Source organism: Psychroserpens sp. (assembly GCF_036960315.1).
Taxonomy (GTDB): Bacteria; Bacteroidota; Bacteroidia; order Flavobacteriales; family Flavobacteriaceae; genus Psychroserpens.
In genome coordinates this window covers 692,059-807,401 of the sequence record NZ_JBALVR010000001.1, presented here as the reverse complement: position 1 = coordinate 807,401, position 115,343 = coordinate 692,059, and the positions used below count along the sequence as shown (strand labels likewise).

Genomic DNA, 115,343 nt, shown 5'->3' with positions numbered 1-115,343 from the left:
GTTCCAAACGCTCAATGTACAGGCGTTCGAGCCAATTTTTCAGCATAAATTCAGAAACGTTAGGAAAATCCTGTTCGCAATTTATCCATTTCCTTTTTGCTGAAAACAGTTTGTGATAATTATCAAGCAACCCGTTATCGATATGCCTTTTGAGTTCTAGTGTTGGAATAATCGTATTATCTTTTCTGAATATTTCGGTATCATGCTCATAAACGACATGTAAAATAACATTATCATAAGCAGGGTCTTGTTCGTGATTGTGAAGAAACCAATTACTAGACTTGATATGAATCTCTATATTGTCAGCCCAAAGTTGCCCTCCAATACGCAACTTACCATTGAAAAAATCTGGACCGCTATGGAAATTTAAAATTCCTCCTGATATGATTTCCAATGGTTCATGTTGCGTAGTTTCTAATTGGAGAACATTAATTTTTTTGTGTTGCCATATGTAATGAAGAAATTCTTCTTTCATATTCAAATATATAGAAAATTTTCTATATATAACAAAAAAGAAATGACATTATTCTTTAGAAATACTAATTAAAGAAATATAGGGCTATACAAACTCAGCCTCAAACATTGCTTTAAAATGCTTTAAAAGTTTTGATTTTAGTTGATTTTCATCAACGGTTTGAACACCCAATTCGACATGTAAAGATGTGACCGCTTTTCCTCGAATTCCACATGGAATAATATTATCAAAATACCCTAAATCGGCATTGACATTAAGTGCAAATCCATGCATGGTAACCCAACGACTCGCTCGAACTCCCAAAGCGCATATTTTGCGAGCAAAAGGTGTTCCAACATCTAACCAGACTCCTGTTTCTCCAGGACTTCGTTCGGTTTTTAAACCATACTCTGCTAGAGTCAGAATAATAACTTCTTCTAAAAAACGCAGGTATTTATGAATATCGGTAAAGAAATTATCCAAGTCCAAAATAGGATAACCTACAATTTGTCCTGGACCATGATAGGTAATATCTCCGCCTCTATTTATTTTGTAGAACGTAGCACCTTTTTGGGTCAATTGTTCTTCAGATAAAAGTAAATTCGACATATCGCCACTTTTACCTAAAGTATACACATGAGGATGCTCTACAAACAGAAAATAATTATCTGTTTCTAATCCAGCATCCTCACGCCTATTTTTGATTTTAGTATCTAGAATTCCTTTAAAAATTTGCTCTTGGTAATCCCAAGTTTCTTTAAAGTCTTTAGTTCCTAGATCTTCAAGTTTTATATTTTTATTCAAAAGCTTTAGTCTTCTAATATCACATCTAAAGTCATCATCTCTGGTGACTTCATCATTTCAATAAAGTTCATTGTCAGTGTAACCGTCTTCCCATCTTTGCTTATCTCGGCATTATCATTAGTAACCGATTTTACCGTTTTTGGAAAGTTGTATACCAGCGTATAGCTCATAGATTCAAACATATCTTTTGCCTCTCCCATTTGAGTAATCTCTTTGTTTAGAGATTCAAGGTCATCAGTAGATTGTTCATAATCGGCTTTAAGGCTTCTTGAGAAGGTTTTACCATCATATGAAAAATCGATATACTTAAACATATTCTCAGATGCTTTAGCAACTTCACTCTCTCCCATTTTTGCCATACTTTGGTCATTTTTAGAATTAAATGATTTTGCCTCATCAATTTTTTCTAATGCTTCAGGAAGATCTGCTAGACTTTTAAATGTAGAACCAACACCAATACTAAAAACACCTTTGTCTTCATCCATTTTCATTTTCATGACAATATCTTCCAATGACTTAATACGATCTTGTTCTTCTTGAGGAAGTTTTGCAATGCTATCTGCCTTGTCTACCAACAAATCTTTAAAGTAAAGCACACTATCCACTTTCACCTTCTCTTTACCTTCTTTAGTTTCACCACCTCCCATTTCTTCATTCATAGTTTTCATAACCTGGCTCATATCATAACTCACTATAAACTCTCCAGAACCATCTTCATTAAATGTGATTTCTTCGGTAAAGTTGCAACTGGATAATAAAAAAAGACTTGCGATTACAAATAAATAACGTTTCATTATAAAATATAATTGAATTAGAAACACAAAGATACAATTTATCTATCAGGATTATTGAGAATTACCAAGGCAGCAATTACGCCTGGAACCCAACCGCAAATCCATAATATAAAGACAATTAAAACTGACCCGCAACCTTTTCCAATGACAGATAAAGGCGGAAAAATGATAGCCAGAACGACTCTCCAAAAACTCATAGTGTATATTTTGATGATTGATGTATTTATAGGACGCTAACTTTGTTTATTTGTTACATTTCAATAAATTATAGTAGTTTAGTGCTATGAGAAACTTATTGTACATCATTGCTTTTTTGTGCTTCGGAAATTATGCCTTTGCACAACACCTATTTAAAGGTTATATAGACAATGAGCGTTGGCAAAATGAAGTGTACTTATCAGTGATTGAAGATTACCGAACGCTTGAAGGCATTAATGACGAACAAATTATAACAAAGGTAACAACTGATGCTAATGGTTTTTTTCAGTTTACAAGAAACCAATTAGACACAGCACAAAAAATTTATAAGCTACACGTCGACAACTGCTCATCATTTAACCAAGGGAGTAATCATTTTGAAGGCCATTGCACTGATAGTAATGCTATTTTATTTATAGCAAAAAGCACAGACACCATTACATTTCCACTATCATTTGATGCAGAGATGTTTTGTGATGTAGTGTCTACCAATCCTAGAACGGCATCCTTTATAAAAGTTGATTCATTAAAAGAAGAAATGAAGTTTGCTTACTCTGAATTTAGAAGCAAAGCTAACCGACAATTAAACAATAAGAAATGGTTTAAAATGCTTCAAGATTTTGGTCAAGATCTCAACGAACCGCTTGCCGAACTCTATATCTATTCCTTTTTATCAGAGAGGAGCAATCAATTTCATAATTACTATCTCGAAGATCTCAAAAAAAATCCATATTACGATGAATTATTAGAGCGCTTACAAGACAACTATCCAAATTCATCTTATGCCAGACAGTATGAAGCAGAGTTGACTTCAGATAAATTTATTGTGTCATCTTCTTCGGAAAAGGAATCGGGTTTTAATTGGACTTATTTAGTCATTGGCTTATTAATTGCCTCGGCTTTATTGAACCTTTGGTTTGTCTTTTCAGCAAAAAGAAGAAAGACTAAGCAACATTCGGAAGCTAAAGAACAACTCACCAAACAAGAGCAAAATGTACTAGATCTTTTGTTAGGAGATAACACAAACAAGGACATAGCCGAAGCTCTTTTTGTGAGCGTTAGCACTGTAAAAACACACATTAATAACGTCTACAAGAAACTTAATGTGAGTTCGAGAGAAGAATTAAAGTCCCTGTTTTCCAATTAGTTATAAAATTCAACCTAGGTACTAGTACTCATTTCCACCCTTATTCTTACAAATTTCACATTGATAACCTTGATGTTTGCTTTCATATTAATCATTTAAAAATATCAATTATGAAACGAGCATTAAACATTGCAATCCTGTTAATCTTAGCGCTAAGCTTTTTTAACGCAGCACCTACCGAATTTGACAAATACGACACAAAAGTCGCTGTGATCAAATTTAAAACTGAAGTAGTTGATTACGGAACTATAACTCAAAACTCTGATGGCACAAGACTCTTTACATTTACTAATATAGGTGATGCGCCTTTATTAATCACAAAGGTAAAAACCAGTTGTGGTTGTACAGTACCAAGCTATTCTAAAGCAGCTATTATGCCAGGTGAATCAGGAGAACTAAGCATTAAGTACGATACTAAAAGACTTGGAGCTTTTACTAAGACTGTAACGGTAACCTCTAACGCCGAAGGCGGCAACAAAATCCTAAAAATTAAAGGGAATATTATCGCTTCGAAGTAAAACTTCTTATTTATCAGCACTGTCACAATGAGCATTACTGAGATGAAAATATATTTTCATTGAAAGTACATTACGCGGCAATACGAAATGCATTAAGAGTTAAATTCAAAATTTCTCAACTTACTGTGTTAGGTAACTTCGTTAAAAAATATTTCGAACTCGTTAATGCTCAAAAGTGCAGACTATTTACTTCTAACGAATCCCAAAATCATCACAATGAAAACGAACATTACAACCATCATAATCACACTAGTTCTTGCCATACAAATAAATGCACAAACTCTAAATCAAGAAATTATAAAAGATGGAGATACACCATATTTGCTCGGCAAAATTGACAAAAGCGGTTTAAAAGGTGACAATTACACCTCATGGTTTTCAAAAAACTATGAGGATTATGAGGTAGATGAAGCAACTATCATGGCCCTAGAATTAAACTTAAAAGAATATCAAATTACTTTATTTATGGGAACTTGGTGTGGCGACAGTAAACAAGAAGTCCCTCGCTTTTATAAAATTTTAGAAGCTTGCAATTTCCCTTTAGATCAACTTACTGTCATTGCATTAAGCAGTAAACCTTATATGTATAAACAGAGTCCTAACCACGAAGAAGTAGGCTTAAATATCCATCGCGTTCCAACTTTTATTTTTTATAAGGACAGAAAGGAAGTCAATCGTATTGTTGAGCACCCTGTTGAGACTTTAGAAAAAGATATGCTTAAAATTGTAACCACAAATGACTATGAATCTAATTATCAAATTGTCACTAAAGTCAATAGAATACTCAAAGAAGATGGATTAAACGGATTAAAAAAACAAAGCAAGAAGTTAACTAAAACCTTTGATGGAAAAGTAGCTAGCATGTTTGAACTAAATACTTACGGTCGCATTTTATATTCAACAAACAGAAGCGAAGAAGCAATAGAAGTGTTTAAACTAAACACAAACCTGTTTCCTGATAATCCTAGAACCTATATGAGTTTAGCAAATACATTAGGGATAAATGGACATTCAAAAAAAGCTATAGTCGTTATCGAAAAAGCCATCAAGTTATTTCCAGACAACAAAGACTTAGTAGAAAATCTAGAGACTTTAAAAACGAGATAAAACAAACTTCAGTTAAATATCCGATAGGTTTATAAAACCTAGTGGTTTTTTGCACTAATTATTGTAAATAATGTAATTTTGCACATCTAAAAATAGATTTAGCATGCAGCTTTCAGAACAAGAATTAGTAAGACGCGATAAACTCGCAAAATTAAGAGCCTTAGGCATTAACCCTTATCCTGCAGATTTATATCCTGTAAATCATACATCCAAACAGATTAAAGACATGTTTGAAGATGGTAAAAAGGTTATTATTGCTGGTCGATTAATGTCTCGTCGTATTCAAGGAAGTGCAAGTTTTGCAGAGTTACAAGATAGTGCTGGAAGAATACAAGTGTATTTCAATAGAGACGAAATCTGTACAGGTGAAGATAAAAGCAAGTACAACGATGTGTATAAGAAGCTTTTAGATATCGGTGATTTTATTGGTATTGAAGGCGAACTCTTTACCACCAAAGTTGGTGAAAAAACAGTCATGGTAAAAGGCTTCACATTATTAAGTAAGTCGCTAAAACCTTTGCCTTTACCAAAAACTGATAGCGAAGGCAACACCTTTGATGAGTTTAACGATCCTGAATTACGCTACAGACAACGTTATGCCGATTTGGTTGTAAATCCGCATGTTAAAGAAGTATTTGTAAAACGCACAAAGTTGTTCAATGCGATGCGTGAGTTTTTTAATAATTCAGGGTATTTCGAAGTTGAGACACCAATACTACAGCCTATTCCTGGTGGTGCAGCAGCAAGACCTTTTATGACGCATCATAATAGTTTAGATATTCCATTGTATATGAGAATTGCAAATGAGCTGTACTTAAAACGACTTATTGTTGGTGGTTTTGATGGTGTATATGAGTTCTCTAAAAACTTCAGAAATGAAGGCATGGACAGAACGCATAATCCAGAATTTACAGCCATGGAAATCTATGTATCATACAAAGATTACAACTGGATGATGGCCTTTTGCGAACGTCTTTTAGAGCATTGCGCAATGGCAGTTAACGGAACCACAGAAGCTACTTTTGGTGAACATAAGATTGATTTCAAAGCACCTTATGCTCGTATAACCATGGCAGATTCTATAAAGCATTTTACTGGGTTTGACATCACTGGCAAAACTGAAGATGAAATTAGACAAGCTGCAAAAGACCTAGGTGTCGAAGTCGACAACACCATGGGTAAAGGAAAATTAATTGATGAGATTTTTGGCGAGAAATGCGAAGGCAATTACATCCAACCAACATTCATTACAGATTACCCAAAGGAGATGAGCCCTTTATGTAAAGAGCATCGTGATAATCCAGAATTAACAGAGCGTTTTGAATTGATGGTCTGCGGAAAAGAGGTTGCCAATGCCTATTCGGAGTTGAATGATCCAATTGACCAACGCGAACGATTTGAACACCAACTGAAATTAGCTGCTAAAGGTGATGATGAAGCTACTGAATTTATAGATCACGACTTCCTAAGAGCTTTAGAATATGGAATGCCACCAACTTCAGGAATGGGAATAGGAATGGATCGTTTAATCATGTTCTTAACGAATAATCAATCGATACAAGAAGTGTTATTCTTCCCACAAATGCGACCAGAACGAAAGCAAGTTGAAATGAGTGAAGAGGAAAAAACGGTATTTAATTTACTGAAATCTAATTCGCCAATCAACCTCAATGAACTTAAAACTCAATCTGGATTAAGCAATAAAAAATGGGATAAGGCGATTAAAGGCTTAACTAGCAAAACAATTGCTAAGGTGGTGAAGACTGATGACGGATTGTTTGTTGAAGTGATTTAATAAAGCATCATGCCTTGCTTATCTCAGAATTAGTATTAAATCAAAAATAATTTTGAATTAATCTAAATTGCTTTATTTCAAGGGTTAAAACGAACTTCACATCGAAATAATGTTTGGTTAAAAAAGATTTTTATTACATTCGCTACTAGCTATAAATCTGAAAAAAACACCCAAATGTTTAAAAAGACCTGTCTACTACTCTTATTCGTAAGTGTTATCTTTTCTTGTAACAATGATGATGATCTTGTTGCAGCTTGCGATAACGTGACCAATGTGTCATCAAATTCAATTACTAATAATTCTGCAACCATTACTTGGGACGCATCTAATGCAACAGCATTATATACTTTAGAGTATGGTGTTTCCGGATTTGCCCTAGGCAGTGGAACGATAATTTCAGAATCTGATGCAGATGCTCAGCTTTTAGAGCTAACAGCCAACACAACTTATCAAGTCTATATTCAAACCATTTGTAGCACCAATAATGTGAGTATGTATACTGATGTCTACAGCTTTACAACTTTAGCGCCAAATGTAATTCCGGAGTTTAGGACTAATATGTCTGAAATGAATCTATTCGTAGGTGATCTTGGAGATTTACAAATTACACCTTATGCTTTCGAATATGATTTAAATACACGATTGTTTTCAGATTATGCCCATAAACAACGTTTTATGGTTTTACCTGAAGGTGAAACATTAACCTATGATGGTGAAGGTTTACCCCTTTTTCCAAATAACTCCCTAATTGCAAAAACATTCTATTACAATAACAACGAAACCGATTTATCTTCAGGAAAGAATATTATTGAAACAAGAATACTTATCAAAATTGATGGGTCATGGGAAACTGGAGATTACAGATGGAATGACGCTCAAACTGATGCTGTTTTAGATTTAGATGGTGGTATTGTTCCAGTGACTTGGATTGATGCTGAAGGTGAATCTAACTCTATTGATTATGAAATCCCTTCTGATACAGATTGTTTAACATGCCATAGTACGTTTGGCGAAAAAACACCTATCGGACCAAAGCTAAGAACACTAAACTTTAGTGTTGAAGGCACGAATCAATTACAACAGTTAATTGATAGTAATCTTCTTGACGGACTTACAGATCCAACAACAGTAAGCGTATTACCAAATTGGGATGATGATAGTAATACTAGAGAAGAACGCGCTAGAGCTTACTTTGATGTTAATTGTGCACATTGTCATATAGAAGGTGGGTTTTGCGAAGAACAATCGACCTTAAGATTATCTTTTGAAACAGCATTTGATGACACAAATATCTTCCAAAGAAAAAATAGTATCCTAACTAGAATACAAAGCACAATACCAGAATACGGAATGCCATATATAGGCACTACAATTCTTCATGATGAAGGGGTTGCTTTTCTTATGGCATATCTGGAGTCTCTCTAATAACAAATCTATATAAAAACAAAAAGAACCACTTGATAGTGGTTCTTTTTGTTTTTAGCCGTTATTTTTAAGTTAAAATAGTCTTAACCTTATTCATCACAGAATTAGAATTCTTATTTTAGAAGACTAACTCAAAAAACCCAACCACATTGAAACACTATTCTATCAAACTACTACTTGTAGTTTCAGTTTTCTTTGTTGCTGTATCATGTTCAACAGCAAAAAAAGCAAGTAAAGCAAAAGCAGCCGCCTCAGCTGTAAAACCACCAGCAAAAAAACCTGGAAAAAATGACATTAAGCCTTATAAAAAGGTCATTACTAAAGACGCAAAAACCGATCCAGGTTTGTTTGCCGTTCATAAAGTAGAAGATAAATACTTCTATGAAATACCAGACTCGCTTTTCAATAGAGAAATGCTTATGGTGACTCGTATTTCTAAAACCGCTTCAGGACTTAATTTTGGTGGAGAAAAATTGAGCGAGCAAGTGCTTCGCTGGGAAAGAAAAGATAAGAAAGTTTTGTTACGTATGGTATCTCACCAAGTCGTTGCTGCAGATTCTTTACCTATTCATGAAGCCGTTATTAATTCTAATTTTGAACCAGTAATAGCTACATTTTTTATTAAGGCATTTAGTAAAGATTCACTAAATACTGTAATCGATGTAACCGATTTATTTTCTAAAGATGTTAAGCCTCTTGGGTTTCCCCAACGCAGACGACAACAGTATCGAATTACACGATTGGATGGCCAATTGTCTTATATAGAAAGTCTTAAATCTTACCCAACAAATATTGAATCTCGTACAGTAAAAACCTATTCTGCAGGAAGACCTCCTTCAAATTCAAATACAGGAGCGATTTCGTTAGAAATCAACAACTCCATGATTCTTCTTCCAAAAGTACCAATGAAGCGTCGTATGTTTGATCAACGTGTTGGATGGTTTACAAGTGGACAAACTGATTATGGTTTAACAGCTCAAAAAAGCAAACGAACCACTTATTTAAATCGCTGGAAGCTAGAGGTAAGAGATGAAGACATCGAGAAATTTAAAAGAGGTGAGTTAGTTGTTCCTAAGAAACAAATCATCTATTATGTTGATAGAGCAACACCAGACCAATGGAAAAAATACATCAAACAAGGGATCGAAGATTGGCAAGTTGCTTTTGAAGCTGCTGGTTTTAAAGATGCCATTATAGCTAAAGACCCTCCAACTCGAGAAGAAGATCCAGAATGGTCTGCAGATGATGCACGTTACTCTGTTGTGCGTTATTTAGCATCATCAGTTCAAAATGCAATGGGTCCGCACGTAAATGATCCGCGCTCTGGTGAAATATTAGAAAGTGATATTTACTGGTACCACAATATAATGACCTTATTACGCAACTGGTTCTTTATACAAACTTCTGCTATTAATCCAGATGCACGTAGTGTCGCTTTTGAAGACGAAGTTATGGGACGTTTAATTCGTTTTGTATCGGCTCACGAAGTTGGGCATACATTAGGCTTACCACATAATATGGGAAGTAGCACTGCTTATCCAGTTGAAAAATTACGTGATGCAGAGTTCACTCAAAAATATGGTACGGCTCCATCCATTATGGATTATGCTCGTTTTAACTATGTTGCGCAACCAGGTGATGAAGGCGTATCTCTCATGCCAAATATTGGAATTTATGACAAATATGCTATTGCATGGGGATATAGACCAATTTTAGATGCTAAAACAGAGAAAGATGAGAAGAAAACATTGGATAGCTGGATTTTAAAGCACGCTGGTGACCCAATGTACAGATTTGGAAGACAGCAACGTGGTGTTATCGATCCAAGTTCACAAACTGAAGATTTAGGTGATGATGCCGTTTTAGCTAGTGACTACGGAATTAAAAACTTAAAGCGCATCGTTCCAAATTTAATTGAGTGGACTGCTGAAGACGGTAAAGACTATCGTGATTTACAGACTATGTATAGTCAAGTACTTGGACAATTTAGCAGATATATGGGACATGTTGGTTCCAACATTGGTGGTGTTTACGAAAACTATAAAACGTACGATCAAGAAGGCGCTGTTTACACACATGTTGCTAAAGATTATCAGAAAAAAGCAATGAACTTCATTCAAGATCAATTATTTACGACTCCTACTTGGATCTTAGATGAAAATATCTTCAATAAAATTGAAAATTCAGGTAGCGTAGAACGCTTAAGAAGTTTACAAACTAGAACTTTAAATGCCATGCTAGATTTTGGTAGAATGGCTCGTATGCTGGAAAACGAAACACTTAATAGTACTGATGCTTATGGCATGTATGACATGATGAAAGATTTACGTCGTGGATTATTTAGTGAATTACGTACAGGTAAGAAAATTGATATCTACAGAAGAAATCTTCAACGCGCTTATATTGAGCGAATGGAGTTTATTATGACTAATGAACAAACTTCTAATATCCCACCACAATTCAGACGTTTGTTTGGTGGTACTCAAGTTAATGTAAGTCAATCTGATATTAGAGCTGTTGTAAGAGCAGAATTAAAATCATTACGTAGTTCTTTAAGAACTGCTGGTGGTGGAGACGCAATGAGCAGAATACATATAGCAGATGCTATTGAGCGCGTAAATACTATTTTAGATCCTAAATAGGGAATTATTTTAGACCTAGTGTAAAGCAAAAAAGCTTCAGAGTAATCTGGAGCTTTTTCTATTTTAGTTTATATCTTTATCCGATAGTTTTAAGCAATGAAAATCACACACACAAAATATCCAGAACATAACTTAGCCAACGAAACTGAACGTGGTGAAAATTTAGGTATCGATTTTATTTTATCTTCTATTTTAGGCATTTTAGTAGTATCTATTATTTACATAATAACACCTTATGCAAATCTTGGTTTTGAAGAATACTTAAAAGGTTTTGGTGTTTATTTATCTGTTAGATTTGTGTATTATTTTGGCTTTGAATTACTATACAGTAGAACTCCAGGGAAATTTCAAACACAAACAAAAGTCGTCAATAAAGATGGTGTCAAACCCAATATTTTTCAATTACTCATAAGAAACATTAGTAGATTTATTAGTGTGTTTTCTGGAATTTCAGATGATGAAAGAGCTATTCATGATACGATATCAAATACGTTTGTTATTCAAGACAGTAAACTCAAAAGGATAGCATCTAGACAGACCATGATATTGTTATTCAATTTATTGTTAGGTGTTTTTTGGATTTACTTTTTCACTAAGAAATCTGGTAAATCATCTGCAGAATTGGCATTGCTAATTGCCTTAATCCTTGCAACAATTTATGCATTAATAGTTGGAATTAGAAGAATTGGATCTAAAGTGAATATAAAAAAATACAGATAAAAAATCTTAGAGAATCTTATTAATTCCGTTGACATAGTCTTCAAAGTCAATCAAATCATTATGATTTCCACCCTCAATGGTAATAAACGTTGTTGTGTCATTTGGAGCAATTACTTTTAATTTTTCTGCGGAAGAATAAGGCACTATACCATCATCGGTTCCATGGAACATAGTAATTGGACATTTCACATTCACTACAAATTCATTTGAAGGAAATTTATATTTCAGCAATGTCGATACCGGAAAAAATGGAAATCGATGTTTTGCCACATCCAAAATACTGAAATATGGTGTTTCCAAAATGAGCTGTTTCGGATTATTTTTTGAAGCAAGACATGTAGAAATTCCAGTTCCTAATGAACGTCCATAAATGGTAATTTCATTTTCAGAATATTGTTTCAGCAAATAATCATAACAATACTGAGCATCGTCATAAAATGCTTTCTCACTTAACTTACCTTTACTTTTTCCGTAGGTACGATAATCCATAATCAACACATCATAACCTTTAGTCACAAAATATTCAGCAATTTTACCCCAACGACTCAAGTCACCTGCATTTCCGTGAAAATATAGAATAACACCTTTTGGGTTTTCTGTTTTGAAATGAATGGCATTAATCGACACATCTTCTGCAGGTTTCAAAAACAACTCTTCAAAAGGAGTTACAAATTCATATTGATAATCCAGAGATAAAACTGTTGGGAAAAATAATAATTTTTCTTGTAAAAAGTATAGTGATGCGCTTATCATAACATATAGAATCAAAAGTACCTTAAGTACTTTTTTAAGCCTTTGTTTTAGTTGGTTTTGAGGAATGGATGACATTGATACTTGTGGTTTCTAAATCGATGGTTTTGGGTGTTTTGTTTAAAATATCGTCCAACATACTATGGTAGGACTCAAAATTATTTAAGTCTTTGTGTCCGCCGCCAATAACGGTATGTAGTATAGTTAATTTCGGATTAACCTTAGACAATTTTATACTCGATTTAAACGGAATTAGTTTATCATGCGTCCCATGAATGATATGAATTGGACATTGCACATATTTTAACCATTTATATGTTGGCAGTGGATATTTCATTAGTAAAGATAACGGCATAAATGGTGCATAACGTGCAGTCACTTTTGTTAAACTGTAATAAGGTGCATCTAAGACAAGCATTTTAGGATGATTCATTGATGCTAGTTTTGCAGCAAACCCAGAACCGAGTGATCTTCCGTAAAGAATGATGCGATCTTCAGTAGTTTGCTCCTTCAATTTATTATAAACCAATTGTAAATCGCGCTTTATCGCTTTCTGAGAGCGTCTGCCTGTACTTTTTCCGAAGCCTCGATAATCAACCATCAATACATTATAACCATGTCTTGTAAAATCTACAGCAAACTTCCCCCAACCTTTAATGCTTTTAGAATTTCCTTTGAGATATAAAACGACACCTTTACTTTCTCCCTTCGGAAAAAATCGCAAACCATTAATAGTAGCACCATCGCGAGTTTCGAGATTATACTCTTTAGTTTCCTGATTTTCGTAATCAAACTGAAAATCGGCAGGCAACTTTTCAGGCTTAAACAACATATAGTCTTGCAAATAGTACAACGCGATACTAATGGCAATATATATAACAAGAACAAGAATAACTATAGATAACCAATATGGCATATTGAGGGTTTTACTGTAACAAGATAAGGAAAAATAATAATGAACTATAAATTACTACTCCTCAACAAATGTTGCAATTGGTATCTCATTGATAAATACATTATTCAATACAGCTTCACCATCCCTAACATATATTAAAGCATAGGTATTATTAGGGAGCGAATCACGTTGCGCTTTTCTATGAGCTACTTCTGCATTATAAGCCTTACTTTCTTCCATATAAAACTCATTAAATTGAAATGAAAACTGCAAAGTCCTTTCATCAGTAGCATACCAGTCTACTTTTGCTTTTACAAAATCTCCTGTTTTAGGTACTTCTAAGCTAGCTGAAGTCGCCCTAACAAAACCCAAATTATCATTAGCTATTGAAATGTATACCTCTTGATTTCTCACCCAATTCTTGTCTTCTGCTTTCACCCTGTCGACCTCATAATTTAGAAAAATATATTTCCCTTTGAAAGGATCTGAAGGATCTACAGGTTCGGTTTTAAATTTATAAGCGGTTCCAGATTCTAAAATAGATTCTCTATTAAAAATCATTTGCGCAGGTATAGCAATTTGAGCAACTGCTAATATGATGAACAAAATAAATATATGTGTGCGTTTCATTACTTAATTCTTTAATGATTTAACTTTTAATTTCTGTTTTTTAAACATAATGTAATTGGTTAAAAAGAAGCCTAAACCAACAAACACAAATAACAAACCTCTAATTACAAAACTCATATTGGTGTCAAAGAATCTACAGGTTACCAAGGCTGTTATGATTAGGAGTCCGTAATTTAACACGCCAAAATGAAATTTATCTGCTCCAATTTTAATAGTTGTGATTCCTAAAGCCAAAACAATCAAATTAACAGTTATAGTCCCAACAACAGGAATATTTAATCCTAGAATATAAAGCGCTGAGAATAGAATAAATAGGTATTGAAACAAATTAAACAGTTTCAACCATTTTTTAGAATATGAATAAGCCAAAATTCCTAAATTGGCAATAAAAAGAAATGTCGAAATATAAGTTTCTTGGGCATTTAAGAAGAAACGTTCCATATCCCAAAAGCCATCAAAACTCATCGTTAATACCATAATTACAATTCCTAAAGAGCCGAAAATCAAAAAGCCATTTCGTCGCAATTTTTGATCATCAAAAAACGGAATCTTGCCAATATTATAGAACAAACTAAACAGTAGGAGATACATTAAAAACCCTAACTCGGATAAGTCATTTACAAAGGTTCCTAAAACGATAGTAAAACTTATTGGAATCAACCAATTAAATATGGAAGTAATATTTGCAACTTTATGATATTTAAGCAATCTATAATAATGAGGAACAACTAAAGCCATCAATGCGAGATACAACCATGGCGTCTCGTTAATTGTGTAATAACTGTAACCAACTTCCACAGCGTAATAAGTGATGAAAATGACATTCAATATCGCAACAGCATTTGACTTTAGCAGATATATTAAAGGTAAGCTCAAAACAATCCAAGTCAATACATAAGTACTAAGATTGCCAGGAATATTATATATCTGACTTACAAGTGCAATACTAGATCCAATAGCAAAAAACAGAAATGTTCCTGAAGCTTCTTTCCAAGCGACGCTTTTCTTTTTCAGAATTGAAAACCCAACAAAACACTGACCAATCACCAAGGGCAAAAAGGCAAAAATAGTTTTTGTCGTTCTTGCAAAATTATCCCAATTATGTGCTAGAATAAGAATGATTCCTAAACCAACTAATAGTGATCCTAAAACACCAAAAACGGCGAATAACCTATTAGGCGTATTTTCCTGTTTGGAGAGATAATACTGTTCGATTTTTGAAGCAATTTCCTGAGAAATCACATCATTTGTGACTAAATCAGGTAATTCTTTAACAAGTTTTGAGATCATAACAAATTAATTTAAAAAATTTAAAAACACATCCGCAAATGGGTCTTGATTAACAACGGTATAATAAAACAAAGCGCCTAACCAACCATGGAATAAACCCAACACATAAAGGTTTTTAGATTTCAGATAAATATAGCCATAAAATAAGGCTAAAATAAACGTACCAATTAATAACCAAACTGATGGATAATGCACTAATGAAAACAAAATAGACGTGATAAAAATGACACTCCTTTTTTTGAGTTTTACCGATTTTAATGTGCTTAAATTTCCAGCTACCAAACCAATAGTAAGAAACTGTTGAACCGTTCCCCAAATGGGATACGTGATGAGTAATGGTAAAATGTGCCATGTTGGATTAAGTGTCCCTTGAATGTATCCAATACCTATAAACGAAACAATTGAAATCACAGCAAAAGGCAGTATTAATCGTAAAACCGATTTAAAATTATCACGTCTAAATCCCCAATCTCTTAAAACTTGGCTGTCTTTTTTATAGCGATATCGCACATATACCGACCACAATAAAATTGCAACAATAACGAATGGCAATCGCCAATTGAGGTAATCCATAAAGATAAATTTCCCAATTCCTGTGAGTGCAACTGCCAGAATTTCGAGCAGTCTCACTTTATCTGAAATTGGTCTTGTCAAATTAACATTCGAGTAGTCTATTAAATATTTGGTGAGTTTTGGTTTCATAATATTTAACTTAAAAAGAAACTAGACCAAGTAATAGACATGGATGCTAACAGCATAACAACAGACAAAAATGAATAACTTAGAACATTATAAGATTCCTTTATCAAACCTTTAAAAGCTAATACTAATAATACAGGCTGAATCAATAAAAAAGGTATAGTCAATAACTCTTGAAATACGCCAATCAAAGCAAAAGTTGATTTAAAATACACAGTATTAAAGTATAGCATCAAGAAAAAGAGTGAGGTGATCATGCTTCCGTATAGAACAAGCTTTTTGGCATTTATAGAATTAGTATTCATGATATTTCGGTATTAAAAATTAAGATTTAAAACCCTTCAGGCGTTAAACACCTGAAAGGTTTTGGGTTACTAACTAACCATCAAAATAAAAAAATCATATAGACGATAATTCCTTCGGCGATTCCTGTGATGATACTCATTCCTAAAATATCTTTGATCTTACTTCTTAAGAAAAACACAGTACTCAATATGGCCATAATGGCTGCTAATAAAATCTCCAAAGCACCAATTTGCGACAATAGATAAGTAACATATGTAAACGCAGCTGTTATAGCCACAGTAATAAGACAGAATTTGATAATTTCATCTTTTGTGTAATTCCCTTCTTTAAAGCCTTGACGTAAATCTCTAAGAATGGATAAAATAAATAGTAGAGGGACAACTGATAAAAATGGTGCAAAAATGACTTTAATCCCTTTTACAATGGTTAAATCATAGTAGAGGAAAAATGCAATAGCCGTAAAGGCTAATAAAGCGGTTACAATTATAGATTGAAATGTAAATAACAATTCCCTTTTGTTAGAATTGGTTCTCGGTTTCGGAGGTTGAACAATTGGGTTCATAATTTTAAATTTTTGATGATTTATTAATTTTGATTTAAATAGTTTTAACTGAATTTTTCTTTTTTAATGCACTATTTTTTTCTTCTCTGGGTATTCTGTTTTTATAATAAACATATAACGCAAACAAACCAATTGCAGAAATTATATGCTTTAATGAATGTCCACTTATCTTAAAAATAGCATAAGCTTGAGCATCAAAATATTCAAGTAGTTTAGCTACTATATAAGCCAATAGTAAAAACCAATAACCGCTCACAGAACTGTACTTCGACTCAAAACAAACAAGAATAATAGGCATTATGATAATAGGACAAAACTGTATTAAAACATAAGGCCTTAGATCATTTTTTAGCAACCAATATATTACTGATGCTAATCCTAAAACCAATAATGGAAGCAGTATTTTTCTACCAATTTTATCGTTCACGTTTTCGCTAATTAGTATAGAAAACAAGGCCATAAAAGCGACTGTCATCGGGAGTCTATCCCAAACCAATGTGTCATTGTTTGGGTTTAAATGATAATAACTTGATCCAATAGACACTAATAAAATACCAATAAATAATATGGAGTATTGAATATGTAACTTGGTGAAAAGATTCAACTTCATCAATCCCAACAGACCCACTATAAAAAAAGGAACATTGGATACTACATTCCAAAAATTAGAGATATCGAAGTGCTTTTTTGAATCTATAAAATCATGGTACTGCAAGCTCTGTTCTATCGGTGGATAACTAAACACAATACACAACAAAGCGACTATAATTATTACTATCAACACCTCTCCTAGTTGTTCTAATCTTGTCTTCATTACTTTTTGTTATTGAGTTAAAAAAAACACATGTATCGCTAATGAAAGTAGAACACCACTTAATATTCCATTGACTCTCAAATTATTATACAAAATGTAATTTAGCACATAGCTACTTATGGTTGTGGAGTTGATGAGATGTGCAAAAATGAGATGATCCTCTAGTTTCTCACCTGTAAGCCATTCTATAAATTGCATACTCCCAACACCAATAATAACACTCACTACTAGCAATATGGTTGCTGGTTTTTGGTTTTTCAGCTTGTATTCATCTGTATTTTGCGGCAAAAAATGTTCTATTAACACAAAGCGCACAAAAAACAGCATGGGGATTGGGAATAAAATGGATGCAATGATTTTTATCACATCCTTTAAGGTTTTGATTTCGTCATATCCCAAAAACACTAAATAAATAAACACAACTACCGAAATCCCAGTAGTAATAATAAATGCGTTATTTAATTTTTTAAGTTGCATTTTAAAAACCGATAAGATTAGCACTCCCTAGTGTTCGACTTGTCAATTGGTCTATACAATGGTTGTAACTTTCTATAACCTCATATTGAATCTGTTTTGAAAACACAACAATTGCACTGATGGCAACTATAAAGAGGGTGATTTTAATAGTCTGTCGCATAACATTTTGTTTTGTTGATTACCCGACAAATGTGCGACAGTTTGTTGTGTTTAGAAACACATATTTTTCTAATAACTGACGATTAAATCTTTAATACTATCTTATTAAATACTATATTTACTATTAATATCATTAATTAACTGACGATTAAATGACTGATCTAAATGCCATTGTTTCAACATTTTCTTCGGAAGACGAGCAACGTTTTATCAATTACTTGGATAAAAAGAACAAACGGAATGACACCAAGAACATTGAACTATTTAAACTTTTGAAAGCGGACGAACTCACATCAAAAGAAATCTGTCAGAACATATATAACAGCAACAACAAAGATGCCTACCATGCATTGAGAAAGCGCTTATACCAATCACTCATTGATTTTATTGCCAATAATAATCTAGAGGAAGAAAATTCTATAGATATGCAAATCATCAAGTATATATTAGCATCAAGAACTTTTCTTATTCATAAAAAGCCAAAAATTGCATATCAAATTCTAGATAAAGCTGAAAACTTAGCGCAAGAACACTATCTGTTTCCTATACTAAATGAAATATATCACACCAAGATTCAGTATGCCTATATGAATCCTTCCGTAGACATCAATGACTTAATTGGCAAATTTAGAAATAATCAAAAGCAGCATTTTATAGAAGAAGAACTGAATATGGTCTACGCTAAAATTAGACAAACCCTTAGCGATATGACTTACAAAGGAAAAGTACTTGATTTTAACACGATTCTAAGCAATACTTTAAAAGAGCATAATATTGACATTTCAGAATCTTTATCCTTTAAATCATTATATCAACTTATTGGCATTGTTAGTTTATCAGCTTTAGTCACCAACGATTATTTAAAAATTGAGCCTTTTTTAATTGATACGTATAAGAGGATTCAAAATCACAAAACCAAAGGCAATCAATTGGTACATCACATCAAAGTGGTTTATATGATTGCGAATACCTTATTCAGAAACAAGAAATTTCACGAGTCGTTAGAATATCTTGATATCATGAATACGTTAATGCTTCAGCAGCGAAAAAAATACCATTCAACTTTTAAACTGAAATATGCCTTATTAACTGCACTTAACCACAATTATATTAATAAACAGGAAGATGCCATTTCAATTCTAGAATCGGTGAAGCAAACCAAGCATACAGATATAGAGTCATTGTTGGATATACATTTAGGTTTAGTTATGTTTTATATTCAAAAAGCGGATTTTAAAAATGCAAAAACCATTTTTTCTAAATTCTACCATACCGACAAATACTACATTGAAAAAGCTGGCAAAGAATGGATTATCAAAAAGAATCTAGCAGAAATCATACTGTACATTGAACTCGGTGAATTTAATTTAGCTGAATCCAGATTGCTAAGTTTTAAGCGTTCATACTTCAACTATTTAAAGCAAATTAACCAAGTACGTGTTATTACATTTATAAAACTGGTCGAGTCCTATTTCAAAAATCCAGAGCAAGTGAATTCAGGAAAATTTAAAGACAAAGTAGAGAATGCCTTTACTTGGGTTGATGAAAAACAGGAAGATATTTTTGTGATGAGTTTTTATGCCTGGTTAAAAAGTAAAATGGAAAATAAGTCACTTTACCAAACCACATTAGCATTAGTAAGAAAAGCGCAAAATGTTAATTAGAGGTTAAAATTAATTAACCAATTAAACCAAATAGAATTAGATAAGTCAAAAGGGAAATCAATTAAAAACAATCCAATATTTAATTTAAGAACATTATGAAAAAATTAATTTTAATCACATTAGCATTTGTAACATTACAAGCCGTTGCACAAGACAAAAGAAAAGGTCACATAAAAGATGACAAGCAAAGTAGAGAAATGATTAAAGACCTTTCTGCCGAAGAGATTGCAACCTTAGGTTCAAAAAAGATGACTTTAGCATTAGATTTATCTAAAAAGCAGCAAGCTCAAGTCAAAGAAATACTTTTAGAACAAGCGACCACAAGAAAACAGAAAATGGAAGAGCGCAAAAAGAAAGTCGAAAAAGAAGATGCAAAAAAACCATCAAAGGAAGAACGCGTTAAGATGATGAATGTACGACTAGATGATAAAATTGCTATAAAGCAAAAAATGAAAACCATTTTAACTGCAGAACAATATAAGAAATTCGAAAAAATGAGCGCTAAGCGTAATCGTAAACACGAAGGAAAACAAAGAAAAAAAGGAAAGCGATAATTTGAGTAGATTTAGATAGTTTTTGTTAATTAGCATCGATTTTTAGTGTCGATGCTTTTTTTTATCGTAAAAAACCTTAATTTTAAATCCTGTAGAACTATTTACAATAAAAAGACAATGAAAAAAATAATTACACTTTGCTTTTTTGCGATGGCACTAATCTTTAGTACTCAAAACGCAACAGCACAAAATACATTAGAAATTAGTAAGGTAGCATCAGCGAAAACTAAAGAACTAAGAAAGACCCTTAAGTTTGATAAAGAAAAAATGGATGTTGTTTTCAGAGCTTACCAAGACTATGGAAAAGCTTACAAAAAGATAAGCAAGAACCTTGAAGGGAATAAAGACCGCTTAGACAAAATAAATAGAGTCTTAGACGAAAAATTAAAAACGATATTAACAGAAGAGCAATTCGATAGGTATCTAGAATTCGATAGCGAACTCTAATTGTTTAAATTATAGCATAAAAAAAGCGACTTGAAAAAGTCGCTTTTTTTATGCTATAAAGTTTGAGCTACTTTCTCTACAGCTCTTATGGTCTCGTCTAAATCATCATAGGTAAGCGCATCTGTGATAAACCAAGTTTCAAATGCACTTGGAGCAATATAGATACCCTCGTTTAACATACCGTGGAAAAAGGATTTAAATCTATCATTATTCCCATTTGCTGCAGTATCAAAATCAGCTACCTCTTCTCCTGAAAAGTGAATAGATATCATCGAACCTTTCCTATTAATAGTATGTGTTATATGATGTGTGTTTAACACTTCTGCACAACCCTTATGAAGGTATTCTGTTTTTTCTGCTAATCTATCAAACAATGATTTATCATTATTAATTGCTGTTAACATTGCCAAACCAGCTGCCATTGCCAAAGGATTCCCACTTAAAGTTCCTGCCTGATACACTTTTCCTAAAGGTGCTAAATGGTTCATAATCTCATTTCTAGCTGCAAATGCACCAACAGGCAAACCTCCACCTATTACTTTTCCGAAGCAAACAATATCACAACCGACATCGTATAACTCCTGCGCTCCACCTTTAGCGAGTCTGAAACCTGTCATAACCTCATCAAAAACGAGTAGTATATCATTCTCATCACATAAGCTTCTCAATTGCTGTAAGAAATCACCTTTAGGCGGTATACAACCCATATTCCCTGCAACGGGCTCAATAATAATACAAGCAATTTCACCTTTATTGACATTAATTAATGCTTTTACATTTTCAATATCATTATAAGTGGCCAACAAAGTGTCTTTTGCTGTTCCCTCTGTAACACCAGGACTATTTGGACTACCAAATGTCACGGCTCCACTCCCAGCTTGTATTAAAAATGCATCACTATGACCATGATAACATCCTGCAAATTTTATAATCTTTTCTTTCCCAGTATAACCTCTAGCCAAACGGACAGCACTCATACAAGCCTCGGTTCCAGAATTCACAAATCGAATCTTATCTATATTTGGAACCATTGCTACTGCCAACTCTGCAATTTGAGTTTCAATTTCAGTGGGCATTCCAAAGGAAGTTCCCTGTTTTGCCCTTTCAATAACAGCATCTACAACAGGTTGATACGCATGACCAAGCAACATTGGGCCCCAGGAATTTATGTAATCGATAAATCGATTATCATCTTCATCATATACATAAGCACCTTTAGCAGATTTCGCAAAGATTGGTGTTCCTCCAACAGCTTTAAAAGCTCTAACAGGTGAATTCACACCTCCAGGAATAACATTTTGAGCTTCTTTAAATAACGCACTACTACGTAGATATAACATACTAATTTGATTTAATAATAAGGAGTTGACCTAATGAAATCTCATTGGTCTCAAGATCGTTTAGACGTTTAAGTTCTTCAACGGTTGTATTATATTTTTTTGACAAGGCATATAACGTATCCCCTTTTTCTACGACATGTTTAATAGACACCTCTTCAATAGAGGATTGATTACCCAAAACCATATCATCATACTTATAAAGTTCATAACGTTCAATTAAGCTAATCAATTTTTGAGGATATTTTCGATCTGTTGCATAGCCAGCAGCTCTTAGACCTTTTGCCCATCCTTTATAATCATTGGTTCTTAACTTAAATAGTTTGGCATACCGATTTCTGCCAGTTAAAAATTCTGAATGATCTTCAAAAGAAGAATAAGCATGGGTGTATTTTCTGAAACACTCTTGTGATTTATCATCGTCATGATATATTTTTTCCCCTTTCCATCCATGACATTTAATTCCGAAATGATTATTGGCTTCAACCGATAGTCGGCCTCTACCAGAACCAGACTCCAAAATACCTTGAGCTAAAGTGATGCTTGCTGGAATCTTAGACTTTCGCATTTCATCCTGCGCGATGGCATTATATTTCAATATGTAAATTTCGATGGAACTTAAAGAAGACGTCTTAGGGATATCTGGCGTTTCAGGTGTTGTTTTTGGCTCAGTAGTAGTTTTTGGTTTAACTATAACTTGTTCAGTCCTTTTTAGATTTTTACCCTTTTTAGTAACAATCTTTTTTTTTGAACCACAACTAAAAGCGATAAAACCTATAAGTAGTACGAAATATATTTTTCTCATAAAATTTAAACGATTAAAGGCTTTTTTTGTTGTTTCAATTTCTGATTCATCCCTTCAATACCTTGTAATCCTCCTGTATGGATTGCTAAAATTTTGGAATGCTTCGGAAAAAAGCCTTTTTCAATTAAGTCGTAAATACCAAACATCATTTTCCCTGTGTAAATAGGGTCTAAAGGAATCTTATGTAATCGCTTAAAGGTATTGATAAACGTCACTAATTCACTATTGATTTTTGCATAACCGCCAAAATGATAGTCGGTAATTAACTCCCAATTTTTATTGGTTACAAATTTAGCAATTTCTTCTCGTAAAAAATCACCTTTTAACGCAGGAAAACCAAGAATTTTTTGATGGGGTAACGCTGAATTTATCAAGCCAGAAATCGTGCCTCCAGTACCAACAGCACAACAAATAAAATCGTAAACTTCATCTGTCTTGGTTAATATTTCTTCACAACCTTTTACTGCTAATGCATTAGTACCACCTTCAGGAATCAAATAAAAATCTCCAAATTCGTTTTGTAACTCTAAGATGAATTCATCAGTTGCTTTAATCCTATAATTCTCTCTTGAAATAAACTTCAGGGTCATTCCGCAGGCTTCAGCAAAACTTAAGGTTGGATTTGATTCAATCTTTGAAGCCAATTCTTCTCCCCTTATAATTCCGATAGTTTTAAAACCAAATTCTTTGCCTGCAGAGGCAACTGCAGCTATATGATTTGAAAAAGCACCTCCAAAAGAAATCAAGGTATTTTCCCCAAATGCTTTTGCTTCTGTAAGATTATACTTCAGTTTACGATATTTATTACCAGAAATATAAGGATGTATTAAATACTCTGGCTTGATATCAACCTGATTATCAACACTCAAATTCCCCTTGTCTTCAAATTTTAACATTTAATCGAATATAGCATCTACTGACGGATAAAACAAGTTAAAAAAACTATCTTTATACTAGATATGTTATACTTATTAAAAGACAGTTTTATCTGACAAACAATAAGTTACATTTTTAAAACGAGTCCCTACAGATCGTCAATTTTAAGCCTACGCTCAAATCATAGTTTTATGATTTGGATTTGTTATGCCTAAAAGTGAATCTATGATGAAAAAATTACTATTCTTCTCGATTTTTATATTTTTTTTAAGCTTTGGTTTGCAAGCTCAGGTTACTATTGATATTGATATACCTGATGACTATACATTTATTGTTCCTTGTGACGTTACGTCCATTACCGTAGAAATTTGGGGTGCTGGTGGCGGAGGCTATGGCGACAACAATAATGACAACATCATTGGCAGAGGTGGTGGTGGCGGTGCTTACTCTACTGCTATTTTACCCGTTAATGGCGGAGATATTATAAACCTTACAGTTGGAGCTGGAGGCATTTTTGGATCACCAGTTGGTGGAGATGGCGGTAATACCTCATTTTCAACATTAATTGCTAATGGCGGAACTGGTGGTGATATAAATACTGGTGGTATTGGAGGCACAGCATCTGGTGGAGACACTAATTTACCTGGTACTAATGGAAATACCGTTGGAGGAGTCTCTCCAAATGGGTTCTCAGGCGGTAACGCAGGAGGTCCGGGTGGCGGTATTGGAGGAATTGGTGGCGGCAATGGCAATGATGGTAATCCGGGGAATATTCCTGGTGGTGGAGGTGGTGCCTCAGGAGATAGATCTGGAGGTTCTGAAAATGGAGGTGCTGGAGCTAATGGACGCGTTAGCATTACTTTTACCACAGCTTTATCTGCTTATTGTACCTCAACATTTACTATCGTTGAGCCAATAACCAATGTTACTTTTGCAGGTATTAACAACACAACATCTAACACCGTTAATGGCTCTTCAGATACTGAAAGCTTTTGTGATATTGCTACTGTAATACAAGGCAATACAACTAATCAAATAACTATTAAAGGAAATACTGCAGGTAATTTTGACAACTATATTAGAGCTTATTTTGATTGGGATCAAGACGGAACATTTGGAAATAATGCTAATGAAATATACGATTTAGGCATAATTACTAACTCTACAGGTAATGATACTGCAACGTTAACATCCAACATATCTGTTCCTGTAACTGCAACTGTTGGTAATACTAAAATGAGGATTACTAAAAATTATAATGCATATGTTACTGGACCATGTGCTAATCATGCCTACGGTCAATCAGAAGACTATATAGTAAATGTGGTTGCTCCTGCACCTTGTACAACGCCAACTGCACAACCAATAGCATTATTTTTAACACCTTCTGGCACTACAATTGTAGGATCTTTTACAGCTTCCAACCCAGTTGCGGATAACTATTTGGTTTTAGTAAGCGCTTTAAACACACCTCCTACTTTTGCTCCAGTAAATGGAAACACTTACAATATAGGAGCGGCTTATGATGTTAATTATACTGTTGTTGATAATGATACCAACACAACTTTTACAGCTACTGGATTAACACCATTAACAGCTCATTATTTTTACATATATGCTTTCAACTCTATTTGTTCAGGTGGTCCTTTATATTATACTGTTAACCCTCTTACTGGAAATACGACCACTTTAGTAGCCGATTATTGCGAGCCAACCTCTGATGATTCAGACGGTCTTTACATTAATAATGTAGCAATAGTTGGGTCTTTATCTGATCCACCTGCAAATGCTTCTACATTTAGCACATCACCAAATGGGTATCAAGATTTTACTTCATTAACTAATATTGCTGTTCAAGCACAAGGTGAAGCACTTAACGTACTTGCTTATAGTACTGGAGAAATCCTTTTAAGAGGAACTTGGAAAGCGTGGGTAGACTGGAATGTTGATGGTGATTTTGATGATGTTGGAGAAGAGGTTTATAATTTACAAGGATTCGCAGGTAGTAGTGTGACTTTTGGTTTTATTATTCCATTAACTCAAACACCAGGTAATTACAGAATTAGAATTCGAGTAAATAACGGACTCGATATTGTAGGAATTAATGGATTTGAAAACTTTGGTTTTAATTTTACGTCATGTGATAATTTTTCAACTGCAGCATCATCTCCAAAATATTGGGGAGAGACGGAAGATTATCTTATTTCTGTTATACCAACATGTAGCGGTGTTATAAATACGGTAATTGATGGTGAAACCTGTGGGCCTGGGTCAGTTAACCTAGCTGTTACTGGAAACGGAACGTCCTATAATTGGTATGATACTGAAACTCCGGGAACTGGAACATTGTTAGAGACTAATGCTGGCAGCTACACTACAGATCCATTAACCAACACAACCTCTTATTGGGTTACGGCAAACAATGGAATCTGTGAATCGGTCACTAGAACCGAAGTAATAGCAGAGGTTAATTCATTACCTACGCTAACATTTACACAGTCAGCCACTTCAATTTGCGGCAATGATATTGTTGCTATAACTGCTGGTGGCGATACTGAAGTTGTTTATCTTTTAGATGAAGATTTTGAAGGTGGAGGATTAGGTGTATTTGAAAATATAAATACTGATACTAACAATGCCGCCACTGACAATAAAACTAGATTTCAAAACCAAACTAGTGTACATATTCCTAATACTAATGTTTGGTTTCCTGCAATTTCGTCAGGATTTGGTGCTGATAATTTTGCTTTAGGTTTATCTGACGCCTCAGACCCTGACTATCCTTCTGTTCCTGTTGAGAACTCTCTAACCTTAACAAACGGTGTTGATACAAATGGATTTACAAATTTAACTTTAGAATTAGACTTTTATTATTCAAGGTTCTTTCCTACTGGAATTAACCCAACTGATGAATACGCAACCATAGAACTCTCTACTGATAATGGTGCCTCATACCCAACTGTGCTTCAAACTTTTACTGAAAACACAGGTATAGCCTCTAATTTTATTAGCCTTTCTTATAATCTGACACCTTATATTGATACTAATGATTTAAAAATTAGAGTAAGACTTTATTCCTTTGCTGGAGCAGGTTGGCTACCCGATGGAATAGCAGTTGATGACATTAAAATATATGGAGACAAACCTCTTAACACTGCATTTGATTGGAATGTAACTGTTGATGCTTTTTCAGATCCAGCTGCTACAATACCTTACATTTCAGGCACAAGTGTTCCAGTACCAACTATATATGTTAACCCAACTTCTGGGCAATTAGGAAGCAATAATACATTTACATTTACTGCCAGTGCAATCTTATCTAATGGCTGTAGTGCTAGTCAAGATATTACAGTTACTAATAACACCAAAATCTGGAATGGCTCTCAAGGCACTTCGACATGGAACGATCCAAACAATTGGTCGCCCACTGGTATTCCCACATCAGATAATTGCGTTATCGTTAAAGGTGTCGGAATTTTACCAGACCCAACCATATTAGGCCCACCTTTACCTCCTACACCAGCTTATGCAAGAAATTTAACGGTAAAAGCCGATGGGTATTTGGAATTACAATCCTCTACATCATTAACAGTGACCGATTGGATTACAATAGAACCAACTGGGACTTTAGATGTTAGAAGTAGCGCTAATTTGGTGCAAATAACCAATGTCGCTACAAACAATAATACAGGTAGTATCAATATGCAAAGGGAAGTTACTGGTTTAAGTTCTTCTGATTATGTGTATTGGGCATCAGCCGTTGAAGGCTTTGGAACTTTGGGAGTTTCTCCTGGAACCAATGCGACTCATGTTCTTGAATGGAGACCAACTGTAGGTGGTATTTATGGTGAATGGCAAACCTCCATAGAAAACATGATATCTGGAAAAGGTTATGCAATAAGAGGACTAACTGGAACTACTACTGCAAATACTGCAGAATTCTCTGGAAGACCAAGTAATGGCATTATCAATAGAGCTATTACTAGAGGTAATTATACTGGAACAGATTATCCTGGACCAGGATCAACAGTGGCGACGGCTATAGATGACAACTGGAATCTTGTGGGTAATCCATTCCCTTCATCGATTTACGCAGATACATTCATTACAATGAACGCCTCTAACATAATTGATGATTTAGATCCATCAATATCTGGAACAGTTTATCTTTGGAGACATCTATCGGCTCCAAGCAATGCTGTAACAGATCCTTTCTATGGAGATTATGTGTATAACTATAATCCAAATGACTACGTCGCTTATAATTTAACGGGATCTACTCCCATTGGGTTTGATGGTTTCATAGGTGCAGGTCAGGCATTTTTCGTATTGATGGATAATGCTGCAACTAGCCCGTCTAATCTTGTATTTGATAATACGATGAGAAGTGGCGTGTATGGCAATGATCAATTTTACCGATTAGATAATTCGGCAGATGAAGACACAACGGTAGTCGAAAAAAATAGAATTTGGTTAGATTTAATAGATAACAATAACAATGCAATTTCTATTCTTGTTGGTTATATTTCAGGAGCAACCAATGAGAAAGATCGATTATTTGATGGCAACGAGTTATCAGGAACCAGCACGCTTTTTTACTCATTAGTTGAAAATGAAAAGATGTCCATTCAAGGACGATCGCTTCCTTTCAATGTTAATGATACTGTCACTCTTGGATTTGAAATTCCTCAAAATGGTAATTACAGCATTGCTATTAATAATATTGATGGATTATTTGAAACGACTAATCAAGATATTTTCTTGGAAGACACCTTTACACATACAATCCATGACCTTAGATTAAGTGCGTATAGTTTTACATCAGAATCAGGAACTTTTAATGATCGTTTTATTCTTCTATATACGGATACTACATTATCAACAAATGAACCTGAGTCACTTGACGGACTATCTATAATAGCACCAGACGGGAAATATATAAAAATAGAATCAACACTAAGTCCTATTGAACTTACAATGATATATGATTTAATGGGTAGAGTTGTTATAGATACAAAATATGCTAATAACCCATCAGAGTTGAGAATAGAAACAAATCACCTATCTAGTGGAAGCTACGTCGTCAAAGTAACACTTACAGATGGCAAAGAAAAAACACAAAAGGTTATTCTTAAGTAGCAAATAAAAAAAATCATTCAAAGACCTTAATTAACATTAAGGTCTTTTTTTGTAAAACAATTTTTAACCGTAAGTAAATTCATACTTAAAGAATTAAATTATGTTTAAAAATATGATATTCTTCTCTTATTACCCATATACCATCTAATAGTTATAAAAAAATGTTAAATTTGAAATATATTTTCAGTATATTTTGTCATTAAATCCTAAATCAATAATAATAACTCTATTTTATATTAGTTTTTAGTTAACAGGATATAGAATAGAATCCCCAAAATTCTACTTTTGACTTTACACTATTTGTTGTGGCTAAATTTATTTAACTATTGCACCTTATTAGAGAAGAAATTTATTTCTTAATTAGCATTCAATAAGACGCTTTAATATAAATACAAATGAAACACCATTACACAAATTTTGTTTTCACATCTAAAACAAACTATAGATTTCTTATCTTCTTATTTATTTGCTCTTTTACCCAATATAGTTTTGGCCAAGGTAATACTTGTGGAGCAGCTACTCCAATAACTTTAAATGGCGCATGTCTAACACCTACAATATCAGATGCTGTAGATACAGCAGGTTACCCTACATGTGGTGGAAATAATCGAGAAGGCTGGTTTACATTTACTGTAACCGGAGGTCCTATGGATGTAACCGTAAGTGGAATACTTGCTGGGGATAGAGATTTAGTGTTACAAGTTTTCTCTGGAAATTGTGCTTCATTAGTATCAGCTGGATGTGTTAATGCAGCTGGGAATACAGGTGATGAAACATTAACTATTACTAATCTTGCTAATGGTACTTATTTTTTATTAGTAGCTGATGAAAGAGGAGGTAATTCAGATATGGATTTAACTCAACTTTGTGTAACAGGTATCACAATTGTACCAGCTAACGATACATGTAGTGGCGCAACCTCCCTTACATCTAATGCTACTTGCATACCTACTACCGGCTCTACAACAGGCGCAACAGATAATAACGAAACTGGTGACTGTACAAATGGTATCGAAAATGCTGTTTGGTTTTCTTTTATAGCGACAGCAGCTTCTCATACCGTTATAGTAGATGGAGTTGCAGGATTTAATGCTGTGGTTGGAGTAATCTCTGGCTGTGGCACTAACACAAGACCTGCTGGTGGAGCCTGTACAAACAGTACTGTTGATGATGGTATCGAAACATTAGATCTGGCAGGTCTAACAATTGGAAACACCTATTATATTCAAGTATATGATTTCAATGGTGACCAAACAGCAAATGCTTTTGATATTTGTGTTTTAGATCCTCCTCCAGGACCAGCAAATGATGAATGTGCTGGTGCCTTTGGGTTGACAGTAAATACTGATCTTAACTGTGGCGTAACGACAGCAGGAACCACTGTTTCTGCTACCCCATCAGCTCAAGCCGATGATGTAACAGGAACACCAGATAATGATGTTTGGTTTAGCTTTGTTGCAACAACTGCACAACATCGCGTTTCATTACTAAATGTTACTGCAATTATTGGCACAAGTACTGATATGGGCATTGGTGTTTATGATGGTTCTGCGGGTTGCACTGCATTAACTTTTGTAGCTACCAGTGATCCAAACACCCTAGACTTAACAGGTTTAACACCTACTAATACATATTATGTTAGAATTTATGGTTGGTTTGCAGGTCCTGGAGCTCAAACTAATTTTGATGTCTGTGTTGGATCACCACCACCACCACCACCACCACCAGGAAATGATGAATGTGCTAGCGCCCTTGGGTTGACAGTAAATACTGATCTTAACTGCGGAGCAACAACAGCAGGAACTAATGTTTCTGCAACCGCATCTTCACAGCCTGATGATGTATCAGGAACACCTGATAATGATGTGTGGTTTAGTTTTGTTGCAACAGATGCACAACATCGCGTTTCATTACTAAATGTTACTGCAATTATTGGCACAAGTACTGATATGGGCATTGGCGTTTATGATGGTTCTGCGGGTTGCGCTGCATTAACTTTTGTAGCTACCAGTGATCCAAACACCCTAGACTTAACAGGTTTAACACCTACTAATACATATTATGTTAGAATTTATGGTTGGTTTGCAGGTCCTGGAGCTCAAACTAATTTTGATGTCTGTGTTGGAACTCCTCCTCCTCCTCCTTCAAATGATACTTGCGCAACTGCTATTACGCTTGCTATAGACATATCATGTGCTTATACAACTTACACTAACGCAAGTGCGTTAGACAGTGGTGTTACTAATCCTGGATGCGGATTCTACTCAGGAGGCGATGTGTGGTTTACGATAACCGTACCACTAAGTGGTGAAATAACGGTAGATACCGAACCCGGTGTAATTACCGATAGTGGTATGGCTATTTACTCTGGCACTTGTGGTGCCCTTACATTAATTGAATGTGACGACGACGACAGTGCTAATGGACTGATGTCTAGCATTGCTTTAACGGGAAGAACACCTGGTGAAGTCTTATATATTCGTTTGTGGGAATATGGTAATAACAATAATGGAGCTTTTGGAATATGTGTCACATCGCCTACGCCTCCTGTTATTTGTGCTGGTGGAAGCGGTACCATAAATTCTGGAGTTGCCTGCTTTGGATCAACCAGTTTGGGAGATTCTATTGCTGGTAATTTAACAGCAAGTACAGATTTAACAGCTGATCGACCAATCATATTTATTGATGATACTGATGGTTGTGCCTTTATAACCGGAACTACATCAAACTACACAACTGTAGATTTTACAGTAACGGTTTCTGGCACGTATTCATTTGCCTCAGAATCCACATTTGATATCATGGGTTATATTGTCATTAATACACCTACGCCATTTATACCTGGTTCTTGTACAGATGGAACTTGGGTCACTGGTGATGACGACAATGGTATTGGTTTACAAGCAGAACTCATTGCAAACTTAACAGCAGGGACGACCTATACGTTGGTTACGACAGTATATGGTTTTTCAAGCACAACTATTACAAGCCCTTTCACATGGAATGTTACTGGTCCTGCAACAGGAACCGAATGGTATACTGCACCAACTGGCGGAACTGCTTTTGGTACAGGTACTCCATTTAATCCAGTAGGCGTTGTTGGTTCTGGTTTATTAAATACTAATACGGCTGGTACCTATACGTTCTATTCTGCTTGCTCCAGTGACCCTAATTTTAGAGTTCCAGTGGATTTTGTTATTGAACCCTTACCTACAGCAGATATTTCTGGAAGCGCAACAGCATGCGGAGGCAGCTTAGATTTAACGGTAACTCTTACAGGAACCCAACCATGGAGTTTTACTTATACCGATGGAACAACTCCAGTAACAATAACGGGAATTACGACATCACCATATGTATTTAGCGTAACACCTTCTGGATCTCCAACATACACTCTTACCGATGCTTACGACATCAATTGTACAGCAATTCCAGTTGGTTTAACAGGAAGCGTTGTAGTGACTTCTGGCAAAACTTGGGATGGTTCTGTAAATACAGATTGGAACACCGCTAACAATTGGACACCAGCTGGTGTACCTACCAGCGCAGATTGCGTATCAATACCAAACAACGGTGTGCAATGTATTGTTTCAAACACGACATCTGCTGACGCTTATAATTTAACCATACAAAATGGAGGTAACCTTTTAGTTCAACCAAGTGGCGCAATTACAGTACAAGACGTTGTTACTGTCAATGCAACTGGGACATTTGTTCTAGATGGCTTTGAAAATGATACAGGAAGCTTAATTCAAGTTAATGACGTTGCTAATTCTGGTGAGATTACTATGCGAAGAGAGTCTTTTATAAGGAGACAAGATTATGTGTATTGGTCAACTCCATTGGCTAATTTCCCTTTAGCCAGCGTGTCCCCAACGACAACTGCAACTTTAATAAGTGAATGGATCCCTTCTATTGATAGACCAGATGGTCCTCCACCTCAAAATGTCCCAAATGATTATGGAGAATGGGTAAACGCAACTGGCAATATGATTAATGGAAAAGGTTATATAATTAGAGGTCCTAGCGCATTTGATAATGACATTGCAGCTTGGTTTTCGGCAACATTTGTGGGTAATCCTAATAATGGAACTATTGGAAAACCTATTGTAAGAGGAACCTACACAGGTACTAATTATAGTGGAGTAGGTGGGCCTGTGACTAGCGATGATGACAACTGGAATTTAGTTGGAAACCCATATCCATCAGCCATAGATGCAAATGCATTTTTAGCTTTCGCTGGAAATGATGTCATTGATGGCACCGTATATTTATGGACTCATGGAACCAAAATACAATTAGGTGCTGGAAGTCCATTTTATGGTAATTATGCTTATAATTATAATGTATCAGATTATTTAGAGTATAATTTAAGTGGTGGAACGCAAAGTGGGTTTGATGGACTTATTGGTTCTGGTCAAGGGTTTTTCGTACTTATGGAAGAATCTCCTAACTCTACTATAAATGAAACGCTAACGTTTAATAATTCTATGAGAAGCAGTACATTCCGTAATGACCAATTCTTTAGAACCTCAAATGATTATGACGTAGAGGCGCAAAAAGACAGAATTTGGTTAGACTTAGTAACGCCTTCAGAAAATACGAGTACAACATTAGTTGCGTATGTGGAAGGTGCAACTAATGAGTATGATAGACTATATGACGCCTCAACTATTGGAGGAACTGGTAAAAGTTTATATTCTATTTTAGGGGATGAACCCTTAATAATTCAAGGTAGAAACTATCCTTTAGATGTCAATGATCAAGTACTTCTTGGAATGCTTATTGAAGAGCCAGGAATTCATGCCATAGCTATTCATGGCCTTGATGGCTTATTTGTAAATGATCAAAATATCTATTTAGAAGATCTGGAATTAAATATCATTCACAACTTAAAAACTTCACCGTATACCTTTACACAGACTGAATTAGGAAATTTAGATGATAGATTTATATTAAGATATACAGATGAAACTCTAGGAGTCAATGAATTTCAAAATAATCCTTATGTAACTATCATTGCTCCAAAAGGAAAGTATGTTAAAGTACAATCAAACAAAGAGTTATTAAAAACGGTAATGATTTATGATTTATTTGGCAGGGTATTAATAGAAGCAAATAACATATATCAAAATGAATTTGTTTTTGACAATTTAAATCTTTCCGATGGTGCATATATTGTTAAAGCAGTATTAAATGATAACCGAGAGAAATATCAAAAAATAATTCTCAAATTATAAATAACCAACAAATGCCCAAAAAGACCTTGATTTTAAATAATTAAGGTCTTTTTCATTTAAATACGCTTCTCGTTAAAAGGAAATTTTGAGATATGCATGATGCCAATTCTTCATCTTGATTAATCTCACTATTGGTTTTCAAATACTGAAATTTCAGAAATATAAAGGGTGAAATAGTGATTCCTACATATCCTCTTGGTACTATATGTTTTGAAATTAAAACCATATGAATCAACAATCAAAAATCTTTCCAATTTACATTATCTTTGTCATATGAAGAAGATAATTCCAGTGGAAGAAGGAGATTATTATGTAACACCTGAGGGTTACCGATGTTTTACAGAACAATACCATTTAAAAAGAGGCTATTGTTGTGAAAGCGGCTGTAGACATTGCCCTTATGGTTTCGATAAAAATACTTTAAAAAAAAAGTAATGCCAACAACAACATTATCATTTCAAGACCAAATAAAAGAAGGAATACCTAACATTCTGCCAGAACCTAAAGCATATGATGCTTCAATTAATCATGCGCCAAAGCGAAAAGCTATTTTATCTTCAGAAGAACAAAAATTAGCACTTAAAAATGCATTGCGTTATTTCGATAAGTCTCAACATGAAATTCTATTGCCGGAATTCAAACATGAATTAGACACTTACGGAAGAATTTACATGTATCGTCTGCGTCCTGATTACAAAATATATGCTAGACCAATTGATGAGTATCCTGCGAAATCAAAACAAGCAGCAGCTATCATGCTTATGATTCAGAACAATTTGGATTATGCTGTAGCTCAACATCCTCATGAACTCATTACTTATGGTGGTAACGGAGGCGTTTTTTCAAATTGGGCTCAATACAGATTAACGATGAAGTACTTATCTGAAATGACAGATGAACAAACTTTAACTATGTATTCTGGTCACCCAATGGGCTTATTTCCAAGTCACAAGCAAGCACCAAGAGTTGTTGTCACTAACGGGATGATGATACCAAATTACTCTAAACCAGATGATTGGGAAAAATTTAATGCTTTAGGCGTTACACAATATGGACAAATGACAGCCGGAAGCTATATGTATATTGGTCCGCAAGGTATCGTTCATGGTACAACGATAACTGTTTTGAATGCTTTCAGAAAAATTAAAAAATCTCCAACAGGAAATCTGTTTGTTACTTCTGGACTTGGCGGAATGTCGGGAGCGCAACCAAAAGCAGGCAATATTGCAGGCTGTATTACGGTTTGTGCAGAAGTCAACCCAAAAATTACTCAAGTCCGATTAGATCAGGGTTGGATTGACGAAAAGATTACAGATTTAGACGAATTAGTCGCTCGAGTTAATAAAGCTAAAGCAGAAAAAGAAACTATTTCTATTGCTTACTTAGGGAATATCGTAGATGTTTGGGAAAAATTTGACCAAGATAACATTCATATCGATTTGGGAAGTGACCAAACATCACTTCATAATCCTTGGGCTGGTGGTTACTATCCTTCAGACATATCTTTTGAAGAAGCAAATGATATAATGGCAAATAACCCTAAACTATTTAAAGAAAAAGTCCAAGAGACATTACGTCGCCATACATCAGCAATAAATAAACACACCGCAAAAGGCACTTATTTTTTCGACTACGGAAATGCTTTTCTACTAGAAGCTTCAAGAGCTGGAGCAGATATCATGGCTGATAATGGCATTGATTTCAAATACCCATCTTATGTTCAAGATATTATGGGCCCCATGTGTTTTGATTACGGATTTGGACCTTTCAGATGGGTTTGTGCTTCAGGAAAACCAGAAGATTTAGCAAAAACGGATACTATAGCTTGCGACGTATTAGAAGACATAAAGAAAAATTCACCTGACGAAATTCAGCAACAAATGGCTGATAACATTCAATGGATTAAAGGTGCACAAGAAAACAAGCTAGTCGTTGGCTCTCAAGCCAGGATTTTATATGCTGATGCCGAGGGACGAATGAAAATAGCGGAAGCGTTCAATATGGCTATTGCTAAAGGAGAGATAGGGACTGTGATTTTAGGTCGTGATCATCACGATGTCTCAGGAACCGATTCTCCCTATAGAGAAACCAGCAATATCTATGATGGCTCGAGGTTTACTGCTGATATGGCTATTCACAATGTAATTGGCGATAGTTTTAGAGGTGCAACTTGGGTAAGCATTCACAATGGTGGAGGAGTTGGCTGGGGAGAAGTTATTAATGGAGGTTTTGGTATGGTTCTTGATGGTAGTGAAGAGGCATCACAGCGTTTAAAATCAATGCTTTTCTGGGATGTTAACAACGGAATTGCAAGACGAAATTGGGCCAGAAACGAAGGTGCAATTTTTGCTATTAAACGTGCTATGGAAATAGAACCAAATTTAAAGGTCACCATTCCAAATAAAGTAAATGAAGACTTATTAAACTCGTTATAACCATTAAACAAAAAAGGATATGAAAAAATTACTTAAATTGTTACCAATTGTCCTGATAGTATTGGCAATCACATCATGCAGCTCTATAAGAGTTGCTGCCGACTACGACAAAAATGCTGAATTTAATAACTATAAAACTTTCGCATTCTTTAAAACGGGAATCGATAAAGCAGAAATTAGCGACCTTGATAAACGTAGAATCCTTCGTGCTATAGAAACTGAATTATTAGCTCAAGGTTATACTAAATCTGAAAATCCAGACTTACTAGTCAGTATCTTTACTAAATCCCAACAACGTGTAAACGTTTACAACAACTCTTGGGGTGTTGGTGGCTGGGGTTGGGGAGGCTGGGGAGGCTATGGACCTGGCTGGGGCTATGGTTGGAATAATCAACCATCAGTATCCACACGAACTGAAGGAGTCCTTTATGTAGATCTTATTGACGCAAATAAAAAAGAATTGGTTTGGCAAGGTATGGGAACTGGACTTTTAACGCAGAGAAGTGTTGAAAAGAAAGAGGCTAGAATCAAAGAATTTGTAACGAAAATTATGGAGAACTATCCACCTGAATTAGCACAGTAGAAACATCTAATGTATCAACATATACTGAACACCAATGTAAAACGACATTGGTGTTTTTTTATGTAAACAAGTCTATACTTCAAATTTCATTTCTAAAACGCTATATTTGCCGACTTTTAAACGGAGTGCTATGATATTAGGTCAAACAACCAGAAAAAACTTTACGCAAAACCCCAAAAACGATATCCTTTCAGGATTAACAGTAGCTTTAGCTTTGGTGCCAGAAGCCGTAGCTTTTGCATTTGTTGCTGGTATTCCTCCTCTAGTTGGACTATATGGAGCATTTATGATGGGAATAGTAACCGCGCTTTTTGGTGGACGTCCAGGAATGATCTCTGGAGCAACTGGAGCAATGGCAGTTGTAATGGTTCATTTGATTCAAAAAGGAAATGAAGTTGGTGTAAATCTAGACACACCAATTGATCAACTTGGTTTACAATGGCTTTTTATAACCCTACTATTTGTAGGCGGAATTCAAATCCTAGCAGGTATTTTAAAACTAGGAAAATTTGTCCGACTTATACCGCATTCCGTAATGATGGGGTTCGTAAATGGATTAGCTATAGTTATATTTATTTCTCAACTAGGCATGTTTCCAAACGCCGTACCAAAAGATATTTCAATTTTAAGTCATACCTCGGAATGGTTTTCTGCTTTATTTACCAATGCATCATTTTGGAAAATGATGGGCTTTATTGGATTAACCATGGGAATTATGTTTGGCCTACCTAAGCTCACAAAAAAGGTTCCTGCAGCACTAGTTGCTATTATAGTTGTGGCCTGTATTACCATTTTTGGTGGATTAGAAGTAAGCACAGTTGGTAGCTTTATAGTAGAAAAAGGCGGAAGCGGTCTTGAAGGTGGTTTACCAACCTTTCAAGATCAAATTTTTGGTTTATTTGGCACATTGGATGGTCACTTCATAAGCACAATTCTTCCTACTGCGTTTATACTTGCTGCCATTGGACTTATCGAATCTTTAATGACTCTTAATTTAATTGATGAGTTAACTGAAACAAGAGGAAACGGAAATAGAGAATGTATCGCTCAAGGTGGAGCTAATATGCTTAACGGATTCTTTGGAGGAATGGGTGGTTGTGCTATGATTGGTCAATCAATTATTAATGTAGATTCTGGTGGTCGAGGCCGATTATCTGGAGCAATTGCTGCTATAGCATTACTTTGCTTTATATTATTTGGAGCACCTCTAATTGAACAAATTCCTATTGCCGCATTAATTGGTGTTATGTTCATGGTAGTTATAGGAACATTTGCTTGGAGTAGTTTTAGAATTATTAGAAAAATTCCTTTATCTGATGCTATCGTTTTAATTGCCGTATCTGCCATTACTGTATGGAAAGATTTAGCAGTTGCAGTAATAGCTGGTGTTATTATTTCTGCTCTTGTATTCGCATGGAAAAACGCTACCATGATTAGAGCTCGCAAACGTATTCAACCCGATGGAACTAAAACATATGAAATTTGGGGTCCTTTATTTTTTGGCTCTATTCAAAATTTTAACTCCAAATTTGACATCAAAGATGATCCTAAAAATGTGGAAATAGATTTTGTAGAATCTCGAGTTAGTGACCATTCAGCAATAGAAGCAATTTTCAATTTGGTGAATAAATATGAAGCTGAAGGTAAGTCCATCAAGCTTAAACACTTAAGCTCTGATTGCAAAACATTAATGTATAAAGCTAGTCCAAAATTTATAGAGGTTATCGTTGAAGACATAGATGATCCAAGATATCATTTAGCAGCCGACCCTGAAAAGTTCACCAAGCCGCTTTCAGAATATAACATATAGAAAAAGGACCATAATAAATTAATTTATTATGGTCCTTTTAAATTTAAAGCAAAACTAATTTATTTTGCTGAAGTTTTTTTTATGTAGATATCGTATTGTTCTATAGATAAAACCTGTTTTAATTTTAGGTTAATATAAGTTTGCATTTTTTCTTTTTTTATAGCTTTATCTGCTGGATCTTTAACACTATCAATACCGTTCATTTTTCTCTCCATTGATGAAAAAATATTATATATTTTTTCTTTTTGATCAGCTTCTAATTTGTTAGTTCTTGCTAACATATTAACAATTTGATTCGTCTTCTCTTTAGGAGAATTTTGAATTGTTGTATTAGAAGATACTGTTTGAGAATCTGTTTTTGTTTGAGCAAAAGACAATTGGTTTCCAGCAAATAAAAAACATGCTACGCTTAATAATAATAGTTTTTTCATAATATTATTTAATAAATTAAAGGTTCAATATACGAAATTTGTTTTATCAAAACTATCACTTCTAAGAAATAAAAACACTGGTCTATAACAAGCCCAAAACAGGTAAATGATCAGACTGTAAAACACTAGCATCATAATTTGGCGGAATTAGTGTATTGGCAGGTTCCTTACTATCAAAAATATAGTCTCCTCCTCTGCTGCCTTTAAGAACTCCTTCTTGACCATCACTCCATTCTCCATCAGCTTGACAACAAGAATAAACAAAATTATTAATTGCTATTTGAGTATCAATTTCTGCGTCTTCAAACGGTGCCCATTCATTTTGAGACATATTATCTGTATTCCAATCCCATCCCGTTTCATTAAAATCACCAACAGCTACGATACGGTATTTTTTTTCAGAATCCCTTAGGCATAAGCCCTTTAATATATTGCTTAAATACTTTTGTAATTTATCAAAAGTATAGCCATGAGGATTATGAACATTGATGAAAATAACACCTCCATCTGTATTCTTTTCTTTTAAAATAAGAATATGAAATGGTCTATCTTCTTTAAATTCACCTTTAAACTCATCTGTTAATGAAAATCTGTTATCATTATAAAAACTAGCCATTTCGCTTCTACCAGACTTACTATGCACATTACCCATCTTCTTTAATGTGTTTTTGGCAGCAACTTGTAAAAGATACCAGTGACTAGCTTCTTGACATCCTACCAAATCTAGTTCAGAAGCATTTATTGCTTTAGGAATACCATCAATCATATGTGCCATGTTTTGCCCACAAATAGTAAGTTTAGTATCTCCTATATAAGCACACTTTCTCCCCAAGGCTCCAGCTGACCCACCAGAATAGTGGGTCATAGCTTGGAATGAAATATTGTAAGAAAGTACAATTAATCGATTAGTATGTTTAGAAAATGCCATATCCATTACCCTTTTATAGAATATAAAAGTAGGTATCGCGAGCTGAAGCATTAAAAGCACAATATCCTGAAATCAAAAACAGGTATATTTACGCCAATCAATAACTCAATAGTCGCTCAATCTTTTCTTTAACTTTTTCCGTAGAAGGAATCATAGTTTCCTCTAATATTGAGTTTAATGGAATCGCTGGCATATTCTCGCTGCCAATAGTCATAACTGGTGCATCCAAATATTTAAAGCATTCTTCTTGAATTTTTCCTGCCAAAGCTCTAGCAAAACTATTATTACTTGGCTCTTCTGTTACCACCAAACACTTTCCTGTTTTTTTAACTGATGTCATAATGGTATCCTCATCAAGAGGGAATAAGGTTCTCAAATCGATAATTTCTATCTGGCCTCGCATTCCTAATTCACCAGACGCATTATAAGCCCAATGCACACCCATCCCATAGGTTACAATCGTCAAGGTTTCAACATCTTCTTGCTTCCAAATTTCTTGTAAAACCCAAGCTTTACCAAATGGCAATACATAATCTTCAGAGGGCTCTACAGAAGTTGCTGTTAGTGTACCTGGTACTTTTGACCAATACAAGCCTTTATGTTCTAAAATCACCACTGGATTCGGGTCGTAATAAGCTGCTTTCATCAAGCCTTTTAAATCGGCTCCATTACTCGGATACGCTATTTTGATTCCGCGAATATTAGTAATCACACTTTCTACAGAAGATGAATGGTATGGCCCACCACTTCCATAAGCGCCAATTGGTACACGCAAAATCATACTTACAGGCCATTTTCCGTTAGAGAGATAACAACTACGGCTTACTTCCGTAAATAACTGATTAAGTCCTGGCCAAATATAATCGGCAAATTGGACCTCAACAATGGGCTTCAATCCAACAGCACTCATCCCAACCGTCGAACCTACAATAAAAGCTTCTTGAATTGGTGTATTGAACACTCTATCATCTCCAAATTTTTGAGCTAAAGTTGCAGCTTCCCTAAACACACCGCCAAGTCGCCCACCAACATCTTGTCCGTAAACCAGACACTCTTTATGTTTACGCATGAGTTCTTCAACTGCGAATAATGCACAGTCTACCATCACCACTTTATCAGCGCCTTCGGGAGACCGAATTCCTTTTTCTTCAGTAATTGGCGTTGGCACAAAATCGTTCGTAAACAAATCTTCAGGTTTAGGATCTTCAGCTTGCAATGCTTTTTCAAAATCGGACTGAACTTTCGCTTTCGCTAAATTTTCAATGGCATCAACCTCCTCGGAAGTAAATCCGTTATCCAATAATTGTTGCTTTATTACTGGGTAAGGATCACGAGATCTGGCTTCTTCCAAGTCATCACGATACCATTCCATACGAACACCTGACGTATGGTGATTTAATAACGGAACATTCGCATGCACCAAAAACGGTCGTCGTTCTTTACGAATAGTTGCTATAACCTTTTCAACAGCTTCATAGCTCTCTATAAAGTTAGCGCCATCTATAGAAATCGCCTCCAATCCATGAAATCCTTTTGCATATTCAAAAGCATTTTGAGCTCTGGTTTCTGCTGCATTAGCCGAAATATCCCAACCATTATCTTGCACCAAATATAAAATAGGCATTTGCTTTAAAGCCGCCATTTGAAAGGCTTCGGCAATTTCACCTTCGGTTACCGAAGCATCACCTAAACTACAAACAACTAAGGGTAAATCCTGAAGGGTTTTATCGTCTAAATCTTGTAATTCCTTATACTGCATTCCCATGGCAACGCCAGTTGCAGGAATAGTTTGCATACCAGTTGCAGAGGATTGATGTGGAATTTTAGGCTTATCATCATCTTTTAAACTCGGATGCGCATAGTAAGTTCTTCCTCCAGAAAACGGATCGGCTTTTTTTGCTAATAATTGCAACATTAAATCATAAGGTTCTAACCCAAATGATAATAACATCGCATCATCTCGATAATACGGAAATGCATAATCTTGAGGCAACAATTGCATTCCTAAAGCGGTTTGAATTGCTTCATGGCCTCTAGATGTGGCATGTACATATTTAGAAACCTGCTTGAAATTAGCTTCGTATAATTCTGCCATAGCTTTAGCAGTGCACAAGTTTGAAAATCCTTTTTTTAATATGTCTTTATTCATAATTATCTTGTCTATCATTGCGAGGAGAGAAACGACATTGCAATCTCATATTAGATGCTTCGCTTCGCTCTGAATAACAATTCCCTTATATTTTTCTATCGACATCAAATTGCTCAAAATAATCAGCAACGCGACGCACAAAACTTCCTCCAAGAAATCCATCGACAACCCTGTGATCAAATGATAACGACAAATACATCATACTTCTAATGGCAATTTCATCGCCTTTTTCCGAAGTAATAACTTCAGGTCGCTTCTTGATGATTCCTAAAGCAAGAATAGCCACTTCTGGCTGATTGATGATTGGTGTTCCCATGACACTTCCGAAGGTTCCAACATTAGAGATGGTGAATGTACCTCCTTGAATATCGTCTGCTTTTAAGTTGTTTTCTCTAGCCTTTTTTGCGAGTTCATTAACATCTGCTGCCAAAGTTTTCAAATCTTTTGTATCAGCATTTCTGACTACTGGGACAATTAAATTTCCGCTTGGCAAGGCAGTCGCCATACCAATATTAATAGGCTCTTTAACAATAATATTTTTACCATCGACTGAGGCGTTGATATTAGGAAAATCTTTCACTGCATTAGCTACAGCTTCGACAAATAAAGGCGTAAACGTTAAACGTTCTCCATGCTTTTCTTGAAAAGCAACTTTGTTAGCATTTCTCCAACTCACCATATTGGTTAAATCTGCTTCCACATAAGCTGTAACGTGAGGTGATGTGTGTTTTGAATACACCATATGATCTGCAATCATTTGACGCATACGGTCCATCTCGATCACTTTGCCCTTTCCTTTATCAAAGTTCAACTGCGGAATACGATACGCTGTTGGGTCTTTTTCTGCAACTGGTTGCGCGAATTTGTATGGCCGACCATCTTCTATATACTGAAAAACGTCACTTTTACGTAAACGATCTTCATGACCAGTCGCTGGAATTCTAGCTAATTCTTCAAAACTAATATGATGCGCTTTGGCAATTTTTAGTATTAATGGCGAAAAGAACAAATTTGAGTTTGATAGACTAAATTGGGCGGAAGATACAACAGGAGTTGGTTTTGGTCTTTTTGGCTCTTTTGGTTTTTTTGCCTTGGTTTGTTCAGCTTTGGTATCTGTTTTTTTAGATTGTTTTTTAGATTCGGAAACTTGGCCATCAGTTCTAATTATGGCAATTGTTTCTCCAATTTTAATGACATCATTAGCATCATATAAAATGGCTTCGATAACTCCTGTAACAGTTGAAGGCACTTCAGAATCTACTTTATCTGTAGCTACTTCCAAAAGCATTTCATCATCTTCAATGGTATCACCAACATTTTTAAACCATGTAATTATGGCTGCTTCAGTAATACTTTCTCCCAATTTGGGCATTTTAAATTCAACTTTCGACATAATTATTTTTTCATAAAATCACGAAGTGTTTTATAAACATCTTCTTGAATTTTCATATTTTCGGGAACCTCTCTTAAAGGTTCTACTTCTTTTAAACTCTCATGACAATCTGCTGGTAATTGTTGGTATAACTGTGTGCCTTTTGTTTTCCAAGCAATCATATCGTCGGTTACTTCTTTAATCACCTTTGCAGGATTACCGACTACTAAGCTTCGTTTCGGAATGACAGTTTCAGCTTTCACAAAAGCCATGGCTCCTATGATGCACTCATCTCCAATTTCGGCATCGTCCATAATAACGGTATTCATACCAATGAGGCAATTTCTCCCCAAATTAGCTCCATGTATAATGGCTCCATGACCAACATGTGCGCTCTCTTTAAGTGTGATTGATTTTCCTGGAAACATATGTATCGTACAGTTTTCCTGAACATTGACACCATCTTCTAAAATAATTTGTCCCCAATCTCCGCGAATCGCAGCACCTGGACCGATATAACAGTTTTTGCCAATAATGACATTTCCCGTTACAGCTGCCAAAGGATGCACGAAACTACTTTCGTGAACAACTGGTGTATAGCCTTTGAAACTGTAAATCATTCTTATTTAAATCCTTTTAATTTCTCTTTTGTAAACTCAGACAATACTAATCGTCCACTCGTTTGCGCACGTTCAGCTAGTAAGTCATCCCAATCATCTGTTCCTTTCCAGAACACTTTTTTTATTTCCAACATTGCTTCAGTATTGTAGGTACATAAATGTTCAGCTGTTGCTTTTACAGCTTCATCAAGTTCTTCTGTACTATCATAGACATGTGTAAATAGGCCTTTCTGTTTTGCCCATTCTGCAGGATAAAATGAATTCGCATCGATAGCAATTTGAGACATGGCACTCAATCCCATTTTGCGCTCAATCGCAGGTCCAACCACAAATGGTCCAATACCAATATTTAATTCACTCAATTTGATTGCAGCGAATTTTGTTCCCATACAATAATCTGTTGAAGCGGCAAGACCTACGCCGCCGCCAACAGTTTTTCCTTGGATACGACCAATGATAAACTTCGGACATTTACGCATCGCGTTAATCACATTAGCAAACCCAGAGAAGAACACTTTTCCTGTATCTGCATCATTAATGTTAATCAATTCCTTAAAGCTTGCTCCAGCGCAAAACGTTCGGTCACCTCCACTTTTTAAAACAATGACTTTAATCTCATTATTCGCTCCTGCTTCAGTAATTGTTTGCGCTAGTTCTGCTAATACATCTCCAGGCAAAGAATTGTGTGCAGGATGAAAAAACTCTATGTATCCTACTTCGTTTTCTATGTCTATTTTTACGTATGGTTGTGTCATAATTATATCAATCCAAATTGTTCAAAGTGATGATTTAAGTGTTTTCTCTCCATTAAATACCATTCATATTTATTCAATTCTCCAAAAACCATATTACTTAATGTCGCCTCTGGATTTTCTTTAAAATAATTTAAGTAAGCTTCTCTTTGTGCTTTAAACATTTCTATCGCCGTTGCCAAATCAGGATGTTTTAAAGTATCAAGTGTATTTTTTTCTAATAAAGGAAATCTTGAATTCATTGGGAACTTATTATAGTTATACAAACTATTTTTAACCTTCTCTAATATTTTTTCAGGCGTAGACACTTCAAAATCTTGTATCTCTCCAGTTGCAATTTTATAAGTAAATTCTAAATGCTCAATCATGTGCTGAGGCGTCATAATTCCCCATTTCGGTTTTGCATCCTCTGCAAGGCTAAATAAACATTCAGTAATTTTGTCTTCAGTCATTTCAACAAAGACTTCTTGTTTCTTTTGAACCATCGTTAGAATTGTTGCAATCGCTACTAGTTCATCTTCGGCATCAAACACTTCAACATACCATTTTACGATGCCGCTTGGATGTTCTGCGGAAGCCACATCACGATCAACTTTTTGCTTACAAGTCAATCTTACATAAACTGTATCATTGTGATATAATGGTCTTAAAAAACGACAATCTTCTAATCCGTAGTTTGCCGCTACAGGTCCTTTATTTGGATATACAAATAATCCAGCTGCAGCTGAAATAATGAAATAGCCATGTGCTGTCCTTTTTTCAAAAATACTTCCGTCTAAAGATGTGATATCAGTATGTGCATAGAAATGATCCCAAGTCAAATTAGCAAAGTTGATAATATCAGTATCTGTGAATGTACGCTTGTGTGTTTTAAGCGACATTCCTGGTTGGATATCTTCCCAATGGTATTTAAATGGATGCTGTTCTGCCTCTTTATATTTTGCGTTTTGCTGATAAATCCCAGTAATCTCTGTAATTGTAGTTGGAGAACCTTGAATCGCAGTACGCTGTAAGTAATGTTTAATACCTCGCATACCTCCCATTTCTTCACCTCCTCCAGCACGTCCTGGTCCACCATGAACCAAGTAAGGCAATGGCGAACCATGCCCTGTGCTTTCTTTCGCGCTTTCGCGATTGAGCACTAATATTCTTCCGTGGTGACTTGCAGCATTAATGACATAATCTTTAGCAATTTTATCATCATTAGTCGCAATTGATGACACTAAAGAACCTTTTCCCATTTGTGCCAATAAAATAGCTTCCTCTAAATTTTTATATGGCATAATGGTACTTACTGGACCAAATGCTTCACGTTCATGAATGACCGTATTTTGGAATGGATGGTCTGCTCTCAATAAAATCGGGCTAATAAAAGCGCCTTTCTTAGCATCTGCTCCAATCGTTTCAATTTTATCTAAATCGCCATAGACAATTTGTGCTTCTTTTGCCAAATCGTTTACTGAATCTCTTACCGCTTGAACTTGTTGATGACTTACTAGTGACCCCATTCTGACTTCTTTTAATCTTGGATCGCCTATCGTAACTTTGTCTAAAGCTTTCCCTAAAGCAATTTGAACATCTTCAATTAAAATTTCAGGAACGATAATACGTCTAATCGCAGTACATTTTTGCCCTGCTTTAACGGTCATTTCTTTTCTAACTTCTTTGATGAATAAATCAAATTCTGGTGTTCCAGGCACAGCATCTTCACCTAGAATAGAAGCGTTTAATGAATCGGCTTCCATTGTAAATGGTACAGATTCTTGAATTAATCTTGGATGGGCTTTAAGCAATCTTCCTATTCGTGCTGAACCCGTAAAAGTGATTACATCTTGAGATTCTACAGTATCCAATATGGTTTTAACCGTTCCGTTAATAATTTGTAATGCTCCTTCTGGTAAAATACCTGAAGCAATAATTTCACGTGCAACAGCTTCAGCCAAATATGATGATGAAGGTGCTGGCAACACTACAGCTGGAACTCCTGCCATCCAATTGACGGCACATTTCTCTAACATTCCCCAAACTGGGAAGTTAAAAGCATTGATATGCACAGCAACACCTTTTTTAGGTACCATGATATGATGTGCCATAAAGCGTCCGCCACGAGATAAATCGATAGCATCACCTTCAACGTGATAGGGTTGATTAGGAAATAGTTTTCTCAACGAAGCATTGGCAAATAAGTTCCCGAAACCACCTTCAATATCTATCCAACTATCTACTTTTGTAGCGCCTGTTCTATAACTTAATTTATAAAAGGCATCTTTGTGCTTTGTAAGATATAATGCTAACTTTTTCAGCATATTCCCTCTTTCTTGAAAGGTCATTTTACGAAGTTGCTCGCCTCCTTTTGTTCTTCCATAATGCAGAATTTCAGGAATATCTAGTCCTTCAATAGCGACACTTGTAAAAGCTTCACCTGTAACAGCATCTAGAATTGGCGTTCCTTCTTCTTTTCCTGTTGTCCAATTACCTTGGACGTAATGTTGTATTTTATTCATACTTTTTACTTTATGGTGGATCCCGCATCAAGTGCGGAATGACAAATCGTTTTTATTTACCAAAATTAAATATTGTAATATTCTTAAATGGTAAATGCGTTAGCGATTGAGGCTTTGTTGAAGCTCCTCGCAGAGAGCAACTGCCGAAAGCGCGACCAAGACGATGGTTTTGGCATGTCTTGGTACCGCCCAAATTTTAAATATTCACATTTTCTATAATTGCTGCGTAACCTTGCCCAACACCAACACACATTGTAATTAATGCATATTTCTTGTTTTGTTCTTGTAATTCTAAAGCTGCTGAATACGCTACTCTTGCTCCTGTCACTCCTAATGGATGGCCAATGGCAATCGAACCACCATTTGGATTTAATCTTGGATCGTCATCTGCTAATCCCCAAGCTCTAGTGCAGGCTAATGCTTGTGCAGCGAAAGCTTCGTTGAGTTCTATCACGTCCATATCGTCCATAGTCAATCCGGCTTTTTCTAAAGCTTTATTAGACGCCTGAACTGGTCCAATACCCATAATTCTTGGTTCTACACCAACTACAGCAGAACTTACAATTCTAGCTAAAGGTTTTAGGTTGTATTTTTTCACTGCATCTTCGGAAGCAATAATGGTAGCAGCTGCTCCATCATTTAAACCTGAAGAATTTCCTGCTGTCACGCTTCCACCTTCTTTTTTGAAAGCTGGACGTAATTTTCCTAATATTTCTAAAGAAGTTGTTGGCTTTACAAATTCATCTTTTGAAAACAGAATTGGGTCTTTTTTACGTTGGGGAATTTCAACAGTTACTATTTCTTTGGCGAGTCGTCCATTTTCTTGTGCTTTTGTCGCTTTCATTTGGCTCCAATGCGCAAACTTATCTTGGTCCTCTCTAGAGATGTTGTACTTCTCTACTAGATTTTCAGCAGTCATTCCCATGGCATCAATCCCATAGATTTTCTCCATTTTCGGATTAACAAAACGCCACCCGAAGGTCGAATCATACATTTTCGAATCACCTCCAAACCCGGTAGATGGTTTTGCAATGACGTATGGTCCGCGTGTCATATTCTCAACACCTCCAGAAATAAACACATCTCCATCTCCAGCTTTAATAGCACGATTAGCGTGTATGATTGCTGACAATCCTGAACTACATAGTCTGTTAACCGTTTCTCCAGGCACTGTAAATGGCAACCCAGCTAATAAGGATGACATTCTCGCAACGTTACGATTGTCTTCGCCAGCTTGATTAGCACAACCCATAATGACATCATCATAGGCCTCTTTTGGAATGTTTGGATTTCGTTTTACAACTTCTGAAATCACTAAAGCTCCTAAATCGTCTGTACGCACAGCAGATAATGTGCCTTTGTAACTTCCTATTGGAGTTCTAACTCCGTCTATGATGTATGCTTCTTTCATAATTAATGCCTGCGCGGGCAGGTATCTTTTTAATTCTACTCTATTTTAAATTATTGTAAACCTGTTTGCCATTCGGAGTACTACAATTTTGTTTTGTTTCTTTTTGTTTTGTGAATCCTGCTTTCGCAGGAATTTATTCCCAATCTTTTTGAGTTCTATATACAACACCTTTAAATAAGGCTACTAATTCGTCACCACGTTTCACTTCAATAATATTGAAACCTAGTTTCCTATTTACTTTTTCTATTACAGATTCTGCTACCAAATAATCCCCTTCATCTAAGGCTTCAATATGGTTGATACTTGTTTCAATTGAGACTGCAAACTTCCCATGTGTATTGGCTGCAAATCCGAAAGCAGTATCTGCTAATGAATAACTAATTCCGCCATGCGCTTTGTTCATACTATTGAGCATTTCCTTTCTTATGGTCATTGCCACTTTACAGTGACCAATTTCACATTCTAAAATTTCAATACCTAACCACTGGCTATAGGCATCTTGACTTAACATTTTATATGGAATCTGTTCTCCTTTCATTTAAAAGAACGTTTTGTTTTCTCTATTCATCTTACGCAATAATGGACTGCAACGGTAACGGTCTTCATGATATTCTCCATACAATCTATCTAATGCTTCTACACATAAATCGATTCCTATTTCGTCTGCCCAAGCTAACAATCCTTTAGGATAGTTAACACCTTTGGTCATGGCGTTATCAATATCTTCAGCGGAAGCAATATTTAAAAACAAGGCGTCTGCTGCTTCATTGATTAGCATTATTATTACACGATTGAAAATTTTCTGTGCTAGTTCTTTATCTTCTGTTGGAACTGGTTTTGTAGCGCCTTCTGCGTAATCATAATAGCCCCTTCCAGATTTTCGTCCGAGATAACCTGCTTCTGCAAAACGTTTTTGAGTAAATGCTGGCTTATATCTTGGATCGAAATAGAATGCTGTAAATACAGTTTCTGTTACTGTGTAATTGACATCATTACCTATGAAATCCATAAGCTCAAATGGTCCCATTCTGAAACCTCCTATGGTTTTTAAGCTCCAGTCGATGGTTGCAAAATCGGCAATTCCTTCTTCATATATTCTCAAAGATTCTCCGTAAAAAGGTCTGGCAACTCTATTGACAATAAAACCAGGTGTGTCTTTTGCAACAGCTACTACTTTTTTCCAATCGGAAATGATATTAACTGAAGCATCTAAAACAGCTTTTGAGGTTTGAATTGCTGGAATCACCTCAACCAATTTCATTAAAGGTGCTGGATTAAAAAAATGAATTCCTATACAACGCTCAGGCTTTTGTAATGATGCAGCTATTGATGCTATTGACAAACTAGACGTATTTGATGCGATGATACAATCGTCAGCCACATAGCTTTCCAATTCTGAAAACACCTTTTGTTTGATATCAAGGTTTTCTATAATCGCTTCGATAGTTAGGTTTGAATCTCCTAAAGCTTTTAAACTGTCTACATATGAAATATTAGATTGGATTCTAGTCTTCTCAGCAGAATCGATGCGTCCTTTTTCGATAAGGCGTAATAATACTTTTTCTAAAGCAGCTTGCGCTTTATCTAAAGCAGTTTGATTGGTGTCGTATAATTTGACTTTACAACCAGCAGTAGCAGCAACTTGTGCGATACCGCTTCCCATTGTACCACTTCCTATTATTCCTACATTCATATTTTAATTTATTGTGATGAGATCCTGAATCAAGTTCAGGATGACAACTTAATATTATCTTCCTTTGAATTCTGGTTTTCTTTTTCCTATAAATGCAGCAACGCCTTCTTCATAGTCTTCACTTTGCGCTGCTTCAATTTGTAATTTAGACTCGAGTGCTAATTGCTCTTCAAGCGTATTGGTCATGGATTGATTAAATAATTCTTTAATTAAGCCTAATGCTTTGGTAGGCATGTTTGCTAATTTCAGAGCTAGTTTATCTACGTCGTCTTCAAAACTCTCTAAAGGAATAACTTTATAAATCATACCTAATCGTTCGGCTTCTTCAGCAGAAACCTTATCACCTAACATGGCTAAAGCTAATGCTTTTTGAAACCCAATAAGACGTGGTAAAAAGAATGTTCCTGCACTATCAGGAACTAAACCTATCAAACTAAACGCTTGAATAAAACTCACTTTTTCATGAGCAACAACAATATCACATGCTAATGCAATGTTTGCTCCGGCTCCTGCAGCAACACCATTGACTGCTGCGATAACTGGTTTTTTTATAGCGCGTATTCTTGTAATTATTGGATTGTAATGTTCTTCGAGTATTTTTTTGAATCCTGGATTTAATTCTGGATCTGTAACTTCTTTTAAGTCTTGACCAGCACAAAATGCTTTACCGTTTCCTGAGAGAACGATTGCTCTTACGTCAGGATTAGTTTCACAGTCATCCATAATAGATTGGAGACTTAAAGCCATTTCACGATTGAAACTATTAAAGACTTCTGGTCTATTGAGCGTTATGTACGCGACCTTATTATCAATTCTTAATTGTATTGAATTACTCATACCTTATATTTTTCTCTCTTTTCTTTTTTCCATTGATGAAAAAAGAAACAAAAAAATCTAGACTGACTAAACCTTGACTAAATTTTTCTTTTGAATTCTAAATCTTCCGACTTTTTCAGCTAAAAAGCTGAATTCGAACAAGCGGAAGCTTTAAACAAATTCTTCAATTCAAATTTCACGTCAACCTTTAGTAGGTCAATTATTATATTTTATCTCAATTCGCGTTAAGGATTGAGGCTTTGTTGGAGCTCCTTAAAAAGAGCGACTGCCGAAAGCCTGACCCCTGGGTAACGCTATAATTAAAATTTCACAAATTCTTGATGAGATCCTGAAACAAGTTCAGGATGACAACAAGTTGTCACTTTAAACATTTAAAATAGTCGAAAGGTTCTTGGCAATCATCACACTGAAATTGTGCTTTACATGCGGTTGAACCAAACTGACTTACTAATCGCGTGTTTTGTGAACCGCAATTGGTACACTTAACGATTCGTTTTCCATTTAGCAATACATCTTTATCCGCTTCGGCATCTAAAGGTGCTGCTATACCATAATCTTCTAAGGCTTTTCGACCTCTTGGCGTAATCCAATCGGTTGTCCAAGCTGGATGCAAGATCAAATCAATTTCAGATTCGTAACCTGCATCTTTTAATGCTTTTTTAATATCCTCACCAATCACATCCATTGCTGGACAACCGCTATAGGTAGGTGTGATTTCGACTTTCACTATATCATTAACAAACACTGCAGAGCGCACAACTCCCATATCCATTATAGACAAGACTGGAATTTCCGGGTCTGAAACCTGTTCCAATATTGGGATTAATTTTTCGTTTATGTTTTGCTCTGTTGTTGTCATAATTATTTTGATGAGATCCTAAAACAAGTTCAGGATGACAAATCAAAGGTTTGTTACCATTCCATATTCGGATAGGTGCGTTGCATATATTGCAAGTCGCTTAATAAGTATCCTAAATGTTCTGTATGAATCCCTTCTTTACCTCCTTTTTGAAACCATTTAGATTCCGGAACCTGAAGGTTCGCTTCTTCTAAAAGATCATTTACTTGTTTATAGTAGTTCTCTTTTAGTTTGGTTACATCGACACCTACACCTTCTGCTACCATAGCTTTATCGGCTTCTGTTTGGTGAAATAGTTCATCAGTATAGGTCCACAAATCATTAATAGCTTCTTGCATTTTCATATTACTTTCCTCAGTACCATCACCTAAACGCTTTACCCAATCTGACGAGAAACGCTCGTGATAACTTACTTCTTTGATACACTTATTTGCAATTGCTGAAAGCGTCAAATCTGTACTCTTCTGCAATTCAGCAAGAAATGCTAAATGATAAACATCAAATAAAAATTGACGACCAATTGAGTAGGCAAAATTTGTATTAGGCTGTTCTACCAGCAACACATTTTTATACTCACGCTCTTTACGAAGCATGGCAATATCATCTTCTGTTCTATTATCTCCTGCAATTTTTGCTGCGTACTGAAAATAACTTCGTACTTGTCCGAATAAATCCAAGGAAATATTGGTACAAGCGATATCTGTTTCTAAACTTGGTCCGTGACCACAGAGTTCTCCCATTCGTTGTCCTAGAACAAGGCTGTTATCTGCAATACCAAGAAGGTAATTATATATGTTTTCGTTTTTCATTTTTCTTGTGAGACCTCTCGGCTGAGCTCGAGGTGACATTTTGAATTATTATTAATGAGATCCCGAAACAAATTCGGGATGACGCAAGCGTTACATGTGTTTTACTTCGTCTGGTAAATCGTAAAATGTTGGATGACGATAGACTTTATCTTGAGCAGGCTCAAACATTTCTCCATTATTCTCAGGATTTGAAGCTGTTATATGCTTTGATTCTACAACCCAAATACTCACGCCTTCATTGCGTCTTGTGTAGACATCACGAGCATTCTCAAGTGCCATTTCTGCATCTGCTGCATGGAGACTACCAAAGTGTCTGTGTTCTAATCCGTTTTTACTTCTTACGAAGATTTCCCAAAGTGGCCAGTTTTTTGTTGACATATTATTGCCCACGAAAGTGGGTATCTATTAAATTAAACTTCTTCTTTTCTTAATGAGATACTGAAACAAGTTCAGCATGACATATTGTATGCTAAATTGCTTGTTTTTGTTTTCTTTCTTGTTTCTTTTCGGCATGAGCCATTGCTGCATCACGAACCCATTCACCTTCTTCCCATGCACCAACTCTAGCTTTCATTCTTTCTTTGTTACAAGGTCCGTGACCTTTAACAACTTGCCAGAACTCATCCCAATCGATTTCTCCAAAATCGTAGCTACCGCGTTCTTCGTTCCATTTTAAATCTGGATCTGGAATCGTTAAGCCAATTAATTCTGCTTGAGGCACTGTTTGATCAATAAATTGCTGACGTAAATCATCATTTGACTTCCGTTTTAATTTCCATTTCATGGATTGCTCAGTATGGACTGATTCTGCATCTGTTGGTCCTAACATCATTAAGCTTGGCCACCACCAACGGTTTAATGCGTCTTGAGCCAATTCTTTTTGTTCTGGTGTTCCGTTAGCCAATTTTATCATGATTTCATAACCTTGACGTTGGTGAAAACTTTCTTCTTTACACACACGAACCATCGCTCTTGCATAAGGTCCGTAAGACGTATTGCACAAAGGCACCTGATTAATAATGGCTGCACCATCAACTAACCAACCGATAGCTCCCATATCTGCCCAAGTCACTGTTGGGTAATTAAAGATACTTGAATATTTGGCTTTTCCAGAATGTAGTTGCTCGTACAATTCGTCTCTAGACACGCCTAAAGTTTCACAAGCACTGTATAGGTATAATCCATGTCCTGCCTCATCTTGCACTTTTGCTAACAAAGCGACTTTACGTCTTAGTGAAGGTGCTCTCGTAATCCAGTTACCTTCTGGAAGCATACCTACAATTTCTGAATGTGCGTGCTGAGACATTTGCCTGATATGTGTTTTACGATACTTTTCTGGCATCCAGTCTTTAGGTTCGATTTTTTCGTCTCTTGTGATACGTTCGTCGAATTGCTTCTCCAGATTTCTAATTTGTTCTTCACTCATTATTCTAAGCTTTTGCTATTGGCTTTTGGCCTTTAGCTAGTTGAACTTCAATTTTCTTTTTCAATATATTTTGGATTCCTGCCTGCACAGGAATGACAAATCTTTTTTATTATACTATCGCTCTGCGTTAAGGATGGAGCAATTGTTGGAGCTCATCTTTGATAGCGACTTGCGAGAGCCTGACCCTTTAGGGTAACGCTATAGTAATTATTTCAATACTCTAATGAGATTCCTTTTTTCAAAGGAATTTATACATCAAAATCGACTACTACTCTATCTGCTGTTGGCACCGATTGACAACTTAAGACTAATTGTTGCGAGACTTCTTTTTCGTCTAGTGCATAATTAATTTTCATTTCCACCGAACCCTCAACGACTCTACATTTACACGTACTACAAACGCCTCCTTTACAAGCAAAAGGCAAATCGGCTCCTGCACCTAAAGCTGCGTCAAGGATGTTATCATAGTCTTTAGTCATGGTAAATTCAAATTCTTTTCCACCATCAACTATAATTATTTCAATTCCTTCAACATTTTGTTGCGCAAGACGCTCTGCTCGTTTTATATCTTCTTCAGAAAGCCCAGTAACGAATAATTCATAGTGAACTAATTCTTTTGGCAATCCGGCGTTTATTAGATACTCACTCACATAGTTTACCATTTTTTCTGGACCACAAAGGAACACTTCACTGGTATCAGGAATATCGATAAATGTTTTTGTAAGAACATCCATTTTCTCATCATCAAATCGTCCATTGAATAATTCGATATCTCGACGTTCTTTAGTTAGAAAATAATAGATTTCTAATCTTCCGAAATAGGTGTTTCTTAGTTGTTCTAGCTCTTCTTTAAAGATAATGGATTTAGCGGTCTTATTCACATAAAACAACTTGCAAGTCGAATTTGGTTCTGCCTTAAGATGTGTCTTTACCATTGATAAAACTGGTGTGACACCACTACCTGCAGCAAAGAATAAATAGTTTTTTTGCTCTTCAGGTTTAACGGGAACTCCAAACGTTCCACTTGGCGCCATCACTTCAAGCTGGTCACCCGTTTTTAATTCTTCATTTACATACGTTGAAAACTTTCCACCTGGAATTAGCTTTACAGCGACTTGCCATTGCTGTTCTATTGGACAAGAACACAAGGAATATGATCGACGCACATCTTCGCCATCTATATCCGCTTTTAAGGTCAAATGTTGTCCTTGCCTATACTTAAACACTTCTTGTAATTCTGTAGGAATTTCAAAAGTAACGACTGAAGTATCTTCTGTTTCCTTATAAATATCTGCAACTTTTAAGTTGTAAAATTCTGCCATATGTAATCCTTAAATATTAAACTAACGCTTGTTAGTTTGGTGAACAAAGATACAAAATATAATTCTTAATTAGATGTTAATTCCTCCAATGAGGACCTCGCTTAAGCTATTCGCTAAATCGTTTGCGTTAAGATCTTCTTTTTTAGGAATCCACAAATACAATGACCGTAAAGTGGTTAGCATTGAAAACATGATGATTTCGGGATTGCTATTTTTGATTTCTGAAGAGGAAATACCTTCTTTTATGATGCTAAGAAAACTAGCTTCATATTCATTTCGAAGCTGGAGATAATAGTCTAATTGATCTTCGAGATGCATCCAATCGTTATTTAAGGATGCCATTCCATTGGTATTATTTGCTGTAATATTTACATGCAAAGCTACAATACTATTCAGTTTTGAAATATTAGAGGCTTCAGATTGTATAATGGAACTCATTCCGTTGGTAAACTCTTCAGCAATAGAAATGATAATGGCTTTAAGTATCTCTTGTTTTGAATTGATATGATTATAAAGACTTGCTGCTTTAATCCCCATAGAAGTGGCCAAGTCACGCATGGTCACTGCGCTATATCCTTTTTCTTTGAAAAGCCTCGCAGCAGTACTTATGATTTCGTCTTTACGTGTTTCTTGTTTCAAACAACTTTTTTTTTGTAATTATTCGTAAATTTAAACAAAAAGAAACTATGGGATTTTTAAGTTTCATTTTTGGTGCAAAAAAGCGTCAAGTAGCATATTATATTGAACAAGGCGCACTTATTTTAGATGTGAGAACACAGCGTGAATGGGATAAAGGGCATCTTGAAAACTCAGTTCATATTCCATTAAGTGATTTGAATAATCGGGTTAATGAAGTCAAAAGTCTCAAAAAATCGATTATTGTATGCTGTGAAAGTGGCGTTCGTTCTGCAAAGGCTGCGAAGTTTTTAGTTCTTAATAATATAGATGCTATTAATGGTGGTGGTTGGGTAAAAATAAAGAATAACTTATAGTTTTAATTCTTGTAATTCTTCAGGGCTTTTTATCGGATTCTGGTTGTATTCTAAAGTCCAGCCTAAAGAATTTGTTAGAATATAAAATTTAGCAAGCTCACTTATGAGCCGGTTTTGCGCATTAGATTTTAAATCGGAAGCTTCAATTTTTTTCATTAAAGATGTCGTAACAGTTTCTTTAATTTCATTATAGTCTTTTGCTTCGAACTGATTGAGAAAATCGGCTTGAATATCGTAGTATTCAAAATCTGGATTGATTTTTATTTCTTCTTTTGGGATACTTACTATGCGAAGTGTTTTGGTAAGTTCATCAATTTCATATTCTATCAAGCTCAAATCATAACCAATAGTAACATCGGCATTTACGATGACTATGGCTCTTTTTTCGGCTTCCAATAAATCGCCAAAAACAGCTTTCGAGTTTTTATAAGTAAACACTTCACTGAAATGACCTTCGGTAACCACTAGTTTACCTACATTTTTAACTTGCTGTTTTATGAGTGCTGTATGCTCCTGAAGCGTAATTTTATCTTCCTTTTTGTCGCCACAATATTTAAATGTGAAGAGCACAATCAATGTAATTACGACTCCAAATAGTGTTTTTCGCATATGCTAATATACCAATTAAATAAAAACACTAGTCTCCTCCAACCTTGAAGGTCTAACTTTTGTTTAATATCCAATTTTAACGAAGAGCTTTTAACAAAAATCCCTCGTCCTATTTATATAGGAAGATCATTTACACGAATTAGTTGCTATACGATTTTACAAGAACACCGTTTTCCCAAAGGCCAATTTTAATACTGCCGTTACCATCTGTGAAATAGCCTTTACCATTATATGATCCATTTTTCCACTCGCCTCCATAATAGGAACCATCACTAAAGAAAAACCGTCCCATTCCGTTATACTGATTCGAGTTAAACATACCAGAATATTTATTACCGTTTGCAAAACTATACGTTCCTAAAAGCAATTTACCTCCTTTAAAAAATCCTGTAAAAGAATCTCCATTTTCCCATAGAAAGCGACCATATTCATTTGTACAATCTCCAACAGTACAACCAATATCTTCATCATTACTATAAAAATCATAGCCAGTAGATAAGCTACCTTTCGCATATATTCCTTGTACCCATTTATCTCCACTTGTAGAAATACCTAAACCATCCAAACGCCCATCTTTAAACTCTCCTTTCTGAATATCTTTATTTTTGGCTGTATATACGCCATAACCATTCATATTATCATTTTTCCATAAACCAATATAACTGCCGGCATCTTGCCAGGTGTATAAACCGTAAGAATTCCGCTTTCCGTTTTCCCAAAACCCTTCATAATACCCATTGTTAAATTCATATTTTCCCCAACCGTTTGTACAATCTCCACTAACACAACCGGTATTGCTTTTTATGTCTTCAAATTCTATCGGCTTAAAAACTAACGACGGCGTATTCGAGTAATTGAGCAGTTTATACTCTATTTCATTTTTATAGGTTACAATAAAATCGTCTCCTGAAAATTTAGAAGTCACTTCGCTATAATCAATTGCGTTACCTTTTTCAACAATACCATATTCCTTTTTCTCCACGTCTCTGTACCAATATACATTACCTGGAGATTCTTCAAGCTCAATTAAATCTTTAGCTCCCCATGATTTAAACTTTCGGATACCATTAGCGACATAAGATTTATCCAATTCAGAAAAATACATAAGGTAATTCCCATTCGTATTAAAAGTGCTTGTGCTAGTATAAACCACATCGTCTACATAGGCCTTATACCGCTGAGGATTAGTTATGTAGAAATTCTTAGAAATATTTCGTTTTAAAATATGCCCTTTAATATTTATATTTTTCAGGGAATTCTCAAAATTTGGCAATAAAACAAGTGTTCTAGAAGGCTTATGTATTACTGCCAATGTATCTGAACTCAGATACCCTAACTCTTTGAGGTCTTCAAGTTTTATATTATCTTCGTTATACAGCGTGTAATCGGTCGAAGATTGTTTATTCCATTTTACACTACTAAGATAGGTAACTGGACCTGTTTTTGGCGCAAGAGGTGCCGGAACATTTTGAGCATTTATTATAGTTAGCCAACTAAAATTTAATACGCATATTAACAGAAAACTTTTATTCATAATTATAAATTCTAAACTTAAAGATAGCTTAAAAATGTAAAAATCACAAAGACTATGTAGTCAGCTACAATATTCTTATGATTTCTTCAACTCTAATTTTTCAGCAAAATAATCACAGAAATCTTTCATAGTAGCCGTCATCTTTTCATCTTGCGTTGCTCTTTGAAAAGTATTGCTCATTTCGACTAATGTTTGATGAAAAAACTGCTTCATCTCATCCACAGGCATGTCTTTGGTCCATAAATCAATACGCAAAGCTTCCTTCGCTTTGCCATCCCAAACGGTAAGCATCATCGCTTTAGCTTCTTCGTTGGAGATTCCACCATCTTCGGCAGTCCAATGTAATTTTTCTGGAACCTTGTTTTCGTCAAGTTCGACTTTTAGTTCTATAGTTGATGTATAGTTATTTGCCATTATTTTGGTGGTTTGTAATTTGATTTATTAAATATCTCTACTGCTTCCGTTTGCAACATTTCTTTTAAAGACACATCATTATTATTCATATAAGTTCTCACAATTTGCCAACCTATATATTGCCCGAGTCTCCCTGGGGTTTGGTTATCAAGTTCTAGTTGAAATTTAGAGAAAGGTGCATCTGCAATAAATCTTGCTGGTAGGCTACTATCGGTATCATACAACATTTCGTCTTCTACAAATTTTGTCCAAATCATATTTTCATTGGCTTTTGCAAATTCTAATTGTTCTGGCGAGTACCCTATTTTTTCTGAATCAGTTTTAAACGGAATGACTTTATCCTTAAAGTATAGTTGTTTTCCGAAGTAAATCATCTCATCTAACAATGTCTTTTTTTGAGTCTGAAAAATTTGTTTTTCAGCATAAGATTTTGCTAAATCGACTACAATTTGAGAAGGCCTCATATTATCTACTAAATACCTTTGGATACCAGAATAAATCTCATGATCACTACCTAAATAATTATCAATAGCGATTAAGGCAATCGTATCGGTAACAATTAATTTTTCTCTGTAATTCACAAAATTTATCAGTGTAATTACGCGTGGTTCTTTAAATGTTTTATCATAGTATCTTAAATGCTGATAAAGGTTTTCGATATCATTGGTCACATTTTCAAAATCACCAAACTTTTCATGTGTAGCCTTGTTTAATAATATTTGATTTGAATCTTGCATTCTTTCAAACCAAATAGAATCTGGTACACGATTAGGAAACAGAAAAGGGAATGCGGTTTTCAAGTCGGTTAATTCTTCTGGCTTTGTATTTGCAAAAGCACGATCAAAACGCTCTACTACAAAATTGGTTTCGATTTTAGCAATTTCGGTCTCGATTGCATTATCATCTTTACAACTAAAAAGTGACACAAATACAAGACTAAATATGATGATTTTCTTCATATGTTTTATTTCCAAAACTAATCTTCCTAAATTTTTATTACTAACGCGTTTACGTTATTTTTGTTATACAAAGGTAGTCTTATTAGACAAAAAAACTTATTAAAATGCAAACAGAAAAAGTTGTTGACCATATTGTAAAGTGGCTTAAAGATTATGCGACTAACGCAGGTGTAAATGGATTTGTAATTGGAATATCTGGTGGAATTGATTCTGCTGTCACCTCTACACTTTGTGCAAAAACTGGTTTAGAGTTGCTTTGCATAGAAATGCCAATTCATCAAGCAGAAAGTCATGTCAATAGAGCACGAGAACATATTACACAGTTAAAGCAACGTTTTCCTAATGTACGCGACACAAGAGTAGATTTGACTCCTGTTTTTGAAGAATTCAAAACTGAAATCTCTCTTGAAGGCAAAAAAGCTACAGTAGACATGGCTTTAGCTAACACGAGAGCGAGACTGAGAATGACCACTTTATATTATCACGCTGGACTTCTTGGCCTTTTAGTTGCAGGAACTGGTAATAAAGTGGAAGATTTTGGTGTAGGGTTTTATACTAAGTATGGTGATGGAGGTGTAGATTTGAGTCCGATTGCCGATTTACTTAAATCTGAAGTATACAGCATAGGAAACCATCTAAAAGTACCCCAATCTATAATGAATGCTGCTCCAAGTGATGGTCTTTTTGGTGACTCACGTAGTGATGAAGATCAAATTGGTGCTTCATATCCAGAATTGGAATGGGCTATGAAAATGAAAGACGACGGAAAGACTGAAGATGATTTTGAAGGACGTCAAAAACAAGTATTTCGCATATTTATGAGATATAATCGTTCCAATACTCATAAAATGATTCCAATTCCAATTTGCGAAATTCCTAAAGAATTAAATTAATCTTTAGGAATTTCACTACAATAAGTTAATTATATTGTTTTTTTTTAGTAATTTTACAATACAAATCTCCACATTCATGAATTTATTTAAATAAGTTCTGGCGCTCTTTACTAACTAACCAATTAAATATGTATTATGATTAAGCTATTAGTCGTAGACAACCATCCTATCGTAACTACTGGATTTCAGTTATTGTATAACAATCACGACGAAATCGAAGTTGTTGGAACTGTGGGAACCGGTGTAGAGATATTCGAATTTGTAAGACGTCACGAAGTTGATGTTATTATATCTGAAATTGAACTTCCAGAATTAAACGGTATCACTGCCCTTAGAGCTATAAAAAAAGAACATGGCCATATTCATATTGTGATGTTTAGTTATCATCCTGAAGAAATTTATGCGATAAGCACTATTAAGGCAGGAGCTTCTGGTTATGTTTCTAAAGCAGAATCTACAGATGTCATTACCAAAGCTATAAAATTGGCACATCTAGGGGAAATTCATTTAAGTGATAAAATGTCAAAACACCTCAACTATAATGACACAAAAAATTCTAAAAGTAGAATTTATAAACGCTTATCAACACGTGAGGTAGAAGTACTCAAACTCTTATCATCTGGAAAAAAGAACAAAGAAATCGCTCAAGAACTTAATATTAACGAAAAAACGGTAAGCACTTATAAAGCGAGATTGTTTAAGAAATTAAACGTCAGTAATATTATTGATTTGGTAAATCAAGGCAAGCAGTTGGACTTAACTTAGAATATTGCGCCTATTACTTTACCTAATTTTCTTGATAAAAGACTTTTCAAATTAGCATAATCTGTAACATCTTCTAATATTGTTCTGGAATCTGCATTTTCCAACAATGTTTCATTTTTTAATTCATCAACCTTTTTATCTATGAGGTAACACCTCAGAGATAAGATTGTTTGGGTTACATTTTGAGGAATAGTATCTTTTTTTTCCTTAGGAATAATTTGATTACGCTCCCAATCATGTAAGCTATAGCGCTCATCATTCATTAAGATTGTTGTTACATCATTCGCTAACTCTTGGTCTAGCTTATTAACAAATTTCTTTGTAGAAAACTCAGGTTCTTGATGCAATGTATCTATTATCGTATAATACAATAATTTAAAACTAGGATTAGAAAACTGCATTTCATCTTCTTGTAAATCGAGATATATTTTTTCAAAAACTTTAGCATTATGTTTAACAGGCTCTAACTGCAATTCGCCATCATCAGCTTCTTTTAGAACTAGATCTTCAAAATCTTCGATTTCTGTTCCGTAGAGCAATAAAATTTCGATTATTTTTCGTTCCAATTCGTATTGCACGTCAACTTTAGCTGCTTTGGCTTCAGGTTTTACAACATCAAAAGCTTTTTGTTGCGTTTTATAAGTCTTATTGGCATCTTGAACACCCTTCTTGTTAATTTGAGCTAATGTACTAAAGAGCACATCTTCACTAATGTCCATAATGCGAGAACATTCTTGAATATATATTTCCTTTTTAATTTGATCCGGAATTTTAGAAATACTATTCACGATATCCCTAATAGTTTCAGCCTTTTTTATAGGGTCATTATTAGCCTCTTTAACCAGTAACGAAGCTTTAAACTGAATAAAATCTTTAGAATTCTCGTTGAGAAATGTCGTGAGTTCTTCAAGGGTATTTTGTTTAGCAAAGCTATCAGGATCTTCACCTTCAGGAAAGCTACACACTTTCACATTCATACCTTGTTCTAAAATCAAATCGATACCGCGAATCGACGCTCTAATTCCCGCTGCATCACCATCAAAAAGCACAGTGATATTATTGGTTAATCGATTAACAAGTCTTATTTGTTCTGGTGATAACGCTGTACCGGATGAAGCCACAACATTCTTAACTCCGGTTTGACTAAACTGAATAACATCAGTATAACCTTCAACCAAATAACAATTATCTTCTTTGGCTATAGACTGTTTTGCGTGAAAAAGTCCATAGAGAATTTTACTTTTATGATAAACCTCACTCTCAGGAGAATTAAGGTATTTAGCCGCTTTTTTATCTGAAACTAAAATACGTCCTCCAAATCCTAAAACACGCCCACTCATACTGTGAATAGGAAACATCACACGACCTTTAAATCTATCGAACTTCTTTTCTGGTTTCACAATCGTCAGTCCAGTTTTTTCAAGAAATTCCAGCTGATACCCTTTCTTAATAGCTTCATCAGTAAAGGCTTGCCATTCGTCAAGTGAATACCCTAAATTGAACTGTTTAATCGTTTCGTTTGTAAACCCACGCTCTTTAAAGTAACTCAATCCAATAGCTTGGCCTTGATCTGTTTTAAACATGATACGTTCAAAATAATCTTTTGCAAACTCATTTACCAAATACAAACTCTCACGCTCATTAGCTTCCTGCTTTTGTTCATCGGTTTGTTCGGTTTCTTCTATTTCAATATTATATTTCTTTGCGAGGTACTTTATAGCTTCAGGATAGGTAAAATGTTCATGTTCCATCAAAAATGTAACTGCATTCCCTCCTTTTCCGCTGGAAAAATCTTTCCAAATTTGTTTAACAGGAGACACCATGAAACTTGGTGAACGTTCATCACTAAAAGGACTTAAGCCTTTAAAGTTACTCCCAGCTTTTTTTAATTGCACAAAATCACCAATAACCTCCTCAACGCGAGCGGTTTCAAATACTTGTTCTATGGAGGATTTTGAAATCAATTTCAGAAATAATTACGAATTGTAAATTTAACAAAAAAGCTCCATTATTGAAGTAAATGGAGCTTTTTAATTGGATATATAATTAGACTAATCCAAATCAAATCTGAGTCCCATTGAAAGATTGTGTTGGTCAAATGATTGGTCTTTAAACATCGGACTTAAATCATATTTCGCATATAAGCCAATTCCGCCATAACCTACATAAGCACTCAAGCCATAGACAAAAGGTGTAGCGTTGTAATTACGTCTAATTTTTTGTTTCACACGGTCTCCACCTTCTTCAAATCGTAATTTTTGTTGAGTGCCAATATTGAAACCTGCATAGCCACCTATACCAACTTTAAAAAGTTTAGACGTACTATATCTAAAGTGATTTTTACGTTCTCTTTTTCTTGATGGTCCAAATTCAAAATGTATTGGAACCACAAGGTTCGTAATTCTAAACTCTGACTCTTTTAGGTCACTAGGAAATGCTTCTAGTGTTGTCGTATTGCCGTCTTGAACAAAGTACCTATCGTCTTTAGGTGTTAATTTATTCCATTGAAATGAGAACCCATATTTTAAACGTACGGCATTAGACTCTTTAAAAAGTCTTGTTTTCCAAGCCCATCCAAGCTCAACAAAACCTGAGCTTAAAAATGTATAGTCATCACCAATCTTTTGTCCGTCTCCTATTGCATTGTTAAATCCAATAGCGAAAACCAAATCACTAGTCGTACGTTTATCATATTTTCTAGGTCTGTTTTTGGAGTTAAATGTAAAACCTGTAAACTCCCCAATACTCACTCCAAAGTTGACCGACTCACTTGGATTGTCATCATAAAAGGCTTCATTACGTTTTAATAATGCAATTTTATTATCTATAATCGCCAAACGATTTTCAATATTCAATGCTCTTTTTTTTGCCGCTTCTTTTTTAAGTCTTTCAGCTTCTGTTTCTGTGATTTCTCCTTTTTCTAATTGTTGATTGATTAATTCAACTTCAGTTTTTAAAAATTCGCGTTCCTCATCTTGAATAGTCATTTTGAGTTGTTCAAATAGTTTAATTTTAGAATCAATTTTATCGATAACTATTGAATCATTTTTGGTTTCTTGTGCATTCACGTTATTTACAATAAGACATAAGGTGAGTAGCACTACATACTTTGTGATAGTGTTCATAATGTTTGTTTTAAATTGATGATTATTTAATTGTTACGCTCGGCAACAGCAGTTTTTACCGTTTTGTAACTCGATTTCAAAACTTCGAATACTTGGGTTCTAAACGACTGTTCCAGGTCTTGCTCAACGTCTTGAAGTAAGGCACCTGCGTCAACAGTTCGTGTAGTTTCATTATATATTCGTTGCTTTAAAATATCTTTTTCAGCTTGCTTTAAAAGCCCCTCTATTTCTTGATCTGTGGCAGCAATTCCATCGGCCTCTAGTTGCTTTATTTGGCTAACAACATCAAGCACTTTTACTTGTTCTGGTGTTAACTTATTAATCACAACAGCTTCATTTTTGATACTAGTTTTGTTATCAATCCAAGCAACGACCTCTTTGATTTTAAAATCGTTAATTGTTGTATTTTCTTTTTTGATAGTCACTTGCTTTTCTTCTGAAATATCTGCAACTTTAGCTTCGTTTTTTATTGATGATGCCATTGGTGACTCAAACTCTTTAGTATTTTCTTTTTCCGGAATATTATCTTGATCAGAAATTACAACGCTATTTTCAGGTGTTTCTAGATTTGTAATTTGGTCTGATTTAACTTGATTTTCTTTAATTTTTGTATCCACTATTTGAGGCGATACTGTGTGATCTTCCGAAGAACTAAAAAATTGTGTCGTTACAAATAGTGCACCCACAATACTTGCAGCGATTCCTATGTAAAAAAACAACCTTCTGGAGTTCTTTTTTTCATGCGTATCAAGTCTATCGGAAAGCGTATTCCAAGCATCACTTGATGGTTGCAATGAGCGTTTCTCTAACTTATCTTTTATAGTGTCGTCAAATTTAATTGGTGCCATAACTTGCTGTATTTATGTCCTTAATTTTTTTCTGAAGCATTTGTCTTGCTTTAAATAATTGCGATTTGGAAGTGCCTTGTGAAATATTGAGCATTTCTGCTATTTCATAGTGCTTATAGCCTTCAATCGCGTACATAACGAAAACCATTTTGTAACCTTCTGGAAGTTCATCTATGACTTGCTGAATTTGTGCTACTTCAATCTGAGATTCTACATTATTGTATTGTTCCTGATGAACAGGTTCTTCTTCAACCAAAAATTCAACATGCTTTTCTTGTCGTAAAAAAGAAATGGATTCCCTCACCATGATACGTCTCAGCCAACCTTCAAAACTTCCTTCGTTTTTAAAACTTTTCAGATGAGTAAAGGCTTTAAAAAAACCATTTAACATCACCGACTCTGCATATTGTATGTCTTTCACATAATATCTACAAACACTTAGCATTTTAGGCGCATGAATTTCAAACAACGTATGCTGAGCATCTCGTTTGCCTTTAGCTGCTTTTTTTATAAGCGTCGTATTATTTTTATGATGTAGTTGAATGACTTTCAAAATAGCTTTCGTTTGGTCTTCTATTTATAAAGACGCAAAAATTATACAAATGGTTGCCTGAAGATGAATAAAAATTCTTATTAAGGCGTTTATACGTTTAAAAAAATGATTTATAAAACAATGCAACATTATTAATCTAATTTTTTTTTAAAAGAACAAATTACATATATTTAGACACTTAAAATCTTATCATGAAAAAAATATTTCTGTTATTAATTTGCTCTCTATTTATTTTGAATTGCTCAAAAGACGACAACTCTTCTTCCGAGAACATTCCTAGCAATGCTAATCAAATATTATCGTTTAAAATTATTGACAATGCTAATAGTTTTTCTGGAAGCATCAATCAATCTACAAAGTTAATAACAGTTTTTACTTCTGAGTTAGATTTGTCTCAAACTCTGACTCCAGAGATAGAAATTTCTGAGAATGCAACAATATCTCCATCAATAAACACGCCTAGAGATTTTAGTGACATAGTTGAATATATTGTAACTGCCGAAAATGGTGACGAAACTATTTATCAAGTAGATGTGAGCAGCAATGACAATAAAATATTATCATTTAGTTTGTCCTACAACAGTACTACTTATGATGCGACAATTGATAACATATCAAAAACAATTTCTTTAGAAACATTAGGCTTAGAGAGTTATGACTCCATTGTTCCTGATATCACAATTTCTGCAATGGCATCCATATCCCCTAGCATAAATGAGGCACAAAACTTTAATGAGATTGTATCATACATTGTTTCCTCAGAAAGTGGAGAAGAGGAGACGTATTCCTTAAATATAACAAATACCCCTTTTTCAAATGAAAATAAAATTTTAAGCTTTCAATTTATAGAGGACGGAATTACTTTTGATGGTGTTATAAATCATGCGGATTTAACTATTGACATAGAATCCTATAAAAATATCATCAATATATCACCTGTGATAACAATTTCAGATGGTGCATCCATTTCACCTGACAGCAATGATATTCAAGATTTTCGATTAGATAAGGAATATACTGTAACCTCTCAAAGTGGTAGCTCAAATACTTATACCGTTTATACAAAAGGTTTCCTAATCTCTAGTATGAATAGTGCTGCAACTACATCAGACATAGTTACTAAGTACTATTCTAAGGCAACTCCTTATATTCGTTGTGAACATGTAGACCCCACACTCCCAAATTCTCAATTATTGCTCGAGAACGACATTAACAGTTATGTATTGAACATAAGTGATTTCTCTAGTTCTGTCGGTAGTACTTTTGGCCAAACGTTTACTAAGTTTTATATCGATCTACCAGATAATATTGCTACTGCTAATGATTATATCCTGCGCTTTAAAATTGACGGTATTTTAAAAGCTGAAAGTGATTTTACAATAGATTTATTGAATGAAAACGTTCCAAATATATTTTCTTCTGATCAACCTACATATAGCTATCAAGACACCTTAATACTGACGGGAGAAAACCTAACGTCTGGTTTACGCATCGCAACAAGTAATGGCAGTATCTATCAGTACAATGCTTCAAACGTTACTTTAAATGCACAGGCAACTCAATTAACCATTGAATTGAATAATAATAGTAACATGTTTCCATCTTTTTATGGCGACCCACCATTTAACACTGCAGTAATGCTGTTCGCCAATGGTCGCTATGGTGAAACCATTTGGGTAACATTTGAATAGTAAAAATAAAAAAGAGTTTTATTTTTTTCGGTCAATTACATAATTTACCATTAGTTCCAATGATGTTTTGTATTGAGATTCTGGGTAGGCATTTAAAATTTCTAATGCTTCCCCTTGGAACTGCTTCATTTTATTGATGGCATATTCTAGTCCGTTGTTATCTATTACAAATGCAATAACTTCTTTGACACGTTTTTTATCTTTATTGTGATTTTTAACCGAATTAATTAACCAAGATTTTTCTTTTTTAGAACAATTGTTAAGCACATATATTAACGGGAGCGTCATCTTTTGTTCTTTTATATCGATTCCTGTAGGTTTACCAATAGCCGCGTCACCATAATCGAATAAGTCATCCTTTATTTGAAATGCCATTCCAATGAGTTCCCCAAATTTCCGCATAGACTCGACATGATCAGAACTAGGTTTTACAGAAGCCGCACCCAAACTACAGCAGGCTGCAATGAGCGTTGCTGTTTTTTGTCTAATAATCTCGTAATAAACAGATTCATTTATATCGAGTTGTCTGGCCTTTTCTATTTGTAGGAGTTCGCCTTCGCTCATTTCTCTTACTGCCACAGATATAATTTTGAGCAGATCAAAATCATTATTATCTATGGACAATAGTAATCCCTTCGACAATAAATAATCGCCAATAAGTACAGCAATTTTATTTTTCCAAAGTGCATTAACTGAGAAAAAACCCCGTCTGCGATTACTATCATCAACAACATCATCATGAACAAGCGTTGCCGTATGTATCAATTCAATAACGGATGCGCCACGATAAGTACGTTCACTAACTTCTCCGTTATTTACCATTTTAGCTACCAAAAAAACAAACATTGGTCGCATTTGTTTCCCTTTTCGGTTAACAATGTAATGCGTAATTCTATTCAATAGCGCCACCTTACTAGACATAGAGAGCAAGAACTTTTGTTCGAAAAGCTCCATCTCATAGGCAATAGGTTGCTTTATTTGTTCAGTTATTTTCAAGTGAAGTCAACTTTTAACAAACCTAGTGAAAAAAAGAATATTCGATTGATTTAGAATGCAAAAAATGTATATATTTAAGTTAAAATTTTTTTATGATAAAAATAGTTTTTTTTGTTCTTATACTGTGCTTTTTTAGCTGTGTTAAAGATGATGATTCAGGATCTATCAATCATCTCAATTTATCATCAAACATTGAAGTATATGAAGAGAGCTTATTAGAAAACAGTTTAGTTTTAGCCATTGAAAATGGTGGCAATACTTCTTATTTATTAAACAAACAAGGACAACGTCTTTTCCAATGGGATTTTGACACCAGATTAGGTAATGACCTAGAACTTTTACCTGATGGAAAATTAATAGGTATGTTTAAAGTATTTGGTCCAGACATAAATTTTGGTGGTTCTGGTGGAACTATAAAAATATTAAATTCAAATTCTGGTGTTGATTGGCAATATACTTATGCATCAAGCAACCATATAGCGCATCACGACGTAGAATTATTACCAAATGGGAATGTGCTATTTATAGCTTGGGAACGTGTAAATGCTTTAATAGCTCAATCAAATGGAGTTAATGTTACAGATGACATTTTCCCTGAAACTTTAGTAGAAGTTAATCCAACAACAAATCAGATTGTTTGGAAATGGAATAGTTTTGATCATATTATTCAAGATTTTGATGCAACAGATTTGAATTTCGGTACTTTAAACGACAATCCACAATTAATAGACATCAATTATAACAGTAGTGCAAATGGAGGAGACATAATGCATGCCAATGGTATTGATTTTGATGAAACTAATGATATCATTTATTTAAGTGTAAATAATTACAGTGAAATTTGGGTTATAGATCATAGCACTACAACAACTGAAGCAGCCTCAAATTTGGGAGGAAATTTTAATAAAGGAGGAGATTTGTTGTATCGATTTGGTAATCCAGAAACTTATAATAGTATTGGAAATCGTTTATTCTACAATAATCATTTCCCGAATCTGATTGAAAAAGATGTTCCGGGAAAAAACAACATGCTTGTTTTTGTTAATAAGGATAATGGAATGGAACAATCTGCAGTTTATGAATTAGATTTACCTGAAATTTTCAATTTACTTCCAAACACTAATAATGAACCAAACATTATATGGGGATTTACGGACCCAAGCATGTATTCTAGAATTATTTCAGGAGCTGTAAGACTTAAAAATGGTAACACTTTAATTTGTGAAGGTGACTATGGTTTCTGGGAAATAACTCAGGATGGTTTAATTGCATGGAAGTATAATAGTCAAAACACAAATATGTGGCGTGGTTATAATTATAACTTAGATGATAATGCATTGTCATACTTCGATTTACAATAAACCGCTAAAATGCTAAAATTTACTATATTTGTTTTATAATCAATTAAAATCCAAAATTATGAAAAAAATTACTTTATTACTTTTGCTTTGTTTAACTGCGGTGTCTTGGTCTTATGGACAATGTACAAACCCAGTATATCAATACCCAGGAACTACGATTTCATTAACGGCTCTACCTGGACTGCAAACTATCGCAACTAATAACTGGGCACAAAATGAATTCTCAGTACTAGATGGACTTGTACCTGGTGAAACGTATAATGTTGTTACTGATATAGTAACATATATTACTGTAACAGAAGATGATGGCACAACAATTATAGCTTCAGGTTTCGATCCTGTATCTTTTGTTGCAACAACTTCAGGAATCATCATTTATTGGACGCTTGATGCGGCTTGTGCTGATGGACCTTCAACAAACATATTAACTCAAATTGAATGTACGACTTGTATTTGTACTGCAACTGCTGCTCCAGATTCAATAAACCCTACTCCAGCTGATGGTGATATGACTGTTCAAATCTTACCAGATGGTTTAGATTTATTAGTTGCTTTTGATTGGGATGAAGCTGTCCTTGGTAATGAAGGTGAATATACTATATCTTTAGGGATTACTGCTGCAGGTGATGATATTGGAACAATTCCATTTGGTGGTGGTAATATAATATACACTTGGACTGAAAACACGCAATATTATTGGTTTATCACAGGAACAAATTGTGTTGGAACAACTCAAAGTGCAATTTGGACATTTACAACTGCTACTTGTGCTGAAATAGCTGCTCCTGCTTGTACGACACTTATATCACCTACTGTAGATCAATTAGATGTTGCTACTGCTGAAGCTGCTGACATGACAAGAGAAGTTAATTTATCTTGGAATGCTATCTCTGGAGCTCTTGCTTATAGATTAACATTTGATGGTGCAGAACTAGGTAATGTTACTGAAACTGATATAGACCTTTTTGGCTTAGCCTATGACACGAGTTATACATGGTCTATTGCACCTGTTAACTGTTTTGGTGTTACTACTGGATGTGAAACAAGAACATTTACTACAGAACAAGATCCTGGATTAAGTGTTTCTCAATTTGAAAGCCAATTACTTTCTGTGTTCCCTAACCCTGTTATGGATCAACTTACAATTAAAACAGATTTATCAATTGAATCAGTTGAGATTTATAACATCCTTGGAAAACAAGTGAAAAGTATTTCAGGTGATTCTATCTTAAACAATAGAGTTGACATGACATCTTTACTTGATGGTATATATTTCTTAAATATTACAGCTGAAGGTAAAAAGCAAACGATAAAAGTTATCAAACAATAATTTTTATTTCATACAATAAAAAAGAGCTACAAATTGTAGCTCTTTTTTTTTTATGATTTATTTGCCAACTGCCCACAAGCAGCATCAATATCTTTCCCTCTGGACCGCCTCACAGTCACTGTAATATGATTGGTTTCCAGCATATTTACATACATATCAATTGCTTTAGAACTAGCTTGCTGAAACTCGCCATCATCAATTGGATTATATTCAATTAAATTCACTTTACTTGGAGCGAACTTACAAAAGGCAATCAATGCTTCTACATCCTTTTTGGTATCGTTAATACCCTCCCAAACCACATATTCGTAAGTAATCCTGTTTTTTGTTTTTTCATACCAATATTCTAATGCTTCTCTCAAATCTTCTAACGGAAATGTAGCATTAAATGGCATTATGGATGTTCTGATTTCATCTATAGCAGAGTGGAGTGATACTGCTAGCTTGAATTTCACCTCATCATCAGCCATTTTTTTAATCATCTTCGGAACACCAGATGTAGATACAACGATGCGTTTTGGTGACATTCCCAAACCTTCGGGTGACGTGATTTTATCAATAGCTTTAAGGACGTTATTGTAATTCATGAGTGGTTCTCCCATACCCATAAATACAATATTACTCAATGGTCTGTTATGATATAATTTACTTTCTTTATCTATAGCAACTACCTGATCATAAATTTCATCTGGATTAAGATTACGCATACGTTTTAATCGTGATGTAGCACAAAATCTGCAATCTAAGCTGCATCCAACTTGACTAGACACGCAAGCCGTTGTGCGATTTTTAACAGGAATCAAAACCGATTCTACAATCAAACCATCATGTAAGCGTACCGCATTTTTAATGGTACCATCTGAGCTTCGTTGCATTTGATCTACTTTGATATGATTAATCACAAAGTTATCTTGAAGCATCTGTCTGGTTTCTTTAGAGACATTTGTCATATCTTCAAACGTGTGGGCGCCTTTACTCCATAACCATTCATAAACTTGATTGCCTCTAAATGCCTTGTCGCCTTCCTTAACAAAAAAGTCTCTTAATTGTTCTTTGGTTAATGCGCGTATGTCTTTCTTTTTGATTTCCATAGATATTATGCATTCAAATTTTGAATGGTATTGCAAAAGTAAACAAACCTTTTTTGGTTTTAGTTTACGATTAAAGCTTGAAGCTTGAAGCTTAAAATTTCCGAAGCAAAAAAAAAGCCTTACGGGTTACATAAGGCTTTCGTTGTATATTATAATGTATTAGATGATTAACATCGCATCACCATAGGTATAGAAACGATATTTTTCTTTTACAGCAATTTCGTAGGCTTCTTTCATAAAATCATGACCTGCAAATGCTGATACCATCATTAATAACGTTGATCTTGGTGTATGAAAATTAGTAATCATACTATTAGCTATACTAAATTCGTATGGCGGAAAAATGAACTTATTTGTCCATCCGGAATATTCATTTAATGTACCACTAGAAGACACACAACTTTCAACCGCACGCATCGCTGTTGTACCCACGGCACATATTCGTCTTTTATTAGCAATTCCGTTATTAATAATATCTGTAGCTGGTTTAGTGACAAATATCTCTTCACTATCCATTTTGTGTTTTGATAAATCTTCTACCTCAACTGGGTTAAATGTTCCTAAACCAACATGTAATGTTACTTCTGGCAACTCTACTCCTTTAATTTCTAAACGCTTAAGCAAATGCTTTGAAAAATGCAAACCTGCCGTTGGTGCTGCAACAGCGCCTTCATTTTTAGCAAAAATCGTTTGGTAACGATCTGCATCTTCTGGTTCTACATCTCTTTTAATATATTTTGGAAGTGGTGTTTCTCCAAGTTCGGTTAATTTTCTTCTAAATTCACCATAAGACCCATCATATAAGAAACGTAAAGTACGCCCTCTAGATGTGGTGTTATCAATAACTTCCGCAACAAGTGTTTCATCATCACCAAAGTATAATTTGTTACCAATTCTGATCTTACGAGCAGGATCTACTAATACATCCCAAAGGCGTTGTTCTTCATTTAATTCTCTCAATAAGAATACCTCAATTCTTGCACCAGTCTTTTCCTTATTACCATATAAACGTGCAGGAAATACTTTCGTATTATTTAAAATCATCACATCGTCTTCATTGAAATAATCAATAACATCTTTAAATAGTTTATGCTCTATAGTTTGATTTTTTCTATCCAAAACCATTAGTCTAGACTCATCTCTAATATCTGATGGATGTTCTGCTAATAATTCTTCTGGAAGGTTAAAATTAAAGTGTGATAATTTCATGTGTTGTTATTTTATTAATTTTAATGGGTCTAATGGAATTTGCCGTTTACATATATCGGCTCATTTATAGGCGCTTATTTTTTTACAAGGTGCTAATATACAATCTCAACATAGGGGTTGTCAAGTAAAACGAAGTATTTATTTGGAAAACTTAAAACCCAGCAGACTTAAATCCTCCCAAAACGTAGGATAGGATTTAGAAACCACCATATAATCTTCAATAAATAAATCGGTTTTTAGAGCCAATGGTGCAAAGGCCATCGCCATTCTGTGGTCGTTATAGGTTTCTATTTTGATGTTCTCATTTATTTCAGAACACGCATATAATTTAAGTGAATCTTCAGTAATATCAACCGTTGCGCCTAGTTTTTCAAATTCATTTTGAAGCGCTACTAATCGATCTGTCTCTTTAATTTTAAGTGTGTGCAACCCTGTAAGATAACACTCCATTCCAAGTCCTAAACAGGTTACCGCAATAGTTTGTGCGATGTCTGGCGACTTATTAAGCTGAAATTCTAACGATTGGTTTTCAATCGCTTTAATCTTCTTCAATAGCACTGAATCGCCTTCAAAAGTTGTTTGAACTCCGAAAAATTTATAAATATCTATTAAAGCTGAATCGCCTTGCAACGAATCTTTTTTGTAGGATGACAATATGATTTCGGTATTCAATGGACTTAAGGCAACGATACTATAAAAATAAGATGCCGAAGACCAATCTGACTCAACCGTCAGACCATCGCATGAAAGTTCATCTGTTTTAGGAGTGACTGTAATCACCTGATTTTTAAATTCGGTTTTAATTCCGACTTGATTCAACAAGTTAAGTGTCATGTTTATATACGGAATAGACGTTATTTCGCCTTCTAAAGTTAATTCTAATCCGTTGTTCAAACTTGAAGCCACAAGCAACAATGCCGAAATATATTGGCTGCTTACATTGGCTTTTAATGCAACCTTATGCTTGGTCAACTGTTTTCCTTTTATTTTTAATGGCGGACAACCATAAGTTTCATCATATGTGATATCTGCTCCTAATTGATTAAGCGCCTCAACGAGAATTTCGATAGGACGCTCTTTCATTCGTTTAGAACCTGTAAGCACTACTTCTCTACCCTCTTGACATGCAAAATAGGAAGTTAAAAAGCGCATTGCTGTTCCTGCATGATGTATATCGATGAGATGATCTTCGGAAGCTAAAGCACTTTGCATGACTTTAGAATCATCAGAATTTGAAACATTATCAATCTTTAACTTTGGATACAAAGCTTGCAGTAACAACAACCTATTCGATTCGCTTTTAGAACCTGTAATTGTAATTTGTGTCTGTTTTTGTATTGATGATTTGTGAAGCTTAATTGTCATAAAAAATCGTGCCTTAATAGGAATGGCTTTATTTTAGTTTTTCATTATTATGATGCCTATCGTGATCTCTTTTGGTCTTTATGTCCATTTTTTTGTCGAAAGCACTTTGCAAATCTATTCCTGTTTGATTCGCTAAACACAAAACTACAAAAACCACATCTGCTAATTCTTCTCCAAGGTCTTTATCTTTATCACTTTCTTTTTCGCTTTGCTCACCATAACGTCTAGCGATTATTCGTGCGACTTCTCCAACTTCTTCAGTAAGTTGCGCCATATTGGTTAACTCATTAAAGTATCTTACACCATGTTCTTTAATCCATGTATCAACGACTAACTGTGCGTTCTCGATATTCATTTTAAACTTTTTTTAGTACTATTTGCTCACCTTGCTTTTCAACAATTTTTTCGAAAAAATCCTTAAACAATGTATAGTCTGTAGAATTGATTAAAGAAGAGTTCATTTCGAAAATAATCGTTAATTGTAGAAATTTACCATTTTCTTTGATGAAATAAGTGAATTTAGCATCATTATTTTTGAATTCAAATGCTTGACTTTCTGGTAAAGACTCAACCTGATAGTTTTCTGGCAACATGATATTGATGACATATTTATCTTCAAAAGGAAATATAAAATCGATTGGATATTTTCGCTCTTCTAATTTAAAAGGACTCTCTTTGGTTGCCAAGAAAAATAGTGGTGAAAAATATAAGTTTTCCCCAATTTCATCAACACCATCATTAAGCACATAATCATAAGTTAGCTTTACTGGCTGAGTAATGTCCTTATTATTTTCAAATTTCAATTCAGAAACCTGGATATCACCTTTATCTTTTTCAAGCTGTTTTATATGCTCTGTGTCACTAATGCCTGTAAACTTTTTCCTGTATTTTAATGCCATATGATCCGTAAGGCTCTTTCTCACTTTACCTTCAATTGAGTAATCGCCATTAACTTTCACGTTAAACATGGTTGTTTCTTTGGCTTTTTCAGTAGGCCTTAAAGACACCCATCCAGACGTTCCATCATCCTTAATAACTCTTCCTTGCCAATTAAGCACACGTTCTGGCAATACATTGACCATACTGTAGACTTCTGTAGCATCTAATAAGGCGTAACCACCTTCGCTCTCCACCATGCAAATCACATAGTTAAACCCTTTTCGTGTTGGAAACATTGGTATCCCATTATTTTTGGTACTTACTAAAACGGGGTTGGCATTAACGCCTTGTGATCGCAACATAGCGATAAGTAAAAGGTTGATATCTGCTACATTTCCTTCGCCTTCCATATATGCTTTCCGTGTACCTTTTTGGGCTCTAAAACCGTAAAGCCCATTCCATTTTACTTTAGATTTTACATAAGACTGAAGCAGAAATGCTTTTTGAAAATCATCACTAACAGAAGCTGTGATAGCAGCAACATCATCTTTAAAAAAGTTAGATCGATTTAATTGATTACCAAAATCTGAATCGTCATAAATCGATTTTGACACCTTCTCCCAAGAGGAAGAATACGACTTCTCTACAGCACCATATCGATTTAGTATGGCTGATAATTCCATACTCATTTTAGCTCTGTAGTTATCCATGTTTCCAGCAAAAGCTTCTCCTTTAAGTGCAGGAACGTTAAATTCTTCGGCCTTGATTATTTGCTCTTTGTATGAGAATGAACCACTTGACACAGTGCTACTAGAAGCTGTGTTATTGTCATTATAATCCTTTTTATTGGTGTAATTAGCGGTACCTGAACCCGTCGATTCTACTAATTTTGGGTAATAAAAGGCTTTAGGATTAATTTGTCTATTATAGCGATAATACTCAGGAGTGGCAACTCTTAAATCAAACCTATCCATTGGTATCTCATATTGAAAATAAATGTCATCAATACCTAAAAATGGAGAAACAATTTCATACTTCAATTCTATGACACAACCATCTTGGATGTTAGGCATGGTGATGGTCTTTATTTCTATAAAATCATTGACCTCTTCCTCAAAAATACCATCCTTCTTCAACTTTTCTTTTGTTATTTTTTCACCTTTCAAGTTATAGGTATATCCTTTTAACGAGCTTACCTTTTCTCTACTCCCAGCACCTGCCTCATAAAGGAAAATTTTCTCAGTTGCCCAATCATAGCCTTCTTTATTATAAATTTTTATTCGCTTGTGCACTTCTCTATGTTGTTCAAATCCGCTTTTATCAGTATAATAGAAAAAAATATTTTCATCTTTAAATAGTACCGCAGCACCGGCACTCGAGTCTAGAGCATGTTGTTTTTGGCTTAATTCTTCTTTTGATACTTTTCCAAATTTAAAATCTTGAGCGTGGCTAGATAGTGCAAAGGCAACAAAAATGAATAGGGCTAGTAGGTGTTTCATATTTAGGTTTATTTATTTAGTTGGTTAAAACTACTTTGGTTTTATCATGTTTAACAATGGCGGACATAAAAGAACGAAAATCATCATAATCTTCTTTAGGGAAGTAGCCTTTATTTAAGACCTGTGTCCTCTTATAAACCAATTCGTTTTCTGAACGCTTCTCAATAGAAAACTTATAAACTCCAAATTGGTTAGATATTTCAACAGGTTTTGGCATCGCCTCAATTTTAAGCGCAGGATCAATTTTAATTACAAATTCGTCCTCATCGGTATAACCTCTTTCTATCTCAAAATCTAAGGTTCGGGTTTCATATCGTGTTGGTATATTTGTTATTCTATTAAATAGATTTGGCTGAAACAATAAACGCTTCCCACTTTTTTTAGCAAAACTCGATGAAGATACTTTTACCTTTTCGGTAAACACAATGGCATCCTTATCATTATCAAAGACAATGTTCTCTACGGATAGATTATTTATATAATCCCAATAGTTTTTAAAATAAAGTTCCTGCTCTCTTAATGGATCGTTTTGTACGCCTTCGTGAAGTGCATATTGATACCCTTTTGTTTGAATAGTAACATTTCCTTTAATAGATCCATCCAACAACAATTGAACATCTGCATGAGTTGTTTGTAAATTATCTTCTGTTTTATAGGTTGTTGTATGCATTATTTTGCCGCCTTCTGGTGTGATCAGTAAGGCATCTCTATCATCTGTAAAACTTGCTATGAATCCGAAAGGATTGGTCTGACTGGTACATTCCAACCATATATTTTTTTCTTCATTCGGAACATAGAGTACAACGTGATTTCCTTCTGTTGCTGAAAACTCTTTATCAACACTCATGATACTACTTCCGCCATAAATCACAGCATAATGCGCTTCTACTCCAACTTCGTTTAGCAATGCTTTTGTATAATTTGAAAGCCCTTTACAATCTGCATAACCTAATCGTTCCACATCTTCGGCAAGCATAGGTTTCCAACCACCAATACCTACTTGCACACTAATATAACGTGTTTTGTCTTGCATGTAATTGTAAACAATTCGTGCTTTCTCTAGGTCTGTTGATGCATTTTTAGTCAGTTCTTTTATTTCAGTTTTAATCCCACTTGGTAATGCTTCAGTGCCAGATAAAAGTTTGTCATGCATCCATTGACCAAAATCTTCCCAGTTGTTGTTAATACCTCTTACACCTTCCATTTCAAATTCGACCATAGCCACCTTCAAAATGGGAGCAAATGTTTCGAAAGAGGGACTATAAGCTTCAGGTTTTAAAGACGATAAATTTTTTGCCGAATAATGATATTCACTATGTTTTTCAATATTATAATCTTCAAAATTGCTAGCTTTTAACTTGATTTCCGTATCAGAATTATTAATGATTCTATATTCTGAATGTTGGGTACTTGCATAAAACCCTTCAATAGGTCTCCAACCAGGAAAGAACGCCGTGCTTTTATAATCGACCTCAACTTCGAGTTCTATGGTATACGGGTAATCTATTGGTGTATAATCAAGATATTTCAATCGATTATCAGAATATAGTGTCCCGCCACTTACGGCACTTACATCTTCGAAATCACCTTTTTTATACTTTTTAATCTCATTTCCGTTTTCATCATAAATTCTAGCTTCCAAAGTTTTGATAATCCTATTCTTATTATAGGAAACCACTGTACCTTGGTCTGAAATACCTTGTTTATTAAAAATGGTAACAATACGTTTCTTTCTTAAAGTGAACCTGTTGTAATCATCAACTTCGACAACAACATCATTGTATCTAATGACAGCATTAGTTTTTACAAGTAGTTCTGAAGGCGTTTCGTAAGCTTTAAATAAATCGTCGTCTTGGGCAAAAATAATTGATGAAAATGACATCAAAAAAACTGTAATTATAGATTTTAAGCGCATAAATTGGGGTTTTAATAACTTAGTTTAGTAGTTATCTCAAATATATAAGTTTTGTAGGAAAAAGGTGTGTAAAAATTATGAAATCAATCACTTTTTTTTGATAAATATTGATTATTGAAGAGGTATAATACTAATAACACAATACCACAAGGGATAGCAATGTATTGAAGTTCGCTTAAAATGACACGAACTCCCCATTCTGAAAAGAATTTCTCAATACCAATTGGTGAGACTTTAATGACTCTCCATGGAAAAAAGTGTCTCGAGTTTTCAAACGGAATAAAGAAGCCAACACCTCTTCCGCCAGTAGTCATAGCGTCTAACAGGCCATGAGATACTGTTGACAAAAATAAGACGATCATAAATATGAACTTCCTCGTTTTTCCGAAGAAAAAAGACAAGACTCCACTCCAAATTAATGCAAATAGAATCGAATGTGTAAACCCTCTATGACCTAAAGGATGCATATAATCGATACCTAATTTAAATGCTATTACATCTAGATCTGGTAGTATTGACGAGCCAATAGCCAAAAACAATAACAAGGTATTGGTTTTAGAATCTATAACTTTTGCAGTGGTATAAGCCACTAGTCCATGGCCAAAAATTGATGCCATTATATTTTATCTTTTGTATCAATTATAATAGTCACAGGTCCATCATTGAGTAGCTCAACTTTCATATCTGTTCCAAACTCACCTGTTTGAATTGCTTTACCTAAATCTGTTTCAATCTGTTTTACAAATGCTTTGTATAGAGGAATAGAAACATCAGGTTTTGCCGCTTTAATATAGCTAGGTCTATTTCCTTTTTTTATGCTCGCCTGAAGTGTAAACTGGCTTACAACGATAGCATCACCTTGAGTTTGAATTAAGGATTCATTCATCACGCCATTGTCATCTGAAAAAACACGAAGATTCACAATTTTATTAGACAACCATTTAATATCCTCTAGAGTATCATCGTTGACGATACCAAGAAGTATGAGCAACCCAGACTTGATGTCTGCAACTTTTATTCCTTCAATAGTTACTGAAGCTTTTGATACACGTTGGATAACTGCTTTCATTCATTATCCCAGTTATCGGTTCTGTAGTTTTCCTGTTCGCCATCTAAAATTTGAAGATAACTTCTGTATCTCGAATAGGCAATTTCATCTTTATCTAATGCATTCTTAACAGCACATTTAGGTTCTTCAACATGCAAACAATTATTGAATTTGCAATCTTGTTTCAGTTCAAAAAACTCTGGGAAATAATCTCCTATTTCTTCTTTGTCCATATCAACTACACCAAAACCCTTAATTCCTGGTGTGTCAATAATTTTGGCATCAAAACTCAAATCGAACATTTCGGCAAACGTTGTGGTGTGTTGCCCTTGACTATGTTGCGTAGAAATTGCTTTAGTTTTTAAATCTAATCCAGGTTCTATAGCATTGACCAAAGTAGATTTCCCAACGCCTGAATGTCCAGCAAACATGCTCACTTTACCAATCATAAGTGCTTTTACTTTATCTACATTTTTTCCGGTTTCTGCTGAAATTCCGATACATTCATAACCTATCTTTCTGTAGACATGTGCTAAGTATCTGACTTCGTTGCGTGTGTCTTCAGAATAACTATCCACTTTATTAAACAATAAAACAGTTTTTATTGAATAGGCTTCTGCTGTAATCAAAAAACGATCTATAAAACTTGTAGATGTTGGTGGATTATCTATGGTAATTAACAAAAACACTTGGTCGATATTTGACGCAATAATATGTGTTTGTTTAGAGAGGTTGACTGATTTCCTAACGATATAATTAGAGCGATCGTGAATCTTATGAATAACACCTGTAATGTCATCATTATTGGTTTCGAGTTCAAAATCCACAACATCGCCGACTGCAATCGGATTGGTGCTTTTAATTCCTTTTAAACGAAATTTACCTTTTATTCTACATTGATAGGTAGCACCAAGGTTTGTTTTTACAGCATACCAACTTCCTGTCGATTTATAAACGATTCCTGTCATATATAACAAAGATGCTAATTATATAGCATTTACCAATAAAAAAAGACCGTCAATTGATGGTCTATTTTTATATCCTAATTTCTTTCTTTGAACCAATTTGCGTGCCATTATAAAATATATTAATGATGCCTTTAATAATATCTTGTCCAAAGGATGATAAAGTCATTAGTGATTTCATAATTGAGTTTGTTAGGTTTCTTATATCAAACCTATTGGAAAGGACAACAAACGAAAACCGATAATGAGTGAACATCAATTTTGGGTGATTAAAAGCAATTAAATAAAAATCTATAAACCGATTTTAAACTTTAAGATCTAAAAGAGACACTTCACCTTAGTTTTTAGTCGCTTCACTTCTATTTTAAAATTAAGCACTTCTATCATGTATACTTTTGTTGAAGAATCATGCAATAATGCTTGAAACAATGCAAAACATATAATGATGATTACACTAAAAAAAACACTAGGAATTAGCTTATTACTATGCTTGTTTTTATTCCCTAACCAAATAGTTGGTCAAAAAAGGAATACTACAAAAAACAGAAGTGTAAAAACAGAAAAAACACACACAAATGATAGAGTAAGTTCTACTCATAATAGACATAACGATAGATATAGAACACAGCCTATAAGAAGAAGTCCTCATTTTAGGTATCCAAGACATAGACGTGTTATAGGAGTCTTACCTAGGCATCATGTAAGACTGGTTTATGGAGGATTACCATACTACTATTATTCAGGAATTTATTACACTATGTATGGTGATCAGTATATTGTCGTTATGCCTCCTAGAGGGTTTAGAATTACCGTATTACCTGTTGGTTATACAAGAATTGTTATAGGACCATCAATTTACTTTTATCATTCAGGTGTATATTATTCTGAATCTTCCACAAACTCAACGGAAAGCGAAGGGAATTATGAAGTCTCTCAACCTCCTGTTGGAATTGTATTAAATGACATTCATGAAGACTCCGAAAAAGTTGTCATTGATGGTAAAATACTTTACGAATATAATGACGTTCTTTATAAAAAAAATACTAATCTTGAAGGAAGTATGACTTACGAAGTCGTCTATAGTAAATCAAATAATGATTAATTAAAATATAAAAGCTTAAAAAATGAAACTTTCAATTAAATTTCTATTAATCGCACTTTGCCTTAGTTTTGGGACAAATGCTCAAAACGCTAAAGAAGCGATTCAAAATACAAAACAGATTCAAGAGGGAAAGAAAAATCTAGAACGCGACACAAAAGAGCTGCAAGCATTTGCGGCTAAATTAAATATATTCAATAGTTCTTTTGACAGTAAAGATTCTGCCAAAGTCAATGAACTAAAAGCCAGTATTGTTTCTGATATGATTAGAGAGGTTGGGCAAAGTGGTGAGAAAGCAAAAAAGGCTAGAAAAGAGATTGCACAAAGTTCATCTGAAATACGTTCAGACAGGCGTGAAATACGAGATAATAAGGACGACTCAAAAAGAGGACGTTTTGATAGAAACGATGATAAAAAAGACATGTCGCGTGATCAAGCCAATAAAAGAGACGACAAACGAGACAGACGTGATGATATTAGAGACTTTGAGCAGCAAATAGCTAGAGCGGAGCAACAAGCATCGATTTTGAAAACGCTTAAAGATTTTAATTTTTCATTTGACAACATGGATTCTTCGCTCATTAATAAAACGCTCATTTCAGATTTTGTAAACACTATGAAACAAGACATAGAAGCTACCAAAAGAGAGCTTGCTGAAGATAGTAGAGAGCGTAGAGAAGACAGCAGAGAACGTCGTGATGATAGAAGCGAGAGAAATGAAAAAGACACAAAGAAAAAACGACGAGGCAATTAATTTATAAAAATTAAAATAAAACCCTTTACAGAAATGTAAGGGGTTTTTTATTAATAAATCTTATTTAATAGTTGAATAGTCTTTGATTATTACACGTTCGTTATATACTCAATTTTTGTAAAAATCTATTGTTTCCTTTAGTAAACCTGCCCAATACGTCATTACGCCTCTAGCATTTCCAAATTTACTAAAGCTCTTAAGGTAACCTCTGTTTTTACGATTATCTATAGCCTGTCCTAGTAGTTCTTTGGTCCGTGAATCAATAATTTTCATTTCTAGATATGCTCCTCCCTTATTTCTTCCTGTAGCTGTATTAACAACAACACTAGCAGGGAAAATGTTTGAAAGTAATTTTCCAGGAACAATTTCTGTTACTGCTATTTGAATTAGAGCCACATCATCTCCAGGTGTTTCTACAATTTTATAATCTGTACTTAATGTTTTTATTATTTCAGTTTTGAAAAATGAGGTTAATTCATTAAGTTTTTCTTGATCAATTTTATTTCCTTTAGCTTTTTCTCCAAATCTAGTTACAATATCTGCAATCATGAATTTATTGTATTTGCCTTTCTCAAAATCCGGACTTATGTATGACAGCATAGAGCCATTTGCTTCACTTTCTTTTAAATTATCATAATTATCCAAAAAACCTGAATGACCAATCTTTGGACCACATCCAAAACAAAAGAAGATGGATATTACACAAAACAAATATTTTAACTCCAAAGGAAATAGTTTCATAATTCAATATTATATACGTTAAGAAACAAAGTTATATCATTTCACATTACCATACAGTCACTTCACTTCTTTTTATAGTCGCCTCATCTAATTAAGAGACTTTAAAGGCTTATTGCGGTGCTACATTTGTATAAGAAATCAAGCCATACACAACTAAATATAAAATATTATGAACTTTTCAACTAAAAATTACGAATACTTAAACAATAAGAACGACGTGATTAAAACATTAAAATCAGTTTTAGGAAAACAATTCAAACAGATTATAGGGCTATTAAAAATCAAAAATCACGAAACAATAAAACATTTGATTTTAGATCCTATTTATCAAAATGACGATGAAAAGCAACTTTTCATTTAAAAGAACAATAACACTATAAAATTAAGAATCATGAAAACAATTAGTAAAGTAGTAAGCGTATTATCATTATCAATATTATTGGCAGGATGCTCATCAGTAAAAGTCACAGACTCATGGAAAGATGTTAAAACCTCTCAAATAGAAAATAAAAACATTATGGTTTTAACTGAAAGCGAAAGCACTATAATAAGAACAACATTTGAAAGAGATATTGTAGAACAACTAAGCAAAAAGGGATACAAATCTTTAGAGAGTTATAAAATGTTTCCAGTTATCAAATCTGATAAAACCTTAACAGATGAGCAACTAAGAGTTTTTAAGGAAGAACTCACAAGCTCTGGTATAGATGTCGTGATAATGACTGTATTAAAAGATGTTAACGAATACACCCAAACCTTAACTCAAGCTGGAACAATATATTATCAAAACACGTATCCAACATTATATTTTAATAGCCGCCACGGAGGATTCTATAGATCTTACAAGACAATATACGTGAATGTTGAACCCAAAACCACAACAAGTTATACGAGTAAAGATTATGTTCTAGAGACACTAGTATATGATTTGACTCAACAAGAAAACAATCAATTATCATCTGTTATTACAACAGTTATAGATAATCCTAAAGATTTAGAAAAAACGTCTGAAGACTTTTCTAAAAAATTAATAAAAGAGCTAATTAAATAAAATTAGAAATCATGAAAACAGTCCTTATAACTTTAGTAAGCGGAATATTCATTTGTCTAATCACATCTATTGGAATGGATACAGGCCTCGAAATGTATGATAACCCATCAGAACATTTAAATCAATACGGTGACTATGAAAACAACATTAGTTATCCAAACCAAGATGATGACCTACTTAATGAAAATCAATAAACCCTGAATGATTAATAGCAATTAAAGTTTGAGACTGTCTTTCAGGGTTGGACAGTCTCTTTTTAATTCAGCATTAAATACAATAAATAATATATTTTGACTAATTTACCATTCCATAAAACACTAATACACGTCTTGGTTTTGAACATTAAAAATGTAAAACAGTCTACCATATTTGCTATAGCTTTATTGGTATCTGTATTAATCAACTTACCAAGATTTTTAGAACTTTATGATGTAGTTGGAGGCCTAGGAGCATCTTTTACATCTGCTACAATTATAGATATAGTTATACGAATTTTATTTTTATTTACTTATAGTTGGATAGCGCTTCAATTTAACACAAATTGGAAACATAGATTTTTCAATTTTGGTAAATCATTAAATACAATCTTCGTTATTTTAACCAATGCTATATTATTTTTCATCACTGTATTAAGCTTTATTTTTATACATCAAAAGTTTGCTGATGACCTCATGAATTCCTCAGATAAAGGCTTACTATACTTTGTGTATTTTATTATTCTTGTCATACTCATTTTTATATCAAGAATTTTGAGATTTCAAATCACTCATCAAGAAGATATTGCAGAAAAAGAATTGCTCAAACGACAAAGCTTACAAAACGAGTTATCAGCTTTAAAAAATCAAATTAATCCGCATTTCTTATTTAACTCTTTAAACTCCTTAAATTCTTTAATTAGAGGAAATGAACAGGCTACAACTTTTGTAAACAAATTGTCTTATATGTATCGCTACATCTTACAAAGTGGGCAGCAAGACTTAGTGACACTAGATGAAGAACTCAAATTTTTAAATAGTTATATTTATTTAATTAAAACAAGATATAGAGACCGATTTAGTATTAAAATAGATATTAATGACATTTACTTAAATCAGGATATTCCAACATTGACGTTGCAACTATTAGTTGAAAATGCTATAAAGCACAATGAAATTTCTGAAGAAAAGCCATTAGAAGTAAGTATCTATATTGAGAAAGATGAGTTAGTCGTCGAAAACAAAATACAGCCAAGATTAACTTTTGTTGATAGTACAGGTCAAGGTTTAGCAAATATTGATAAAAGATATACCCTATTAAAAGAAAAGCAAATTAAAATAAGTAACGCTAACAATATGTTTAGAGTAAAACTGCCTTTAAATTAATTTTATATGAAAGTCGTCATAGTAGAAGATGAAATTGCAGCAAGTGAAAACCTTGTGTACTTATTGAACAACATAGACCCAGACATTGAGGTTATTAAAATTTTAGATTCTGTAAAATCGTCTATTGCCTATTTTTCTGAAGGAACTGAAGCTAGTTTAATTTTTATGGATATACATCTAGCAGATGGTATATCCTTTGAAATCTTCAAGCAAGTCGATATCAAAACACCTATAGTTTTCACTACGGCTTATGACCAATATGCCATTCAAGCATTTAAAGTTAATAGCGTCGATTATATACTAAAACCTATTAGTGAAGAAGAGTTATCAGAAGCTATAGATAAATTTAATACCTCTTACAATTCATCAAAAACTACAACTAGCGATATAGATGGTTTATTAGAGATGTTACAAACAAAAACAACTCAGTATAAATCGACCTACTTGGTTCAAAAGAGAGACGAACTATTGCCTATAAAAATAGCAGACATCGCCTACTTTTATATTGATACAGGAATGGTAAAAGCGACGACATTTAACAATCAATCCTATATAATCAATAAAAAACTAGAGGATATAGAACTAGAATTAAATCCAAATAATTTTCATCGAGTCAATCGACAATTCATATTGAATAGAGAGGCTATTGTCAATATGAAATTTTACTTCAATAGCAAACTTATTATAAATATCAATCCACCTTATGAAGATCGGATTGTCGTAAGTAAAGCCAAATCAAATGAGGTGAAAAATTGGATAAACTCTTAACCCATTTTACTTCACATTAGCATAAGGTCATTTCACTTTCCAATTAGGTCACTTCACTTTTATTTTTCGTTTTAAAACGTACATCCACAGTACTTTTGGTGTATAATTTAAAACAAAATATCATGAAAACTATCAAATCAATTTTAATCGGAATCTGTATTTTATCATTCATCAGTGTCAATTCACAAAGCTTAACTCAAAAACAAATAGATCGAAAAAACAATAAAGTAGAGCTATTTAGTACTAAAGAATATTCAAATCTTCATATCTGGTTTTACAATAATGTGCTTGAATTAGAACTTAGCGATGACGTTGAAGAACAGTATGGTCATATTATATCTAAATACACCCATAAAATGTCGCGTTTAGATGATAAAGATTCAAATTATTCTTATGATGAAATTGTACAAGAGATCCATTCATTAATCAATAAAGTCAACAAGGATTCAAAACCTATTCTTACTGTTAAGCAATATAATGATCATGTATATATAATGACTCGTTTCAAACAAAGAGTCCTTGATAAGCTTCAATTAAAAAACTCTCAAAACGTTAAATAATGAATAAAAACAATTTGATCAGAATAGTTGAATACATTGAAAAAGCAATCATATTAATTTTACTATTCTCTCTTTTAGTTGTTGTATTATATTCGACTATTATCTTTATTAGTTTATTATTTAATGGTATTATTTCGCAATATCAAGACTCCTTTTCTAATAATAACATACTAACCCATTTACATAAAATATTTGGAGGTTTTTTGTTAGTTCTAATTGGTATTGAATTAGTACATACTGTAAAAATGTACCTAAAAGAAGATGTTGTTCATGTCGAAATCGTATTACTCGTAGCTTTAATCGGAATTTCTAGACATGTTATTGATCTGGATTTTAAGAATCTAGAACCTATGACACTAATAGGTATAAGCTCATTAATCATCGTATTATCTGCAGGTTATTATTTGATAAAGAAAGGAATGCGATTAAGCAAATAAAAAAAAAGATATAAACTTTAAGGTCTTAAAAAGATACTTCGTTTTCCATTTAGGTCACGTCGCTTTTATTTTTTATTTTCGTACGCACATCAAGAGTATATTTGAGGTATAATTTAAAAGCAAAATATTATGAAAACTTTCAAGTTAATTTTAATCGGAATCTGTATTTTTTCCTTCACAAATATAAATGCGCAACATTTGTCTCAAAAGCAAATTGCAAGAAAAAACAATAAAGTAGCTCTATTTACCACACAGGAATTTTCAAATCTGCACATCTGGTTTTACAACCAAGTTTTGGATTTAAAACTTAGTAATGAAGTAGAAGATCAATACGCTGGCATTATATCAAAATACACGTACAGAATGTCTCGTTTAGATGATAAAGACTCAGACTATTCTTATGATGAGATTCTAAAAGAGATACCTTCATTAATTAATGAAATCAACAAGCATACTAAACCTCTTTTTACCGATAAACAATATAATGACCATTTAAAAATCATGACTAGTTTCGAACAAACTGTATTAAACAAACTTGCATTAAAGAACTCACAAGACATCAAAGACTAAATAGAAACAATAAAAAAAGCCTCACAGTTTTGTGAGGCTTTTTTTATTGTTTTAATTCTATTTATCCGTTGATAATCTTTTCTTGATGATTAATCGATTCTTGATGAATCGCTTTAAACATACGCAAGATAAACTCTTCGCTTAGTCCCTTTTCATCACCTTCTAAAACCATTTTTCCTAGAATCTCGTTCCAACGTTTGCTCTGTAAAATGGCAACGTTCTTTTGTTTTTTCAAAGAACCAATACCATCGGCAGCTTTCATTCGTTTTCCTAATAAATCTATAATTTGATTATCTACAACATCAATTTGAGCTCTTAAATTATTAAGATCAGTATTGTATTCTTTTTCTGGATCAGATTCTTTTCTAATTTTAAGATCTTCCATAATTTGAACTAAGGCACTAGGTGTGACTTGTTGCGCAGCGTCACTCCATGCATTATCAGGATCTGTATGCGTTTCAATCATTAATCCGTCAAAATTAAGATCTAAAGCTCTTTGAGACACATCTAAAATCATATCTCTCTTTCCTGTAATATGAGATGGGTCATTAATTAGAGGTAAGTCTGGAAATTTATTTTGAAATTCAATAGCGAGTTGCCATTCAGGAATATTTCTATATTTAGATTTCTCATAGGTTGAAAACCCTCGGTGTATTGCTCCCAAATTTTTAATACCAGCTGTATACAATCTTTCAATACCACCCAACCATAAGGCTAAATCTGGATTTACTGGATTCTTAACTAATACAACTTTATCTGTTCCTTGTAATGCATCAGCAATTTCTTGCATTATAAAAGGACTTACTGTTGAACGCGCTCCAATCCATAATAAATCAATGTCATGCTCTAAAGCTAATTCTACGTGATTTCTATTGGCAACTTCGGTTGCTGTTTTTAAACCTGTTTCTGCTTTTACTTTTTGTAACCATTTTAAACCTAATGCACCTACACCTTCAAAATTTCCTGGACGTGTTCTTGGCTTCCAAATACCAGCTCTATAGTAATTAACATCTGTATCTTTAAGCTCATGCGCTATTTTTAATACTTGATCTTCAGTTTCTGCACTGCATGGTCCTGCAATTACTAATGGATGATTTAACCCTAAATCATCTAACCATGTTCTCATTTCTTTTTTATTTTCCATAATTCTCTACTAAATAGGTCTCGACTGCACTTCGACTCCGCTCAGTTTGATACGTTAGACCCAACATTTTTATTGTATTCCGTTTAAAATATCTTTTATATGATTTGTGTTTTTCATTTCATTGAATATCTCCTCAAAATCATCAGCTTCCATTAAAGCTTTAAACTGTTTTAGATTGTTGATATACTCGTCAAGTGTTTCTATAACATTCGCTCTATTTTGTTTAAAAATAGGGGTCCACATTGCAGGAGAGCTTTTTGCCAAACGCACTGTACTTTCAAAACCACTACCTGCCATATCAAAAATATCGCGTTCGTTTTTTTCCTTTTCGATGACCGTCTTTCCTAGCATAAACGAACTGATATGCGATAAATGAGACACATAAGCAATATGTTTGTCATGCGCTTCTGGATTCATATATCGAATACGCATTCCTAAGTCTGAAAACATCTGTAACGCCTTCTCTTGCAGCTTAAAAGTTGTTTTTTCAACCTCGCAAATGATATTCGTTTTCTTCTGAAACAGATCTCTAATAGCCGCTTTAGGCCCAGAAAATTCGGTGCCAGAAATTGGATGTGTTGCCAAAAAATTACGCCGTTTATCATGCTTTTCTACAGCTTTACAAACTGGAAGTTTTGTAGAACCAACATCAATAACTAAGGTGTCATCTGAAATCGCATCTAATACTTTAGGTAGTTCAACAACTGCTACATCCACAGGAATAGAAAGCACTACTAAATCGGCACCTTTCAAATCCAAATAAGTCGCTTTAAAATCTATAATTTTGAGATCAAGCGCTTCATCCAAATGGCTTTCATTAGAATCAATTCCGAAGATTTTAGCATGGCCATTATTAGATTTGATATCTAATGCCAGACTTCCGCCAATTAACCCTACGCCTATGATGTATATATTATTCATTACTTATTTCAATCTTGATAGTGCTTCTTCCAAATCGTCTTGCGATGCACATAGTGATATTCTTATATGTCTTTTTCCGTTGCTACCAAAAATTGTTCCTGGTGTAATGAAAATAGACTTTTCTTTCAGTATCAAATCAATGTATTCTTCGGCATCTAAATAGTCTGGTAATTTTGCCCAAACAAATAAGCCTGTTGCCGTTTTATCGTAGGTGCATTTGAGTGCATCTGCTATTTTCCAAACAATCTCTCGACGTTGTTCATACACACTATTTAAACTTAAATACCACATATCTGAACAGTTCAAAGCTTCAATAGCACCTTTTTGAATACCTAAAAACATCCCAGAATCCATATTACTTTTCACGCGCAATACAGCATTGATATAGTCACTTCGACCAAGCAACATTCCGACACGCCAACCTGCCATATTAAAAGTTTTACTCAGCGAATTCAACTCCATACAAACATCTGAAGCGCCATTATATTTGAGAATACTTCTTGGGTATTTGTTCAAAACGAAACTATACGGATTGTCATTTACAATTAAAATATTGTTACGCTTTGCAAACGTAATTAGATCTTCAAATAACTTATTCGTGGCTTGAGCTCCTGTTGGCATATGCGGATAATTCACCCACATTAGCTTTACCTTATCTACACCTTGTTTCTCCAGTTCTAAAAGATCTGGTAACCAGTTATTCTCTTCAGTTAAATCATAATATCTTGGAACAGCGCCTACCAAATTGGTCACCGATTTATAGGTTGGATATCCCGGATTTGGAATAAGCACTTCGTCACCTTCGTTTAGAAATGCCATGGATATATGTAAAATCCCTTCTTTACTTCCCATAAGTGGAAGCACTTCTGTTAAAGGACTCAGGGGCACATTAAAATGTCTTTTATAAAACCCTGCAATAGCTTCTCTGAGCTCTGGAATCCCCTTATATCCTTGATACTTGTGGGCTCCATCTTGATTAAACGTTTCTACCAAGGCGTTGAGAACGCGTTCTGGCGGATTTAAATCTGGACTACCAATTCCTAAATTAATGATTGGTTTCCCCTGAGATTTGAGTATGCCTACTTCTCTTAATTTTTTAGAAAAGTAGTATTCTTCAACGTTTTGTAGTCGGTTAGCAATCTGTATCATAGTCTTGCATTTTTATATATTCCCAACACTTTAAAATCTTGAGCCATTATGGTCATAATGGATTTTGCTTTTTCGAAATCTGTATAGCTTTCAAAAGTTAAATCCACAAAAAAGGCATACTTCCAAGGTGTTTCAATTTTCGGGAGTGATTGTATCTTAGTTAAATTTAACTTACAATCACTTAAAACATTCAAAAAAGTTGCTAAACTTCCCCTTTTATGGTCTAATTCAAATTTAACCGACGCTTTATTTATCTGATCTTCTGAAATTTCAGAGTTTTGAGTTTTCACAACCACAAATCTAGTTTCGTTATGTTTTATGGTTTGAATACTTTCTGAAATGATTTCAAGTTCAAACAATTGAGCTGCCAATCGAGAAGCAATTGCTGCAATATGCTTTGTTTGATGCTTCTGAATACGTTGCGCTACTTCGGCCGTGTCTTTATCTTCAATTAATTTGATATGTGGATACTGCTTGAAAAACGCTTTGCATTGTAATAATGCCATTGGATGCGAATACACTTCCTTAATATCATCAATAGTTTGATGCGGCAATGCCATTAAATGATGCTGAATATCTAAATAGTGCTCACCTACAATATGCAAGTTATGACTATCAATTAACGCATAATTTGGAATAATAGAACCTGCAATAGAATTTTCTATAGCCATGATTGCAGCATCGGTTTGACTATCAAGAATGCTATCAACCACACCATCAAATGTTAAACATTCATTGACATTGACTGAATCATCAAAAAACTGTTGTGACACAATATGATGGAACGACCCTTTTATTCCTTGTATGGCGACTGATTTAATCATAAAAAAAGTCCCGATTTTCATCGAGACTCATATTTAATTTATTTATTATAAATTATACATACAACGTCTCGCTCTTTCCGCTAAAAAAGAAATAAAACCAGTTGTGATATGTATGATTTAATGTATTCATGTTCATAATTGAAGTGCTAATGTAATTATTATTTTAAGAAATCAAAATTGTTATAACATATTTTTGAGTTTTTCGTTACAGTTTTAAAGAATTCATAATTTAAAGGAGGTCATTAGTAATAATTACTATTTTTGAATAAATATATTCATATATGTCTATTGAGGTTGAAAACATTACTAAAGTGTATGGCGAGCAAAAAGCGCTAAACAGTATATCTTTTTCTATAAACAAAGGTGAAATTGTTGGATTTCTAGGGCCAAATGGCGCAGGAAAATCAACACTAATGAAAATCCTCACCACCTATATCAATGCCACTGAAGGTCTCGCTAAAGTAAGTGGTTTTAATGTTGAAGTTGATAAAAAAGAGGTACAAAACACCATTGGTTATTTACCAGAACACAACCCATTGTATCTAGATATGTTTGTGAAAGAATATCTTGCATTCAATGCCAGCGTTTACAAGACACCTAAATCGAGAATAAATGAAGTGATAGCGCTTACCGGATTGACACCTGAAGCGCATAAAAAAATTAGTCAGTTATCAAAAGGATATAGACAACGTGTTGGGCTTGCCAATGCTTTATTACACAATCCGTCTGTTTTAATTTTAGATGAACCAACAACCGGATTAGACCCAAATCAGTTGGTAGACATCAGACATTTAATCAAGAATATTGGTAAGGATAAAACGGTTTTTTTATCGACGCATATCATGCAGGAAGTTGAAGCCATTTGCGATCGTGTGATTATTATCAATAAGGGTCAGATTGTGGCCGACAAAAAACTAACAGAATTACGTGACGATAAGGAACAAACGGTTATTGTAGAATTTGACTATCGCGTTGAAGATGCTTTTTTATTGAAATTGCCTAATGCGAAAACCGTTAAGAATACGCATGACTTTATTTACGAAATCACATTTTCTGCTGGCGAAGATATGCGATCTCATGTCTTTGATTTTGCTCATGATAATCAGTTAAAAATCCTTCAGCTTAACCAAAAAAATGCAAGTTTAGAAAGTTTGTTTAGAGAACTAACTTCTGAATAAACTATTCAAAAATAAGCTGTCCAGTATAAAATTGCTCCACATCAACAATTGGAGGCGTATTAACAACAATCACATCACCAGTACTTCTAATTTCACCTGTTAAGGATTGTTGCGCATTAATAATCATGTCATTACTACTTCGCTGAAAAATATTTACATTTTGAGCGATTAAGTTTCGGCCTTCAAATCGAGCGTCACCTGCAACAAAACGAATATTTAGGTTTTCAGTTTCTCCATTTAAAAACATACTTGAAAGACCATTGACCTCAATTTTTAATATATTGCATTGCAGTTCTAAATGAAATTCTCCATCTACATTAAATGCATCTTCATTTGTGAAATCTTCTGAATATAATTGTAGTGTATCATAATTTAAAACACCTTCACTCCTAACTGGTAATCCGGATGCATTTCGTATCTCAGTTAAATTTGGCACATTTACAAAAACTTTTGTAACACCATAATTCCTTGTAAGATTACAAGAATTATTGTTATAGAGTTCTAAGCGACCATCAATTACTCTAACTTCAATATCATCCATTAAGTATTCTCCAGTTTGCACAGTAACACTTTGCGTTGGCGCATCTGTAATAATTAATTCTACCCGTTGAAAAGCAGTTATTTTAGTAAATGCTTCGACATCAAATTCCTTTTCAATAATATCACCTGCATTTTGAAAACAATCTGGTACGTTTTCCCCATTACATGACAGAAGTAAAACAGTAAATAGTATGTATAGTCCCTTTTTCATGTGTTCATATTTATTATTTCTTAATGGTCACATGCTATTCGCTATTAATAATTTTCTTGAATAATAACTCTTTTAACATGCTCGTTTCATAATCGTATTCCTATTCCAAATTCAACAGCTTCTGCTTTTGCACCATGCGATTTAAGCGTTATGGCTCCAAAAATTTTATCTCCAAAATAACGTTTCAACCCAATTCTATTATACACTTGACCTTCAAAATCATATGGATAATAGACATAATAACCCAATTGTGTAATGATCGACATTTTATTTATAAACAACTCATGACCAACAAACAGACCAACACGTTTCCAATCTTCATCACCTGTAACATCAAGCTCTGGAAACGCAACAGCATAAAAATCAATCAACTCTTCTAAAAACTTAGAAAAAAATACATCTGTCCCAAATTGTATTGCACTTTTTCGGTTTAAACGTTTATCTGCATAAGCCGAAACGATATAAAAAGGAAATTGTCCCATATCAATAATATCGCTTTCATTGAGACCTGTTCTAAACACAAAATTATACTTGATTTTCTCTTTATATGTTTTTTCATCAGAAGAAGCGATATACTCGGGTTCTTTGTCATTGTTAAACACATAATTGGTTCCTATATTAAAGGCAAATGTATTCGTGGATGTATTTGGCGCTCTAAAATTAGCATTAGAATAATGCACAATAGAAATACCAGCTTGCACTCCAAAACCTTTAAAAATATTTTCCTTTTTGTAGTTAAGCATGACATACGTTGAGCTCAACAAATCTGAGCCATAGGCATTGTTTCTAAAGTTTTCAGCCTTATCATAAGGATTCGTTGTATAGGCAATACCTTGACCAATTCTCAAATTTATATTTCGTTTAAGAAAATAAAAATTGTAGTGTGCATATAATCCGTAATTCTCACCAAGCGTTTCACTTTTCATATCCTGATAAACGAACGAAAAACCCCAATCTGGATAGTTAAATCGGCTCTCCCAATCTTTAAATCCGTAGGTTTTTTTGCTATAACTTAAAATCAATCCTGTAGGATGATCTGCTATGAGATGTGAGATATCAGGATTGTGTTCTAAAACGGTTCCGTAGAAAAAATTCACATCTAAGGTAAATAGGTTCGGGTCTTTTTCTTGAGAAGATACCAAAATGGTAAATAAGCAGAAAATGCAGGCAATTAAATGCTTCATTAAATTTAGTTATGGGACAAAAATAACAGAATATTACTATTTCTACTTTAAAACAATAGAAATACTATAATCAAAACACTTGAGATGCAATAGCATGTACATTATCACTCTTACCCATAGAATAATAGTGCAAAACAGGTACGCCTGCTGCCGCTAACTCTTTAGATTGTTGTATAGCCCAATCGACTCCTACTTGTCTCACTTTAACGTTTGTATCACATTTCTCTACTTCTTCAATTAAGATTTCGGGTAAATCAATCTTAAACACTTGTGGCAACAATTGTAAATGACGTTTCACAGCAATTGGTTTTATTCCTGGAATGATAGGTACGTTAATACCAGCCTCTCTAGCGGCTTCAACAAATTCAAAATATTTTGAGTTATCAAAAAACATTTGGGTAACTACATAATCTGCACCAGCATCAACTTTTTCTTTCAAGCGTTTTAAATCGCTACTCAAAGAAGGGGCTTCAATATGTTTTTCTGGATAACCTGCTACGCCTATACAGAAATCGGATTTGTGATCAGCTTCTAACACATCATGTAAATATTTTCCACAATTTAAGTTCTGGATTTGCTCTACTAAGTCTCTCGCAAATTGATGACCACCTTTTGTCGCTTCAAAATATTTTTGATGACTCATGGCATCTCCTCTCAATGCCATAATATTATCTATTCCTAAGTAATGACAGTCAACCAGTAAATATTCAGTTTCTTCTTTAGAAAACCCACCACATAATACATGTGGCACTGTATCTACATCGTATTTATGTTTAATTGCTGCACAAATACCTACGGTTCCAGGACGCATTCTTGTAATTCTTCTATCTAATAATCCCTCGCCTTTATCAATGTACACATACTGCTCCCTTGATGTTGTTACATCTACAAAAGGAGGATTAAATTCCATTAAAGGATTAATATTATTGTACAACTCCTGAATGTTATTTCCTTTTTTAGGCGGAATTATTTCAAACGAAAACAAGGTTTTTCCGTTGGCGTTCTTTAAATGGTCTGTTATTTTCATACTCATGCCCACGAAAGTGGGTATCTCTTTTATATCATTATTTTGAGCGTTACCTGAAGGTCGCGCTTTCCGTTATATCTTTTTACGTGTTCTCAATACAATGCTCTTTTAAAGTCGCATCACTCGAACTCACGTAAAAAGGATGCCACATCAATCACTAACGCACTAATCCACTAAATTTGGGTTTAACCATTTTCTGGCTTCATCTTCACTTATAGCGCGACGTTTAGCGTAATCTTTTAATTGGTCTTCGGTAATTTTTCCTAATCCGAAATACTTCGCTTCTGGGTTTCCAAAATAATACCCACTTACACTTGCTGCTGGCCACATGGCTAAACTTTCAGTGAGTTCTACTCCTATGTTGTCTTTAACATTCAACAATTTCCAAATGGTACTTTTCTCTAAATGGTCTGGACATGCTGGATACCCAGGAGCTGGACGAATCCCTTTATAACTTTCTTTAATCAATTCGCTATTCGTTAAAGCTTCATCTTGAGCATAACTCCAATGCTTAGTTCTCACCTCTTTATGCAAATATTCTGCAAAAGCTTCGGCTAAACGATCGGCTAATGCCTTTATCATAATCGAATTGTAATCGTCATGATCAGCTTCAAACTGCTGCGCTAATTCTTGAGTACCAAAACCTGTTGAGACACAAAACACTCCCACATAATCTTGTTTTCCAGAATCCTTAGGTGCGATAAAATCGGCCAATGCATGACTTGGAATACCTTCCCTTTTCTTCAACTGTTGTCGAAGCGTAAGGAATGTATAGGTTTCTTCCTTGTTCTCAACTCCGTTCGACCTGACAGAAGACACTTCAATATCATCATCATTAACCGTGTTTGCTGGAAACAATCCGAAAACAGCTTTAGCTTTCAACAACTTCTCATCAAAAACACGTTTCAATAACACTTTTGCATCCATGAATAGCTCCTGCGCTTGTTCTCCAACAATGTCATCCTTTAGAATATCTGGATATTTTCCGTGGAGATCCCAACTTCTAAAAAACGGACTCCAATCAATAAAGGATTCTAGTCTAGTAATATCAAAGTCTTTAATAATTTGAACACCTAATTCTTTAGGTTTTACGATTTCCGAAGTACTCCAATCGATTTGATATTTATGTTTTCTAGCCTCTTCAATAGAAATATAATCTTTTCGTTTTCCACGTGTTAAGAACTGCTCACGAAATTTATCATACTCTTCGCGAACTTGTTCTTTATAAATTGCATTATCCTTCTTCAATAAATTACCAACAACGGTCACAGCTCTGGATGCATCATTAACGTGAACAACTGTATAGTCATAATTAGGAGCAATTTTAACAGATGTATGTGCCTTAGATGTGGTTGCACCACCAATAATTAATGGGATCGTTAAATTCTTTTTTTTCATGGCTTTAGAGAGGTATACCATTTCATCTAACGATGGTGTAATTAGACCACTTAAACCAATGACATCAACCTGTTCTCTCACTGCAGCCTCGATGATTTTTTCTGGCGGAACCATGACGCCTAAATCGATGATTTGATAGTTATTACATCCTAAAACCACACTCACGATATTTTTACCAATATCATGAACGTCGCCTTTTACTGTTGCCATTAAAATTTTACCAGCAAACTCTTGCTTACCATCTTTTTCGGCTTCAATAAACGGTTGTAAATGTGCCACCGCTTTTTTCATCACACGTGCAGATTTCACTACTTGAGGTAAAAACATTTTTCCACTTCCAAAGAGGTCTCCAACCACATTCATTCCAATCATTAAATGCCCTTCAATAACTTCTATAGGTCTAGCTGAAGCTAATCGCGCTTCTTCAACATCGGCAACAATAAATGCATCTATACCTTTGACCAGACTATGTGTGATTCGATCTTGCAAAGCATCGCTTCTCCATTCTAAAATTTTTGTGACATCTTCCTTTTTATTCCCTTTAACGGTTTCAGCAAAATCAATTAATCGCTCGGTGGCATCATCACTTCTATCAAAAAGAACATCTTCAACACATTGTAATAAATCCTTTGGGATTTCATCATAAACCTCCAACATGGTTGGGTTGACAATACCCAAATTCATTCCGTGCTGTATGGCGTGATATAAAAATGCTGAGTTAATCGCTTCCCGAACCGTTGTATTTCCTCTAAATGAAAATGACACATTACTCACACCTCCTGAAACGTTAGCGTAAGGTAAATTTTCTCGAATCCATTTGGTGGCATTGAAAAAATCTAAAGCATTTAACCGATGTTCATCCATTCCTGTGGCTACAGGAAAAATATTAGGATCAAAAATGATGTCTTGTGGTGGAAATTTAACCTCGTTGACTAAGATATCATAAGAGCGTTTGCAAATGTCAATTCGTTTTTGATAGCTATCTGCTTGACCAACCTCATCAAATGCCATAACAACAACAGCTGCACCATAGCGCTTTACTAGTTTTGCTTGACGTATAAATTCGGTTTCACCCTCTTTTAAACTTATAGAATTAACGACGCATTTTCCTTGAGCGACTTGTAATCCAGCTTCTATAATTTCCCATTTAGAACTATCAATCATCAGTGGAATACGAGCAATATCTGGTTCAGAAGCAATCAGGTTCAAAAATTTAACCATCGCATACTTCCCATCGAGCATCCCTTCATCCATGTTAACATCGAGAATCTGTGCTCCACCTTCAACTTGATCTCTTGCAACACTTAAAGCTTCATCGTAGTTCTCTTCTTTGATTAATCTAAGAAATTTTCGAGAACCTGTCACGTTAGTTCGCTCACCAACATTTATGAAATTACTTTCTGGAGTGACCACTAATGGTTCTAAGCCAGATAGTGTTAAATATTTTTTACAATCACTGTCTGCCATTATGGGTATACTTTAGTTTCTCTTGGTTTGTGTTTTTTCGCAACATCTGCAATGGCTTTGATATGCTCTGGATTGGTTCCGCAACAACCACCAATAATATTTATTAATCCGTCTTGAAGATAATCTTCTATTAATACTTGCATTTGCTGTGCCGTTTGATCGTACTCACCAAACGCATTTGGTAAACCTGCATTTGGATGTGCAGAAGTATAAAACTCGGTTTCGCGTGATAACCGTTGTAAATACGGCTTAAGTTGTTCTGCTCCTAAAGCACAATTGAACCCAACACTTAATAATGGTATGTGCGAAATAGAAGCTAAAAAAGCTTCTACAGTTTGGCCAGATAATGTGCGACCTGAGGCATCGGTAATCGTTCCTGACACCATAATTGGAATTTCTATTTGACGTTCTTCTTTAACTTCTTCAATAGCAAACAAAGCCGCTTTTGCATTGAGTGTATCAAAAATTGTTTCTACTAAAAGCACATCAACACCACCATCAACCAAAGCCTCAACCTGTTGTTTGTAAGCGACTCGAAGTTCGTCAAATGTTATCGCTCTGTATTCTGGCTTATTCACATCAGGAGACATACTTGCTGTCTTGTTTGTTGGCCCAATACTTCCAGCTACAAATCTTGGTTTTTCAGGATTCGCATTAGAAAATTCATTGGCGACCTGCTTGGCTATTTTAGCAGATTCGTAATTTAATTCGTAAACTAAATCTTCCATGTTATAATCAGCCATAGCAATGGTTGTCCCTGAAAACGTATTGGTTTCCACAATATCTGCTCCTGCTTCAAAATAAAGTTTATGAATTTCGGCAATAGCTTGTGGCTGAGTTAATGACAATAAATCATTATTTCCTTTTAGTGAAGACGGATAATCCTTAAAACGTTCGCCTCTAAAGTCTTCTTCAGAAAAGTTATAGCGTTGCAACATTGTGCCCATGGCACCGTCGAGGACTAAAATTCGTTTTTGTAAAGTTTGTAAAATATCTGACATTTTAAAATTTTATATAAAAATGCCATCAGGAAAGTAAGAGAATTTACTTAAGCTTTGTATTATCTGTCCTTTACTTCTGAATTAAATCAGAACAAGGTAGAATTTAGCACCTTCTTTAAAATAAAGGGTTGCTAAGGCTTCATAGGGTCTGTTCCCTCTGCCTTTCATGATAACAAATCAATAATTGTATGAACTAAGTGGTAAAATAACGAATTAAATCTTTAATAAAAAAATTTAATCCGCTTTAACCTCATTATAATGATGTATTTAGATTACGTTTATGCTATAATATTTTCCGTTAAATAATTGCTTTTACAACAGCCTTAGGCGATTCCTTTCTAGAACCATCAAATCCATTAATACCAGTTACCGTTGTGTATTTTAAAACAAATTTTTTGTTTGGATTTAAGATTTTATAAGCTGATTGACACATTAAAGTAGCTTCATGAAATCCACAAAGAATGAGCTTCAATTTTCCTTCATAGGTATTAACATCACCAATAGCAAAAATGCCTGGAATATTAGTTTGGTAATCTATTGTGTCTACTTTTATGGCATTCTTTTCTATATCTAATCCCCAATTCCCTATCGGTCCTAACTTAGGTGAGAGTCCAAATAATGGAATAAAATAATCGGTCTCTAAATAAATTTGCTCTTCTCCTTTTTTAACCGTTATGGCTTCAACATGATCACTACCATGAACACCTGTCACTTCAGCTGGCGTTATTAGGTTGATTTTTCCTAGCAGCTTCAATTCTTGTACACTTTCAACAGAATCCAAAGCACCTCTAAATTCATTTCGCCTGTGAATTAACGTCACTTCTGAAGCAATGTCCGCCAAGAAAATACTCCAGTCTAATGCAGAATCTCCACCCCCAGAAATCACAACACGCTTGTCTCTATATACTTCAGGATCTTTTATAAAATAAGCAACACCTTTATCTTCATAATTTGTGATGTTTTCTATTAAAGGTTTTCTTGGTTCAAAACTCCCTAAACCTCCAGCTATGGCAACAATTGGCGCTTGATGTTTAGTGCCTTTATTAGTAGTTACTATAAAACTGCCATCCTTTTGTTTCTCAATCGTATCAGCCCGTTCACCCAAGGTAAATCCAGGTTGAAATTGCTTTCCTTGTTCTAAAAGGTTTTTGGTTAAGTCTCCTGCTAAAACTTCTGGTAATCCAGGAATATCATAAATAGGTTTTTTGGGATATAACTCTGAACATTGTCCTCCCGGCTGAGGCAATGCATCTATTAAATGACATCTTAGTTTTAATAAACCTGCTTCAAAAACCGTGAATAAACCTGTTGGCCCAGCACCTATGATTAGTATATCTGTTTGTATCATTTTACTTTTGTATTAGATTTTCTGTGATTTTGTTTAAAGCTGCTACTTTATCTTCAAAATTGCCTTTAATTGTTTTTCTGTAAACATTTAAATTTTCAACCAATTCATTGATGTCATCAGGAATTACAGATTCAAAAAATTGACGTAATCGCTTGGCTGTCGTTGGCGATTTTCCGTTAGTAGAAATCGCGATTTTCACATTACCTTTAGTGACGATACCACCAAGATAGAAATCACACAATTCTGGTGTATCGGCTACATTGACTAGTAAATTTCTACGTTTTGCGTCTTGGTAGACTTGATGATTAACCTCCAATTTATCGGTTGCTACAATGGCTAGATCTTTATCGCAAAGGAAAGATTCATCGTAACCTAAATTGTACAATTTGATATCGTAAGCCTGAGCCAATGCTTTTACTTCTGCTCTAAAAAATGGTGCGATCATGGTCACATTTGCAGTTGGACTCGATTTTAGCAAAAATGTCAATTTCTCCAAGGCGACATTTCCTCCTCCAACAATAAGCACTTGTAACTCATGCATTTTTAAAAATATTGGATATAAATTATTTCTTTCCATAAGATTTATGCTAATTGTGTTTCTAGTTTTTCACAAATTGAATGTAATTCGACACGTTGATTTACGACCTCTCCAATTACAATAATTGCAGGTGAAGACAGTTGCTTTTCTTCTACAATAGATTCTATGGTTGATATCTTTCCGATACCAACATTTTCACGTTCTGTTGTTCCATTTTGAATAATAGCTACTGCAGTGTCACTTTTCTGTTCCGAAGAAAAAATCTGAACAATTTCGCTCAGTTTCCCCATTCCCATTAAAATGACAACGGTTGCTGAAGATTTTGCTGCAAGTGCAATGTCTTTTGAAATTTGATGAGATTTAGTTGTTCCAGTAATCACCCAAAAACTTTCTGAAGCACCTCGTTTTGTTAATGGAATACCTTGATAAGCAGGCACTGCTATAGATGATGAAATCCCAGGCACAACATAGGTTTCAATATCAAATTGTCTAACATAATCAATCTCTTCCGCACCTCTACCAAAAATAAATGGATCACCCCCTTTTAGTCTCACAACATGTCCATGACTTTTTGCTCTACTTACAATAAGTTCATTTATCTGTTCTTGTCGATAGGCGTAACACCCTTTGCGTTTACCAACAAAAATGAGCTCAGCCTCTGATGACGCATAGTCCAATAAAGATCTATTGATGAGCGCATCGTATAAAATAACATCTGCAGTTTCAATAGCTTTAATCCCTTTAAGGGTTATTAATTCTGCATCTCCAGGTCCTGCACCAACTACGGTTAATTTTGCTATAGTTTTCATATGCTTAATATTATTTACTTACTTCTTGTTCTCTCAAAGCTCTCACAACCCCTAAAAACTCTTGTGCATTTTTAATATATGCTTTAGCAAATTTTTCAGTTGGTGCATGTGCTTTAATTTGATACACTAAATCTGAAAACGATACGCTTAAATTCAATATTTTGGTATCGATAATCAGCTCGTCAAATTGTTTAATTATTCCTGCTTGTGTATTGGTTGACACCCCTTCTGATAATAAAATTGCTTTTGCAGAATTCACCATAGAGCTATAGGCATAGTAAATAGCACTTGAGTAAACATTGTTTGAAAACGCTTCAGTCGCATCTTCAATCTTTTCTTCACTTTCTAAAAACAATGTTGCAATGAGATCGATAACAACCCCTGCACATTCTCCAATGCCAATAGCTTTTATATAGGCTTTTTCACTTCCCCAGTCTATAAAATCATCTTGTGTTAAGTTTTCAATACTTGACAGGTCTGTAAGCAACTCATAGAAATACTTTTCGCCTTTTTCAGCATAATAGTCTTCAAACTTTTTATTGTTGGCAAACTGCTCATAATCATTAAGAATTCGACGTAAAGCATCTGGACCTCTTTTACTTGGTATTTTCACAACTTTATCTGCGAATACACCATTTCCGTCACCTTTATTTCCGCCTCCAAGTAAGACCTGAAGCGCAGGCGCTACCAATTTATTTTTAGTACGAATAGACATCCCTTGAAACCCAATATTTGCCATATTATGCTGCCCGCAGGCATTCATACAGCCGCTAATTTTAATAACTAAATCTTCATTTTCTAAGTAGTGTGGATATTCGGTTTTTATGATACGTTCCAATTCTTTAGCTATTCCTGTACTGCTTGAAATCCCTAAGTTACAGGTATCGGTTCCAGGACAAGCAGTGATATCGACAGCTTTGTTATACCCCAATTCAGTGAACCCAAGTTTTTTTAATTCGGTATAGAAAAATGGAAGCAATTCTTCTTTCACAAATGGAATCAAAATGTTTTGTCGCAAACTCAATCTAATTTCTCCTGCGGCATAGTTCTCAACTAAATCTGCTAATAATCTGGCCTTATCAGTATAAAAATCTCCAAGTAAAACTTTAATTCCTATGGCTACATAACCGTCTTGTTTTTGTGGGACGATGTTCGTTGATTTCCATAATTCGAAATTGTTTGTATCATCAATATTGACTGTTCGTAAATCGACAGAAACTGGAATTGAAGCTTGATAGGTTTCAGCATCTATCTCGACGGTTTTAAATTCGATAGCATCTTGTTCGGCTTCAACTAAAATCTTAAAAGCATCTAAACCAATGTTTTTTATTAAGAATTTCAATCTTGCTTTGGCTCTACTTTTACGTTCACCATGACGATCAAACAGTCTTAAAACACCTTCCATCACTGGAATAATTTTATTGGTAGGCAAAAACTCATATAGCAAATCCGCATGTCTAGGTTGTGATCCTAAACCTCCACCTAAAAGGACTTTAAATCCTCGTTCACCATTTTGAATTTTGGCGATAAACCCTAAGTCGTGCATATAAGATAATCCAGTGTCTTCATCTGAAGCAGAAAAGGAGACTTTAAATTTCCGTCCCATTTCTTGACAAATTGGGTTTCGTAAAAAGAAACGAAATAAGGCATCAGCGTAAGGTGATACATCAAACGGTTCGTCAACATCTATTCCTGCTGTTTCACTTGCCGTTACATTACGAACGGTGTTTCCGCAGGCTTCTCGCAAGGTCACTTTATCACGTTCTAATTCTTCCCAAAGTTGAGGTGTACGATCTAAGTCGACATAATGAATTTGAATATCTTGACGTGTTGTAATATGCAAGCGTCCTCGCGAATATTCGTCTGAAACATCTGCAATTCTTCGTAATTGATTGCTCAAAACTTTCCCATAAGGCAATTTGATACGAATCATCTGAACACCTTGCTGTCGCTGACCATAAACACCTCTAGCTAAACGAAGACTTCTAAATTTTTCCTCATTGATTTTTCCATTATGAAACAGCTCAATCTTATTAGCCAATTCAATAATATCTTTCTCAACAATAGGGTTTTCTATTTCGGTTCTAAAACTTTGCATATGAATTTTTTATTGAAGATGGATTCCACATTCGCGATTTTGTAAGGCTTTTATGGGATCAAAATACTCATGGTTTTTAGGTAAATTATGTACTTCTAAATAACCATCTAAATCATAATCTGTCCAATAATAGAATGGGCTTATTTTTAAAATCCCATCCTTACTATAACTTAAAATGTCTTTTTTATTTCTTAATTCTGTTTGACGCACTCTAATATTTGTAAACCATAAATCTGGCTGATGCTCTTGTAATGCCCTTCTAAAAGGTTCTAATTTTACGACTTCAGAAAATTCGGCATGATTATCATCTTCTATACTTGGCAAACCTATGGATGCATCTATTTCTTCTTTGCTTTTTAAAGATTGATATTTATTAATTTTTAAATTATAATTTTCTATTAGGTTAGCTGCATGCTCATACGTACTTGGTTGATTATATAAGGTATCACACCAAATTACCTTAATGTCTTTATCATGCCTAGACATTGTTGTCAATAAAATTGCTGAATACATTCCAAAACTTGTAGTTACTATTCTATTTTCTGACAAAGTCAAAGCCCACTTTATGATTTCATCTGGTGTTTTATCTCTAAGAGACATATTTAATTTATCTAAATCTAAATATTTCATTTTCCCCATTTTATTTTGTTCCAAGTACGTTCATGAAAATAATAAAGCACCAATTTTGAAATGAGTTCTATAAATCCAATAGAGAAAGCCAAAGCCAACGTTCCTGTTATTAGATATGAAATAACAATTGTTGCTATTGTTCCTAAGACTCTCCAACTAATTGTTTTCACTAGTGTTCTTTTTATTTTTTCTCCAACTTGTATTGGAGTAATTTCTTCTATTTTTTTAGCGTTATTTCGGCTTAAAACTGTATCCATATATTATCTCTTTTAGTTATTTTTCTAATACCCTATAGGGTTAGTAGGATATTAATACAAACGTATAGTATATTTATTATAAAACAGTAGTTAATTTGATAAAAATTCTAGGTGTATTTTGCGAATACTCTAATTCGTTAGATCTTCTAACGTCGTATTTCTGAACACTTTAAGAGAATTATCTCTTATCTGTATCATTAGTCGATGAACGGCACATTTATCTTCGTCTGGACAATCATTACATTTTTCATAATAATTTAAACTCACACAGGGCACCATGGCAATTGGACCTTCTAAAACTCTCATGACAGTCGTCATTGGAACGTCTTTAGGTTCTTTTAGTAAATAATAACCGCCTCCCATTCCTTTTTTCGATCCCAAAATGCCATTTTTCTTAAGTGTTAGCAAAATAGTTTCTAAAAATTTAACCGAAATAGTTTCACTTTTAGAAATGGTTGCTATTGAAACAGGCTTGCGACTGTTCTGTCTTGCCAAAAAAGTTAGCGCTTTGATACCGTATTTAGTTTTCTTTGAAAGCATGTGCCCAAAGATACTTTTTTAAATCGTTATTCTAAAGCCTGACTTAAATCACTAATGACATCTTTTACGTTTTCTAATCCAACCGAAATTCTCACCAAACCATCTGTAATACCGACCTCTAATCTATCTTCTTCTGTGAGTTTTGCATGGGTTGTTGATGCTGGATGCGTGACTATGGTTCTGGTATCACCTAAATTTGCAGATAGTGAACATAGCTTAATATTATTTAAAAACGCACGACCAGCTTCTATGCCTCCTCTAACTTCAAACGCAACCACATTTCCACCTAATTTCATTTGCTTTTTAGCAATGTCATATTGAGGATGTGACTTTAGAAAAGGATATTTTACCAAGCTAATTTTAGGATGGCTTTCTAAATACTCAGCAACCTTCAACGCATTTTCACAATGCTTATCCACTCTAACGGCTAGAGTTTCTAAACTTTTCGATAACACCCAAGCATTAAATGGTGATAACGCTGGACCTGTATTTCGGGAAAATAAATAAATCTCTCTAATCAAATCTGCTTGACCAACAGTGACACCTCCCAAAACACGACCCTGACCGTCAATTAATTTTGTTGCCGAATGTATCACCAAATCTGCACCGAATTTTATTGGATTTTGTAAATATGGTGTCGCAAAACAGTTATCTATCACAAATAATATATTGTGCTTTTTAGCAATTTGTCCTAAACGTTCTAAATCAAGGATATCGACCGCTGGATTTGTCGGACTCTCAGCATATAAAATTTTAGTGTTTGGTTGAATTAAACCTTCAATAGCATCAACATCATTGACATTGAAATAGCTTGTTTCGATATTCCATTTTGGCAAAAACTTAGTAAACAATCCATGAGTCGACCCAAAAATACTACTAGCAGATACAATATGATCTCCTGCATTTAGTAATGCTGCAAATGTTGAAAACACCGCAGACATGCCTGTTGCAAATGCATAACCAGCTTCGGCACCTTCCATCTTACACATCTTTTCTACAAACTCAGAGGTATTTGGATTTGTAAATCTACTATAAATGTTACGCTGCTTTTCTTCGGAAAATGACGCTCTCATATCTTCAGCATCTTCAAAAACGAAACTTGAAGTGAGATATAATGGTGTAGAATGCTCCATAAACTGGGAACGTTCTGTCTGCGTTCTTATCGCGTTGGTTTCAAAATGTTTATCATCCATATCTTAATTTATATGATTTAAAAATTTAATCCTATCTGACTAATCAACGTACTCTTAACATCAGCTATTACGAATACGACCATGTGTGCTTTTTTTATTGTTAATACTTGTCTGTTTTTTAAAAATGGGCTTTAATATCTTTTTTAATTGTTCGTATTCTATTAAAAAGGCATCATGACCATGAATGGATTTAATTTCAGAAATACTGACGTTGTCTTTAATTAATTTTAAATCCACATAAGTATCCCAATTTTCTTCAGCTTTAAAAAACAGATCACTAGGAATTGTGACAATATGAATAGTAGAACTTATAGCCCCTACAACCTCGTTAAATGACCCTTGGTTTTTAGTGATGTCTATGGTTTTTAAAATTTGGTTCATCAATTTATAAGCTGATACATTAAAGCGTTTATTCAAGGCTTTTCCATGATAATCTAACCAGCTCTCCACATTGAAACGTGCCTTAGACACTTCCGTTCGTTGAAATTTATTGGTCAACGATTCTGGTGTTCGGTATAAGGTCATCGCATGCATTCTTGCATCTGCCAAAGGTGAAGTAGAATGATTTAAAATCGAATCTTGAATATGACAATTAGCAATGAGCCAATCTGTGGATTTCCAATCGCAAGCCACTGGAATTAAATGTTCAATTAAATTGGGTTCTAGTGCCGCAAGCTCCCACGCAATTCCACCACCAACCGATCCTCCAATGACAGCATATAATTGATTTATTTGTAAAGCTTTTAATCCAAAAGCAAAAATTTCAGCAATGGTTCTTGCCGTAAAATCTTTATAGTTATCAATAAGATGTTCTTCCTCAATATCATATCCATTTCCTGGAATATTAAAAGCCAAAATAGTGAACTGATTGGTATCGATACATTTATTTTCGCCAATTAAATCATTCCACCAACCCTCTTTTCCGCAAACATTAGAATTACCTGTCAAGGCATGATTTACCAATACAATTGGTGCTTCAAACAATGGCTGACCAAAGAGTTGATAGGATAATCCAATATTCTGGGAGACATTTGATGTGATCTCAAAATCTGAAATTTTTATGTACTTCAATGATGACATTCTAATATTTTTAATAGTTATAGATGCCCCGAAAAAAAGACGAAGCGTAGCATCTACTTGAACATTAACTATGATTTATTATGCTAAAACAGTTTTCTTGACCACATCAAAAGCTTCCTTTAAATCAGCTTTTAAGTCCTCAATATTTTCAATTCCAACAGATAAACGAATCAAATCTTTTGTTACACCTGTAGCTTCTTGAGCTTCGTCACTCAACTGTTGATGTGTTGTACTTGCTGGATGAATAATCAAAGATTTAGTATCACCAATGTTCGCTAAGAGTGAGAATAACTTTGTGGTATCTGCAATCTTTTTTGCAGACTCATAACCACCTTCAACACCAAAAGTCACGATTCCACTTTGCCCTTCTGGCAGATATTTTTCAGCTAATTCTTTGTATTTACTGGTTTCTAATCCAGGATAATTCACCCAACTGACTTCTGGTTGTTCTTGTAACCATTGGGCTAATTCGAGTGCGTTCTCACTATGTTTTTTGATACGAAGTTCTAATGTTTCTAAACCTTGAATAATTTGAAATGCATTAAACGGGCTCAAAGCGCCTCCATAATCCCGAAGTCCTTCAATTCTAGTTTTCGCAATAAATGCAGCTGCTCCAATAGCTTCACTATAAACTAAACCATGGTATCCCGCAGATGGTTCTGTAAATTCTGGAAATTTTCCATTGGTCCAATCAAAGGTTCCAGCATCAACGATGATACCGCCCAGTGATGTCCCGTTACCATTGATATACTTTGTTAAAGAATGAATCACAATGTTTGCACCATATTCGATAGGATTTAACAAATAAGGAGTTGCCACAGTATTATCAACAATAAATGGTACTTTGTGTGCTTTAGCTTGTTTAGAAATGGCTTCGATATCAAGAACGTCTAGCTTCGGATTCCCTAAAGATTCCACGAAAAATGCTCTCGTATTTTCTTGAACTGCTGTTTCAAAGTTTTCTGGATCTGAAGGATCTACAAAAGTTGTTGTAACCCCATGTCTTGGCAGTGTAACACTTAAAAGATTGTAAGTTCCACCATACAAACTGTTGGACGCTACGATGTGATCTCCCGCTTTTAAAAGTGTAAGTAATGTTGTTGAAATCGCTGCAGTTCCCGATGCTGTTGCTACGGCTGCAATACCACCTTCAAGAGCGGCAATACGTTGCTCAAGAATATCATTGGTTGGATTATTTAAACGTGTGTAAATAAAGCCTGGAACCGAAAGATTAAAACGTCCAGCTGCATCATCTGAATCATCAAAAACGTAAGCGGTAGACTGATAAATAGGAACTGCTCTTGTTCCTCCAGTTTGACTTACGTCATGTCCTGCGTGTAACGCTTTTGTTGCGAATTTTTGTGTACTCATTTTTCTAAGTTTTTAGTTAAAAAATTAAACCAAAAGCCAAATAAGCTTCTTTTAGAAGCATACTTAATAGAAAAATATTATAAAGAAAATACGTGATTACAGATGAGTAATTACGGTTGGGTTATCTATCCGAGCACACGATAAATGAATCGCGACTTCAAGTAGAATTTAGCACCTTCTTAATAAATTTAAGGGTTGCTAAGGCTTCATTGGGTCTAATCCCTCGGCCTTTCTTGATAACATTTCAGTAAGTTATTGAACTTTGTGAGCACAAATATTGCAACATAAAAATTTAATATCCAAATATTTAAGAAAAAAAATAAAATAAATCTAGTTTCGTTATTATTTCTCTACATTTGACAAATCAAATTAAAAGAGGAAAATTTGTTCTGATTGCAACCTCATAAAAAAAATGCTAAAGCAGTTAGTTTTCAACTTCTCTAGCGACCAAGCAATCTCATTTTTCTTTCAGTACTAATAATTTAAAGGGATTATATGGCATATTTATTTACTTCAGAAAGTGTTTCTGAAGGACATCCAGATAAAGTAGCAGATCAAATTAGTGATGCATTAATTGATAACTTTTTAGCCTTTGACAGCGAATCAAAAGTGGCTTGTGAAACTTTAGTCACAACAGGTCAGGTTGTACTTGCAGGTGAAGTAAAATCTAACACTTATTTAGATGTTCAAAAAATCGCACGAGATACAATTAATAAAATAGGCTATACCAAAAGCGAGTATATGTTTGATGGAAACTCATGTGGTGTATTTTCAGCAATACATGAACAATCTGAAGACATTAATCGTGGTGTAGACAGAGATAGCAAGGAAGAACAAGGTGCAGGAGATCAAGGTATGATGTTTGGTTATGCGACTAAAGAGACGGATAATTATATGCCTTTGGCTTTAGATTTATCGCATCGAATTTTAAAAGAGCTAGCCGATTTAAGGCGCGAAAATAAAGACATAACTTATTTACGTCCAGATTCTAAAAGTCAGGTAACTATAGAGTATAGTGATGATAATGTACCTCAACGTATTGATGCCATTGTCGTTTCTACTCAACATGACGATTTTGGAGCTGATGAAGAGATGTTGGCAAAAATCAGGAAAGACATCGTTGCTATTTTAATACCAAGAGTGGTTGCTAAATTACCAGAGCATATTCAAGTGTTATTTAATAATGATATCACCTATCACATCAACCCAACAGGAAAGTTTGTTATTGGTGGACCTCATGGTGATACCGGACTTACAGGACGTAAAATTATTGTAGATACTTATGGCGGAAAAGGTGCTCATGGTGGAGGCGCATTCTCAGGAAAAGACCCAAGTAAAGTCGATAGAAGTGCAGCTTATGCGACAAGACACATTGCAAAAAACATGGTTGCAGCAGGTGTTTGTGATGAACTATTGGTACAAGTAAGTTATGCGATTGGTGTTGTTGAACCGACTTCAATTTTTGTTGACACTTATGGTACTTGTCCGTTTAATATTACTGATGGTGAGATTGCAGAAAAAATTGCTAAGATTTTTGACATGCGACCAGCAGCTATTGAAGCGCGCTTAAAATTACGTCACCCTATATATAGTGAAACAGCAGCTTATGGACATATGGGACGTAAAGCTGAAACTGTTACTAAAACCTTTGAACAACCTAATGGTAAACCAATTACTCTCGATGTAGAATTATTTACATGGGAAAAATTAGATTACGTTGATAAAGTGAAAGCGGCTTTTGGGTTATCATAAGCTGAGACAATAATTAATATTTAAATCCTCGCAGAATCTATCTTCGAGGATTTTTTATTTGAAATAAACTATAAGAAACTACGCAACCTTTTTGTAGTTTTCCCATCTTAATAATAACTATTATTAAACTATCAATACTAGGTATTTTACTCCTTAATCTGTTACTTACATAACAACAAAACTTAACTCTATGAAATTTAAACGACTGTTACCCAAATCCATTTCCCTTGTTTTAGTAAGTATGCTTTTATGTGTATCATGTAATAATGATGATAGCATAACCACAACTCAAAATCAGGGTCCAGACCCAACAACGTTCTCTGAAAATTTTGGCAATGACATCTCTAGAAACTTTTTAGGAACTATAGTGGACACGAACAACAATCCTATAGAAAATGTAATGATTAGTATAGGGAGTTCTACTGCTATGACAGACAGTAATGGTGTATTTATCATAAATAATGCAACCGTTAATAAACGCTTCGGATATATAAAAGCTGAAAAAGCAGGTTATATTCATGCGTCTCGTGCAGTTGTTCCTAGTAGCGGAACTAATAAAGTTCGGATTATGATGTTGCCAGAAACTAGTGCAGGAACAACTACAAGTGGTACTCAAGAAACGATAAGTTTACCTAATGGTTCTAAAGTCGCCTTAGAAGGTGATTATATAAAACCTGATGGAACTAATTATGATGGATCTGTAAATATCATCATGCATCATCTAGATCCTGCAGATGAAAATATGCAAGATCAAATGCCAGGCATGTTATATGCCGCTAATGCTCAAAACGAAGAACGCATGTTGCAAACCTTTGGAATGCTAGCTGTCGAATTAAGAGGAGATAATGGTGAGGATTTAAATCTAGCTGAAGGCTCTACAGCAGAAATCACAGTCCCTCTAGATGCAAGTTTAGTTGCTACTGCACCAAGTTCGATTCCTCTGTGGTATTTTGATGAAGCTAATGGCTACTGGATTGAAGACGGTGAAGCGACTTTAGTTGGAAACGCTTATGTGGGAACCGTATCTCATTTCTCGTTTTGGAACTGTGATATTCCTGCAGAATACGCTGATTTTTGTGTTACTGTAAGTGATAGTGAAGGAAACTTATTAGCCAATACCCAAGTAAGTTTAACAAGTGAAAACTATGGTACTAGTTCTGGATATACTAATGAGAATGGTCAAACTTGCGGTTTAATTCCAAGCGGCGAAACCCTAGAGATTAATATTTATAATTATAATCTTTGTGGCCAAAGCCCAATATACTCAGATACAATAGGCCCATTCGTTGTGGACTCTAGCATTGGTGTTACGGTTGCTGATAATCCTGATATTATTTCTGAAACCGTTACAGGTATATTTAATGATTGTGACGGCAATCCAGTTACAGAGGGTTATGTGCAATTGTCATATGGTAACCAATATTTTACAGATGTTGTTTCGGATGGTGATTTTGAAATTAATTTGATTCGCTGTGATGCAAATAGCACATTTACGATACAAGCATTTGATTACGTTAACATCCAGGAAACGGACTCTTTAAATTACACCTTTACTACGCCTTTAACCAATTTAGGTACGATTCAATCTTGTAATACTATTGAAGAATTTATCACCTATCAAGTAGATGACTTTCCAGTAGTTGCATATAACTTCAATGTTCAAGGTGGCTTGGATGGTAATTATCTATATATATCATATTATTCTGACCTTCAAGACTATTGGTTTAATTTTAACATCAATGGTTTTAATGGCCCAAACACGTATACAAATGGTTATCTAGACTTTTTTGACGAGAGCTATGGAACATCCCTAGAGAATTTATTTATAGGCACAAGCAATGTTACTTCATTTGGTGACGTTGGCGAGTATATCGATATCAATTTCTCGGGTGTTATTAATGATTTCAATAGTGATGATGAATTACCCATCTCTGGGACAATACATGTTTTGAGAGATTTTTAAACATAAGAATAATACATAAAAAAAGCCTTCTCAATTGAGAAGGCTTTTTATTTGAGTTAGTTATTTAGAAAAGAGATTATCCTCTACTCCGCCCCATACGGTTATCACGAAATTCTTTCATTTTCTTAACAAGGGTTTCTTGGTACTCT

General features: G+C 34.4%; 107 protein-coding genes and 2 riboswitches (2 of these 109 only partly in view). Of the genes, 34 read left to right on the top strand and 73 right to left on the bottom strand.

Annotated elements, in window-relative coordinates; all coding sequences use genetic code 11:
* The 4 genes from V7719_RS03605 to V7719_RS03590 form a co-directional block, all read right to left on the bottom strand.
* On the bottom strand, positions 1–475 hold the 5' portion of the coding sequence (locus V7719_RS03605) for a DUF2851 family protein (protein ID WP_335728489.1). Its footprint begins 797 nt before the window's first position; only the first 475 of its 1,272 coding nucleotides appear in the window; it begins with the start codon at positions 473–475; its stop codon lies beyond the left edge, outside the window.
* Positions 476–559: 84 nt separating this feature from the next.
* The gene (gene lipB / locus V7719_RS03600; protein ID WP_335728488.1) at positions 560–1,258 is read right to left on the bottom strand and encodes a lipoyl(octanoyl) transferase LipB; all 699 of its coding nucleotides are present in this window, start codon (positions 1,256–1,258) and stop codon (positions 560–562) included.
* Positions 1,259–1,263: 5 nt separating this feature from the next.
* Positions 1,264–2,052 carry a hypothetical protein gene (locus tag V7719_RS03595; protein WP_335728487.1) on the bottom strand — a complete coding sequence of 263 codons (789 nt, stop codon included), beginning with the start codon at positions 2,050–2,052 and terminating at the stop codon, positions 1,264–1,266.
* A 38-nt stretch (positions 2,053–2,090) separates the two neighbouring features.
* Entirely contained in the window at positions 2,091–2,249 is a 159-nt protein-coding gene (locus V7719_RS03590) for a YqaE/Pmp3 family membrane protein (RefSeq protein ID WP_335728486.1), read from the bottom strand.
* 86 nt (positions 2,250–2,335) lie between these two features.
* On the opposite strand from V7719_RS03590, the gene V7719_RS03585 reads away from it, so the two are divergent.
* From V7719_RS03585 to V7719_RS03555, 7 genes are all read left to right on the top strand, one after another.
* Positions 2,336–3,397, top strand: coding sequence for a helix-turn-helix domain-containing protein (locus tag V7719_RS03585; protein WP_335728485.1), 1,062 nt, complete (start codon positions 2,336–2,338; stop codon positions 3,395–3,397).
* 110 nt (positions 3,398–3,507) lie between these two features.
* Positions 3,508–3,915: a DUF1573 domain-containing protein gene (locus tag V7719_RS03580; RefSeq protein ID WP_335728484.1), complete on the top strand. Its 408-nt coding sequence runs from the start codon at positions 3,508–3,510 to the stop codon at positions 3,913–3,915.
* A 216-nt stretch (positions 3,916–4,131) separates the two neighbouring features.
* Entirely contained in the window at positions 4,132–5,022 is an 891-nt protein-coding gene (locus tag V7719_RS03575; RefSeq protein ID WP_335728483.1) for a hypothetical protein, read from the top strand.
* Between the two features lie 103 nt (positions 5,023–5,125).
* On the top strand, positions 5,126–6,817 hold the full coding sequence (gene lysS, locus V7719_RS03570; protein ID WP_335728482.1) for a lysine--tRNA ligase: 1,692 nt from the start codon (positions 5,126–5,128) through the stop codon (positions 6,815–6,817).
* Between the two features lie 174 nt (positions 6,818–6,991).
* On the top strand, positions 6,992–8,242 hold the full coding sequence (locus V7719_RS03565) for a hypothetical protein (RefSeq protein WP_335728481.1): 1,251 nt from the start codon (positions 6,992–6,994) through the stop codon (positions 8,240–8,242).
* 149 nt (positions 8,243–8,391) lie between these two features.
* Positions 8,392–10,884, top strand: a complete 2,493-nt coding sequence (locus V7719_RS03560; RefSeq protein ID WP_335728480.1) for a zinc-dependent metalloprotease — start codon at positions 8,392–8,394, stop codon at positions 10,882–10,884.
* A 96-nt stretch (positions 10,885–10,980) separates the two neighbouring features.
* Positions 10,981–11,604, top strand: a complete 624-nt coding sequence (locus V7719_RS03555) for an RDD family protein (RefSeq protein WP_335728479.1) — start codon at positions 10,981–10,983, stop codon at positions 11,602–11,604.
* Positions 11,605–11,610: 6 nt separating this feature from the next.
* Here V7719_RS03555 and V7719_RS03550 read toward each other — a convergent pair whose 3' ends face one another.
* The 10 genes from V7719_RS03550 to V7719_RS03505 all read right to left on the bottom strand — a co-directional run bounded on the left by V7719_RS03550 (position 11,611) and on the right by V7719_RS03505 (position 18,187).
* Complete coding sequence (locus V7719_RS03550; protein WP_335728478.1) at positions 11,611–12,357, bottom strand: alpha/beta hydrolase; 747 nt, start codon at positions 12,355–12,357, stop codon at positions 11,611–11,613.
* 34 nt (positions 12,358–12,391) lie between these two features.
* Positions 12,392–13,270 (bottom strand): alpha/beta hydrolase, encoded by an 879-nt coding sequence (locus V7719_RS03545; protein WP_335728477.1) that lies wholly within the window; start codon positions 13,268–13,270, stop codon positions 12,392–12,394.
* 54 nt (positions 13,271–13,324) lie between these two features.
* A complete protein-coding gene (locus V7719_RS03540; protein ID WP_335728476.1) occupies positions 13,325–13,879 on the bottom strand; it encodes a GDYXXLXY domain-containing protein in 555 nt (184 codons plus the stop codon).
* A 3-nt stretch (positions 13,880–13,882) separates the two neighbouring features.
* A complete protein-coding gene (locus V7719_RS03535; RefSeq protein ID WP_335728475.1) occupies positions 13,883–15,169 on the bottom strand; it encodes a DUF2157 domain-containing protein in 1,287 nt (428 codons plus the stop codon).
* Between the two features lie 6 nt (positions 15,170–15,175).
* Entirely contained in the window at positions 15,176–15,871 is a 696-nt protein-coding gene (locus V7719_RS03530) for a CPBP family intramembrane glutamic endopeptidase (RefSeq protein ID WP_335728474.1), read from the bottom strand.
* A 5-nt stretch (positions 15,872–15,876) separates the two neighbouring features.
* A complete protein-coding gene (locus V7719_RS03525; RefSeq protein ID WP_335728473.1) occupies positions 15,877–16,173 on the bottom strand; it encodes a hypothetical protein in 297 nt (98 codons plus the stop codon).
* 80 nt (positions 16,174–16,253) lie between these two features.
* A complete protein-coding gene (locus tag V7719_RS03520) occupies positions 16,254–16,736 on the bottom strand; it encodes a hypothetical protein (RefSeq protein WP_335728472.1) in 483 nt (160 codons plus the stop codon).
* A gap of 34 nt (positions 16,737–16,770) precedes the next feature.
* Complete coding sequence (locus tag V7719_RS03515; RefSeq protein ID WP_335728471.1) at positions 16,771–17,550, bottom strand: ceramidase domain-containing protein; 780 nt, start codon at positions 17,548–17,550, stop codon at positions 16,771–16,773.
* 9 nt (positions 17,551–17,559) lie between these two features.
* Entirely contained in the window at positions 17,560–18,027 is a 468-nt protein-coding gene (locus V7719_RS03510) for a hypothetical protein (protein WP_335728470.1), read from the bottom strand.
* A gap of 1 nt (position 18,028) precedes the next feature.
* Positions 18,029–18,187 carry a hypothetical protein gene (locus V7719_RS03505; protein ID WP_335728469.1) on the bottom strand — a complete coding sequence of 53 codons (159 nt, stop codon included), beginning with the start codon at positions 18,185–18,187 and terminating at the stop codon, positions 18,029–18,031.
* Positions 18,188–18,338: 151 nt separating this feature from the next.
* On the opposite strand from V7719_RS03505, the gene V7719_RS03500 reads away from it, so the two are divergent.
* From V7719_RS03500 to V7719_RS03490, 3 genes are all read left to right on the top strand, one after another.
* Positions 18,339–19,850, top strand: coding sequence for a hypothetical protein (locus V7719_RS03500; protein WP_335728468.1), 1,512 nt, complete (start codon positions 18,339–18,341; stop codon positions 19,848–19,850).
* A 95-nt stretch (positions 19,851–19,945) separates the two neighbouring features.
* The gene (locus tag V7719_RS03495; RefSeq protein ID WP_335728467.1) at positions 19,946–20,404 is read left to right on the top strand and encodes a hypothetical protein; all 459 of its coding nucleotides are present in this window, start codon (positions 19,946–19,948) and stop codon (positions 20,402–20,404) included.
* Positions 20,405–20,521: 117 nt separating this feature from the next.
* Positions 20,522–20,851: a hypothetical protein gene (locus tag V7719_RS03490; protein WP_335728466.1), complete on the top strand. Its 330-nt coding sequence runs from the start codon at positions 20,522–20,524 to the stop codon at positions 20,849–20,851.
* A gap of 53 nt (positions 20,852–20,904) precedes the next feature.
* Here the strand turns inward: V7719_RS03490 and hemL are convergent, their stop codons facing one another.
* From hemL to V7719_RS03475, 3 genes are read right to left on the bottom strand one after another with little or no spacing between them, the layout of a single operon-like run.
* On the bottom strand, positions 20,905–22,191 hold the full coding sequence (gene hemL, locus V7719_RS03485; RefSeq protein ID WP_335728465.1) for a glutamate-1-semialdehyde 2,1-aminomutase: 1,287 nt from the start codon (positions 22,189–22,191) through the stop codon (positions 20,905–20,907).
* A gap of 1 nt (position 22,192) precedes the next feature.
* Positions 22,193–22,993 carry a glucosaminidase domain-containing protein gene (locus tag V7719_RS03480; RefSeq protein ID WP_335728464.1) on the bottom strand — a complete coding sequence of 267 codons (801 nt, stop codon included), beginning with the start codon at positions 22,991–22,993 and terminating at the stop codon, positions 22,193–22,195.
* A 5-nt stretch (positions 22,994–22,998) separates the two neighbouring features.
* A complete protein-coding gene (locus V7719_RS03475) occupies positions 22,999–23,889 on the bottom strand; it encodes a 1-aminocyclopropane-1-carboxylate deaminase/D-cysteine desulfhydrase (protein WP_335728463.1) in 891 nt (296 codons plus the stop codon).
* Between the two features lie 205 nt (positions 23,890–24,094).
* Here V7719_RS03475 and V7719_RS03470 point away from each other — a divergent pair, with 205 nt between their 5' ends.
* The 6 genes from V7719_RS03470 to V7719_RS03440 all read left to right on the top strand — a co-directional run bounded on the left by V7719_RS03470 (position 24,095) and on the right by V7719_RS03440 (position 39,076).
* Entirely contained in the window at positions 24,095–29,008 is a 4,914-nt protein-coding gene (locus V7719_RS03470; RefSeq protein ID WP_335728462.1) for a GEVED domain-containing protein, read from the top strand.
* Positions 29,009–29,403: 395 nt separating this feature from the next.
* Entirely contained in the window at positions 29,404–34,248 is a 4,845-nt protein-coding gene (locus V7719_RS03465; RefSeq protein ID WP_335728461.1) for a T9SS type A sorting domain-containing protein, read from the top strand.
* A 273-nt stretch (positions 34,249–34,521) separates the two neighbouring features.
* Complete coding sequence (locus tag V7719_RS03455) at positions 34,522–34,683, top strand: DUF5522 domain-containing protein (protein ID WP_335728460.1); 162 nt, start codon at positions 34,522–34,524, stop codon at positions 34,681–34,683.
* Positions 34,683–36,683, top strand: a complete 2,001-nt coding sequence (locus tag V7719_RS03450) for a urocanate hydratase (protein WP_335728459.1) — start codon at positions 34,683–34,685, stop codon at positions 36,681–36,683. Before V7719_RS03455 ends, V7719_RS03450 begins: the two co-directional genes overlap by 1 nt.
* Positions 36,684–36,702: 19 nt before the next feature.
* On the top strand, positions 36,703–37,266 hold the full coding sequence (locus V7719_RS03445; RefSeq protein ID WP_335728458.1) for a DUF4136 domain-containing protein: 564 nt from the start codon (positions 36,703–36,705) through the stop codon (positions 37,264–37,266).
* Between the two features lie 130 nt (positions 37,267–37,396).
* Positions 37,397–39,076, top strand: a complete 1,680-nt coding sequence (locus V7719_RS03440) for a SulP family inorganic anion transporter (RefSeq protein ID WP_335728457.1) — start codon at positions 37,397–37,399, stop codon at positions 39,074–39,076.
* A gap of 59 nt (positions 39,077–39,135) precedes the next feature.
* Here V7719_RS03440 and V7719_RS03435 read toward each other — a convergent pair whose 3' ends face one another.
* The 17 genes from V7719_RS03435 to V7719_RS03355 form a co-directional block, all read right to left on the bottom strand.
* Positions 39,136–39,507 (bottom strand): hypothetical protein, encoded by a 372-nt coding sequence (locus tag V7719_RS03435; RefSeq protein ID WP_335728456.1) that lies wholly within the window; start codon positions 39,505–39,507, stop codon positions 39,136–39,138.
* Between the two features lie 82 nt (positions 39,508–39,589).
* Complete coding sequence (locus tag V7719_RS03430) at positions 39,590–40,435, bottom strand: hypothetical protein (protein WP_335728455.1); 846 nt, start codon at positions 40,433–40,435, stop codon at positions 39,590–39,592.
* A 97-nt stretch (positions 40,436–40,532) separates the two neighbouring features.
* The gene (locus V7719_RS03425) at positions 40,533–42,584 is read right to left on the bottom strand and encodes an alpha-ketoacid dehydrogenase subunit alpha/beta (RefSeq protein ID WP_335728454.1); all 2,052 of its coding nucleotides are present in this window, start codon (positions 42,582–42,584) and stop codon (positions 40,533–40,535) included.
* Positions 42,585–42,669: 85 nt separating this feature from the next.
* Positions 42,670–43,977, bottom strand: a complete 1,308-nt coding sequence (locus tag V7719_RS03420; RefSeq protein ID WP_335728453.1) for a dihydrolipoamide acetyltransferase family protein — start codon at positions 43,975–43,977, stop codon at positions 42,670–42,672.
* 2 nt (positions 43,978–43,979) lie between these two features.
* Positions 43,980–44,576: an acyltransferase gene (locus tag V7719_RS03415; RefSeq protein WP_335728452.1), complete on the bottom strand. Its 597-nt coding sequence runs from the start codon at positions 44,574–44,576 to the stop codon at positions 43,980–43,982.
* A 2-nt stretch (positions 44,577–44,578) separates the two neighbouring features.
* Complete coding sequence (locus tag V7719_RS03410) at positions 44,579–45,331, bottom strand: enoyl-CoA hydratase/isomerase family protein (RefSeq protein WP_335728451.1); 753 nt, start codon at positions 45,329–45,331, stop codon at positions 44,579–44,581.
* Between the two features lie 2 nt (positions 45,332–45,333).
* The gene (gene paaZ, locus V7719_RS03405; RefSeq protein ID WP_335728450.1) at positions 45,334–47,832 is read right to left on the bottom strand and encodes a phenylacetic acid degradation bifunctional protein PaaZ; all 2,499 of its coding nucleotides are present in this window, start codon (positions 47,830–47,832) and stop codon (positions 45,334–45,336) included.
* Positions 47,833–48,028: 196 nt separating this feature from the next.
* Positions 48,029–49,243, bottom strand: a complete 1,215-nt coding sequence (gene pcaF, locus V7719_RS03400; RefSeq protein WP_335728449.1) for a 3-oxoadipyl-CoA thiolase — start codon at positions 49,241–49,243, stop codon at positions 48,029–48,031.
* A gap of 133 nt (positions 49,244–49,376) precedes the next feature.
* Positions 49,377–49,781, bottom strand: a complete 405-nt coding sequence (locus V7719_RS03395) for a PaaI family thioesterase (protein WP_335728448.1) — start codon at positions 49,779–49,781, stop codon at positions 49,377–49,379.
* A complete protein-coding gene (locus tag V7719_RS03390; protein ID WP_335728447.1) occupies positions 49,782–50,936 on the bottom strand; it encodes a 3-hydroxyacyl-CoA dehydrogenase NAD-binding domain-containing protein in 1,155 nt (384 codons plus the stop codon).
* 54 nt (positions 50,937–50,990) lie between these two features.
* On the bottom strand, positions 50,991–51,773 hold the full coding sequence (locus tag V7719_RS03385; protein WP_335728446.1) for an enoyl-CoA hydratase-related protein: 783 nt from the start codon (positions 51,771–51,773) through the stop codon (positions 50,991–50,993).
* Positions 51,774–52,131: 358 nt separating this feature from the next.
* Positions 52,132–52,632 (bottom strand): 1,2-phenylacetyl-CoA epoxidase subunit PaaD, encoded by a 501-nt coding sequence (gene paaD / locus V7719_RS03380; protein ID WP_335728445.1) that lies wholly within the window; start codon positions 52,630–52,632, stop codon positions 52,132–52,134.
* A 53-nt stretch (positions 52,633–52,685) separates the two neighbouring features.
* A complete protein-coding gene (gene paaC, locus V7719_RS03375; RefSeq protein WP_335728518.1) occupies positions 52,686–53,441 on the bottom strand; it encodes a 1,2-phenylacetyl-CoA epoxidase subunit PaaC in 756 nt (251 codons plus the stop codon).
* Positions 53,442–53,531: 90 nt separating this feature from the next.
* Positions 53,532–53,819, bottom strand: coding sequence for a 1,2-phenylacetyl-CoA epoxidase subunit PaaB (paaB, locus tag V7719_RS03370; RefSeq protein ID WP_335728444.1), 288 nt, complete (start codon positions 53,817–53,819; stop codon positions 53,532–53,534).
* Positions 53,820–53,910: 91 nt separating this feature from the next.
* On the bottom strand, positions 53,911–54,867 hold the full coding sequence (paaA, locus tag V7719_RS03365; protein ID WP_335728443.1) for a 1,2-phenylacetyl-CoA epoxidase subunit PaaA: 957 nt from the start codon (positions 54,865–54,867) through the stop codon (positions 53,911–53,913).
* Positions 54,868–55,115: 248 nt separating this feature from the next.
* Positions 55,116–56,189 carry a 2Fe-2S iron-sulfur cluster-binding protein gene (locus V7719_RS03360; protein WP_335728442.1) on the bottom strand — a complete coding sequence of 358 codons (1,074 nt, stop codon included), beginning with the start codon at positions 56,187–56,189 and terminating at the stop codon, positions 55,116–55,118.
* A 69-nt stretch (positions 56,190–56,258) separates the two neighbouring features.
* Positions 56,259–56,828: a TetR/AcrR family transcriptional regulator gene (locus V7719_RS03355; protein ID WP_335728441.1), complete on the bottom strand. Its 570-nt coding sequence runs from the start codon at positions 56,826–56,828 to the stop codon at positions 56,259–56,261.
* A 47-nt stretch (positions 56,829–56,875) separates the two neighbouring features.
* Here V7719_RS03355 and V7719_RS03350 point away from each other — a divergent pair, with 47 nt between their 5' ends.
* A complete protein-coding gene (locus V7719_RS03350; protein ID WP_335728440.1) occupies positions 56,876–57,181 on the top strand; it encodes a rhodanese-like domain-containing protein in 306 nt (101 codons plus the stop codon).
* On the opposite strand, the gene V7719_RS03345 is transcribed toward V7719_RS03350, so the two are convergent.
* From V7719_RS03345 to gldB, 4 genes are all read right to left on the bottom strand, one after another.
* Positions 57,176–57,790 carry a DUF4230 domain-containing protein gene (locus V7719_RS03345; protein ID WP_335728439.1) on the bottom strand — a complete coding sequence of 205 codons (615 nt, stop codon included), beginning with the start codon at positions 57,788–57,790 and terminating at the stop codon, positions 57,176–57,178. The genes V7719_RS03350 and V7719_RS03345 overlap by 6 nt on opposite strands.
* A gap of 139 nt (positions 57,791–57,929) precedes the next feature.
* Positions 57,930–59,324, bottom strand: a complete 1,395-nt coding sequence (locus V7719_RS03340) for an MORN repeat-containing protein (protein ID WP_335728438.1) — start codon at positions 59,322–59,324, stop codon at positions 57,930–57,932.
* Between the two features lie 75 nt (positions 59,325–59,399).
* Positions 59,400–59,738, bottom strand: a complete 339-nt coding sequence (gene gldC / locus V7719_RS03335; protein WP_335728437.1) for a gliding motility protein GldC — start codon at positions 59,736–59,738, stop codon at positions 59,400–59,402.
* Positions 59,738–60,697, bottom strand: a complete 960-nt coding sequence (gene gldB / locus V7719_RS03330) for a gliding motility lipoprotein GldB (RefSeq protein ID WP_335728436.1) — start codon at positions 60,695–60,697, stop codon at positions 59,738–59,740. Before gldB ends, gldC begins: the two co-directional genes overlap by 1 nt.
* 104 nt (positions 60,698–60,801) lie before the next feature.
* Between gldB and nadE the strand changes: the two genes are divergently transcribed.
* Positions 60,802–61,590 (top strand): NAD(+) synthase, encoded by a 789-nt coding sequence (gene nadE / locus V7719_RS03325; protein WP_335728435.1) that lies wholly within the window; start codon positions 60,802–60,804, stop codon positions 61,588–61,590.
* A 135-nt stretch (positions 61,591–61,725) separates the two neighbouring features.
* Positions 61,726–62,355 (top strand): response regulator transcription factor, encoded by a 630-nt coding sequence (locus V7719_RS03320; protein ID WP_335728434.1) that lies wholly within the window; start codon positions 61,726–61,728, stop codon positions 62,353–62,355.
* Here the strand turns inward: V7719_RS03320 and dnaG are convergent.
* The 4 genes from dnaG to V7719_RS03300 form a co-directional block, all read right to left on the bottom strand.
* A complete protein-coding gene (dnaG, locus tag V7719_RS03315) occupies positions 62,352–64,319 on the bottom strand; it encodes a DNA primase (protein WP_335728433.1) in 1,968 nt (655 codons plus the stop codon). The two genes, V7719_RS03320 and dnaG, sit on opposite strands and share 4 nt — an antisense overlap.
* Before the next feature lie 87 nt (positions 64,320–64,406).
* Positions 64,407–65,480: a hypothetical protein gene (locus V7719_RS03310; protein ID WP_335728432.1), complete on the bottom strand. Its 1,074-nt coding sequence runs from the start codon at positions 65,478–65,480 to the stop codon at positions 64,407–64,409.
* A 26-nt stretch (positions 65,481–65,506) separates the two neighbouring features.
* A complete protein-coding gene (locus V7719_RS03305; RefSeq protein ID WP_335728431.1) occupies positions 65,507–66,328 on the bottom strand; it encodes a hypothetical protein in 822 nt (273 codons plus the stop codon).
* Positions 66,315–66,881 carry an RNA polymerase sigma factor gene (locus V7719_RS03300; protein ID WP_335728430.1) on the bottom strand — a complete coding sequence of 189 codons (567 nt, stop codon included), beginning with the start codon at positions 66,879–66,881 and terminating at the stop codon, positions 66,315–66,317. The genes V7719_RS03305 and V7719_RS03300 overlap by 14 nt, the downstream gene beginning before the upstream one ends.
* A gap of 191 nt (positions 66,882–67,072) precedes the next feature.
* Here V7719_RS03300 and V7719_RS03295 point away from each other — a divergent pair, with 191 nt between their 5' ends.
* Complete coding sequence (locus tag V7719_RS03295) at positions 67,073–68,572, top strand: DUF5018 domain-containing protein (RefSeq protein ID WP_335728429.1); 1,500 nt, start codon at positions 67,073–67,075, stop codon at positions 68,570–68,572.
* 18 nt (positions 68,573–68,590) lie between these two features.
* Here V7719_RS03295 and V7719_RS03290 read toward each other — a convergent pair whose 3' ends face one another.
* On the bottom strand, positions 68,591–69,568 hold the full coding sequence (locus V7719_RS03290) for a polyprenyl synthetase family protein (RefSeq protein ID WP_335728428.1): 978 nt from the start codon (positions 69,566–69,568) through the stop codon (positions 68,591–68,593).
* Between the two features lie 92 nt (positions 69,569–69,660).
* Here V7719_RS03290 and V7719_RS03285 point away from each other — a divergent pair, with 92 nt between their 5' ends.
* Positions 69,661–70,929, top strand: coding sequence for an aryl-sulfate sulfotransferase (locus V7719_RS03285; RefSeq protein WP_335728427.1), 1,269 nt, complete (start codon positions 69,661–69,663; stop codon positions 70,927–70,929).
* Between the two features lie 58 nt (positions 70,930–70,987).
* Positions 70,988–72,259 carry a T9SS type A sorting domain-containing protein gene (locus V7719_RS03280; protein ID WP_335728426.1) on the top strand — a complete coding sequence of 424 codons (1,272 nt, stop codon included), beginning with the start codon at positions 70,988–70,990 and terminating at the stop codon, positions 72,257–72,259.
* Positions 72,260–72,309: 50 nt separating this feature from the next.
* Here the strand turns inward: V7719_RS03280 and rlmN are convergent, their stop codons facing one another.
* The 9 genes from rlmN to rsgA form a co-directional block, all read right to left on the bottom strand.
* On the bottom strand, positions 72,310–73,350 hold the full coding sequence (gene rlmN / locus V7719_RS03275; protein ID WP_335728425.1) for a 23S rRNA (adenine(2503)-C(2))-methyltransferase RlmN: 1,041 nt from the start codon (positions 73,348–73,350) through the stop codon (positions 72,310–72,312).
* Between the two features lie 159 nt (positions 73,351–73,509).
* Positions 73,510–74,559 (bottom strand): tRNA preQ1(34) S-adenosylmethionine ribosyltransferase-isomerase QueA, encoded by a 1,050-nt coding sequence (queA, locus tag V7719_RS03270; protein ID WP_335728424.1) that lies wholly within the window; start codon positions 74,557–74,559, stop codon positions 73,510–73,512.
* A gap of 138 nt (positions 74,560–74,697) precedes the next feature.
* The gene (locus tag V7719_RS03265) at positions 74,698–75,924 is read right to left on the bottom strand and encodes a 3-phosphoshikimate 1-carboxyvinyltransferase (protein WP_335728422.1); all 1,227 of its coding nucleotides are present in this window, start codon (positions 75,922–75,924) and stop codon (positions 74,698–74,700) included.
* Positions 75,925–75,952: 28 nt separating this feature from the next.
* Positions 75,953–76,279 carry a nucleotide pyrophosphohydrolase gene (locus V7719_RS03260; RefSeq protein WP_335728421.1) on the bottom strand — a complete coding sequence of 109 codons (327 nt, stop codon included), beginning with the start codon at positions 76,277–76,279 and terminating at the stop codon, positions 75,953–75,955.
* Position 76,280: 1 nt separating this feature from the next.
* The gene (locus V7719_RS03255; RefSeq protein WP_335728420.1) at positions 76,281–78,302 is read right to left on the bottom strand and encodes a DUF3857 domain-containing protein; all 2,022 of its coding nucleotides are present in this window, start codon (positions 78,300–78,302) and stop codon (positions 76,281–76,283) included.
* Between the two features lie 16 nt (positions 78,303–78,318).
* Positions 78,319–80,217: a DUF3857 domain-containing protein gene (locus tag V7719_RS03250; protein WP_335728419.1), complete on the bottom strand. Its 1,899-nt coding sequence runs from the start codon at positions 80,215–80,217 to the stop codon at positions 78,319–78,321.
* A gap of 83 nt (positions 80,218–80,300) precedes the next feature.
* Positions 80,301–80,834, bottom strand: coding sequence for a metal-dependent hydrolase (locus V7719_RS03245; protein WP_335728418.1), 534 nt, complete (start codon positions 80,832–80,834; stop codon positions 80,301–80,303).
* Complete coding sequence (gene dtd, locus V7719_RS03240) at positions 80,834–81,286, bottom strand: D-aminoacyl-tRNA deacylase (protein WP_335728417.1); 453 nt, start codon at positions 81,284–81,286, stop codon at positions 80,834–80,836. The genes V7719_RS03245 and dtd overlap by 1 nt, the downstream gene beginning before the upstream one ends.
* Complete coding sequence (gene rsgA, locus V7719_RS03235) at positions 81,283–82,233, bottom strand: ribosome small subunit-dependent GTPase A (protein WP_335728416.1); 951 nt, start codon at positions 82,231–82,233, stop codon at positions 81,283–81,285. Before rsgA ends, dtd begins: the two co-directional genes overlap by 4 nt.
* Before the next feature lie 442 nt (positions 82,234–82,675).
* Between rsgA and V7719_RS03230 the strand changes: the two genes are divergently transcribed.
* Together V7719_RS03230 and V7719_RS03225 are read left to right on the top strand one after the other, a co-directional pair.
* A complete protein-coding gene (locus V7719_RS03230) occupies positions 82,676–83,332 on the top strand; it encodes a DUF6515 family protein (protein WP_335728415.1) in 657 nt (218 codons plus the stop codon).
* Between the two features lie 22 nt (positions 83,333–83,354).
* Positions 83,355–84,083 (top strand): hypothetical protein, encoded by a 729-nt coding sequence (locus tag V7719_RS03225; RefSeq protein ID WP_335728414.1) that lies wholly within the window; start codon positions 83,355–83,357, stop codon positions 84,081–84,083.
* Between the two features lie 108 nt (positions 84,084–84,191).
* Here the strand turns inward: V7719_RS03225 and V7719_RS03220 are convergent, their stop codons facing one another.
* Positions 84,192–84,824, bottom strand: a complete 633-nt coding sequence (locus tag V7719_RS03220; RefSeq protein WP_335728413.1) for a DUF3313 domain-containing protein — start codon at positions 84,822–84,824, stop codon at positions 84,192–84,194.
* A 391-nt stretch (positions 84,825–85,215) separates the two neighbouring features.
* On the opposite strand from V7719_RS03220, the gene V7719_RS03215 reads away from it, so the two are divergent.
* The 7 genes from V7719_RS03215 to V7719_RS03185 all read left to right on the top strand — a co-directional run bounded on the left by V7719_RS03215 (position 85,216) and on the right by V7719_RS03185 (position 89,571).
* Positions 85,216–85,875, top strand: coding sequence for a hypothetical protein (locus tag V7719_RS03215; protein ID WP_335728412.1), 660 nt, complete (start codon positions 85,216–85,218; stop codon positions 85,873–85,875).
* Between the two features lie 11 nt (positions 85,876–85,886).
* Positions 85,887–86,069: a hypothetical protein gene (locus V7719_RS03210; protein ID WP_335728411.1), complete on the top strand. Its 183-nt coding sequence runs from the start codon at positions 85,887–85,889 to the stop codon at positions 86,067–86,069.
* Positions 86,070–86,210: 141 nt separating this feature from the next.
* On the top strand, positions 86,211–87,236 hold the full coding sequence (locus tag V7719_RS03205; RefSeq protein ID WP_335728410.1) for a sensor histidine kinase: 1,026 nt from the start codon (positions 86,211–86,213) through the stop codon (positions 87,234–87,236).
* A 6-nt stretch (positions 87,237–87,242) separates the two neighbouring features.
* Positions 87,243–88,004 carry a LytR/AlgR family response regulator transcription factor gene (locus V7719_RS03200; RefSeq protein ID WP_335728409.1) on the top strand — a complete coding sequence of 254 codons (762 nt, stop codon included), beginning with the start codon at positions 87,243–87,245 and terminating at the stop codon, positions 88,002–88,004.
* 122 nt (positions 88,005–88,126) lie between these two features.
* On the top strand, positions 88,127–88,564 hold the full coding sequence (locus tag V7719_RS03195) for a hypothetical protein (protein WP_335728408.1): 438 nt from the start codon (positions 88,127–88,129) through the stop codon (positions 88,562–88,564).
* On the top strand, positions 88,564–89,001 hold the full coding sequence (locus tag V7719_RS03190; protein ID WP_335728407.1) for a phosphate-starvation-inducible PsiE family protein: 438 nt from the start codon (positions 88,564–88,566) through the stop codon (positions 88,999–89,001). Before V7719_RS03195 ends, V7719_RS03190 begins: the two co-directional genes overlap by 1 nt.
* Before the next feature lie 129 nt (positions 89,002–89,130).
* Complete coding sequence (locus V7719_RS03185; protein WP_335728406.1) at positions 89,131–89,571, top strand: hypothetical protein; 441 nt, start codon at positions 89,131–89,133, stop codon at positions 89,569–89,571.
* Positions 89,572–89,632: 61 nt separating this feature from the next.
* Here the strand turns inward: V7719_RS03185 and V7719_RS03180 are convergent, their stop codons facing one another.
* The 4 genes from V7719_RS03180 to V7719_RS03165 form a co-directional block, all read right to left on the bottom strand.
* The gene (locus V7719_RS03180) at positions 89,633–90,715 is read right to left on the bottom strand and encodes a bifunctional 3-deoxy-7-phosphoheptulonate synthase/chorismate mutase type II (protein ID WP_335728405.1); all 1,083 of its coding nucleotides are present in this window, start codon (positions 90,713–90,715) and stop codon (positions 89,633–89,635) included.
* Between the two features lie 69 nt (positions 90,716–90,784).
* Positions 90,785–91,636, bottom strand: coding sequence for a prephenate dehydrogenase (locus V7719_RS03175; RefSeq protein WP_335728404.1), 852 nt, complete (start codon positions 91,634–91,636; stop codon positions 90,785–90,787).
* Positions 91,637–91,639: 3 nt separating this feature from the next.
* A complete protein-coding gene (locus V7719_RS03170) occupies positions 91,640–92,785 on the bottom strand; it encodes a pyridoxal phosphate-dependent aminotransferase (protein ID WP_335728403.1) in 1,146 nt (381 codons plus the stop codon).
* Positions 92,782–93,609, bottom strand: coding sequence for a prephenate dehydratase (locus V7719_RS03165; RefSeq protein WP_335728402.1), 828 nt, complete (start codon positions 93,607–93,609; stop codon positions 92,782–92,784). Before V7719_RS03165 ends, V7719_RS03170 begins: the two co-directional genes overlap by 4 nt.
* A gap of 281 nt (positions 93,610–93,890) precedes the next feature.
* Between V7719_RS03165 and gldA the strand changes: the two genes are divergently transcribed.
* Positions 93,891–94,787 (top strand): gliding motility-associated ABC transporter ATP-binding subunit GldA, encoded by an 897-nt coding sequence (gene gldA, locus V7719_RS03160; RefSeq protein ID WP_335728401.1) that lies wholly within the window; start codon positions 93,891–93,893, stop codon positions 94,785–94,787.
* A 1-nt stretch (position 94,788) separates the two neighbouring features.
* Here gldA and V7719_RS03155 read toward each other — a convergent pair whose 3' ends face one another.
* The 15 genes from V7719_RS03155 to V7719_RS03085 form a co-directional block, all read right to left on the bottom strand.
* A complete protein-coding gene (locus V7719_RS03155) occupies positions 94,789–95,538 on the bottom strand; it encodes a head GIN domain-containing protein (protein ID WP_335728400.1) in 750 nt (249 codons plus the stop codon).
* 86 nt (positions 95,539–95,624) lie between these two features.
* Positions 95,625–96,722 carry an acyloxyacyl hydrolase gene (locus tag V7719_RS03150; protein WP_335728399.1) on the bottom strand — a complete coding sequence of 366 codons (1,098 nt, stop codon included), beginning with the start codon at positions 96,720–96,722 and terminating at the stop codon, positions 95,625–95,627.
* Between the two features lie 70 nt (positions 96,723–96,792).
* The gene (metF, locus tag V7719_RS03145; RefSeq protein WP_335728517.1) at positions 96,793–97,749 is read right to left on the bottom strand and encodes a methylenetetrahydrofolate reductase [NAD(P)H]; all 957 of its coding nucleotides are present in this window, start codon (positions 97,747–97,749) and stop codon (positions 96,793–96,795) included.
* 165 nt (positions 97,750–97,914) lie between these two features.
* Positions 97,915–100,614 (bottom strand): methionine synthase, encoded by a 2,700-nt coding sequence (gene metH / locus V7719_RS03140; protein WP_335728398.1) that lies wholly within the window; start codon positions 100,612–100,614, stop codon positions 97,915–97,917.
* Positions 100,614–101,615, bottom strand: coding sequence for a homocysteine S-methyltransferase family protein (locus V7719_RS03135; RefSeq protein WP_335728397.1), 1,002 nt, complete (start codon positions 101,613–101,615; stop codon positions 100,614–100,616). Before V7719_RS03135 ends, metH begins: the two co-directional genes overlap by 1 nt.
* Before the next feature lie 56 nt (positions 101,616–101,671).
* Positions 101,672–101,791: riboswitch (SAM riboswitch) on the bottom strand.
* A 122-nt stretch (positions 101,792–101,913) separates the two neighbouring features.
* The gene (locus tag V7719_RS03130; protein WP_335728396.1) at positions 101,914–102,963 is read right to left on the bottom strand and encodes an NAD(P)/FAD-dependent oxidoreductase; all 1,050 of its coding nucleotides are present in this window, start codon (positions 102,961–102,963) and stop codon (positions 101,914–101,916) included.
* A 1-nt stretch (position 102,964) separates the two neighbouring features.
* On the bottom strand, positions 102,965–103,540 hold the full coding sequence (locus tag V7719_RS03125) for a precorrin-2 dehydrogenase/sirohydrochlorin ferrochelatase family protein (protein WP_335728395.1): 576 nt from the start codon (positions 103,538–103,540) through the stop codon (positions 102,965–102,967).
* A gap of 5 nt (positions 103,541–103,545) precedes the next feature.
* A complete protein-coding gene (gene cobA, locus V7719_RS03120; RefSeq protein WP_335728394.1) occupies positions 103,546–104,310 on the bottom strand; it encodes a uroporphyrinogen-III C-methyltransferase in 765 nt (254 codons plus the stop codon).
* 10 nt (positions 104,311–104,320) lie between these two features.
* Complete coding sequence (locus V7719_RS03115) at positions 104,321–106,408, bottom strand: HEPN domain-containing protein (protein ID WP_335728393.1); 2,088 nt, start codon at positions 106,406–106,408, stop codon at positions 104,321–104,323.
* Between the two features lie 9 nt (positions 106,409–106,417).
* Entirely contained in the window at positions 106,418–107,038 is a 621-nt protein-coding gene (locus tag V7719_RS03110) for a phosphoadenosine phosphosulfate reductase domain-containing protein (protein WP_335728392.1), read from the bottom strand.
* Positions 107,035–107,295, bottom strand: a complete 261-nt coding sequence (locus tag V7719_RS03105) for a DUF2061 domain-containing protein (protein WP_335728391.1) — start codon at positions 107,293–107,295, stop codon at positions 107,035–107,037. Before V7719_RS03105 ends, V7719_RS03110 begins: the two co-directional genes overlap by 4 nt.
* 129 nt (positions 107,296–107,424) lie before the next feature.
* On the bottom strand, positions 107,425–107,835 hold the full coding sequence (locus V7719_RS03100) for an RrF2 family transcriptional regulator (RefSeq protein ID WP_335728390.1): 411 nt from the start codon (positions 107,833–107,835) through the stop codon (positions 107,425–107,427).
* Positions 107,836–107,861: 26 nt separating this feature from the next.
* Positions 107,862–109,028 (bottom strand): O-succinylhomoserine sulfhydrylase, encoded by a 1,167-nt coding sequence (locus V7719_RS03095; protein WP_335728389.1) that lies wholly within the window; start codon positions 109,026–109,028, stop codon positions 107,862–107,864.
* Positions 109,029–109,088: 60 nt separating this feature from the next.
* Positions 109,089–110,108, bottom strand: a complete 1,020-nt coding sequence (locus V7719_RS03090; RefSeq protein ID WP_335728388.1) for an alpha/beta fold hydrolase — start codon at positions 110,106–110,108, stop codon at positions 109,089–109,091.
* A gap of 78 nt (positions 110,109–110,186) precedes the next feature.
* Positions 110,187–111,479 carry an O-acetylhomoserine aminocarboxypropyltransferase/cysteine synthase family protein gene (locus tag V7719_RS03085; protein ID WP_335728387.1) on the bottom strand — a complete coding sequence of 431 codons (1,293 nt, stop codon included), beginning with the start codon at positions 111,477–111,479 and terminating at the stop codon, positions 110,187–110,189.
* Between the two features lie 118 nt (positions 111,480–111,597).
* Positions 111,598–111,722, bottom strand: a riboswitch (SAM riboswitch).
* A gap of 252 nt (positions 111,723–111,974) precedes the next feature.
* On the opposite strand from V7719_RS03085, the gene metK reads away from it, so the two are divergent.
* Both metK and V7719_RS03075 read left to right on the top strand, forming a co-directional pair.
* Positions 111,975–113,231 (top strand): methionine adenosyltransferase, encoded by a 1,257-nt coding sequence (metK, locus tag V7719_RS03080; protein WP_335728386.1) that lies wholly within the window; start codon positions 111,975–111,977, stop codon positions 113,229–113,231.
* Positions 113,232–113,421: 190 nt separating this feature from the next.
* Positions 113,422–115,194 (top strand): hypothetical protein, encoded by a 1,773-nt coding sequence (locus V7719_RS03075; protein WP_335728385.1) that lies wholly within the window; start codon positions 113,422–113,424, stop codon positions 115,192–115,194.
* Between the two features lie 76 nt (positions 115,195–115,270).
* Here the strand turns inward: V7719_RS03075 and V7719_RS03070 are convergent, their stop codons facing one another.
* On the bottom strand, positions 115,271–115,343 hold the end of the coding sequence (locus V7719_RS03070) for a GLPGLI family protein (protein WP_335728384.1). It continues 773 nt past the right edge of the window; the window shows 73 of its 846 coding nt (coding positions 774–846); the start codon falls outside the window, past its right edge — the gene reads right to left on this strand; the stop codon is at positions 115,271–115,273.

Coding starts and splice junctions, on each gene's coding strand:
- V7719_RS03450 (WP_335728459.1), top strand. CDS start 34,683: ATGCCAACAACAACATTATCATTTCAAGACCAAATAAAAGAAGGAATA.
- V7719_RS03090 (WP_335728388.1), bottom strand. CDS start 110,108: ATGTCATCATTGAAGTACATAAAAATTTCAGATTTTGAGATCACATCA.
- pcaF (WP_335728449.1), bottom strand. CDS start 49,243: ATGAAAGAAGCATACATCATAGACGGAGTTAGAACTCCAATAGGAAGT.
- V7719_RS03150 (WP_335728399.1), bottom strand. CDS start 96,722: ATGAAGCATTTAATTGCCTGCATTTTCTGCTTATTTACCATTTTGGTA.
- rlmN (WP_335728425.1), bottom strand. CDS start 73,350: ATGGAAATCAAAAAGAAAGACATACGCGCATTAACCAAAGAACAATTA.
- V7719_RS03505 (WP_335728469.1), bottom strand. CDS start 18,187: ATGCGACAGACTATTAAAATCACCCTCTTTATAGTTGCCATCAGTGCA.
- V7719_RS03110 (WP_335728392.1), bottom strand. CDS start 107,038: ATGAAATATTTAGATTTAGATAAATTAAATATGTCTCTTAGAGATAAA.
- V7719_RS03350 (WP_335728440.1), top strand. CDS start 56,876: ATGGGATTTTTAAGTTTCATTTTTGGTGCAAAAAAGCGTCAAGTAGCA.
- V7719_RS03250 (WP_335728419.1), bottom strand. CDS start 80,217: ATGCGCTTAAAATCTATAATTACAGTTTTTTTGATGTCATTTTCATCA.
- V7719_RS03105 (WP_335728391.1), bottom strand. CDS start 107,295: ATGGATACAGTTTTAAGCCGAAATAACGCTAAAAAAATAGAAGAAATT.
- V7719_RS03440 (WP_335728457.1), top strand. CDS start 37,397: ATGATATTAGGTCAAACAACCAGAAAAAACTTTACGCAAAACCCCAAA.
- V7719_RS03520 (WP_335728472.1), bottom strand. CDS start 16,736: ATGAACCCAATTGTTCAACCTCCGAAACCGAGAACCAATTCTAACAAA.
- V7719_RS03385 (WP_335728446.1), bottom strand. CDS start 51,773: ATGAGTAATTCAATACAATTAAGAATTGATAATAAGGTCGCGTACATA.
- V7719_RS03475 (WP_335728463.1), bottom strand. CDS start 23,889: ATGTTAAAATTTGAAGACAAGGGGAATTTGAGTGTTGATAATCAGGTT.
- V7719_RS03415 (WP_335728452.1), bottom strand. CDS start 44,576: ATGATTTACAGTTTCAAAGGCTATACACCAGTTGTTCACGAAAGTAGT.
- V7719_RS03305 (WP_335728431.1), bottom strand. CDS start 66,328: ATGGCACCAATTAAATTTGACGACACTATAAAAGATAAGTTAGAGAAA.
- V7719_RS03445 (WP_335728458.1), top strand. CDS start 36,703: ATGAAAAAATTACTTAAATTGTTACCAATTGTCCTGATAGTATTGGCA.
- V7719_RS03260 (WP_335728421.1), bottom strand. CDS start 76,279: ATGAATATCGAGAACGCACAGTTAGTCGTTGATACATGGATTAAAGAA.
- V7719_RS03410 (WP_335728451.1), bottom strand. CDS start 45,331: ATGACACAACCATACGTAAAAATAGACATAGAAAACGAAGTAGGATAC.
- V7719_RS03215 (WP_335728412.1), top strand. CDS start 85,216: ATGAAAACAATTAGTAAAGTAGTAAGCGTATTATCATTATCAATATTA.
- gldC (WP_335728437.1), bottom strand. CDS start 59,738: ATGGCAAATAACTATACATCAACTATAGAACTAAAAGTCGAACTTGAC.
- V7719_RS03155 (WP_335728400.1), bottom strand. CDS start 95,538: ATGAAAAAGGGACTATACATACTATTTACTGTTTTACTTCTGTCATGT.
- V7719_RS03535 (WP_335728475.1), bottom strand. CDS start 15,169: ATGATCTCAAAACTTGTTAAAGAATTACCTGATTTAGTCACAAATGAT.
- V7719_RS03435 (WP_335728456.1), bottom strand. CDS start 39,507: ATGAAAAAACTATTATTATTAAGCGTAGCATGTTTTTTATTTGCTGGA.
- V7719_RS03500 (WP_335728468.1), top strand. CDS start 18,339: ATGACTGATCTAAATGCCATTGTTTCAACATTTTCTTCGGAAGACGAG.
- V7719_RS03540 (WP_335728476.1), bottom strand. CDS start 13,879: ATGAAACGCACACATATATTTATTTTGTTCATCATATTAGCAGTTGCT.
- V7719_RS03455 (WP_335728460.1), top strand. CDS start 34,522: ATGAAGAAGATAATTCCAGTGGAAGAAGGAGATTATTATGTAACACCT.
- queA (WP_335728424.1), bottom strand. CDS start 74,559: ATGAAATTATCACACTTTAATTTTAACCTTCCAGAAGAATTATTAGCA.
- V7719_RS03135 (WP_335728397.1), bottom strand. CDS start 101,615: ATGTCAGATATTTTACAAACTTTACAAAAACGAATTTTAGTCCTCGAC.
- paaD (WP_335728445.1), bottom strand. CDS start 52,632: ATGACAACAACAGAGCAAAACATAAACGAAAAATTAATCCCAATATTG.
- V7719_RS03125 (WP_335728395.1), bottom strand. CDS start 103,540: ATGGAAAGAAATAATTTATATCCAATATTTTTAAAAATGCATGAGTTA.
- V7719_RS03550 (WP_335728478.1), bottom strand. CDS start 12,357: ATGATAAGCGCATCACTATACTTTTTACAAGAAAAATTATTATTTTTC.
- metK (WP_335728386.1), top strand. CDS start 111,975: ATGGCATATTTATTTACTTCAGAAAGTGTTTCTGAAGGACATCCAGAT.
- rsgA (WP_335728416.1), bottom strand. CDS start 82,233: ATGACAGGAATCGTTTATAAATCGACAGGAAGTTGGTATGCTGTAAAA.
- V7719_RS03490 (WP_335728466.1), top strand. CDS start 20,522: ATGAAAAAAATAATTACACTTTGCTTTTTTGCGATGGCACTAATCTTT.
- V7719_RS03115 (WP_335728393.1), bottom strand. CDS start 106,408: ATGCAAAGTTTTAGAACCGAAATAGAAAACCCTATTGTTGAGAAAGAT.
- V7719_RS03130 (WP_335728396.1), bottom strand. CDS start 102,963: ATGATACAAACAGATATACTAATCATAGGTGCTGGGCCAACAGGTTTA.
- V7719_RS03525 (WP_335728473.1), bottom strand. CDS start 16,173: ATGAATACTAATTCTATAAATGCCAAAAAGCTTGTTCTATACGGAAGC.
- V7719_RS03075 (WP_335728385.1), top strand. CDS start 113,422: ATGAAATTTAAACGACTGTTACCCAAATCCATTTCCCTTGTTTTAGTA.
- V7719_RS03465 (WP_335728461.1), top strand. CDS start 29,404: ATGAAACACCATTACACAAATTTTGTTTTCACATCTAAAACAAACTAT.
- metH (WP_335728398.1), bottom strand. CDS start 100,614: ATGGCAGACAGTGATTGTAAAAAATATTTAACACTATCTGGCTTAGAA.
- V7719_RS03510 (WP_335728470.1), bottom strand. CDS start 18,027: ATGCAACTTAAAAAATTAAATAACGCATTTATTATTACTACTGGGATT.
- V7719_RS03565 (WP_335728481.1), top strand. CDS start 6,992: ATGTTTAAAAAGACCTGTCTACTACTCTTATTCGTAAGTGTTATCTTT.
- V7719_RS03595 (WP_335728487.1), bottom strand. CDS start 2,052: ATGAAACGTTATTTATTTGTAATCGCAAGTCTTTTTTTATTATCCAGT.
- V7719_RS03575 (WP_335728483.1), top strand. CDS start 4,132: ATGAAAACGAACATTACAACCATCATAATCACACTAGTTCTTGCCATA.
- V7719_RS03165 (WP_335728402.1), bottom strand. CDS start 93,609: ATGATTAAATCAGTCGCCATACAAGGAATAAAAGGGTCGTTCCATCAT.
- V7719_RS03545 (WP_335728477.1), bottom strand. CDS start 13,270: ATGCCATATTGGTTATCTATAGTTATTCTTGTTCTTGTTATATATATT.
- V7719_RS03200 (WP_335728409.1), top strand. CDS start 87,243: ATGAAAGTCGTCATAGTAGAAGATGAAATTGCAGCAAGTGAAAACCTT.
- paaC (WP_335728518.1), bottom strand. CDS start 53,441: ATGAAAAACGAAAACATATATAATTACCTTCTTGGTATTGCAGATAAC.
- V7719_RS03095 (WP_335728389.1), bottom strand. CDS start 109,028: ATGGATGATAAACATTTTGAAACCAACGCGATAAGAACGCAGACAGAA.
- V7719_RS03360 (WP_335728442.1), bottom strand. CDS start 56,189: ATGGCAGAATTTTACAACTTAAAAGTTGCAGATATTTATAAGGAAACA.
- V7719_RS03295 (WP_335728429.1), top strand. CDS start 67,073: ATGAAAAAAATATTTCTGTTATTAATTTGCTCTCTATTTATTTTGAAT.
- gldA (WP_335728401.1), top strand. CDS start 93,891: ATGTCTATTGAGGTTGAAAACATTACTAAAGTGTATGGCGAGCAAAAA.
- paaZ (WP_335728450.1), bottom strand. CDS start 47,832: ATGAATAAAATACAACATTACGTCCAAGGTAATTGGACAACAGGAAAA.
- V7719_RS03480 (WP_335728464.1), bottom strand. CDS start 22,993: ATGAGAAAAATATATTTCGTACTACTTATAGGTTTTATCGCTTTTAGT.
- V7719_RS03245 (WP_335728418.1), bottom strand. CDS start 80,834: ATGGCATCAATTTTTGGCCATGGACTAGTGGCTTATACCACTGCAAAA.
- cobA (WP_335728394.1), bottom strand. CDS start 104,310: ATGAAAACTATAGCAAAATTAACCGTAGTTGGTGCAGGACCTGGAGAT.
- paaA (WP_335728443.1), bottom strand. CDS start 54,867: ATGAGTGAAGAACAAATTAGAAATCTGGAGAAGCAATTCGACGAACGT.
- V7719_RS03175 (WP_335728404.1), bottom strand. CDS start 91,636: ATGAATAATATATACATCATAGGCGTAGGGTTAATTGGCGGAAGTCTG.
- lysS (WP_335728482.1), top strand. CDS start 5,126: ATGCAGCTTTCAGAACAAGAATTAGTAAGACGCGATAAACTCGCAAAA.
- gldB (WP_335728436.1), bottom strand. CDS start 60,697: ATGAAGAAAATCATCATATTTAGTCTTGTATTTGTGTCACTTTTTAGT.
- paaB (WP_335728444.1), bottom strand. CDS start 53,819: ATGTCAACAAAAAACTGGCCACTTTGGGAAATCTTCGTAAGAAGTAAA.
- V7719_RS03530 (WP_335728474.1), bottom strand. CDS start 15,871: ATGAAACCAAAACTCACCAAATATTTAATAGACTACTCGAATGTTAAT.
- V7719_RS03185 (WP_335728406.1), top strand. CDS start 89,131: ATGAAAACTTTCAAGTTAATTTTAATCGGAATCTGTATTTTTTCCTTC.
- V7719_RS03225 (WP_335728414.1), top strand. CDS start 83,355: ATGAAACTTTCAATTAAATTTCTATTAATCGCACTTTGCCTTAGTTTT.
- V7719_RS03220 (WP_335728413.1), bottom strand. CDS start 84,824: ATGAAACTATTTCCTTTGGAGTTAAAATATTTGTTTTGTGTAATATCC.
- V7719_RS03580 (WP_335728484.1), top strand. CDS start 3,508: ATGAAACGAGCATTAAACATTGCAATCCTGTTAATCTTAGCGCTAAGC.
- V7719_RS03085 (WP_335728387.1), bottom strand. CDS start 111,479: ATGAGTACACAAAAATTCGCAACAAAAGCGTTACACGCAGGACATGAC.
- dtd (WP_335728417.1), bottom strand. CDS start 81,286: ATGAAAGCAGTTATCCAACGTGTATCAAAAGCTTCAGTAACTATTGAA.
- metF (WP_335728517.1), bottom strand. CDS start 97,749: ATGAAAATAACAGACCATTTAAAGAACGCCAACGGAAAAACCTTGTTT.
- V7719_RS03285 (WP_335728427.1), top strand. CDS start 69,661: ATGATAAAAATAGTTTTTTTTGTTCTTATACTGTGCTTTTTTAGCTGT.
- V7719_RS03390 (WP_335728447.1), bottom strand. CDS start 50,936: ATGAATGTAGGAATAATAGGAAGTGGTACAATGGGAAGCGGTATCGCA.
- V7719_RS03180 (WP_335728405.1), bottom strand. CDS start 90,715: ATGGAAAATAAAAAAGAAATGAGAACATGGTTAGATGATTTAGGGTTA.
- V7719_RS03280 (WP_335728426.1), top strand. CDS start 70,988: ATGAAAAAAATTACTTTATTACTTTTGCTTTGTTTAACTGCGGTGTCT.
- V7719_RS03170 (WP_335728403.1), bottom strand. CDS start 92,785: ATGATACAGATTGCTAACCGACTACAAAACGTTGAAGAATACTACTTT.
- V7719_RS03555 (WP_335728479.1), top strand. CDS start 10,981: ATGAAAATCACACACACAAAATATCCAGAACATAACTTAGCCAACGAA.
- V7719_RS03585 (WP_335728485.1), top strand. CDS start 2,336: ATGAGAAACTTATTGTACATCATTGCTTTTTTGTGCTTCGGAAATTAT.
- V7719_RS03190 (WP_335728407.1), top strand. CDS start 88,564: ATGAATAAAAACAATTTGATCAGAATAGTTGAATACATTGAAAAAGCA.
- V7719_RS03590 (WP_335728486.1), bottom strand. CDS start 2,249: ATGAGTTTTTGGAGAGTCGTTCTGGCTATCATTTTTCCGCCTTTATCT.
- V7719_RS03515 (WP_335728471.1), bottom strand. CDS start 17,550: ATGAAGACAAGATTAGAACAACTAGGAGAGGTGTTGATAGTAATAATT.
- V7719_RS03265 (WP_335728422.1), bottom strand. CDS start 75,924: ATGACAATTAAGCTTCACAAATCATCAATACAAAAACAGACACAAATT.
- nadE (WP_335728435.1), top strand. CDS start 60,802: ATGCAAACAGAAAAAGTTGTTGACCATATTGTAAAGTGGCTTAAAGAT.
- V7719_RS03395 (WP_335728448.1), bottom strand. CDS start 49,781: ATGAAAGGAGAACAGATTCCATATAAAATGTTAAGTCAAGATGCCTAT.
- V7719_RS03310 (WP_335728432.1), bottom strand. CDS start 65,480: ATGAACACTATCACAAAGTATGTAGTGCTACTCACCTTATGTCTTATT.
- V7719_RS03345 (WP_335728439.1), bottom strand. CDS start 57,790: ATGCGAAAAACACTATTTGGAGTCGTAATTACATTGATTGTGCTCTTC.
- V7719_RS03340 (WP_335728438.1), bottom strand. CDS start 59,324: ATGAATAAAAGTTTTCTGTTAATATGCGTATTAAATTTTAGTTGGCTA.
- V7719_RS03320 (WP_335728434.1), top strand. CDS start 61,726: ATGATTAAGCTATTAGTCGTAGACAACCATCCTATCGTAACTACTGGA.
- V7719_RS03425 (WP_335728454.1), bottom strand. CDS start 42,584: ATGAATAAAGACATATTAAAAAAAGGATTTTCAAACTTGTGCACTGCT.
- V7719_RS03195 (WP_335728408.1), top strand. CDS start 88,127: ATGAAAACTATCAAATCAATTTTAATCGGAATCTGTATTTTATCATTC.
- V7719_RS03470 (WP_335728462.1), top strand. CDS start 24,095: ATGATGAAAAAATTACTATTCTTCTCGATTTTTATATTTTTTTTAAGC.
- V7719_RS03430 (WP_335728455.1), bottom strand. CDS start 40,435: ATGGCATTTTCTAAACATACTAATCGATTAATTGTACTTTCTTACAAT.
- hemL (WP_335728465.1), bottom strand. CDS start 22,191: ATGTTATATCTACGTAGTAGTGCGTTATTTAAAGAAGCTCAAAATGTT.
- V7719_RS03210 (WP_335728411.1), top strand. CDS start 85,887: ATGAAAACAGTCCTTATAACTTTAGTAAGCGGAATATTCATTTGTCTA.
- V7719_RS03230 (WP_335728415.1), top strand. CDS start 82,676: ATGATTACACTAAAAAAAACACTAGGAATTAGCTTATTACTATGCTTG.
- V7719_RS03255 (WP_335728420.1), bottom strand. CDS start 78,302: ATGAAACACCTACTAGCCCTATTCATTTTTGTTGCCTTTGCACTATCT.
- V7719_RS03420 (WP_335728453.1), bottom strand. CDS start 43,977: ATGTCGAAAGTTGAATTTAAAATGCCCAAATTGGGAGAAAGTATTACT.
- V7719_RS03100 (WP_335728390.1), bottom strand. CDS start 107,835: ATGCTTTCAAAGAAAACTAAATACGGTATCAAAGCGCTAACTTTTTTG.
- V7719_RS03495 (WP_335728467.1), top strand. CDS start 19,946: ATGAAAAAATTAATTTTAATCACATTAGCATTTGTAACATTACAAGCC.